General features: G+C 50.4%; 127 protein-coding genes, 1 tRNA gene, 1 riboswitch and 2 other annotated features (2 of these 131 cut by a window edge). Of the genes, 108 read left to right on the top strand and 20 right to left on the bottom strand.

Annotation, left to right across the window (positions count from 1 at the left end):
* The 4 genes from AC3G2T_RS04525 to AC3G2T_RS04510 all read left to right on the top strand — a co-directional run.
* Positions 1-344 carry the 3' portion of a hypothetical protein gene (locus AC3G2T_RS04525; RefSeq protein ID WP_474680474.1) on the top strand. Its footprint begins 286 nt before the window's first position, so 344 of the gene's 630 nt are visible here — the last part of the coding sequence; its start codon lies off the left edge, out of view; it ends in the stop codon at positions 342-344.
* Positions 345-1,097: 753 nt separating this feature from the next.
* A complete protein-coding gene (locus AC3G2T_RS04520) occupies positions 1,098-2,147 on the top strand; it encodes a GerMN domain-containing protein (protein ID WP_474680473.1) in 1,050 nt (349 codons plus the stop codon).
* A 228-nt stretch (positions 2,148-2,375) separates the two neighbouring features.
* The gene (gene rph, locus AC3G2T_RS04515; protein ID WP_474680472.1) at positions 2,376-3,137 is read left to right on the top strand and encodes a ribonuclease PH; all 762 of its coding nucleotides are present in this window, start codon (positions 2,376-2,378) and stop codon (positions 3,135-3,137) included.
* On the top strand, positions 3,121-3,762 hold the full coding sequence (locus AC3G2T_RS04510) for an XTP/dITP diphosphatase (RefSeq protein WP_474680471.1): 642 nt from the start codon (positions 3,121-3,123) through the stop codon (positions 3,760-3,762). The genes rph and AC3G2T_RS04510 overlap by 17 nt, the downstream gene beginning before the upstream one ends.
* Before the next feature lie 72 nt (positions 3,763-3,834).
* Here AC3G2T_RS04510 and asnB read toward each other — a convergent pair whose 3' ends face one another.
* Entirely contained in the window at positions 3,835-5,679 is a 1,845-nt protein-coding gene (asnB, locus tag AC3G2T_RS04505; RefSeq protein ID WP_474680470.1) for an asparagine synthase (glutamine-hydrolyzing), read from the bottom strand.
* 175 nt (positions 5,680-5,854) lie between these two features.
* Here asnB and AC3G2T_RS04500 point away from each other — a divergent pair, with 175 nt between their 5' ends.
* The 4 genes from AC3G2T_RS04500 to AC3G2T_RS04485 all read left to right on the top strand — a co-directional run bounded on the left by AC3G2T_RS04500 (position 5,855) and on the right by AC3G2T_RS04485 (position 8,585).
* The gene (locus AC3G2T_RS04500; protein ID WP_474680469.1) at positions 5,855-6,211 is read left to right on the top strand and encodes a hypothetical protein; all 357 of its coding nucleotides are present in this window, start codon (positions 5,855-5,857) and stop codon (positions 6,209-6,211) included.
* A gap of 46 nt (positions 6,212-6,257) precedes the next feature.
* Positions 6,258-6,371, top strand: coding sequence for a DUF4023 family protein (locus tag AC3G2T_RS04495; protein ID WP_474680468.1), 114 nt, complete (start codon positions 6,258-6,260; stop codon positions 6,369-6,371).
* Positions 6,372-6,522: 151 nt separating this feature from the next.
* Positions 6,523-6,654, top strand: coding sequence for a hypothetical protein (locus AC3G2T_RS04490; protein ID WP_474680467.1), 132 nt, complete (start codon positions 6,523-6,525; stop codon positions 6,652-6,654).
* A gap of 166 nt (positions 6,655-6,820) precedes the next feature.
* Positions 6,821-7,019: riboswitch (cobalamin riboswitch) on the top strand.
* Between the two features lie 1,197 nt (positions 7,020-8,216).
* Entirely contained in the window at positions 8,217-8,585 is a 369-nt protein-coding gene (locus AC3G2T_RS04485) for a (2Fe-2S) ferredoxin domain-containing protein (protein WP_488434675.1), read from the top strand.
* 229 nt (positions 8,586-8,814) lie between these two features.
* Here the strand turns inward: AC3G2T_RS04485 and AC3G2T_RS04480 are convergent, their stop codons facing one another.
* The gene (locus AC3G2T_RS04480) at positions 8,815-9,918 is read right to left on the bottom strand and encodes a tyrosine-type recombinase/integrase (RefSeq protein WP_488434674.1); all 1,104 of its coding nucleotides are present in this window, start codon (positions 9,916-9,918) and stop codon (positions 8,815-8,817) included.
* Between the two features lie 21 nt (positions 9,919-9,939).
* The gene (locus AC3G2T_RS04475) at positions 9,940-10,497 is read right to left on the bottom strand and encodes a helix-turn-helix transcriptional regulator (protein ID WP_488434673.1); all 558 of its coding nucleotides are present in this window, start codon (positions 10,495-10,497) and stop codon (positions 9,940-9,942) included.
* Between the two features lie 172 nt (positions 10,498-10,669).
* Here AC3G2T_RS04475 and AC3G2T_RS04470 point away from each other — a divergent pair, with 172 nt between their 5' ends.
* The 46 genes from AC3G2T_RS04470 (at position 10,670) to AC3G2T_RS04245 (ending at position 42,892) form a co-directional block, all read left to right on the top strand.
* Positions 10,670-10,870 (top strand): helix-turn-helix transcriptional regulator, encoded by a 201-nt coding sequence (locus tag AC3G2T_RS04470; protein ID WP_488434672.1) that lies wholly within the window; start codon positions 10,670-10,672, stop codon positions 10,868-10,870.
* 134 nt (positions 10,871-11,004) lie between these two features.
* A complete protein-coding gene (locus AC3G2T_RS04465) occupies positions 11,005-11,334 on the top strand; it encodes a DUF771 domain-containing protein (RefSeq protein ID WP_488434671.1) in 330 nt (109 codons plus the stop codon).
* Between the two features lie 669 nt (positions 11,335-12,003).
* A complete protein-coding gene (locus tag AC3G2T_RS04460; protein ID WP_488434670.1) occupies positions 12,004-12,198 on the top strand; it encodes a hypothetical protein in 195 nt (64 codons plus the stop codon).
* 6 nt (positions 12,199-12,204) lie between these two features.
* On the top strand, positions 12,205-12,585 hold the full coding sequence (locus tag AC3G2T_RS04455) for a replication terminator protein (protein ID WP_488434669.1): 381 nt from the start codon (positions 12,205-12,207) through the stop codon (positions 12,583-12,585).
* Between the two features lie 33 nt (positions 12,586-12,618).
* Entirely contained in the window at positions 12,619-13,326 is a 708-nt protein-coding gene (locus AC3G2T_RS04450) for a hypothetical protein (protein WP_488434668.1), read from the top strand.
* A gap of 72 nt (positions 13,327-13,398) precedes the next feature.
* Positions 13,399-13,776, top strand: a complete 378-nt coding sequence (locus AC3G2T_RS04445) for a hypothetical protein (protein WP_488434667.1) — start codon at positions 13,399-13,401, stop codon at positions 13,774-13,776.
* Between the two features lie 12 nt (positions 13,777-13,788).
* Complete coding sequence (locus tag AC3G2T_RS04440) at positions 13,789-15,411, top strand: PcfJ domain-containing protein (protein ID WP_488434666.1); 1,623 nt, start codon at positions 13,789-13,791, stop codon at positions 15,409-15,411.
* Positions 15,408-16,451 carry a DUF3102 domain-containing protein gene (locus AC3G2T_RS04435; protein ID WP_488434665.1) on the top strand — a complete coding sequence of 348 codons (1,044 nt, stop codon included), beginning with the start codon at positions 15,408-15,410 and terminating at the stop codon, positions 16,449-16,451. The genes AC3G2T_RS04440 and AC3G2T_RS04435 overlap by 4 nt, the downstream gene beginning before the upstream one ends.
* 22 nt (positions 16,452-16,473) lie before the next feature.
* Positions 16,474-17,358, top strand: coding sequence for a hypothetical protein (locus tag AC3G2T_RS04430; RefSeq protein ID WP_488434664.1), 885 nt, complete (start codon positions 16,474-16,476; stop codon positions 17,356-17,358).
* The gene (locus tag AC3G2T_RS04425) at positions 17,324-17,668 is read left to right on the top strand and encodes a replicative helicase loader/inhibitor (protein WP_488434663.1); all 345 of its coding nucleotides are present in this window, start codon (positions 17,324-17,326) and stop codon (positions 17,666-17,668) included. Before AC3G2T_RS04430 ends, AC3G2T_RS04425 begins: the two co-directional genes overlap by 35 nt.
* Complete coding sequence (dnaB, locus tag AC3G2T_RS04420; protein WP_488434662.1) at positions 17,661-19,055, top strand: replicative DNA helicase; 1,395 nt, start codon at positions 17,661-17,663, stop codon at positions 19,053-19,055. The genes AC3G2T_RS04425 and dnaB overlap by 8 nt, the downstream gene beginning before the upstream one ends.
* 2 nt (positions 19,056-19,057) lie before the next feature.
* Entirely contained in the window at positions 19,058-19,393 is a 336-nt protein-coding gene (locus tag AC3G2T_RS04415) for a hypothetical protein (protein WP_488434661.1), read from the top strand.
* A gap of 34 nt (positions 19,394-19,427) precedes the next feature.
* Positions 19,428-19,721: a hypothetical protein gene (locus AC3G2T_RS04410; RefSeq protein ID WP_488434660.1), complete on the top strand. Its 294-nt coding sequence runs from the start codon at positions 19,428-19,430 to the stop codon at positions 19,719-19,721.
* A gap of 36 nt (positions 19,722-19,757) precedes the next feature.
* Positions 19,758-20,336 carry a hypothetical protein gene (locus tag AC3G2T_RS04405; protein ID WP_488434659.1) on the top strand — a complete coding sequence of 193 codons (579 nt, stop codon included), beginning with the start codon at positions 19,758-19,760 and terminating at the stop codon, positions 20,334-20,336.
* 13 nt (positions 20,337-20,349) lie between these two features.
* A complete protein-coding gene (locus AC3G2T_RS04400; RefSeq protein WP_488434658.1) occupies positions 20,350-20,610 on the top strand; it encodes a hypothetical protein in 261 nt (86 codons plus the stop codon).
* Entirely contained in the window at positions 20,607-21,128 is a 522-nt protein-coding gene (locus AC3G2T_RS04395; protein ID WP_488434657.1) for a sigma-70 family RNA polymerase sigma factor, read from the top strand. Before AC3G2T_RS04400 ends, AC3G2T_RS04395 begins: the two co-directional genes overlap by 4 nt.
* A gap of 209 nt (positions 21,129-21,337) precedes the next feature.
* Entirely contained in the window at positions 21,338-21,883 is a 546-nt protein-coding gene (locus tag AC3G2T_RS04390; protein WP_488434656.1) for a tyrosine-type recombinase/integrase, read from the top strand.
* 271 nt (positions 21,884-22,154) lie between these two features.
* Complete coding sequence (locus tag AC3G2T_RS04385) at positions 22,155-22,526, top strand: HNH endonuclease (protein ID WP_488434655.1); 372 nt, start codon at positions 22,155-22,157, stop codon at positions 22,524-22,526.
* Positions 22,527-22,952: 426 nt separating this feature from the next.
* A complete protein-coding gene (locus AC3G2T_RS04380; protein ID WP_488434654.1) occupies positions 22,953-23,432 on the top strand; it encodes a phage terminase small subunit P27 family in 480 nt (159 codons plus the stop codon).
* A complete protein-coding gene (locus AC3G2T_RS04375) occupies positions 23,395-25,239 on the top strand; it encodes a terminase large subunit (RefSeq protein ID WP_488434653.1) in 1,845 nt (614 codons plus the stop codon). The genes AC3G2T_RS04380 and AC3G2T_RS04375 overlap by 38 nt, the downstream gene beginning before the upstream one ends.
* A gap of 18 nt (positions 25,240-25,257) precedes the next feature.
* Positions 25,258-26,544: a phage portal protein gene (locus AC3G2T_RS04370; RefSeq protein ID WP_488434652.1), complete on the top strand. Its 1,287-nt coding sequence runs from the start codon at positions 25,258-25,260 to the stop codon at positions 26,542-26,544.
* A gap of 4 nt (positions 26,545-26,548) precedes the next feature.
* Positions 26,549-27,172 carry an HK97 family phage prohead protease gene (locus AC3G2T_RS04365; protein WP_488434651.1) on the top strand — a complete coding sequence of 208 codons (624 nt, stop codon included), beginning with the start codon at positions 26,549-26,551 and terminating at the stop codon, positions 27,170-27,172.
* 116 nt (positions 27,173-27,288) lie between these two features.
* Positions 27,289-28,467, top strand: a complete 1,179-nt coding sequence (locus AC3G2T_RS04360) for a phage major capsid protein (protein WP_488434735.1) — start codon at positions 27,289-27,291, stop codon at positions 28,465-28,467.
* 33 nt (positions 28,468-28,500) lie between these two features.
* Entirely contained in the window at positions 28,501-29,058 is a 558-nt protein-coding gene (locus AC3G2T_RS04355; RefSeq protein WP_488434650.1) for a phage gp6-like head-tail connector protein, read from the top strand.
* Positions 29,059-29,088: 30 nt separating this feature from the next.
* On the top strand, positions 29,089-29,535 hold the full coding sequence (locus AC3G2T_RS04350; RefSeq protein ID WP_488434649.1) for a phage virion morphogenesis protein: 447 nt from the start codon (positions 29,089-29,091) through the stop codon (positions 29,533-29,535).
* Between the two features lies 1 nt (position 29,536).
* Positions 29,537-29,881 (top strand): hypothetical protein, encoded by a 345-nt coding sequence (locus AC3G2T_RS04345; RefSeq protein ID WP_488434648.1) that lies wholly within the window; start codon positions 29,537-29,539, stop codon positions 29,879-29,881.
* A complete protein-coding gene (locus tag AC3G2T_RS04340; RefSeq protein ID WP_488434647.1) occupies positions 29,865-30,344 on the top strand; it encodes a phage neck terminator protein in 480 nt (159 codons plus the stop codon). The genes AC3G2T_RS04345 and AC3G2T_RS04340 overlap by 17 nt, the downstream gene beginning before the upstream one ends.
* 5 nt (positions 30,345-30,349) lie before the next feature.
* Positions 30,350-31,360: a DUF3383 family protein gene (locus AC3G2T_RS04335; RefSeq protein WP_488434646.1), complete on the top strand. Its 1,011-nt coding sequence runs from the start codon at positions 30,350-30,352 to the stop codon at positions 31,358-31,360.
* Between the two features lie 11 nt (positions 31,361-31,371).
* Positions 31,372-31,767 carry a phage structural protein gene (locus AC3G2T_RS04330; RefSeq protein WP_488434645.1) on the top strand — a complete coding sequence of 132 codons (396 nt, stop codon included), beginning with the start codon at positions 31,372-31,374 and terminating at the stop codon, positions 31,765-31,767.
* Between the two features lie 13 nt (positions 31,768-31,780).
* Positions 31,781-32,086 (top strand): hypothetical protein, encoded by a 306-nt coding sequence (locus tag AC3G2T_RS04325; RefSeq protein ID WP_488434644.1) that lies wholly within the window; start codon positions 31,781-31,783, stop codon positions 32,084-32,086.
* On the top strand, positions 32,064-32,249 hold the full coding sequence (locus AC3G2T_RS04320; protein ID WP_488434643.1) for a hypothetical protein: 186 nt from the start codon (positions 32,064-32,066) through the stop codon (positions 32,247-32,249). The genes AC3G2T_RS04325 and AC3G2T_RS04320 overlap by 23 nt, the downstream gene beginning before the upstream one ends.
* Positions 32,250-32,294: 45 nt before the next feature.
* Positions 32,295-34,268 (top strand): phage tail tape measure protein, encoded by a 1,974-nt coding sequence (locus AC3G2T_RS04315; RefSeq protein WP_488434642.1) that lies wholly within the window; start codon positions 32,295-32,297, stop codon positions 34,266-34,268.
* Positions 34,261-34,758, top strand: a complete 498-nt coding sequence (locus AC3G2T_RS04310) for a phage baseplate protein (RefSeq protein ID WP_488434641.1) — start codon at positions 34,261-34,263, stop codon at positions 34,756-34,758. Before AC3G2T_RS04315 ends, AC3G2T_RS04310 begins: the two co-directional genes overlap by 8 nt.
* 9 nt (positions 34,759-34,767) lie before the next feature.
* Positions 34,768-35,085, top strand: a complete 318-nt coding sequence (locus AC3G2T_RS04305; protein ID WP_488434640.1) for a phage baseplate plug family protein — start codon at positions 34,768-34,770, stop codon at positions 35,083-35,085.
* Positions 35,048-35,866 carry a phage protein gene (locus AC3G2T_RS04300; protein WP_488434639.1) on the top strand — a complete coding sequence of 273 codons (819 nt, stop codon included), beginning with the start codon at positions 35,048-35,050 and terminating at the stop codon, positions 35,864-35,866. Before AC3G2T_RS04305 ends, AC3G2T_RS04300 begins: the two co-directional genes overlap by 38 nt.
* Positions 35,863-36,255, top strand: coding sequence for a Gp138 family membrane-puncturing spike protein (locus AC3G2T_RS04295; RefSeq protein ID WP_488434638.1), 393 nt, complete (start codon positions 35,863-35,865; stop codon positions 36,253-36,255). Before AC3G2T_RS04300 ends, AC3G2T_RS04295 begins: the two co-directional genes overlap by 4 nt.
* Complete coding sequence (locus tag AC3G2T_RS04290; protein WP_488434637.1) at positions 36,237-36,584, top strand: DUF2634 domain-containing protein; 348 nt, start codon at positions 36,237-36,239, stop codon at positions 36,582-36,584. The genes AC3G2T_RS04295 and AC3G2T_RS04290 overlap by 19 nt, the downstream gene beginning before the upstream one ends.
* Positions 36,571-37,746: a baseplate J/gp47 family protein gene (locus tag AC3G2T_RS04285; RefSeq protein WP_488434636.1), complete on the top strand. Its 1,176-nt coding sequence runs from the start codon at positions 36,571-36,573 to the stop codon at positions 37,744-37,746. Before AC3G2T_RS04290 ends, AC3G2T_RS04285 begins: the two co-directional genes overlap by 14 nt.
* Positions 37,743-38,384 (top strand): hypothetical protein, encoded by a 642-nt coding sequence (locus AC3G2T_RS04280; protein ID WP_488434635.1) that lies wholly within the window; start codon positions 37,743-37,745, stop codon positions 38,382-38,384. The genes AC3G2T_RS04285 and AC3G2T_RS04280 overlap by 4 nt, the downstream gene beginning before the upstream one ends.
* A gap of 15 nt (positions 38,385-38,399) precedes the next feature.
* Positions 38,400-39,413 carry a hypothetical protein gene (locus AC3G2T_RS04275; RefSeq protein WP_488434634.1) on the top strand — a complete coding sequence of 338 codons (1,014 nt, stop codon included), beginning with the start codon at positions 38,400-38,402 and terminating at the stop codon, positions 39,411-39,413.
* A gap of 13 nt (positions 39,414-39,426) precedes the next feature.
* Positions 39,427-39,732, top strand: a complete 306-nt coding sequence (locus AC3G2T_RS04270) for a hypothetical protein (RefSeq protein WP_488434633.1) — start codon at positions 39,427-39,429, stop codon at positions 39,730-39,732.
* A 59-nt stretch (positions 39,733-39,791) separates the two neighbouring features.
* A complete protein-coding gene (locus AC3G2T_RS04265) occupies positions 39,792-39,944 on the top strand; it encodes a CD1375 family protein (RefSeq protein ID WP_488434632.1) in 153 nt (50 codons plus the stop codon).
* Positions 39,945-40,009: 65 nt separating this feature from the next.
* Positions 40,010-40,501 (top strand): hypothetical protein, encoded by a 492-nt coding sequence (locus AC3G2T_RS04260; RefSeq protein ID WP_488434631.1) that lies wholly within the window; start codon positions 40,010-40,012, stop codon positions 40,499-40,501.
* The gene (locus AC3G2T_RS04255) at positions 40,502-41,668 is read left to right on the top strand and encodes an SGNH/GDSL hydrolase family protein (RefSeq protein WP_488434630.1); all 1,167 of its coding nucleotides are present in this window, start codon (positions 40,502-40,504) and stop codon (positions 41,666-41,668) included.
* A gap of 52 nt (positions 41,669-41,720) precedes the next feature.
* On the top strand, positions 41,721-42,140 hold the full coding sequence (locus AC3G2T_RS04250; protein WP_488434734.1) for a phage holin family protein: 420 nt from the start codon (positions 41,721-41,723) through the stop codon (positions 42,138-42,140).
* Positions 42,137-42,892 carry a DUF1906 domain-containing protein gene (locus tag AC3G2T_RS04245; protein ID WP_488434629.1) on the top strand — a complete coding sequence of 252 codons (756 nt, stop codon included), beginning with the start codon at positions 42,137-42,139 and terminating at the stop codon, positions 42,890-42,892. Before AC3G2T_RS04250 ends, AC3G2T_RS04245 begins: the two co-directional genes overlap by 4 nt.
* 524 nt (positions 42,893-43,416) lie before the next feature.
* Here AC3G2T_RS04245 and AC3G2T_RS04240 read toward each other — a convergent pair.
* The 3 genes from AC3G2T_RS04240 to AC3G2T_RS04230 all read right to left on the bottom strand — a co-directional run bounded on the left by AC3G2T_RS04240 (position 43,417) and on the right by AC3G2T_RS04230 (position 44,491).
* A complete protein-coding gene (locus tag AC3G2T_RS04240) occupies positions 43,417-43,842 on the bottom strand; it encodes a hypothetical protein (RefSeq protein ID WP_488434628.1) in 426 nt (141 codons plus the stop codon).
* Between the two features lie 62 nt (positions 43,843-43,904).
* The gene (locus tag AC3G2T_RS04235) at positions 43,905-44,108 is read right to left on the bottom strand and encodes a hypothetical protein (RefSeq protein ID WP_488434627.1); all 204 of its coding nucleotides are present in this window, start codon (positions 44,106-44,108) and stop codon (positions 43,905-43,907) included.
* A 155-nt stretch (positions 44,109-44,263) separates the two neighbouring features.
* Entirely contained in the window at positions 44,264-44,491 is a 228-nt protein-coding gene (locus AC3G2T_RS04230; RefSeq protein ID WP_488434626.1) for a hypothetical protein, read from the bottom strand.
* A gap of 353 nt (positions 44,492-44,844) precedes the next feature.
* Here AC3G2T_RS04230 and AC3G2T_RS04225 point away from each other — a divergent pair, with 353 nt between their 5' ends.
* From AC3G2T_RS04225 to AC3G2T_RS04200, 6 genes are all read left to right on the top strand, one after another.
* Positions 44,845-45,048, top strand: a complete 204-nt coding sequence (locus AC3G2T_RS04225; RefSeq protein ID WP_488434625.1) for a transcriptional regulator — start codon at positions 44,845-44,847, stop codon at positions 45,046-45,048.
* An 854-nt stretch (positions 45,049-45,902) separates the two neighbouring features.
* Positions 45,903-46,367, top strand: a complete 465-nt coding sequence (locus AC3G2T_RS04220; protein WP_488434624.1) for an accessory gene regulator B family protein — start codon at positions 45,903-45,905, stop codon at positions 46,365-46,367.
* 9 nt (positions 46,368-46,376) lie between these two features.
* On the top strand, positions 46,377-46,514 hold the full coding sequence (locus tag AC3G2T_RS04215) for a hypothetical protein (RefSeq protein ID WP_488434623.1): 138 nt from the start codon (positions 46,377-46,379) through the stop codon (positions 46,512-46,514).
* Positions 46,507-46,890 carry a hypothetical protein gene (locus tag AC3G2T_RS04210; RefSeq protein WP_488434622.1) on the top strand — a complete coding sequence of 128 codons (384 nt, stop codon included), beginning with the start codon at positions 46,507-46,509 and terminating at the stop codon, positions 46,888-46,890. The genes AC3G2T_RS04215 and AC3G2T_RS04210 overlap by 8 nt, the downstream gene beginning before the upstream one ends.
* Positions 46,891-47,053: 163 nt before the next feature.
* Positions 47,054-47,275, top strand: coding sequence for a hypothetical protein (locus AC3G2T_RS04205; protein ID WP_488434621.1), 222 nt, complete (start codon positions 47,054-47,056; stop codon positions 47,273-47,275).
* 89 nt (positions 47,276-47,364) lie between these two features.
* Positions 47,365-47,574 (top strand): helix-turn-helix domain-containing protein, encoded by a 210-nt coding sequence (locus tag AC3G2T_RS04200; protein ID WP_488434620.1) that lies wholly within the window; start codon positions 47,365-47,367, stop codon positions 47,572-47,574.
* A 170-nt stretch (positions 47,575-47,744) separates the two neighbouring features.
* Here the strand turns inward: AC3G2T_RS04200 and AC3G2T_RS04195 are convergent.
* Positions 47,745-47,818 (bottom strand) — tRNA-Arg (locus AC3G2T_RS04195).
* 236 nt (positions 47,819-48,054) lie between these two features.
* Between AC3G2T_RS04195 and AC3G2T_RS04190 the strand changes: the two genes are divergently transcribed.
* The 6 genes from AC3G2T_RS04190 to AC3G2T_RS04165 all read left to right on the top strand — a co-directional run bounded on the left by AC3G2T_RS04190 (position 48,055) and on the right by AC3G2T_RS04165 (position 55,343).
* Positions 48,055-48,951 carry a HEAT repeat domain-containing protein gene (locus AC3G2T_RS04190; protein WP_488434619.1) on the top strand — a complete coding sequence of 299 codons (897 nt, stop codon included), beginning with the start codon at positions 48,055-48,057 and terminating at the stop codon, positions 48,949-48,951.
* Positions 48,952-49,092: 141 nt separating this feature from the next.
* Positions 49,093-50,394, top strand: a complete 1,302-nt coding sequence (gene tig / locus AC3G2T_RS04185; protein ID WP_488434618.1) for a trigger factor — start codon at positions 49,093-49,095, stop codon at positions 50,392-50,394.
* A 252-nt stretch (positions 50,395-50,646) separates the two neighbouring features.
* Positions 50,647-51,237, top strand: a complete 591-nt coding sequence (clpP, locus tag AC3G2T_RS04180) for an ATP-dependent Clp endopeptidase proteolytic subunit ClpP (RefSeq protein ID WP_474680463.1) — start codon at positions 50,647-50,649, stop codon at positions 51,235-51,237.
* A 12-nt stretch (positions 51,238-51,249) separates the two neighbouring features.
* The gene (gene clpX, locus AC3G2T_RS04175) at positions 51,250-52,515 is read left to right on the top strand and encodes an ATP-dependent protease ATP-binding subunit ClpX (protein ID WP_474680462.1); all 1,266 of its coding nucleotides are present in this window, start codon (positions 51,250-51,252) and stop codon (positions 52,513-52,515) included.
* A gap of 95 nt (positions 52,516-52,610) precedes the next feature.
* Positions 52,611-53,708: a flavodoxin-dependent (E)-4-hydroxy-3-methylbut-2-enyl-diphosphate synthase gene (gene ispG / locus AC3G2T_RS04170; RefSeq protein WP_474680461.1), complete on the top strand. Its 1,098-nt coding sequence runs from the start codon at positions 52,611-52,613 to the stop codon at positions 53,706-53,708.
* Positions 53,709-54,521: 813 nt separating this feature from the next.
* Positions 54,522-55,343, top strand: coding sequence for a divergent polysaccharide deacetylase family protein (locus AC3G2T_RS04165; RefSeq protein WP_488434617.1), 822 nt, complete (start codon positions 54,522-54,524; stop codon positions 55,341-55,343).
* Here AC3G2T_RS04165 and AC3G2T_RS04160 read toward each other — a convergent pair.
* Entirely contained in the window at positions 55,340-56,011 is a 672-nt protein-coding gene (locus AC3G2T_RS04160) for an N-acetylmuramoyl-L-alanine amidase family protein (protein WP_474680460.1), read from the bottom strand. The genes AC3G2T_RS04165 and AC3G2T_RS04160 overlap by 4 nt on opposite strands.
* Before the next feature lie 173 nt (positions 56,012-56,184).
* Between AC3G2T_RS04160 and lonB the strand changes: the two genes are divergently transcribed.
* From lonB to hemG, 15 genes are all read left to right on the top strand, one after another.
* The gene (lonB, locus tag AC3G2T_RS04155; RefSeq protein WP_474680702.1) at positions 56,185-57,903 is read left to right on the top strand and encodes an ATP-dependent protease LonB; all 1,719 of its coding nucleotides are present in this window, start codon (positions 56,185-56,187) and stop codon (positions 57,901-57,903) included.
* A 167-nt stretch (positions 57,904-58,070) separates the two neighbouring features.
* Complete coding sequence (gene lon / locus AC3G2T_RS04150; RefSeq protein WP_474680459.1) at positions 58,071-60,419, top strand: endopeptidase La; 2,349 nt, start codon at positions 58,071-58,073, stop codon at positions 60,417-60,419.
* A gap of 19 nt (positions 60,420-60,438) precedes the next feature.
* Positions 60,439-61,059, top strand: a complete 621-nt coding sequence (gene yihA / locus AC3G2T_RS04145) for a ribosome biogenesis GTP-binding protein YihA/YsxC (protein ID WP_474680458.1) — start codon at positions 60,439-60,441, stop codon at positions 61,057-61,059.
* Positions 61,060-61,291: 232 nt separating this feature from the next.
* The gene (locus AC3G2T_RS04140) at positions 61,292-61,879 is read left to right on the top strand and encodes a non-ribosomal peptide synthetase module (protein WP_474680457.1); all 588 of its coding nucleotides are present in this window, start codon (positions 61,292-61,294) and stop codon (positions 61,877-61,879) included.
* A gap of 304 nt (positions 61,880-62,183) precedes the next feature.
* Entirely contained in the window at positions 62,184-62,585 is a 402-nt protein-coding gene (gene speD / locus AC3G2T_RS04135; RefSeq protein WP_474680701.1) for an adenosylmethionine decarboxylase, read from the top strand.
* A gap of 112 nt (positions 62,586-62,697) precedes the next feature.
* Positions 62,698-63,234 (top strand): hypothetical protein, encoded by a 537-nt coding sequence (locus AC3G2T_RS04130; RefSeq protein ID WP_488434616.1) that lies wholly within the window; start codon positions 62,698-62,700, stop codon positions 63,232-63,234.
* Between the two features lie 161 nt (positions 63,235-63,395).
* Positions 63,396-64,799: a glutamyl-tRNA reductase gene (hemA, locus tag AC3G2T_RS04125; RefSeq protein WP_474680455.1), complete on the top strand. Its 1,404-nt coding sequence runs from the start codon at positions 63,396-63,398 to the stop codon at positions 64,797-64,799.
* A gap of 35 nt (positions 64,800-64,834) precedes the next feature.
* Positions 64,835-65,665, top strand: coding sequence for a cytochrome C assembly family protein (locus AC3G2T_RS04120; protein ID WP_474680454.1), 831 nt, complete (start codon positions 64,835-64,837; stop codon positions 65,663-65,665).
* A gap of 7 nt (positions 65,666-65,672) precedes the next feature.
* The gene (locus AC3G2T_RS04115) at positions 65,673-66,386 is read left to right on the top strand and encodes a precorrin-2 dehydrogenase/sirohydrochlorin ferrochelatase family protein (protein ID WP_488434615.1); all 714 of its coding nucleotides are present in this window, start codon (positions 65,673-65,675) and stop codon (positions 66,384-66,386) included.
* A 5-nt stretch (positions 66,387-66,391) separates the two neighbouring features.
* On the top strand, positions 66,392-67,339 hold the full coding sequence (gene hemC, locus AC3G2T_RS04110; protein WP_488434614.1) for a hydroxymethylbilane synthase: 948 nt from the start codon (positions 66,392-66,394) through the stop codon (positions 67,337-67,339).
* A gap of 7 nt (positions 67,340-67,346) precedes the next feature.
* A complete protein-coding gene (cobA, locus tag AC3G2T_RS04105) occupies positions 67,347-68,885 on the top strand; it encodes a uroporphyrinogen-III C-methyltransferase (protein WP_488434613.1) in 1,539 nt (512 codons plus the stop codon).
* 40 nt (positions 68,886-68,925) lie between these two features.
* Positions 68,926-69,918: a porphobilinogen synthase gene (gene hemB, locus AC3G2T_RS04100; protein WP_474680450.1), complete on the top strand. Its 993-nt coding sequence runs from the start codon at positions 68,926-68,928 to the stop codon at positions 69,916-69,918.
* Between the two features lie 302 nt (positions 69,919-70,220).
* Complete coding sequence (gene hemE, locus AC3G2T_RS04095; RefSeq protein ID WP_488434612.1) at positions 70,221-71,285, top strand: uroporphyrinogen decarboxylase; 1,065 nt, start codon at positions 70,221-70,223, stop codon at positions 71,283-71,285.
* A 1-nt stretch (position 71,286) separates the two neighbouring features.
* A complete protein-coding gene (gene hemH, locus AC3G2T_RS04090) occupies positions 71,287-72,231 on the top strand; it encodes a ferrochelatase (RefSeq protein WP_488434611.1) in 945 nt (314 codons plus the stop codon).
* Between the two features lie 34 nt (positions 72,232-72,265).
* Positions 72,266-73,723 (top strand): protoporphyrinogen oxidase, encoded by a 1,458-nt coding sequence (hemG, locus tag AC3G2T_RS04085; protein ID WP_488434610.1) that lies wholly within the window; start codon positions 72,266-72,268, stop codon positions 73,721-73,723.
* An 8-nt stretch (positions 73,724-73,731) separates the two neighbouring features.
* Here hemG and AC3G2T_RS04080 read toward each other — a convergent pair whose 3' ends face one another.
* Positions 73,732-74,394: a Crp/Fnr family transcriptional regulator gene (locus tag AC3G2T_RS04080; protein ID WP_488434609.1), complete on the bottom strand. Its 663-nt coding sequence runs from the start codon at positions 74,392-74,394 to the stop codon at positions 73,732-73,734.
* Positions 74,395-74,466: 72 nt separating this feature from the next.
* Here AC3G2T_RS04080 and hemL point away from each other — a divergent pair, with 72 nt between their 5' ends.
* Complete coding sequence (gene hemL, locus AC3G2T_RS04075; protein ID WP_474680445.1) at positions 74,467-75,765, top strand: glutamate-1-semialdehyde 2,1-aminomutase; 1,299 nt, start codon at positions 74,467-74,469, stop codon at positions 75,763-75,765.
* 450 nt (positions 75,766-76,215) lie between these two features.
* On the opposite strand, the gene AC3G2T_RS04070 is transcribed toward hemL, so the two are convergent.
* The gene (locus tag AC3G2T_RS04070) at positions 76,216-77,694 is read right to left on the bottom strand and encodes a phosphodiester glycosidase family protein (RefSeq protein WP_488434608.1); all 1,479 of its coding nucleotides are present in this window, start codon (positions 77,692-77,694) and stop codon (positions 76,216-76,218) included.
* Positions 77,695-77,960: 266 nt separating this feature from the next.
* On the opposite strand from AC3G2T_RS04070, the gene AC3G2T_RS04065 reads away from it, so the two are divergent.
* The 6 genes from AC3G2T_RS04065 to AC3G2T_RS04040 all read left to right on the top strand — a co-directional run bounded on the left by AC3G2T_RS04065 (position 77,961) and on the right by AC3G2T_RS04040 (position 89,004).
* Positions 77,961-78,848, top strand: a complete 888-nt coding sequence (locus tag AC3G2T_RS04065) for an RluA family pseudouridine synthase (RefSeq protein ID WP_488434607.1) — start codon at positions 77,961-77,963, stop codon at positions 78,846-78,848.
* Between the two features lie 120 nt (positions 78,849-78,968).
* The gene (locus AC3G2T_RS04060; protein WP_488434606.1) at positions 78,969-79,997 is read left to right on the top strand and encodes a LysM peptidoglycan-binding domain-containing protein; all 1,029 of its coding nucleotides are present in this window, start codon (positions 78,969-78,971) and stop codon (positions 79,995-79,997) included.
* Positions 79,998-80,319: 322 nt separating this feature from the next.
* Positions 80,320-80,576: a binding site (T-box leader), on the top strand.
* 388 nt (positions 80,577-80,964) lie between these two features.
* A complete protein-coding gene (locus AC3G2T_RS04055) occupies positions 80,965-83,634 on the top strand; it encodes a valine--tRNA ligase (RefSeq protein ID WP_488434605.1) in 2,670 nt (889 codons plus the stop codon).
* 61 nt (positions 83,635-83,695) lie between these two features.
* Positions 83,696-85,081 (top strand): bifunctional folylpolyglutamate synthase/dihydrofolate synthase, encoded by a 1,386-nt coding sequence (locus AC3G2T_RS04050; protein ID WP_488434604.1) that lies wholly within the window; start codon positions 83,696-83,698, stop codon positions 85,079-85,081.
* Between the two features lie 7 nt (positions 85,082-85,088).
* A complete protein-coding gene (gene murC / locus AC3G2T_RS04045; protein WP_488434603.1) occupies positions 85,089-86,477 on the top strand; it encodes a UDP-N-acetylmuramate--L-alanine ligase in 1,389 nt (462 codons plus the stop codon).
* Between the two features lie 1,174 nt (positions 86,478-87,651).
* Positions 87,652-89,004: a hypothetical protein gene (locus AC3G2T_RS04040; RefSeq protein WP_488434602.1), complete on the top strand. Its 1,353-nt coding sequence runs from the start codon at positions 87,652-87,654 to the stop codon at positions 89,002-89,004.
* A gap of 177 nt (positions 89,005-89,181) precedes the next feature.
* Here the strand turns inward: AC3G2T_RS04040 and AC3G2T_RS04035 are convergent, their stop codons facing one another.
* Positions 89,182-90,465 carry an N-acetylmuramoyl-L-alanine amidase gene (locus tag AC3G2T_RS04035; protein WP_488434601.1) on the bottom strand — a complete coding sequence of 428 codons (1,284 nt, stop codon included), beginning with the start codon at positions 90,463-90,465 and terminating at the stop codon, positions 89,182-89,184.
* 148 nt (positions 90,466-90,613) lie between these two features.
* Here AC3G2T_RS04035 and AC3G2T_RS04030 point away from each other — a divergent pair, with 148 nt between their 5' ends.
* The 19 genes from AC3G2T_RS04030 to AC3G2T_RS03940 all read left to right on the top strand — a co-directional run bounded on the left by AC3G2T_RS04030 (position 90,614) and on the right by AC3G2T_RS03940 (position 106,069).
* Positions 90,614-90,856 (top strand): DUF4321 domain-containing protein, encoded by a 243-nt coding sequence (locus AC3G2T_RS04030; protein WP_474680436.1) that lies wholly within the window; start codon positions 90,614-90,616, stop codon positions 90,854-90,856.
* Positions 90,857-91,030: 174 nt separating this feature from the next.
* Positions 91,031-91,633, top strand: coding sequence for a Maf family protein (locus tag AC3G2T_RS04025; protein ID WP_474680435.1), 603 nt, complete (start codon positions 91,031-91,033; stop codon positions 91,631-91,633).
* Between the two features lie 86 nt (positions 91,634-91,719).
* A complete protein-coding gene (locus AC3G2T_RS04020) occupies positions 91,720-92,172 on the top strand; it encodes an RrF2 family transcriptional regulator (RefSeq protein WP_474680434.1) in 453 nt (150 codons plus the stop codon).
* A 175-nt stretch (positions 92,173-92,347) separates the two neighbouring features.
* Complete coding sequence (radC, locus tag AC3G2T_RS04015) at positions 92,348-93,037, top strand: RadC family protein (protein ID WP_488434600.1); 690 nt, start codon at positions 92,348-92,350, stop codon at positions 93,035-93,037.
* 52 nt (positions 93,038-93,089) lie between these two features.
* On the top strand, positions 93,090-94,124 hold the full coding sequence (locus tag AC3G2T_RS04010) for a rod shape-determining protein (protein ID WP_474680432.1): 1,035 nt from the start codon (positions 93,090-93,092) through the stop codon (positions 94,122-94,124).
* Positions 94,125-94,159: 35 nt separating this feature from the next.
* Complete coding sequence (mreC, locus tag AC3G2T_RS04005) at positions 94,160-95,029, top strand: rod shape-determining protein MreC (RefSeq protein WP_474680431.1); 870 nt, start codon at positions 94,160-94,162, stop codon at positions 95,027-95,029.
* Positions 95,030-95,041: 12 nt separating this feature from the next.
* Complete coding sequence (gene mreD / locus AC3G2T_RS04000; RefSeq protein WP_474680430.1) at positions 95,042-95,572, top strand: rod shape-determining protein MreD; 531 nt, start codon at positions 95,042-95,044, stop codon at positions 95,570-95,572.
* Positions 95,573-95,644: 72 nt separating this feature from the next.
* Positions 95,645-96,304, top strand: a complete 660-nt coding sequence (minC, locus tag AC3G2T_RS03995) for a septum site-determining protein MinC (protein ID WP_474680429.1) — start codon at positions 95,645-95,647, stop codon at positions 96,302-96,304.
* 40 nt (positions 96,305-96,344) lie between these two features.
* The gene (gene minD, locus AC3G2T_RS03990) at positions 96,345-97,139 is read left to right on the top strand and encodes a septum site-determining protein MinD (RefSeq protein WP_474680428.1); all 795 of its coding nucleotides are present in this window, start codon (positions 96,345-96,347) and stop codon (positions 97,137-97,139) included.
* Positions 97,140-97,145: 6 nt separating this feature from the next.
* Positions 97,146-98,288: an FtsW/RodA/SpoVE family cell cycle protein gene (locus tag AC3G2T_RS03985; RefSeq protein ID WP_488434599.1), complete on the top strand. Its 1,143-nt coding sequence runs from the start codon at positions 97,146-97,148 to the stop codon at positions 98,286-98,288.
* Positions 98,289-98,491: 203 nt separating this feature from the next.
* On the top strand, positions 98,492-99,376 hold the full coding sequence (locus AC3G2T_RS03980; RefSeq protein ID WP_488434598.1) for a peptidoglycan DD-metalloendopeptidase family protein: 885 nt from the start codon (positions 98,492-98,494) through the stop codon (positions 99,374-99,376).
* Positions 99,369-100,244, top strand: a complete 876-nt coding sequence (locus AC3G2T_RS03975) for a M50 family metallopeptidase (protein ID WP_488434597.1) — start codon at positions 99,369-99,371, stop codon at positions 100,242-100,244. Before AC3G2T_RS03980 ends, AC3G2T_RS03975 begins: the two co-directional genes overlap by 8 nt.
* 21 nt (positions 100,245-100,265) lie before the next feature.
* Complete coding sequence (locus AC3G2T_RS03970) at positions 100,266-101,429, top strand: Rne/Rng family ribonuclease (protein ID WP_488434596.1); 1,164 nt, start codon at positions 100,266-100,268, stop codon at positions 101,427-101,429.
* A 55-nt stretch (positions 101,430-101,484) separates the two neighbouring features.
* Positions 101,485-101,573 (top strand) — a sequence feature (ribosomal protein L21 leader region).
* A 13-nt stretch (positions 101,574-101,586) separates the two neighbouring features.
* Complete coding sequence (gene rplU, locus AC3G2T_RS03965; RefSeq protein WP_474680423.1) at positions 101,587-101,898, top strand: 50S ribosomal protein L21; 312 nt, start codon at positions 101,587-101,589, stop codon at positions 101,896-101,898.
* A gap of 11 nt (positions 101,899-101,909) precedes the next feature.
* A complete protein-coding gene (locus AC3G2T_RS03960) occupies positions 101,910-102,263 on the top strand; it encodes a ribosomal-processing cysteine protease Prp (RefSeq protein ID WP_474680422.1) in 354 nt (117 codons plus the stop codon).
* 4 nt (positions 102,264-102,267) lie between these two features.
* On the top strand, positions 102,268-102,579 hold the full coding sequence (gene rpmA / locus AC3G2T_RS03955; protein ID WP_474680421.1) for a 50S ribosomal protein L27: 312 nt from the start codon (positions 102,268-102,270) through the stop codon (positions 102,577-102,579).
* Positions 102,580-102,720: 141 nt separating this feature from the next.
* The gene (locus AC3G2T_RS03950; protein ID WP_488434595.1) at positions 102,721-103,476 is read left to right on the top strand and encodes a Spo0B domain-containing protein; all 756 of its coding nucleotides are present in this window, start codon (positions 102,721-102,723) and stop codon (positions 103,474-103,476) included.
* Positions 103,477-103,485: 9 nt separating this feature from the next.
* Positions 103,486-104,787 carry a GTPase ObgE gene (obgE, locus tag AC3G2T_RS03945; protein WP_488434594.1) on the top strand — a complete coding sequence of 434 codons (1,302 nt, stop codon included), beginning with the start codon at positions 103,486-103,488 and terminating at the stop codon, positions 104,785-104,787.
* 190 nt (positions 104,788-104,977) lie between these two features.
* On the top strand, positions 104,978-106,069 hold the full coding sequence (locus AC3G2T_RS03940; RefSeq protein WP_488434593.1) for an anthranilate phosphoribosyltransferase: 1,092 nt from the start codon (positions 104,978-104,980) through the stop codon (positions 106,067-106,069).
* 153 nt (positions 106,070-106,222) lie between these two features.
* On the opposite strand, the gene AC3G2T_RS03935 is transcribed toward AC3G2T_RS03940, so the two are convergent.
* Positions 106,223-107,134 (bottom strand): LysR family transcriptional regulator, encoded by a 912-nt coding sequence (locus AC3G2T_RS03935; protein WP_488434592.1) that lies wholly within the window; start codon positions 107,132-107,134, stop codon positions 106,223-106,225.
* Between the two features lie 199 nt (positions 107,135-107,333).
* Here AC3G2T_RS03935 and AC3G2T_RS03930 point away from each other — a divergent pair, with 199 nt between their 5' ends.
* Entirely contained in the window at positions 107,334-107,798 is a 465-nt protein-coding gene (locus AC3G2T_RS03930; protein WP_488434591.1) for a DinB family protein, read from the top strand.
* Between the two features lie 318 nt (positions 107,799-108,116).
* Here the strand turns inward: AC3G2T_RS03930 and AC3G2T_RS03925 are convergent, their stop codons facing one another.
* From AC3G2T_RS03925 to AC3G2T_RS03890, 8 genes are all read right to left on the bottom strand, one after another.
* Positions 108,117-108,536 (bottom strand): hypothetical protein, encoded by a 420-nt coding sequence (locus tag AC3G2T_RS03925; protein WP_488434590.1) that lies wholly within the window; start codon positions 108,534-108,536, stop codon positions 108,117-108,119.
* Between the two features lie 392 nt (positions 108,537-108,928).
* Positions 108,929-109,453: a hypothetical protein gene (locus AC3G2T_RS03920; protein ID WP_488434589.1), complete on the bottom strand. Its 525-nt coding sequence runs from the start codon at positions 109,451-109,453 to the stop codon at positions 108,929-108,931.
* A 284-nt stretch (positions 109,454-109,737) separates the two neighbouring features.
* Positions 109,738-110,574: a hypothetical protein gene (locus tag AC3G2T_RS03915; protein ID WP_488434588.1), complete on the bottom strand. Its 837-nt coding sequence runs from the start codon at positions 110,572-110,574 to the stop codon at positions 109,738-109,740.
* A gap of 210 nt (positions 110,575-110,784) precedes the next feature.
* Positions 110,785-111,201 (bottom strand): YxiF family protein, encoded by a 417-nt coding sequence (locus AC3G2T_RS03910; protein WP_488434733.1) that lies wholly within the window; start codon positions 111,199-111,201, stop codon positions 110,785-110,787.
* 37 nt (positions 111,202-111,238) lie between these two features.
* Entirely contained in the window at positions 111,239-111,523 is a 285-nt protein-coding gene (locus AC3G2T_RS03905) for an HNH/endonuclease VII fold putative polymorphic toxin (RefSeq protein ID WP_488434587.1), read from the bottom strand.
* A 30-nt stretch (positions 111,524-111,553) separates the two neighbouring features.
* On the bottom strand, positions 111,554-111,748 hold the full coding sequence (locus tag AC3G2T_RS03900; RefSeq protein WP_488434586.1) for a hypothetical protein: 195 nt from the start codon (positions 111,746-111,748) through the stop codon (positions 111,554-111,556).
* 240 nt (positions 111,749-111,988) lie between these two features.
* Positions 111,989-112,531, bottom strand: a complete 543-nt coding sequence (locus tag AC3G2T_RS03895) for a hypothetical protein (protein ID WP_488434585.1) — start codon at positions 112,529-112,531, stop codon at positions 111,989-111,991.
* 136 nt (positions 112,532-112,667) lie between these two features.
* Positions 112,668-112,907: the 3' portion of a hypothetical protein gene (locus AC3G2T_RS03890; protein WP_488434584.1), read on the bottom strand. 57 nt of this gene lie beyond the right edge of the window; the window shows 240 of its 297 coding nt (coding positions 58-297); the start codon falls outside the window, past its right edge — the gene reads right to left on this strand; its stop codon occupies positions 112,668-112,670.

Genomic DNA, 112,907 nt, shown 5'->3' with positions numbered 1-112,907 from the left:
GGCTGATCAGTCCGAAAGATGTCCCTGCCATGACCGGAGTCAACATCAAGTGGGTACACCCCGACGATGACAAAAGCTACACAAAATCGAAAAAAGGCGCAACGGAAATGGTCAACGCTTACGGCATTGTAGCAGCCCCTGCGCTTGACTCCGATCATATTCGCGGCAATGCGATCGATATGAACTCCCCGGTTACGAAATCGACTTCGATCAAAAAAGCGGACGGCACTTCCGTTACGATCAAAACGTATGCGGATCTCGTTGCAGTCGGCAAAACGTACGGCGTCTATCATCTGATGCCGATCGATAAAGACCCGGTCCATTGGTCCAGCGAAGCAAACTGAATAAGCGTCAAGCTTTTAAAACCGCCGGTACATCCGGCGGTTTTGTCATGCCCGGAGGGCGTTTGCGGCGCTGCATGGCGGGCAGGCATGAGACTTGAATGGCAGGCCGAGCCGATGGAGAAACCTGCGAAAACCCTATGACGCCGTGGACGTCTACTACGTTCTATTTGCGTATAAAGTGCAGACTGCCCGGGAACCCACACGCCAGAGCTGACCGAACCATTTGCCTAGTTGCGCGAAGAAAAACCTGCAAAAGTACAGTTTTTGCACGATGGATGCGCTGGCCACGACAATTTCCTGCAATTGTGCAGGCTTTTCGCTTTGAACAGGGGCTCAGGTTCATTTTCATCGAAAATTCCTGCACAATCGCAGGCTTTTCGCCAAAATGAGCCATTCGCATGAAAAAAACCTGCACTTTTGCAGGTTTTCCCTCTGCCAGACCGCCTTCCTTGCTCCACAACCCGTGCAGGAGAGGCCCGGGATGGAGAGAGCGCCTGTCCCCCCGCTGGTTCCTCTACCCCCCGTCACTTTTTCAACAATCTGATTTTCCAGTTTTTTTGTACTTGTATAGAGATGTGCAGAGAGGGTGGTTTTCTCCCGCTGACAATAAACTTTGTCCCTGCTTGGACAAAAAGTAGTTATAAATCGGACAAAGCCCCGTATACATAGTAGTACCGGAAAGCAGAGTACAGGCTAGACGCGAGGGAAGAGGCAGTTGCAAAACTGCGTACCATTAAAGGAGGAAACAAGCATATGAAACATCAAAATTGGATTCGTTCAGCCGCTATCGCGGGGGTGATTGCCTTGCTGACTACGGGGTGCTCGATTTGGGGCTCCGGGCAAAAAGGCGACATCGATGCTCCTCCGCAAGCCGGTGCGGAGACAGACGCCAAGACAACCTCGTCAGCGGTAACGATCGATATGGCGGCGGACAATTCGTCGCAAATGACGGTTTATGTGAAGGACGCGAAAGGGTTTGTCGCGCCTGTAAGTCTGGGATTGCCGAAGACGCAGTCCGTAGCCCGCACAACGCTGGAGTACATGGTCGACGGAGGCCCGGTTGCGAGCTTGCTTCCTTCGGGATTTCAGGCGCTGCTTCCGAAAGGTACCAAGGTGCTCGGAGTTAATGTGCAGGCGGAGAAGAAGCAGGCTGTGGTAGACTTTTCCAAGGAGTTTTTGAATTATGACCAGCAGGATGAGCGCAAAATTTTGGAAGCAATCACGTGGACGCTTACCGGATTTCCGACGGTTGAAAAAGTGCAGCTTCGCGTGGACGGCAAAGAGCTGAAAGAAATGCCGAAAGGCAAAACGCCGCTGGATACGCCGATGTCGCGTCTGATGGGCATCAACATCGAGAAGGCGGGGGATGCCGACTTCGGCCAGGCGACTCCGGTTACGCTGTATTTCATGAATCAAAACGATCAAAATTACAAATATTATGTACCTGTTACTCGCCTTGTCAAAAGAACCGACGATGTCGCCAAAGCGGTTGTCGACCAGCTGATCAAAGGGCCGGATCAGAAAAAAGGCTTGACCGCGGTTATGAACGCGACGACCGAAGTGAAGAGCGTAACGAAATCCGACGGGCTGATTACGGTCGATTTCTCCAACAAGCTGCTCGGTGCGGATCAAAAAGCTTCCGCAGACGCGCTGCAGTCGGTGATCCTTTCGCTCACGGAAAATACGGGCGCCAGCAAGGTGCAAATCAAAGTGGACGGAGCCGTAAAAATTACGTCGACCGACAATCAAAACTACAGTAAACCCGTATCACGCCCAGCACATGTAAATCCGGTGAAGCTGTAGGCTGACCGGCTCACGACCTCTACGCGGCCGCTTGTTCGAAGGGCGACTGCGCTAGAGGTCTTCTCGATTACGAAATTCAAAAAAATGTAACTTTCCACATTTAAATGGAAATAAAACGGAAAATTGTTGGGAAAATCCCCTATTTTTTTTACAAAAGCGCTGCACTACATTACAATGATGCATATGGAAGAAGAGCTTCCTACCGGAAGCCCACAGGAGGAGAACTGCATGATGAGAATCAATGGAAGAACAAATGACGAATTACGGCCAATGAAAATAACCCCTCACTATAACAAACATGCGGAAGGGTCGGTGCTGATCGAGGTAGGAGATACCAAAGTCATCTGCACGGCGACCATCGAGGAGCGCGTCCCTCCTTTTATGAAAGGGCAGGGCAAAGGCTGGGTGACGGCGGAATATTCCATGCTGCCGCGGGCTACGCAGGTGCGCAATCAGCGCGAAGCCGCCAAAGGCAAGCTGGGCGGAAGGACGATGGAAATTCAACGGCTTATCGGCCGCGCGCTGCGTTCCGTCGTTAACCTGGAGGCGCTTGGCGAACGCTCGATCACGCTGGATTGCGACGTCATCCAGGCGGACGGCGGCACGCGGACGACGTCCATTACGGGGGCGTTCGTGGCGATGGCTTTTGCGATCAATAAGCTGGCAACGGATAAGCATTTGGCAAAGTTCCCGATCAACGACTTTCTGGCGTCCGTCAGCGTCGGCGTCATCGGCAGCGCGTCCCGTCTGGATCTCAACTATGAAGAGGACTCCCAGGCGAAGGTGGATATGAACGTCGTGATGACCGGGCAGGGCAAATTCGTGGAAATTCAGGGAACCGGCGAAGAGGCGCCGTTTTCGCGTCAAGAGCTGGATGAGCTGCTCGCACTGGCGGAGTCCGGCATTCGGACGATGATCGAGGAGCAGCGCAGGGTGCTCGGACCGATCAGTGATCGCATACGAGGGGTGCAACATGCAGCTGCAGAGTAAATTTGTCGTTATCGCAACGCGCAACGAAGGAAAAGTCAAGGAGTTTGCCGAGCTGTTCGGGCAAAAAGGGTACAAAGTCCGCAGCTTGGCCGATTACACGGATTTGCCGGACATCGTGGAGAGCGGCTCCACGTTCGCGGAAAATGCGCGCATCAAAGCGCAGGTCATATCCGCGCATTTGCATGTGCCTGTGCTGGCGGACGACTCCGGCCTGTGCGTAGCCGCTCTCGGCGGAGCGCCGGGGGTGTACTCCGCCCGGTTCGCCGGCGAGGATGCCGCGGATGCCGACAACAACGCCAAGCTGCTGCGGGAGCTTGGCGCCATTCCTCCGGCGGACAAGCCCGCCGCCCAAAGCGGGCATCCGGAGCTGCTCAGCGAAGCTGCCTTCGTCTGCGCCCTGGCGCTGATAGATCCGGTCGGCAACGAGCTCGTTGAAGCCGAAGCGAGCTGTGACGGCTATATGATCGGCGAGCCCAGGGGCAGCGGCGGTTTCGGTTACGATCCGCTGTTTTACATTCCCGCTCTCGGCAAGACGATGGCGGAGCTGACGATCGAAGAAAAAAACCGGATGAGCCACAGAGCCAAGGCGCTTCGCATCTTTTTGGACAAGCTTTCCGCGAATTAGGAAAAAACAATAACAAACCTGCTTATCCGTTCTAAGGATTTAAGCAGGTTTTTCGCTTCTTCCGCCGGCCGATCAGCGGATCGATATTTTGTAAGTGCGCAGCCAGGTGTCCACTTGCGCCAAATAGGCGAAAAGCTGCGGACCGGTCATCAGCTGGCCGAACCAAGGGATATTGAAGTCCGTCGATTCGGATCTCGCCAGGTCACGGATTTTTTTCACGTCGATAAACGGCAAAATCGGGGACGAAGTATCGTCGAGGATGTCGAGCACCCAATTTCTTACCGCCGCCAAATAGTTCGGGTTGTGCGTTTTCGGATAAGGGCTCTTTTTGCGGGTGAGCACGTCATCGGGGAGAACGCCTTTGAGCGCTTTGCGCAAAATGCCTTTTTCCCGGTCTCCGGCCGTTTTAATTTCCCAGGGAATATTCCATACGTATTCGACCAGCCGGTGATCGCAGAACGGCACCCGCACTTCCAGCCCGACGGCCATGCTCATGCGGTCTTTGCGGTCCAGCAAAGTCGGCATGAAGCGGGTGATGTTCAAATAGGACATTTCCCGCATCCGGTTTTGCCTCTGGGTTTCTCCGGCGAGCCGCGGCACTTCGGCCAAAGCTTGCTGGTAACGGCTGCTTACGTATTCCGCAGGCTTGATCCAATCGACCAGATCCGGGGCGAGCAGATCGACGCGATTGGCCAGCTTGAGCGACCAGGGGAAAGTGCCGGCCTCCAGCGCTTCATCCCGGTGAAACCAGGGGTAGCCGCCGAAAATTTCGTCTGCAGCTTCGCCGGATATGGCGACTGTCGCTTCTTTTTTGATTTCGCGGCAAAACAAATACAGCGAACCGTCGACATCGGCCATCCCTGGCGTATCGCGGGCAAAGACGGCGGTTTTCAGCGATTCGACGAGCTCGGGAGTGTCGAATTCGATGGCGTGGTGCACGGTGCCCAAATGTTCAACCATTCTTTTGATCCACGGGGCATCCGCATTCGGCTGAAAGACACTCTCTTTAAAATGTTTGTCATTATCGACATAATCTACCGAAAAAGTGTGCAGGGCGCCTTTTCCGCTCTCCTTATAGCGGCCGGCGGCCAAAGCGGTCAGCGCGCTGGAATCGAGCCCGCCGGACAGCAGCGTGCAAATCGGCACGTCCGACACGAGCTGGCGTTCCGCGGTATCTTTCAGCAGCTCGCGGATGCGGAGCGCCGTCGCATCGACATCGTCCGGATGCGGCTGGCTTTCCAGCTTCCAGTAGGCCCGTATGGACAAGCCGTTGCGGTCAAACACGGCGCAGTGTCCGGGCTTCAGCTCCGCCATGCCCCGGTAAATGCCGTGTCCCGGCGTGCGGGCAGGGCCTACGGCGAATATTTCCGCCAAGCCTTCGGCGCCGACCTCCGCTTTAAAATCGGGGTGAGCCAATATCGCTTTGGGCTCCGACCCGAACAGCAGAACTTCGTTCTGATGAGAATAAAAAAGCGGCTTTACGCCGAGCCGGTCTCTGACCAAGTATAGGGTCTGTTCCTGATCGTTCCAGGCGGCGAAGGCAAAAATGCCGTTGAGCCGGTCGACGCAAGCCCGCCCCCATTCGATAAAGGAAACTAGCAGCACTTCCGTATCGCAAGTGGTGTGAAAGACGTGGCCGCGGGCCTTGAGCTCTTGCGTCAGCTCCGGAGCGTTGTACAGCTCCCCGTTATATACGATCGTGTACGTGTAGTCGCCTTGTTTCCGAATCATCGGCTGGGCTCCGTTTTCCGGGTCCATGACGCTGAGTCGGCGGTGGCCAAGCGCGCAATGCTGCGAGATCCATGTGCCGGAAGCATCCGGTCCGCGCAGGTTCATGGTTTCCGTCATATTTTCTAGAATGGACGGGTATTGAGTCAGGTCTTTCCGCCAATCGATCCATCCCGTGATTCCGCACATAGACGTTCATCCCTTTCCTTAAGAGAGCATGATGATAAAGGGTATGCGTACGGCATTTGGAAAATGTCTGTCCCCCAGGAGGCGCCCCGGCATTTCGGCAGTTTTGTATTTTATTACAAGGACTGTTACAATAAATAAAATCAAACTAGTTACTAAACGATAAAGGTGATGACCGATGAAAAAGAAACATTCCAAAGCCCAGATCGATTATTTGGCAGCGAGAGAACATTTTCTGCAAATCAGCAAGCAAGCCGATAAACGCATTGCCCAGCTGAAGGAGCAAGGCAAAGAAGTCGGACAAGCGGAAATGGAAGAAATTGTGGAGCGCGTCGGATTGCATCGGGCGTACAACGATTTGACGCATGCCGAGAACGTTCTGATCAACTGGACGCATACGGCCATTAAAAGCGAACCGACGTTCGTCAGCAAGCGCGCTGAATTTGAAGAGCTTTACGAAAATATCAAAACGAACGCAGAGGCGAGAGGCGCTATTTTGAATCTGGCGATGCGTTTAAATTTAGAGCTTGCGTGAGACTCTATAGAGGCAGTGCCATTATTTCTTCAGGAGGCGAATGCTTATGGATAGCCATTTCATCAGCAAGCTGCACGACAAGCAGAGAAAAGCCGAGAAGAATTTAAGGACTCAAGGCCACAAACGGCCCGGCGACAAATTGCCGAACCGCAAGCACTGACGTCTGATGGCACCACCAAGAGCCTGTCGGGATATGTTCCCGGCGGGCTTTTGCACCTGCTTTTCAATAACCTGATAGTTACAGCATACTTGAGCGGCCGCGGACCCATACTATAGTTGTAATTACTCAATTCGTCGGGAGGCAGGCCATCATGAGCAAAAGGAAAAGCATGAACTCCAAAATGCAAAGCGCGGCAGACCATTCCAAACAGTCCGAGCGGATTCAAGAAAACCTGAACTCGACCGAGCCCGGTCATCATCCGCCAAACAGACCGTCCGTATAAGCGTACGGAGATTCAGAAGAGCCGCAACCGAACGGGTTGGCGGTTTTTTTCATGAATGCGAAAGCGCTGCCAAGTAAAATTTAGTTGTCCGCCTCCGCACTATACGGTAAGATGGGTAGTAGAATTTCAGCTAGACTTGAAAATTTCATAACGGAAATAGGTGTTTGTCCGATATTCGTCATGAGCTGTTCGCTTATGCGGTCACCGGCAAGCTTAAAAGGGAAGTTCGGTTCAAAGCCGGCGCGGTCCCGCCACTGTAACAGGAGAGTCGCAGCAACAAAGCCACTGATTGCACAGCCGATCGGGAAGGCCGCTGCAGACGATGACACTGAAGCCAGGAGACCTGCCTATTTGCACAGCACTGTTAGGTACCTACGGGAGATAGGGAAGGTGTGAGATGAGCTATCGGCAATTCATGAGGATAGGCGTCTTTCCCTTTTTGGTTAAAGGGGAGGGCGCTTTTTTAGATTTGCGCCTAAATGGCGGACGCAGCCGCGCGTGACGCGAAGTGACCTGGCCTGGCCGGATGCGGCCGATTGTTCCCAGCGCGCCTCTCCCGCGCAGGTTTGCTGGGCTGGCTAGTAAGTGTAAAAGCCCCTCCATGCCGTTGGGCGGCGGAGGTACCCGCGCAGGTTTGCTGGGTTGGCTAGCAAGTGTAAAAGCCCCTCCATGCCGTTGAGCGGCGGAGGTACCCGCGCAGGTTTGCTGGGTTGGCTAGCAAGTGTAAAAGTCCCTCCATGCCGCTGGGCGGCGGCACCCACGCAGGTTTGCTGGGCTGGTTAACAAGGGGGTACGAAATGGCCGGGTATGGAGAAAACCTGCGAAAGTGCAGTTTTTTTCTATGAAAATAGTTCATTTTGGCGAAAAAGCCTGCGAAAGTGCAGGAATTTTCGATTAAAACGGTTCTTAGCTCGCGTATCCACCGAAAAGCCTGCACTTTTGCAGGAATTTTTCGCTGCCAGCGTATCGGCGAGCAAAAGGATGTACTTTTGCAGGCTTTTTCGGGTTGCCGATGACATACCAGCCCTAGAGGGCGCGTTTTTCAACGTTTAAGCTTTTTTTGTGCATGTGAACATTTAGTCGGTTTCCGCGGCCAACCGGATTGCGGAATTTTTAAATGCGGAAAAGAAGGTTGACAACTTGCAGCAAGTTATTGATAATCAATAGTAATTATTACTATTAAAATCGAGACAAACAGTTGTGATTGCAACGGGCAATTGCGGCGCATCTGCATCTCCCGGGCGCTCGTACCGGATCCTGAGCTGATCTGTGCCCGCCGAACCTCTCCGCCTTGGACGTTTACGTTCAGTCGCGTGTGCTCGACCGACCGCCATTATGCAGTGAAGGTGAGCGAGCTGCTAAAGGAAGCGGCCTATTGCTTTCTTTCCCGCGATATTGCCGTAAGAGCCTCGTTGTGCGATCGTATCGCATTTATCGATTAGGCGTTATTGTCGAAGCGGGGAGCGCGTCAGAGCTTATTTACCGGCCCAGGCACGCCTGTACGGCGGCTTTGATGGCGGATGTGCCTATGCTCCTTGAATTCAGTTGAAAGGATGATTGAGATGACAACGTGGGATTTATCGACAGTCCGGCATCATGTCCTGATTTGCAACGGCGGCTCGTGCCTGCGCAAACAGGGCGACGAAACGACGGCGGCAATCCGCGATGAGATTTCCAGGCTCGGCGCCGAGCGGCTTATACATACGACGCGAACGAGATGCAACGGCCGCTGCGAGGATGCCTGTGTCGTTACGGTGTATCCTGAAGGCATATGGTATCAAAAAATGACGCCGGAAACCGGCCGGCGGCTCGTTCGCGAGCATTTGCTGGACGGCAAGCCGCTTGAGGAACATATGATTTATACGTACGAGCATCGCTTCACACCAACGGGAACAAGCGTCCCCGGCGTCGATCGCGCCAAATCGAAGTGACAAGCTTCGCCATCCGCATCAAAGACGATCGGATATGTTTTTGCCCTGCCGCTTGCGGGGCGATTTTTTTTATAGTTTGATAGACGGCAAAAAAGACCGCGAAATCTCGCGGCCTCTTTCATTTAAAGGACGTCCCAGGAGGACGCTGATATATAGGTCAAAAACCTTGATTTAACAAGGTTTTTTATATTCAATGTGTAAAATAAGTGTAAAATGAATTTTTTTTGTGCTAAATAGCCATAATATCTTCAAAGGTTTTTATTGAGACTTTTTCATCTTGTTCGCGCAGTTCTTTTATTATATGCGCATAATGTGCATTAGTCGTTTCGATATCGGAATGCCCGAGACGTTCAGATACATAGTATATAGATGCCCGTTTATAAAGCAAGATACTTGCGTGAGTGTGACGAAGGCCGTGCGCACTGATCGGTGATATGTTTAGTTTTTGCAAAGTTTCTTTAAGAACTTTATTTACTGCACTATTGCTTAAAACTTTATATTTGGAGGAAGGACTATAAAATACCAGGCCGTGGATGTTATCAGGCCGTTTTTCAAACATCACTTTGAAAAGATCCATTGTTTTCTGGTCCATTTTGATATCGCGAACAGACTGTTCATTTTTTGTCGGACCAAAACCCTCATGCATCTTATTTGTGTATCCCCATGTTTTATTTACTTTGATAATGTTTGACTTAAAGTCAAAATCTGAGCGTTTGAGTCCCACAAGCTCGGCGAATCGCATACCAGACGTTAAACCGAGTATTATAAGATAATGAGAAAGTGCCGAAAGATCAAATGCTTTTAGCAAGCGCTTACTCTCGAAGTAGTTGAGGTGTTTTTCTTCTGGGCGTTTTGCGGGATTAGAACCTGAAAGTACAGCTTTCCGCGTGAAATCAACATGTATAATACCTTCATCAATCGCGTCGCGCACACAAGCTCTTATGTGTGTATTGAGTTTACGTGTTGTATCCTTAGCATGTTCTTTGCCATACTCGTTAAGAAATGCTTGATACGACCTCTTTGTAATGTTCTGAATAGGAATGCCACCGAAGGCCTTTTTTATTGTTTCTAAAGTGTTCAGATATCGTTCCTTTGTATTTTTTCCAACTCCTGATTTATACACCTTCACCCATTCCTCAAAATAATTATCAAATGGTTCTGGTTTTAAATGTGGTATTATCCCCTTTTTTAAACCAGCCTCCACTTCACTGGCCGCCACTTGCGCCTCTTTCTTCGTAGCATACCCGCCCTTACGAATCGGATCAGGCTTTCCATTGACCATGCGGCTAATGGTATACTGCCAAGTTTTTCCTCGTTTTTGGTAAGACGGCACTCGGAACCCCTCTTTCCTGTATTAAGAATTATTACGTTTTGACTTTACATATTTGGCAAAATCTAAAATTTCCTTTATTTCATCCTCGGTGTAATTCTCTTCTCTAAAATAATCAGACAAGCTTAATGGTTGTGTTATTTCATCCATACCACCTTCCTCTATAATGTTACTTTTCTTGATATTGAACCTCTGAGCGATTTTTTCAATTGCACCCATCCTTGGTTCGGCCTTTCCAGACTCCCATGCAGCTACCACTTTCGCAGTTACACCTGCAATCTCTGCAAGTTCCTCTTGAGTAATGTTATTTTTATTACGAAGTATTTTTATATTTTTCCCAACAATATCAATAACTTCAAATGCAGGTGTTTGATCTGAGTTTTGGTTATTATCGGCTAGAAAAATGTCATCAATGTTTACTTTGTATACCGCCGCAAGTTCCTTAATTGTTTCTAAGCCTGGCTTTCTTTGCTCCTTTTCGTAATGTGAGTATGTCTGCTTGCTCACACCTAATTTTTTTGCTACCTCCTCTTGCGTCCAACCTTCAATTTTGCGTAATTCTTTTAATTTTTTGCCGTACAAATTTAACTCCCCCTTTATCCATTATTATAAACCAATTATCATAAAAGTAAACAAAAAGTTGACAAAATTAAATTAAAGTATAAAAAATTATTGTTGACATCGCCCAATTGTTGATTTATATTTGAGTCAACGGATAGGCGACAAAAATTAAGTGCATGAAAGAGGTGATCAAATGTCGGTATCTGTAGTTGAAAAAAGAAAATCTTTAAAACTTTCTCAAGAAGCTGTCGCTAACCAAATTGGAGTCACTAGACAGTATTACAACGCCATCGAGAACTCCAAACGAAAACCATCTGTCAACCTTGCACAGCAATTAGCAAAAGTACTCAATGTCGAATGGACAATTTTTTTTGATCATGAAGTCAACAAATAGGCGACAAAGGGGCAGGGAAATATGACAGAATTAGAAAAACGCAATAGAAAAGAACAACTCATCAGGGATATATACATTGAAATTTCATCCTTACAAGCATTGGAGGTACAAAACAAAGAAGGAGGGGATTGCCAATGCAACAAATCAACGTGCAACTATCAATTCCAATCCCAGAAGACAAAGTTTTAATTGGTCGTGTAGAGTTCGAAGAATTGAAACGGAACGAGTTAACTGGTGTTTATTGGTCGATGCATGACTTAGAACGACGAGTAAATAGAAAGTGCGATTGGATAAAAGAGAACATATTGTATCCTTCTCGCTTTCGTAAAGTACTGGACGTAGAAAATGGCGGATTTGTTTTTTACCCGAAGCTAAAGGGTCAAGCGTGGTCGTTTCAAGCTACGAAGATGACAGATTTTCTAGAACGGCAATTTTCTAATATTTTCATAGGCGGGTTAAAGTGATGCAATTGGCCTTTGAAATCATAATAGGTGCTTGGGTTACTCAGATTATTTGGATAATACGGGGGTATATACGAGAAAGATGATTGAAAATCTATTTTTAATTCGATGGTACATATTCTTCTTTCTTGGAAGGAGGTTTCTTCTTTGGGTCAAAGCACGCCTGGTGTCATACCTGCAATGGTAACAATGCATTTCGATGGACAGGAGTTGGAGCTTTTAGCGAGAGCTGCGGAAAAGCTTTCGGAGGGAGGCGATTTACAATCGCGGCAATATGGTCAACTCGCAGATCGCTTGCGGAATGAAAAGAAACGGTTTCATGAAGCGCATGCGGCCGCATTCGCGGCCAGGTATCCTTTTCGCTCCATAGGGGACTAGGTTGGTCATCATAGTGCCAGTATGAGGGTTCCATTGTTAGACTTTGCTGACTCCCTCATCAAAAGGAGAAGCGACAAAGTCAGGTTTGCCATGAGTCCACGCAACTGCCTGGACTGATACGAGGAAGCAGAGTAGGGGTGCACACCGAAATGACGATCCGGTCAGGTGGGTAAATGGGTTGGGAAAATGGCGGCTCTCATAGTGGCACTATGAACGGTTTCACAATATCGTGGAGGGCATGCTACGGCGTGCCACCGGCGATGCTGTGAAGCATCAGGGAGGAGTCTGGTTTTCATGATCGTACTTAAGGGGGATCGTGTGCGCCTAGAATCCGGCGAAACAGGAGAGGCCGTTGAGATTTGGGGAATTGCGCGCCCGTTTCTCCTGCTTAAGCGCGATTCTGACGGCAGGTCCATTCCCATCATGGCGGCGGAAGTTGTGGAAGTTTCGCGTGCGAAGCCGGCCAGAGGTCAGAAACGGGGGAGGTGATAAACCATGTCCAATTCGATATCTCTAGACAGCATTGCAGGCGGTGGATTGGCCGAAAAGCTCAATATCGAGCTGCGCAAATTAGCTGAGAATGTACTCGACCCAAATACCAAAGCGACTGCATCCCGGACCGTGACAGCTACGATCACGTTCAAACCAAACGAAACTCGTCAGCTAGGGGCCGCGGAGATTTCTGTCAAATCGTCACTAGCGCCGTCAAATGGAATCCCAACATCATTTGTGTTTGATTTCGACAGCGATGGAAAAGCAGTCGTCAAGGAACTAATGACTCGCGATCCGAACCAGCTCATCATCAACAATACCGGTAGCGTTGCTGATGCCACAGGCCAGCCACTCCAGAACGTTGTCAACGGCAAGTTCAGGTAAGTAATTCATCATACTATTTTCGGAGGATAAAAGATGATCAAAGAAGCTTTACAGTACATTGTGTCCGCGTTCACGGCGGAGATTAAAGAAATTAACGGTCGGACATTCTCGACTCAGCCGCTTACCACGATTTATCAGGAAACGCCTAAGGCATTGGTAGTTCGAAATCTTTCCGGCTTGGTTGACTACCTGAAAAGCAATTACGATAATCAACCGCCTGTGCTGATTCAGGTTGCCAGCGCAACAGAAGTAAATGTGTATAGCACTTACAATCGCGATATGAACCGGAATCATTTGATCCAAGCGACGGCTCTGCTGCCTAAGATCCCATTTGAACACTTTCTTGATGTCGAGTCGTTCAACATTCTTCTTCAGAGCTGTTTCGTCCAGAACAATCACCGAGATGCGCTGCTATCAGTGGTGGGCAATATCAAAGAGGAAAACGTCGCTGCGGTAGGTGATGACGGTGTGTCTCAGCAGGTGACGGCCAAGACAGGCGTAGCAACAGTTAGTAATGTGGTTTTACCGAATCCTGTATTCCTTAAACCATATCGGACGTTTGTTGATATCGAGCAACCCGAAAGCCAATTCGTATTTCGGATGCAAAACGGACCAAAGGCGGCGCTGTTCGAAGCTGACGGCGGAGCATGGAAGCTTGCTGCAATTTATAAAATCAGTGCATACCTGTCCCTTCATTTACACGATCAAATTGAAGATGGTCAAGTCACGATCATTGCTTAATCGTCACTCTTTCGATTCATCACCAGGGGCTATCTGGCCCCTGGTGCATCCAATATGAGAGGAATGATACCTATGTTGCAGCAAGCTTTGCGGAAGATCCAACAGGAGATTGCCACAGTAAACCAGACGGACATTACCCGCATGGGAAATCTGGTGATCGACTATATCCGGAACCATCCCCAACACGCCGTCTTTATCATGACGGACGGTAAGACAATTGCCGGAGGATTTGAGGTATGCTGGGCCGAAGCCGAGAAACGGGCTGCTGCTCAGATCGAGAAGATCAAGAAAGACAGGAAGGATGCCAAAGTCAAAACGAGCTTGTCCGAACAGGAAGCCGTTGATGTCGTACTGAGGTATTTTGGAATTCCTCTCCCGGAGGCTGCACCAGCTCCTGAGCTTGTTCCGGCCCCGGTAGGATTCAGCGTCTTGCTGGATGATTTGTTATAGGAGGCGAATCTTGTGACGAAATCAACAAATGGTATGAAGAGATTTGAGAATTTCAACGCCCATTTTTCTGGCGAAATTAGTTCCAAATTGTGTGAGTTTGTTCGAGAAGAATGCCTGCTGCGTAGTCGTTATTTGTTTGTTCGCCGTGCAAGTTCAACAATTCAATATGGCTATTGCACACACTGTAAAACTGATCATGTCGTTAGGTCAACTACAACATTGAAGCACAATGAAGACTGGAAGTGCGATAAATGTAAGTCTCTTGTGACCGTTAAAAGTGCAGGGCTTGGCAGGGGGAAGCTTATTGATCGTTCTTATGTTGTTTGGTATGAAAAATCTCAAGTGGACCCGAACGTAATTGTTTGCACAGGATACAAGGTTCAACGCGACTATAGAGAAAAAATCGATATTGAAACAGAGTTTGTGCCAGTCATGCGCTGTGTATTTAAAATCGGTTCCTCAGTTATGGCGCTCCGAGACCATTATAGTACAGGTTTTTTTGCAAATAGACGCGTTCATTATAAGGATGGTTGGAGGTTCGCTGCTAAACCACATTCTTTGATGGGGAAACATTTTTTTACATGGAATAGCTACCAGTCGATTGAAAGCATCATTAATGCAACAAAAGGGACCATGTTTCAATACGGTCCATGGAGATCGTATGCCGATTCGAATATGGACCTTGTATATTTTTTCTCTGCTTTTGCGAAATATCCGTTTATCGAATACTTATCCAAGATGGGCATGACATCAATAGCAGATAAGATTGTAAAAAGAGAGCCATTATACAATTCTATAAATTTACGTGGGAAAACCATGGAAAATATTCTTGGGCTTTCGAAGGCAGAACTAAAGGATTGGAAATCATCCGGCATAGTAATGACATCTTCTAAGCTTCGTGCTTATAAGTGGTTCCGTGATCAAGGTGTTCCGATCAGTTGGAAAACTGCATCTCGTTGTGGCTCTTTACTAGATGGTTCGCACTATATGGAAGCTATGAAAAAAATACTTGAATACACGAGTCTTGCCAATTTGATCCGCTATGCAGAAAGTCAGACTAGGAAGTTTGGAAGACATTTCAATCAAGTCACAAGCGTAGTAACGCAGTGGCGTGACTATATAAATGAATGTGTAGCGCTTCAAATGGATTTATCCGAAGAAAGATTCCTATTTCCTAACAACCTACACGCTGCGCATCAAAAAAATACGTCTAAGATCAAGTTGAAAGAAGACCCTGAAATAGATATGCAAATCAGATCTTTTCAGAAAAAACTCGACAAGTACTCATATGCAGATCGTAACTTCCTCATACGACCAATTGCTAGTCTGACTGAATTGTTTGACGAGGGTGTGGAACTCGTACACTGCGTGGGTAGTTATGCTGACCGATACGCGGAAGGTAAGGTTGTTATTCTGTGCATTCGTAAGGTAACTGATCCAGATCGGCCTTTTTACACATTGGAGTTAGGCATGCCCTCTCTTTCAATCCTTCAGTGTCGGGGTATTGAGAATTGCACAATGACAAGTGAAGTAAAGGATTTCGTAGATGAGTGGGTTTACCATAAGCTGCTCACTAGAAAAAAACGAATTGATACGACCGGCATAATGCTGGATCAACAGGAGGCTGTTGTATGAGTAAAGTTGTAAAAAAAGAAGATGCTTCGGCAACAATTGCACCAGGAGCAGAAAAAAATGTAATGATCAGAACGCCGGAGGTAATCGCTGCCGAAATTCGGAGTATCGATGACCAGGCGCGGCAGTATGTTCTTCGGTCTGCAATTGACATCGGCAACCGGCTTCATGAAGCCAAGGCGTTGGTTCCTCATGGAGAATGGGCGAAGTGGCTGAATGATAACGTGAATTACGGCCAATCAACAGCTAACAATTTCATGAAAGTCGCTAACGAATATGCAAATTCCCAAACGCTTGCTAATTTGTCCTACAGCCAAGCTGTTGCCCTGTTGTCTGTTCCGGCCGAAGAACGGGAAAAATTTGCCGAAGAGAACAACGTGTCTGAAATGTCCACACGTGAGCTGCAAAAGGCGATCAAGGAAAAGCAGGAGCTTGAACGGAAGCTGAAAGAGGAGCAGGAACGGACAGAAGCCGAGAAGCAGCGTGTTTTTTTGGAGAAAAAGCAGCGAGAAGCGCTCTATGAACAGTATCAATTGGAGTTGAAGCTGCGGAAAGAGCAGGAAGAGAAACTTACGAAGCTTCAACAAGATGCTGAAACGATAGGTAGTGAAAAGGCTTCGGCCAAGTTGAAGGAAGATTTGAAAAAATCCAAAGACGATCTTTCGGAATCGAAAAAACGGATCAAAGAGCTAGAAGAAGCTTTAAAGGCAAAGCCGATCGATGTATCGGCGACGGTCGAAGTGCCCGTCATTCCGGAAGAAACAATAAAGGAGCTGGAGACGCTTCGGCAGCGTGAGCAGGAGCATGCGGCACTTGCTAAACAAAAGGAAGAAGAGGCCACTAAGCAAATAGCCGAAATGAAGACACTGCTCGAAAAAAACAACAATACCGCTGCCATAAAGGTAAAGGTCTGTTTTGATACCCTTGTTGGGAATTTCAATGAGCTGCTTAAGGCTGTGAAAGAAGTTCAAAACGAAGAAGAAAAGGCCAAATTTCAAGGAGCCGTATCCAAGCTCTGTGACAAGATGAAAGAGCAATTGTAATGCGTTTGAAAGAGGGGATAACATGCCTAGTGATAGCTTCCCATTCCCCATGTATTCCGGGTTGTTGGAGCCACAGCACTATGAGCGAATCGGAAATTCGATTTGGCTTTTCCTTTGGTGCATCAGCGCCACAACGAAAGAAGTTATTCGCGATGAGGAGACCTGGGGCATCGTGTTAGGCTCCAAACCGGTTGAAATAGATGAGCTGGCTGAGCGGTTTGGTGTGAACCGCTCCACGGTCAAAAGGTGGATCAAGTCCTTGCAGGAATATGATTACATTAGAACCAAACGCGCACCCTATGGACTCATATTTTCAGTAAGAAATTCCAAGAAATTTGCATTAGGTGGAAAGCTCAATAATGAACCATCTGTCAATGAAGAAGGTTCAAAAACGAACCATCACAGGACGGCAGAAGGGGCAAATATGAGCCAACCAACGAGCAAAAATGAGCCATCTAATAAAGATATGGTTTTAAAAGATGTTGTTATTATTACTGATCCTGACGAAATCATGAGACGAGCGATTGAAGTTGAAAAGTATTTCGTTGCTAAAAGAGGCAAGGGCTTCAACATCAGTACAGCAGATTTCGAAGAGGTAAAGAAAATGGTCGCGGACGGTATTCCGCTTGATATCATTCGTAGCAGTATTGATAAATCGTTTGCTGAGTACAAGCCCAAGCATGCAAGAGACGAGATCCGCAACATGAACTATTGCATTCCCCGTTGTTACGGGGAGTGGGAACGGTCAAAGGTGAAACCCATAACTGGTGCGGTGCCGCACGTGCCAGTCGCCCTTGAGGGACCGCCGAAGAAGACGAAGCAGCAGCAAGAGATTGAAGACCTACGCCGGAGAGCTGAGGAGGAACGACAGCGTGAACAAATCGGAAGTGTTCGAGTTGATGATTGAAATCAAAAAAAACTATGCTGCATTTGATGTGAGCGGCGAAGAGGTAGAACGGCATTTCAAGCATTTAAAAGATTTCCCTTTCGCCGCTGCAATGAAAAATGTTGATGCCTTTGTGAAAACGAACCAGTTTCCGCCGAAAATCGCAGATATCCGCGGTCGTCTGGGTGATCATATGGCCGGAGAGCTCGGCAAGCAGCAGGCCGCACAATACGAAGTGAATTTGACCCTGTGGTCATCGGAAAATAGTGAACCACCAGAAGGATACTGGCAAAGCATACGAGACAGGTTGAGGGGTGAACAGCATGTATGAACAATGGGGCATTCAACTTCCAGCTGACATACGAGCTGAACAGGCGCTGCTCGGGGCTATATTGATCGACTCGGAGGTTTTCGACATTGTAAGGGAGCGCTTGATCGGTGGCGAGTTCTTTCGAGAAGCGCACTCTCGTATTTTTCGGGCAATGGTCCAAGTGCGTTCTTCTGAAAAACAAATCGATCTTGTCACCCTGACAGCCCAATTGCAAGATTCGAGAGAAATCGAATTGATAGGAAATGTTGGTTATCTCTCTGAGCTTGCTTCGGCTGTACCAACATCTGCGAACGCCGGGTACTACATTGATCGAGTACAAGAAATGTTTCTCCGGCGAGAAGCCATACACACGGCAATGAATCTCGTGAAGCAGGCGACGGAAGAACAGGATGTACGTGCATTCGTGGCTATGGCTGAGTCGGCCGCCTCAAAATTATCCGATCAATCAGCACCAAAGCAGGAATTTAAGCCGATTCGGGAAGTTCTCTTGCAAGCGTGGGACGATGCAGAAAAACGGTACAATGCCAGACATACAAACCGCGGAATTACTGGCATTCCGTCTTGCTTCACCGATCTTGATAATATGACCGCTGGTTTTCAGGATGGCGATTTTATCGTAGTTGCGGCACGTCCGTCGGTCGGGAAAACAGCATTCGCGCTCAACATTGGGCAGAATGTAGCTACGAAGACGGGCGAGAATGTTGCTATATTTAGCCTGGAAATGTCTTCATCACAACTTGTTCAGCGGATGATATGTGCCGAAGGTAACATCGATGCCAGCCGGATGAGAACAGGTTTCTTCCACAATGAAGATTGGGAAAAAATGACGATGGCCGTTAGCAAATTGTCGGAATCGGGCATTTTCATTGATGACACACCGGGTATGACCGTGAATGACATTCGATCTAAGTGCCGCAGGCTTATGAAGGAGAAAGGTCTTGGCATGATACTCATTGATTACCTGCAATTGATCCAAAGCGTAAGTAGAGGAGCAAATCGGCAGGAAGAAGTATCTGCAATATCAAGAACATTAAAACAACTGGCTCGCGAGCTGAATGTGCCGGTCATCGCTCTATCGCAGCTGAGCCGTGGTGTCGAGCAGCGGCAGGACAAACGCCCTCTAATGTCCGATCTTCGCGAGTCTGGAGCAATCGAGCAAGATGCTGATATTGTAGCTTTCCTGTATCGCGATGACTATTATGACAGCGAATCAGAGAAAAAGAACATAATCGAAATCATTATCGCAAAACAGCGGAACGGACCGGTAGGAACTGTAGAATTAGCATTCCTCAAGCAGTTCAATAAATTTACAAACATTGATCGGACGCAGCCTCCGCCAGACTCAACAAACGGAAAACCTATTCCAGATATGTATAGGGGGGCATAGTGGTGCCAAATGAAAAAGGATGGTACACGAAAGAAGAAGTTCTTGCAACGGGATTACCGTACTACATTCCGCGGTCGGATAAATGGACAAGTGAGCCATATCCGTTTGCGGTACTACTATCAAAATCACGTTGTAAGCAGCTAGGCATGCCTATTTTGAGTAGCGGAAATGAAAAACCTTCGGCTTTTAAATACTCCGCAAATGCGGGTGCCGGAACAGGCGACCTCAGTCACCGATACGTGCCCTTATACGACAGAACGGATGTGTTCGAATCCGGCGAACTTGGATTATCCATTTTGTTTGAAGGCGAGATTATGGGTGTTCCGACTGAACAATGATTATGAATGAGACTACAAGGGAGGAAGGGTAACGATGGCTGAAAGGTTGATAAGCGCCGAGAAGCTTCTTGACTGGATCGAGAACTGTACGGAAGCTGATGGATTTTGGAATGGCGATGGATTGACAGCATTTGATGCACTATCGGATGCAATTGAAACAGGACACCTTGACCCTGATGATCCGAATGAAATTAAACCAGGGGATATGGTCATTTTACAAACTGCGGAACGTGGAATAATTACCAGCATCCAATATGCCCATAACCGATACCAGTTACGGGGCGTTAGTGGGTGGCAGCATGGAATCGATCAGATTAAAAAGATATGAACACCTAATGGTACTTAATATAAGGGAGGATTTACTATGAATAAACAAGCAGTATTAGACGTATTGAACAGCCTGGAGGTAATCGATCAGCATGGTGGAGAGGACTCCTATATTTTGGTGGAAAACAGCAAGGAAAACAGAGAAAAGCTTCTTGCCGTTGGTGTTACGAATGAGGAAATTGATGATGCCGGAGACGATGAGACGTTCTGTATTCTTACCCTTGCTTTTAACCAGAACCAGTATGCTGATAATTTTAAGGATGGTAGTTTCATTCTATGGGAACGAAATAAAACCATCAACCAGTTGGTTTCAGAAGCACATCAAAATGCAATTTCAAAAGGTTGGTGGAACGAAGATCGTACATTCGGTGAAATTATCGCACTAATGCATTCGGAACTATCCGAAGCATTGGAAGACTATCGGAACGGACGCGAAACAACAGAAACCTATTACGAAGGCGAAAAGCCTTGTGGAATACCTTCTGAACTGGCTGACGTAGTAATTCGAGTGTTTGATGCTTGCGGTCGTTACGGCATCGACCTCGAAGGAGCTATCGCTGAAAAGATGGCGTACAATGCAACACGGCCGCAGCGACATGGCGGAAAAACGCTGTGAGGAAGTGATTCCTTTGAACCTAAAGGCACTACAACTTATCGAAGCGGCTTTAAAGCCGATCATTGAGCATCGGAAGAGAGACATAACAAAAATGGTGATGTACGTACCGCCAAATTCGCAGCTTCTTGAACAAGGATTTGTGAATACCAAATACGGGGTTATTGCCGTCGACGTAAATAACTGGCTTGCGAAGGGTACCTCATACATTATCGAAGAGACCAGCGTAGGAAGTGCCTTCGCCTGGGTACGGCGGAAGGAAGGAGGGACGGGATGATCCAACAATCTGTAAAATGGCTTGACAGCATCCGTGATCTTAAACTTTCGTATCGCGGCACATATCGATTATTGCAGAAAGCGAAAGTAAGAGCGAAATCATCAAAAGACTTCACGACTCAGGATATTATTTCGGAAATGATATCCGATGTAAACTTTGCAATTGAGTGGATGCATACAGGGCGGCGACCAGGAAACAAAAGAGGGATCGAGCGGCTCGCCAGTTATCAGAGGGAGAAGTTAGTTGACCCTTTGAGAATGCAAGCCTTTGTCCGAAATACTAGATCGGCAAGCCCTACAACATTGACGGATTATCAAAGATTTCAGATTCAAGACGCTTTGTCTAGGCTAAGTGAAATGGAAAAGCAATGTTACGTACTAGCTCATGGGGAATGCTACTCTCATTCAGAAATTGCTGAGCTTTTGCACATCACGAAAGGGAGCGTTTCGCAATTAGTCAGCAGGGCTCAAAAAAAAATTTCAGAAGACCTTCAAAACAGCCTATTTCTATGCGAATAGGCTGTTTTTTGTCATGCGTTTGCCACCTATATATGAGAGGACTTATTACAAGGAGGTAAGCCGATGAAGAAAAGAAGATCGCCGCCGCCAATGCTGCAGCCCCAAAAGTGCCGTGGGTGTGTTTGGGGGCGTTGGCAAGAAACGGTTCAATTTTGCAGTAGGGCTGTTTGTCCAAAGGATGAACAGGCACTAAAGAGAGGTGAAAAACCTTGAACTTCGTCCAGCCTATTCGTGATAAGGAGATATTGGCCGATATCAAGGAACATCTCAAAAACACAAACCAGCGGAATTACATTCTTTTTATTCTAGGTATTAATACAGGTCTTCGAATCAGTGACATACTCAGACTTAGGGTTCGTGACGTTTTGGGGACTCATATTACAATCCGGGAGAAAAAAACAAAAAAAGAGAAACGAATCCTAATCACTCCCGATTTGAAACGGGAGCTTACTGATTTCGTTGAAAACAAGCAGCCACATGAATATCTTATCAAGAGTCGGCAGGGTGCAAATCGTCCAATTGGCCGAAGTATGGCGTATAAGATGATGCGACAAATTGCAGACGAATTTGGATTGGACGATATAGGCTGCCACACGCTACGAAAAACTTTCGGATACCTGTTTTATGAGCAGACGAAAAAGGATATTGGGAGGCTCATGCAATTTTTTAATCATTCAAGCGAAAGGATCACGCTCCAGTATATTGGCATCGAACAAGACTCCATGGACATGATTCTGAAACGGTTCAAAGCATGAATTCACCATATTGCGGATAGGTGTAACTCAGTTTAGAGAAAAGCTAGAAAATCCTGAATTACCAAGCGTTTGGGAATATGAAACGACTTACACACAATATCCATTATGGGTAACTCAAAACAACCCCAAAAAGTGGCCTCAAACCCTTGCTGTGACTGGGGAAAATGGGGTTTTGTCTATGTGTAACTCAAAATGGGGGTGGGACGCGATATGTCCAACGCATCTAAATAGCTGCTATTAATGCATATTTCTGGAAAGTGTGAGGTATAAAATGCCGCCAAAATCTAAACGCCCGTGTAGTCAAGTTGGATGCCCGGAGCTAACAACGGAGCGCTTTTGCAGCAAGCATAAAGAGCTTTATCGGCAGAAGTATAACCGAGAAAGAGGGAGTGCAGCGAAACGGGGATATGATGCAGAATGGCGGCGAGTACGAGTTCGGTTCCTGATGCAGAACCCGTTGTGCGTTCATTGTTTCAATGCAGGTAAGGTTATTGCAGCTACTGTCGTAGACCATATTGTTCCGCACAAGGGCGACAGAACATTGTTTTGGGACCGCGACAATTGGCAAGCCTTATGCGCCAGTTGCCACGGCGTAAAGACGGCCACAGAGGACGGAGGATTCGGCAATGAAACTAAACACTGATATTTATATCAAACCACCGCCGACACATAAATGCTTAAGGTGCCTGCGAACTGAGTGTAAGGACCCGTGTATTATCGATGGCGTGAGGTGCATCCTCTGCGGCGATACTATGTTTCCTATTTCGTCGCTGCCCACAAACGATCAGATCGAAAAGCCGCTATCCAAACTCAGAGTAACAGTTGATTGGGGGAGAGTCGAGATAGTTCAGGATATCTTAGACACACTGCAACATGTCGCTGAAATTACCACATGCGATGAGACAAAGAAGTATTTAACTGAAAGATTAAAAATTATTTCAAAATAATTTTTTTAAAAGAGGCCCCCCAGGCTTAAAAAAATTAAAAAAAAGCTTTTAGGGACCGCGCGCCCCTCTAATGTGAAAAAAAGTCCCCGAGGTAAGTTTCTAAGGAAAGGAGGGAATGCCCGTTGAATGAAGTAATCCGATTTGACCATATGCGGGTAGGGAAAAAGGGTGGCGGAAAACACTGGACAAAAAAGGAAGTTGAGAACCGGGAAGCGGCGGCTAAAAAATTTGAGAGAAAGAAAAAACGAAATTTGTCGATCCCATCTTGGTTATCCGTTGAAGCACGTAAGGTGTGGCGGAAGACCGTTAGGGACATGCAAGAGTTCGACGTGCTGGATAAAGTTGACGAAGATGTTCTCGGCGCTTATTGCGATGCAGTTGCGAAGCTGCAAGATGCCAACGCATTAATAGAGGAGCATGGATACACAGAAGTTAACGCACAAGGTAACAAAGTCGTGAGCGCCCATGTCAAACTAGCACAGAGCTATTCGCGCATTGTACTTGCCTATTCTAACAAACTCGGTCTAAACGCAGAGGCAAGAGCTCGCCTGGCGAAAAATCTCGGTGATTCGACCGGCGAAGAAGATGACGATTTCGACTGATTACGAAGATGTTCATCCAACTAATCGTTATGCGGCTGAAATTGTGACGTGGTTACGCCCGAGCTGCGAAATGGAATACTTGGCCTGCAAGCGACATTTGAACGATTTAAGTAGGCAAGCAACGCCAGAGTTTCCATATGTGTTCGACGAAAGTAGGGCCGACCGCATATTCGAATGGTTCGAACGTTGTTGTCGGCATGTACGGGGGCCGTTTAGTGGTGAGTTGATCGAGCTTGCCGATTTTCAAAAATTTGACCTTGGCTGCGTGTTCGGATGGGTCCATATGGATAGCGGAAAGCGCCGGTTCAAAATATCGTTTAACGAGCGTGCCCGGGGGAATGTTAAATCTACGGAAATGAGCGGGCTTGCATTGTACGGCATGTGCGGTGATTGCGTATATCCTCCTGGGGAGCCTGATATCAAAAGGTATGAGGAAAGCCCCGAAGTGGAGTGTGCTGCCGTTGATAGAGGACAGGCAAAGCGTGTTTGGGGCGATGCTCAAAAGATGGGCTTGGAAAGCCCTGCAATTTCAAAGCGTCTGCATATTAAGAAAACGTACATTGAGCATAAAAAACGTGGTGGATGGCTTCGGCCGCTCTCGAAGGATACGAAAAACAAGGATTCGGGCGCCCCGTGCTTTGTTATCATCGACGAGTATCACGCCCATCCTTCCAGCGAAATTCGTGACGTGCTTTATTCTGGATTTGGCAAAAGGCTACAATCCCTCATGATGATTATCTCGACGGCGGGGAAAGACGCAGAAAACAATCCGTGTAAACGCGAGTATGACTCGCTAAAGAAGATGCTTAAAGGCGAAATTCCCATGGATGAAACGATCTTCGCTATGATTCGTGAATTGGAAAAAGGTGATGATCCGCATGACGAAACTGCTTGGGTGAAGGCAAACCCAATTTTGCAGGATGAAAACGAATATGCCGATGAACTGCGAGCTCAAATCCGAGCTGAGCATGACAATGCCTACAATACTGGTGATCCTGCAAAAATACGCGAGTTTCTTACGAAACGACTAAACATTTGGCAAGCTGATAGTGAGAACAAGTACATGTCCGGCAATATGGACAAATGGAAAGACCTTGCAGCATCCCGGGAGGATTTTCTGAATCTTGTGAGAGGATTCCGGGCATGGCTCGGCCTAGACTTATCGAAGCGCGTCGACCTAACGGCAGACGGCTTTGTGTTCAAGTTGGACGGATTAGTTCCGGTCAAAACAAAGAAAGGTACAATAAATCCGCTTTATGCTGTTTGTGCTCATGGGTTTATGCCGGAGGAAACGGCCACAAAGCACGAGCATTCGGATAGGGTTCCATACAAGGCATGGGACAAGGATGGGTGGTGTACCCTTACTGACGGTGCCGTTACGGACTACAGGTACATTTTGAGCCATGTTCATGATATGGAAGAAAAGGAAGGTTGGTCGATTGTCGAAGTTGACTTTGACCCTTACAATGCGACGCACTTCGCTCAAGAGATGGAAGCGGATGGGTACAATACAGTCGAAATTCGGCAGGGTGTGCAGACACTATCTGAGCCTACAAAGTATTTTCGTGAATTGATCCTTAATGGGCAGATTGTTCACGATGGTTCACCGTTATTAACATGGTGCCTTTCTAATGCCATCGAGATAATTGACAACAACGGTAATATTAAATTGTCGAAAAAACACAAGGATGATAGCCAGCGTATCGACCTTCTCGCCGCGATTATAAACGCATTGGCTCGCGCCATGTACGGTGAGAAAGAGATTGATCTTAACGCACACATCATGAACGAAGACTTTTCGTTCTGATTAGTTTGGAGGTGAACTGTGAAACTACGAAACTTATTCAGATGGCCGTCGCGTCGTTCTTCCGAAGAGTCTGACCTGCGGAATCCTGCGCAATGGTTCATCGAATGGCTTGGCGGCGGAACGCGAACGGCCAGTGGCGAAATGGTCACTAGTGATACGGCCATGATGAACAGTAACGTGTATACTTGTGCTTCGATCCTGGGCGGAGATATCGGGAAACTCCCGATCCAGCTTTTCAAAAAGGCGGGCGAAAGTATCAAAAAGGATTCGAGCCATCCAGTTTCTCGAATCTTGGGTATACGGGCTAACCCGTATATGAGCGCATACATCTTCAAAGAACTGATGCAGGTTCATATGAGTGTTTGGGGGAATGCCTACGCTTCAATCGAATGGTATGAGGATGGCCCGTACAACGGCATGCCCAAGGCGTTATGGCCGCTCGATCCGTCCAAAATGGATGTTCGCTTGGATTCGCAAACCGGCGAAGTATGGTATATCACGACTCTGCCGAGTGGTGAACAGCGGAAAATTCACTATCTGGACGTATTTCACTTGAAGGGAATAGGGAAAAGCGGGCTTAAAGGAATGTCCCCGATTGCTGTTCTCCGTGAGGAGATCGGCGTACAACAGGCGCAGAACAAGTTCCTTGGTTCGTTCTATAAGAACGGCACCACAAGCAGGGGGATTCTGCAGGTTCCAGGCGGGGCCACATTGGAAAAGCCTGCAAAAGATAAACTGCGCGAAGAGTGGGAAAAAGTAAATTCAGGTCTTACCAATGCGCACCGCATAGCCATACTTGATGGAGGTATGTTGTATCAAAATCTCGGCATGCCTCTCAAAGATGCTGAATTCATTGAAACAAAAAAGTACGGGAAGATGGAAGTCGCGAAGATTTACAAGATTCCCGGCTACAAACTGGGCGTCATGGAGGGTGCGAAATTCGCCAACATGGAAAACCAGTCGCTTGAATACGTGAAGAACACGCTGCAGCCAATCATCACAAACTGGGAGCAAGAATGTAATTTCAAGCTTTTCACGGAGAATGAGCAGCGGCGGTACTACACGAAATTCAACATGACAAGCGAACTGCGCGGCGATAGTATCAGCCGGGCGACGTTCTATAAAATGATGGTCGAAATGGGAGCGTACAATTTGAACGAGGTCCGGGAGCTGGAGGAGAAAGACGGCATAGGTGAAAACGGCGACAAACATTTTGTCAGCCTAAACTACGTGTCTCTCGACAAAATGGACGAATACCAAATGGCGAAAGCTGGCGGAAAGAGTCCGCCGGGAGGGGGTGAATGACCAAATGCCAGAAAAAGAAATCCGATACCTACCTGTGCAAAGTATTGAAATCCGCGCCAAGCAGTCGGAAGAAGATGCAACGATGGGCATTTCCGGCTACGTAGTCAAGTGGGATCAGCGCAGCCAATTGATATGGGGCGAGTTCTACGAGAAGGTGGCGCGGGGAGCGTTCGCAAAGAGTCTCGAAGAGAATACGATCAAAGCTCTATGGAATCATCGGAGTGATTTTGTGCTTGGCTCCACAAAAAGCCAAACGCTACGCTTGAAAGAGGACAAAACCGGCTTGAGTTTTGAAATCGATTTGCCGGATAGTTCTTGGGGCCGCGACGCCTACGCTTCTATTCAGCGTGGAGACGTTGACGGGGTTAGCTTCGGTTTCTATGTCCGAGGGGATTCGTGGCAATATCTGAAAGACGAAGACGTTTACGAGCGCACGCTGCTGGACGTGGACCTGTTCGAAATATCGCCCACTCCATTCCCGGCCTACCCAGACTCTGAGGTGAGCCAGCGAAGCGTTGAAGCTTTGGGCATCACGACAAAAGAACAGCGTCAGAAGGAAAAGGAAAGGCTTATGTTTGAAATGGAACTTATCCAATTTGAAATCGACCTACTCGACCTATCAGTCTAGGTCGTTTTTTATTGCCAAAAAATAAAATTTCGGAGGTACCCCATCACATGAAACCATTGAAAACTATCGAAAGAAAGCTTGCTTTGCCATTGAATATCCAGCATTTCGCCGGAGGCATGACCAATCAAGAAAGAGAACTGCGCCAGCAGTTGGCCGAAAAGCGTGAAGAAATGGATCAACTCGCGAAGGCCGGAAAGTTCGAAGAAGCTCGCGCGGTGATAGCTGCAGCAAATGTATTGAAAGACCAAATTGAAGTATTGGAACAAATTCGCAATACAGATACGGTGCCGGGCAAGACTAATCCAATTGTAATTCCTGAACCGGCAACCCGCACGGAAAAGAAAGCTGCCGAACGCGAAGAGTACCGCAATGCATTTTTTAAAATGTTTCGAAATCAGCGCCTGAATGAAGAAGAGACTTGCTTGGTTGAAGAAGTCGAAGCAGAAATTCGCGCAGGAATGCAAGGTGGGAATCCCGAAGATGGCGGGTTGATCGTTCCGCAGGATATCCAAACGCAGATTCATGAATTTAAACGGCAATTTGTTTCACTGGAACAATACGTCACCGTCGAACCAGTAACAACCCGCACTGGTTCTCGGGTGATTGAGAAGAATGCTGATGTAACGGTTTTTGTGGAAATCACTGAAATGACAGACCTTGCCGACATGGGGAATCCAAAATTCAAATCCATCAACTATGCGGTGAAGGATCGCGGCGGAATCATGCCGATTTCGAATTCCCTTTTGGCTGACACGGATCAAAACCTTATGCAGTATATCTCCAGATGGATTGCTAAAAAATCGACAGCCACTAGAAACAAACTCATTCTTGATTTGCTTGCGACGCTGACCAAAAAGGCGATTTCAGGTTTGGACACAATCAAAACCGTGCTGAACGTCGATCTTGACCCAAGCATTTCTTTGGGCGCTATCATCGTTACAAATCAGGATGGATATAACTACCTTGACCTTCTCAAAGATGCAGATGGAAAAGCGCTTCTCCAGCCAAATCCGACACAGCCTACTCAAAAGCTGCTCTATGGAAAACCAGTGGTCGTGATTTCAAACAAATGGCTTCCATCAACCGGGACAACTACCAAGAAAGCACCTATTATCATTGGGGATTTGAAAGAGGCGATTGTCCTTTTCGACCGGCAGCAGTATTCCATCGCTTCTACGAACGTCGGCGGGAATGCCTTCACTAGCAATACGACACAAGTGCGGGCTATTCAGCGTGAAGACGTTCAAACATTTGACCCAGAGGCAGTTGTATACGGCGAGCTCACCATTTCCTAATGGGGCTCGCCCTTTTTATGGGGGGGAGTCACAATGTTAACAACCCTTGATAGGCTCAAAAGCGTTATGCAAATTCCGCTGGAGGAAACTTTGTATGATAGCGACTTGCTGCTGCAGATCATGGCGGCGTCGGCCAAAATCGAGAACAGATGCAAACGGTCGTTCCGGCAGCAGGAATATACGGAGAAAATATCCGGGTATTGCGAGTACAAGCATATCAACCTTCGTAATTTCCCTGTGCATTCCATAGCGGATCTGACCGGGCCGAACGGTCCAATCTTGGACTATGAGATTATGGAAGAAGGCCGGGTATACCGCCGCTGCGGGTGGCCTGCCGGCGAATACAACCTGACCGTCAAATATGTCGGTGGCTTTGTGCTTCCCGGAGAAGCGACGGCAGACCTACCTTCCACCCTTCCAGCACCGTTGGAACTGGCCTGCCTCCTTCTTGCCCAAACTATGCTCCGAAGCCCTGGTGTGACTTTGGAGCGGGTTGGGAACATTAGCGTCACCTATGCTGCTGAAGCGAGCGGCGAGCTTCCTTCGGCAGTTATGGCCCTTATCTCGGACTATATCGGAAGGTGGGTGTAAATGGCTCCCAGACGAACGAGGACGCGCCGTGTGAACGTGGAAATCACGGAAACAACCTTTCTTCCGTCGATTCTTCTCAAGCTGCGAGGATTGACCAAGAACGAGGTTCATATAGGGGCAGAAGGTGACGAGGAACTGGCGATGGTCGCCGGGGTATTGGAATATGGATCGCGAAAAATGAAGATTCCGGGCCGTTCTTTCATCGGCTCGGGGAAGAAGAAAGCGACCGCTGCAATTTCGAAACTGGTGAAAAAGGGAGTTAACGAGATTGTCCATGACCAAACAACGGCGCGGCAACTCCTTGTCGAAATCGGCGGGGTCGGCCTTGAAAAGACCTTGAAAAACTTCGACAAGATCAGGACACCTCCCCTCAATCCGATATACGCGAGACGGAAGGGTTCTACAAAAATTCTAGTCCTGGAAAAGCAGCTCCGCGACTCAATCAAATTCATCGTCGTTCCAAGGAGGAGAAGGTAGGATGATTCGTTTTTCTCAGACCGTTCGAAGATTTTCCAAGCCGTATACTCTCCTGAAATACACTGGAAAACGGGATGCGAACGGCGTATATCGCAAGGGAGAGGCTGAACGTATCCAACTGTACGGCAGCATACAACCTTTGGGGGCACGCTGGCTGCAAACCGAAGGTGGCAAGTATACAGAGGATGACCGGGCCTTGTTCACTTCGTACCGGCATGAAGATGGCCAGATCGTCGAATATGGGGGAAAGCAGTATCGGGTTGTTGCTGATGACGATTGGTCGGGGCATTCCGATACAAATGAATACAAATTGAAGCGGGTGACAACGCATGACCCCATTCCGTGAGATTCGTTCCGCCATTGTGCAAGGAATTGCGGCGGCAACGGGGCTGCGAGTCATCGAAATGAATGACCCTGGACCCGTGGAGGAATATCCGTACATCGCTTACGATTTCATATCTTTTCCCGATGAAGCGAAGGGCCATGCGTCCATATCCTTTGATGGGGTAAACAAGACATATACGGAAAATACGGAATTCACAGCTTCTTTCCACTCCTACGCAGCCTATAAAGACGAGGGTGTCGAGAACGCAATGCGCGTTCGTGAATGGCTGTTGACGGCAGGACATGACCAACTTTTCGAAACTGTGAACGTAGTCGTGGTACGCGCCGGGGCCGTGCAAAACCGTGATGTACAGATCGGCAGCGAGTGGGAAAGGCGCTTTGGTTTCGAGGTTGATTTCCGGACCGTGAACAAAATACAGACCGCCGAATACAGCATCGATTCGGCGGAAATACGAGGGAGTTGAACGAATTGGCTACAAAAAACGACGTTGTTGTCATCATCGATATTCAGAAGCCGACACCAAAACTTGGTTTCGGCAAGCCGCTGATTCTCGGGTCCAGCACAGCGGGAAAGAGTTACAAAAACTATGCTGACCTGGAGGCCGTCAAAGCCGACTACGGCGTCAGCACGGAAGAGTACAAAGCGGCTGCGGCGCTCTTTGCTCAAGGCGACAATGCGCCTGCTGAGATTGCTATATATGCCCGGAAGACAGGGGCTACGCCTGAGCCGCTTGCGGACGCTTTGCAGTTTTTGTTTACGCAGGATTGGTATTTCCTCATTTCGACTAGCGCCGTGTCCGCCGATGTGCTGGAAATTGCCGACGCAATCGAAGCAAACGATTCGCGTCTTTTCTTTGCACGCTCTGACAGCAAGACAGACCTTGCGACTTACTTGGCAAAGAAGTGGGCGAGGACGGTGGCAAAGTATCATCCCACTATTTCCAACTACCCGGAGGCAGCTTGGATAGGTGAATGCGGATCGGCTGCTGTAGGAAGTATCACTTGGAAGTTCAAAACCCTTACAGGCATTCAACCGGTCCCCTTGAACGCTACAGAACTGAATGAAATTCACAGCCTTGGCGCGAATACCTACGTTACGAAGGCCGGCGATGATGTTACGAGCGAGGGGAAAGTTGTCAGCGGGGAATATATCGACATTATTCACGCGAAAGACTACGTTCGGGCAACTATTGAATACGCAGTTCAAAAACTGATGAACAACTTGCCGAAAATTTCCTATGATAACAACGGCATCGCCCAGCTCGAAAGCACCACCAAAACCGTGTTGCAAAGGGCGTTCAATCAGGGTATTATCGCCGCAGATGACAACGGAAACGGCCTTTACAGCACAAGCTTCAAGAGCCGTTCCGATGTGGACGCCGCAGATCGAGCGGCGCGGAAGTACAACGACGCAAATTTCAGTTTTGAACTTGCGGGCGCGATCCATCAAACGACGATCCGCGGCACAATCAAGGTCTAGGGGGCGATTTCATGGCAGACAAAACATACGACGCAAATAACGTTTCCGTCATCATTGATGGCGTGTACATTACGGGTTTTTCTGATGGCGTCGTGGAAATCGAAAAGGATGAAGACAGCTACAGCGTGAAGGTCGGGGCGCAAGGGGATACGGTCAGAAGCAAAGTGAACAACAATCTTGGTACCGTGAAAATCACGCTCCAGCAGACTAGCCCACATGTTCCGTACCTTGATGGACTTGCGAACAGCGGCAAACTGGTACCCGTGACAATTATATACGCCGGTACGACGCGGGAAACATCGTCAGCGACAGAAGCATTTGTGAAAAAGCCCGCAGCGCGAAAATACTCCAACGAGGTTGAAGATAGGGAATATGAAATCCAAGCATTAGATTTAAAAATGGAATAGGAGACGATGAGCGATGAGCATTTTTAAACAAAAGGAATTCATTTCGAAAAAACAGGGTAAACGGTACCTCTTCCAGTTCCCGGGAATCCGGGCCGTCACCAAAATCAAGGACCGCGTGAAGAACAAATTCGGCATTCCGCAAGACGAAAAAACTGCCGACGAGATCCTGGCGCATGTAATTGTAGAGCCCAAGTTGAAAATCGAGGATTTCGACGATATAGGCGAATTCAATGAAGTCATTGGCGCGGCCATTAGATTCACGTTCGGACTGGATGACGAAGACGAGCAGGAATCCGATGATCAGCAAGCAGGAAGCTAAGCGGCGAGCGCAAGCAAATTGGACTATGTGGCGGCTGCTGCTCTCGGATATGAATATAACTTATTCAGAGCTCAAAGAGATGGATCATGACGATCTTGCTGAGGCGAATGCCGCCCTAGACATCCACATCGAACAGCAGCAAAAGGCAAAACCAAAGAAATAGCGTCCATAACGGGCGCTTTTTCTGTTCGGGGAGGAGGTAAAAAATTTGGGCGTAATAAGCAACTTAATGTACGCAGTCGGGTTCAGAATCTCCGATAGAGGGCTGCGCGACGCAGAAAATCAGGTCGACTCCCTCTCTAAAGGCGTGTTTGCATTTGGAGCAGCAGCCGCTACCGCGCTGGCCGGCTTCGCCGTCGCTTCTATTCATGCGGCGAGTGAGTTCGAAAAAGCCATGTCAAAAGTGCAGATGTCAACCGGATCGAGCGCGGCGCAGATGCAGGAGACAAAGGATATCGCCAAAGACCTGTATTCCCAAAACTTCGGAGAAGATTGGAAAGACCTTGGTTCTTCAATTTCATCCGTACAGCAGGTTACGGGGCAAACGGGCGATGCGCTGAAGCAGACGACGAGAAACGCTTTATTGTTCCGAGATTCAATGGGGTTCGAGGTTTCGGAATCGATTCGAACCGTGTCAACCATGATGAAAAACTTTGGGATAACTTCGGATGAGGCATTCAATCTGCTCGCACAAGGAAACCAGAAGGGGTTGAATACATCAGGAGACCTACTGGACACGGCCAATGAATACAGCGTGTACTTCTCGAAGCTCGGATTCAGCGCGAACCAGATGTTTAATACGCTCGGGGCCGGGCTGGATGCTGGTGCATTCAACCTGGACAAAGTTGGCGACGGAATCAAAGAATTCGGAATACGAACGAAAGACGGCTCCAAAACTTCAATAGATGCTTACACTGCTATCGGGCTCAATGCCGAAGAAATGACTGCCCATTTTGCCGCTGGGGGCGCAGAAGCTCAAAAAGCGTTCCTGACAACTGTGAAAGCAATCAATGGCATGCAAGACCCAGTTCAGCAAAACGCCGCATCCATTGCGCTTTTCGGAACCCAAGCCGAAGATTTGGAAGCCCGTGTAATCAAAGCGTTTGGAAGTGTTCAAAATCAGTTCGACATGACGAAAAACAGCATGGACGAGATTAATCAGGTTAGGGTTAACTCCCCCGGCCAAGCCTTCGAAATGTTCGGGCGGCAGCTTGAAACAGGGATTTTGATTCCCGTTGGTGAAAAACTGCTGCCCTATCTAACCAAATTCGGACAATGGATGGCGGATCATAAGCCGGAGATTGAGGCTTTGGGGGCAACCATCGGAGACAAACTCGGTTCGGCAATTGATTGGGTGGCATCGTCCATATCGTTCATGACTCAAAACGCTGACTATATCGTGCCTGCGCTCTCGGGCTTCGCGACCATAATAGGCATTGCTCTCATTCCTGTACTTTGGGGCGCAGCCGTAGCGGGCTGGGCAGCTGTAGCGCCATGGCTTCCATTCATTGCTATCGGCCTGCTTGTTGCTGCCGTCATCGTCGGAATCATATACGTGTTCAAGAACTGGGGCGCTATTAGCGCTTGGTTGACGGAAAAATGGGGCGTATTCAAAGACTGGATCATTGGCGTTTTTCAGTCAATTGGAGACTGGTTTTCGAATACGTGGAAGGGTATTACGGATTTTTTCAGCAATCTGAACCTCTTCGATATTGGAAAAAACGTAATCCAGGGGCTCATTGACGGCATGTCGAACATGAAAAAAGCAGCCTGGGACACAGTGACGAACATCGCAAGCAGCATTACGGACGGGATTAAGGATTTTCTCGGCATTCATTCTCCTTCACGCGTCATGATGGAAGTCGGGTATTATACCGGCGCGGGCTTGGCGGACGGTATCACTGGCACGGGGCCGATGGTTTCGGATGCTTCAACGGACCTTGCGGCGGAAGTCACGGACGCTACGTTGCCACCTGCAAGAGCCGGAGCAGTTTCTGGGGAGGTTTCAGGAGCGGGCGGAGGTTCGCAGCGGATTGAAATTTTACTGACCGTCAAAGTCGAGGGCGACACACCGGCGAACAAAGAGTTAGCCGGAAGCATAGTCGGACAAGTCAAAGGCGCTATACAGGAAGTTGTCGAGAGTGCGACTCGCCGCCTTTCGTTGGGGGTTCAAAATGGCTAGAATAAACGGATATTACGTTACCGTTGAATCAGAGGACCCGAGCTATGATGTAGATATTACAGAGCAGCCGGTCGAAAACGGCGTCAACCTGACGGACCATGTGCAACGGAAGGCAAGCACCATGAACATATCCGGCTACGTCCTTGGCGATGACGCTGCACAAATTCGCAAAGCATTTGAAGGGTACATGGACAACGGGACACTCATTGAATTCGATGGCCGGAATTTTTTTACTGGTCTGATTTCGAGTTTTTCAACAAAGCACGACTACAGCACCGCAAACGGATTCTCGTTTTCCATGTCGCTGAAAGAAATCCGTACCGCTGAAACGTCGTTCGTCGAAAGCCTTCCCGCCCCGATCAGGGCGCAGGCTGCTCCGATAGTCTCTTCCGGCACGAAGCAGACCAAGCAAGCCGGGAATTCTTCGAGTACTAATAGTCAGACCGTTGAAAAAGTGACCTTCAAAGCGGGAAGCCCTTGGGCGGAATGAGGTGATTTTGTGGAGTATATCGACATTGAAAAGAGCATGATTCCATATCGCTTCGATATCGCGCTTACCGGCGAAACGTTCACGTTCGAAGTGCATTACAACGGGGAGTTTGATTTTTTTACCGTTGACCTATCGAAAAACGGTGAAGTATTGGCATACGGCGAGCGGATCGTTTACGGAATGCCGCTTTTCGGTGATGTGGCGGACGCGCGGTTCCCGACGGTCCGAATCTTGCCGTATGACCTTTCTGGCAATAGTTCGGACGTGACTTGGGATACTCTGAGCGAAAATGTATTTTTGTATTTGGATGGTGAAGCGGATGCCTAATTTCGGGCGTGTGGTAGAGGTCATGATCGGGAACAAATCCTTCTCAAATGGTAGCTTTGCTATCGAAGGTTCGGTACCATTCGACAATGACCCCTTGCCCAATGAGTCGGAAATACGAATCTGGAACCTGAGATACGAGACAATTGCAACGCTGCAGCGTGGACAAATTGCTTTGGTGAATGCCGGATACCGAGGGGATATCGGCACGATTCTACACGGATTCGTGTCGAAGGTATTGACCAAGCAGGAGGGAGTTGACCGGATCACGACAATATATGTTCTTGATTCGGAAGACCTGTCCAAACGCGAGGTTGATATTGCCTACACGAACGGCACGCTTGCAAGCTACATTCTCCGCGACATGGCGGGGCAGCTCGGGCTACCGCTGGCACAATTTGAGTTGAACCAAGACTTTCGCTATGAGGATGGATACACGGCGAAAGGCGAAGTGACAAAGGTCATTTCAGAGGTGGCCGCGGACTGCGGCACATCGGCATACGTGAACAAGGGCAAGCTGTATATTCGAAATCTACGATATGGTGCCGACGATGCATTTGCACTATCGGCAAATACTGGGCTAATCGGCTCGCCGGACCCGTTCGAAGATGAGAATTTCAAGGGCTTTAACATCAAATCGCAACTGCAATACAGGATTACAACTGCTTCGGTCATTGATCTATCCAGCAGGGTATTTCAAGGACGTGTGCATGTCCGGTCCGGCTCGCACAAATTCAGCAATACAGGCGATTTTACGACGGAAATGGAGGCGATTTTGCCATGAATGATCCTGCCGCCGCCCTGGCCGCGCTCATTTCTGGATGCATTGACCGGTCGCTGGCCGCGCTCAATGTTTCCTTTCCGTGTCGTATTGTTTCATTCGATGCGGCTACGTGCATGGCCGTCGTGCAGCCTCTAATTAGAAATTCAACCGGATCGGACCCGGCTCCTATTCAGAATGTTCCAGCTCTCGGTCAGCGTTTGATCGTGGATGGAGTGGAACGCGTGTACAAGCCAGCTTTGAAGGAAGGCGACGCCGTTTTGGTCGTATGCACGGATCAGGAGCTGAAAAATGTTCTTGCGGGTGTACCAACTGCTCCAAGCAGCCAAAGGACACATAGCAACAATGACGCTGTAATCGTGGGGGTGATGCCGTGCAGTCTCCAAAACTGACGAACGGCGATTTGGTCATTGAAAATAACGATATCGTCCTGGTTGACGGCAGCGAAGAGCTGGCTCAATGCTGCAAAATCATACTTGGCACAAACAAAGGCGAATGGTTTTTGAATCCGACCCTTGGCATCGATTTCGACAAGATGAACGGCAAAAACGTGAGTGAAGAAGCGGTAAGGGAGCAAGTCCGCGCCGGGCTACGGCAGGAACCACGGATTGCGACTATAGATTCTATCGAGGTGAATTTCGACACAGCAGCACGACAAAGCGCTGTGAAGTTTACGGCCACGGGCACGAACGGGGAGGTGGTAGAGGATGCCACTAGATAGTTCGGGTTTCAAGCGGAAGCGGCACGATGACATTTTAGCGGAAATGGAGGCGAAAGCGAAGGAGGTTTTCAGTCCTACAATAAACACTTCTGACCGTTCGTTTTTGGGTATACTCCTTCGCCTATTTGCGTGGTTCATGGCGAAACTCTGGCAAAACTCCGAGGACGTATACAATAGCGCCTATGTGAATACTGCTACGGGCACTAGCCTATCAAAGCTCGGGCCATATGGTGGTATCACAAGGATACAAGCCACGCGTGCGACAGGGATGATGCAAATCAAAGGGGTTGCTATGATAGTCCCGGCAGGGTTTCGAGTCTCGGGGGAGGGCGGGGTGCTTTTTGAAACCATTAAACCCGCCAGGATCGGCAGAGGCGAGTCCGTTACTACTACGATTCAGGCGGTCTATCCCGGTCGCTCGGGAAACCTTGCCGTCGGCACCATCACAACTATTGTCAATCCTATTGCCGGGCTGAGATCCGTCACCAACATAACAGAAACTTCCGGCGGACGCGAACAGGAAACCGACAAGGAGTTTCGGGACAGATTCGCAATTTCGAACGAGGGACGCGGGAAAGGCACGTTAGGTTCGCTCCGCTCCGCGCTGCTCAGTCTTCCCGGAGTTCGGGCGGCGACAGTGATCGAGAACTATACATTGGCAACGGTCAACGGTCTCCCGTCAAAGAGTTTTCAAGCATATGTTCTGGGTGGAGTTGATGCGGACATTGGGCAAGCCATCATTGACACAAAAGCGGCAGGCATCGAACCGTATGGGAACATAGCTGTCAATGTCAAAGACGATGCCGGGTTCGAACATGTGATGTATTTCTCACGCGCCGAAGAGATCCCAACACATCTGCGATTCACGGTCAAGGTAACTACGAGCTATCCGAGCGACGGCGACGCGCAGCTCCAAACTGCTGCTATCCGCTATATCGGCGGAGAAGATGCAGACGGCACGCTATATGTCGGCCTCAACATGGGGGATGATGTAGTTCTATCCCGTCTGTATGCCCTAGCGTATGCGGTCGAGGGCGTGGAGGATGTGATACCGGAGATTAGCACGGACGGCACAACGTGGACGCAGGCAAACCTTCAAATCGCGCCGAACCAAGTCGCGCAGTCTTCACATACGCGGGTCATGGTGGTGCATGCAACGTGATATCCTTCCAAACGATCATACAGCGCCTTACAGATGTTTTTACAAAGGACCCTGATTCGAATCTTGGAAAACTAATCGGCCTCATGGCGGAGCAATTCCAGGAGCTGGAGGAAACTCAAAACCGCATCCGTGAATGGCGGGACATTGATCAAGCGCAGGGGACTACCCTGGATCGGATCGGGGCCAACGTTGGGCAAGCCCGCGGCGTCGCGACCGATGAAGTATACCGAATACTGATCAAATCAAAGATTGCGCGTAATCTATCAACTGGCGACATAAATACGATCATTCGCGTTCTTTCGGTGGCTCTTTCCTGTCCGCCGTCTGACATAGAAATCCGCGAACTTTGGGGTGACTCCGTTGCGCCGGAGCCCGCGGCTATTTCGGTCATCCGGCTTCCGCTGGACGCTGTAAACAAAGCGGGCATGTCTCCGGTGCAGTTTGGCCGGATCGTCCAGAGGACGGTCGCTGCAGGTGTTCGCGTGGGAGCGGTGGAAATGTCGGGGACGTTCCAGTTCGCCAGCGGTGCAAATACGGAAACAAGCCCAACAGCGGGCTTTTCTGATGACAACGGCACAACGGGTGGATATCTTGGCGCAGCGTATAGCCCTGGAGCGGATACGGATTTGCCGATATAGAAAGGAGCAAATGGAATGAATTTTGATGAGCAACTTCCGGAATGGCAGGCGGTTGGTACAGAGCCGCCGCAAACGAAAAAAATAGCAGGATGGCAGGCAGAAGACAAGCCGCCTGCAGGGTACTTCAATTGGCTATTCAACAGGACGTACAAAGCTCTGGTTGAACTGCGCACGAAATTGAGCGGCGTTTTCGACTCTCCTGTATTCACTGGCACGCCGAAAGTTCCTACAGCGCCAGCCGGGACGAATGATACTCAGGCGGCTTCGACGGCGTTTGTGAAGGCATCTATCGATGCTCTGCCGACGCCTACGGCCCCGACTTGGGCGAACATAACTGGGAAGCCTAGTACATTCCCGCCATCGGCCCATGGTCACGCAGCTACGGAAATTACAGCAACGGGTGGAACGAACGTTCAGGCGGAGATTGATTCGCTAAAATCATCTGTCAGTACACGAGCTCCAGCAATACATACCCATACTGGGGCCGCTATTGATGCGCCTAGAACCGACATGGCGAAAGACCTTGTGACAGCTCAGGAAATTCGGTGGAAAAACTTTGGGAATGGTCATACGATAGTCGATGCCAGCGCGTCCACGTATCCAGGAGGAAATACCAATGCGCAAAGCCCGTGGCAAGCGACATATCCAACTTTGGTTGGGTACAACGGGGCTAATACTTTTGGAGTAAGGGTCGATAGCGCGAGGACAGCAGATACGGTTGGTGGTGTTCAGTTCCGCATGAATAATGGAGTCGTTGAATATTACAGCGGAGGAGTGTGGACGCCAGTGGGAGGCATCAAAAATGTACAGCGTGGAGTTGCCGGAACAAATTTCACAAACGGAGAGGTTGGCATCACGATTTCGGCAGTCAATATGTCGAAGGCATTTATTTCATATGTAAATCCGGTAGGCTCATCCGGCATAATAATTGGTTACACGCTAGCGAATTCTACCACATTAACCGTTAGACACACTGGCAATACTAGTGCTTCGTATCCATTCTATTGGGAGATCGTGGAGTTCTATTAAGAGGGGGATTTGAATGTATTACGCTCAATTGGATGAAAAGAATAGAGTTGTGTCTGTATCTCAATTATCACGTGAAATAGACGATCCACTCATGATAGCTTTAGAGTCGTATGACACGAGTTTGGTCGGACACATACGTCAAGCGGACGGCACCTTTTTACCGCCAGATCCAGCGCCAGCAGCACCGGAACAAAAGTCAGATATTGACCTGTTGAAAGAGGAAAACGCTAAACTAAAATCCGACAACATTGCGACGATGTCTGCACTTGCTGACATTTACGAGATGCTGCTTAAACTCCAAAGCCCAAGTACAGGTTAAAGATGCTAGTTAACCTGCTGCTGAGGGCTATTTTTATGCTTACGAGAGGGGGTGATATCATGGTCGATATTTATGTTGCTCTCATCATCTACGGACGCCGGACGTTTACCCAGGTGCCCGCCGTACTCAAGCCGTCAGTTGAGTCTTCATTGATAGCGCTTGGTCTTGGCACGGACGGCAAGCCAGTAACTGCCGACGCTGCACAGCAGTAAATGTTACAGCATCGCTAAATAGCGGTGCTATTTTTATGCCCACATGGGCGGAAAGGAATTGTACCATGGAATTCAACGCAAATTCATGGGCACCGAGAAGCAGCAGACTAGTAAAAACTGATGGAAATATCGTCAATCAGGCTGACGGCATTAATTTGGACGGAAGCTTGAACGTCCGCGTCCTGGGTGGTGGAACTGGGGGCGGTGGCGGAAGTGCTGCTCCCGTGGACGTAACTTTGCAAAATGCGGCGACCGCTGCGGGAAATGGCACGCCATACACGCCAACCGGGGGCAACGCTGAACTGACCTTCGAAATTCGGGGCACCAGTACTAGCCGGACCGTAGTATTCGAAATAGCCGGACCAGGCGGGATATTCGTCCCTTGTAATGCATTCAGCGTTACGGACCCATCTATCTACGGTACCCAAACAACTGGGGGAGCAGATGCGACGCCGGAGAGTTGGACGGTCAGCGTTGCCGCAGGATGGACGTTTCGGGCCCGGATTTCCGCCGCTGCTGGTGGGAATGTGACCATAGCAGGGAAGGCGGTGGTATAGATGGCTGACAAAGTAGCCCGCGCTATTGCTGCAACTGCAATGAAACAATTAAAAGTGATCCAACCTAATAGCCGTATGTTCGGCTTTGTAATCGGTTGGTGTGGCGATTCTATCACGGTAGGTTCTGCCAGCACGAATGCCGCTATATATTCGTTCCGCGCGAATGTTCAAAAGATTTTGGGCTACCGAATATCGTCAAACTCAATCAACGGCGGCGTAGCAGGAGAGCGTAGCGACCAGTTGCTCGCCCGTATGGACAACATAATCGCTCAAGGCGCAAACGTATTATCTGTAATGATTGGTACAAATAACGCAAGTCAAAACACCCCTTTGTCAACGTTCCAAACGGACATAAAAGCGATAAAGTCCAAAGCGGACAAAGCAGGTTTGCCGATTATTTTCTGCCTTGTTCCTCCACGCGGTGCATCGACGGGTGCCGCGACAAAGGCATTAATAAATCAATACAACGTCTGGCTCCGCTTCTGGGGTGCAAAGAACAATATTCCGATTTGCGATACGTTTACGCCGCTTGTTGATCCGAAGACCGGAGATATGGCAGCGAGCTATGATAGCGGAGATGGCGTTCATCCGAACAATGCCGGACATCTGGTCTTGGCAAAAGCAAAGGCCGCTACACTTGACATGCTCTTGCCTAAAATGCCTTGGCTTGTCACGACGAAGGGGGCAGGGCTTTGCTCCAACCCTCTCTTCGATTCTACTATAGGGACAGGTTGGACGCTCGTTGCCGGTGCTGCTGCAACAACCAATACTTTCCCGAATGACACCGAAGTTCCGTATGGCGCTTGGGTTCGGAGAACCTATGACAACTCGGCAGGAAGCAGTGCTGTTAATGGAACCTATAGCCTTGGTATCGATACGTCCAAAGTATCGGTCGGGGATGTGCTTCTACTTGCTTGTTACGTTCGGAATACCAAAGGTTATCTAAAACTAGGCGTACTTAACGGGTCTGTACTTAGCCAAATTCCGTTTGAAGCTTTCCCGGGAACTACAGTTCCTCTTTTAATCAAAGCTACAGTGACGGACCTGACCAACACACGTTTCGGCTTCAACATTTCCGCTTCTGCCAGCAATACCGCGGAAGTTGATTTCGGGGCAACAGACGTTTTCAATCTTACAACCATGGGGCTGACTGATCTTGTTGTTTAATTTTTATAAATAGAATGGATGGTGCAGCATGTTTAAAAAACTTTTTGCTGATATGATCGGTATTTCAACAACGCAGCAGGCCACAGTAACAACCTCCGCAGGAGTGGCCGGAGCTGTTCTGACGTATGCTTTCGGAGCATGGAACGAGTTACTTTCCTTTTTCCTTGTTGCAATGATGATCGATTACGCTACCGGAATTGGAGCTTCGCTGAAAGAAGGAAAGGGCCTAAACAGCAGCGTCGGATTTTGGGGCATCGCCAAAAAAGGCTTCATGCTTCTGGTCGTCATGCTCGCACACAGATTGGATTTACTTTTTGGCTCCGATGTAATTATGACGGGGGCGATTTATTTCTATTTGGCCAATGAGCTTATCTCCGTGACCGAGAATTATGGTCGTATGAACCTTCCTATGCCGGCTCAATTGAAGCAAATCATCCAGGTGCTGAAACAGAAAGGCGATGGTCAACAATGAGCAAAGGATTTGATTGCGCGACGCCGCTGAACGCCGCTACAGCGGAAAAATTCACGGCAGATGGGTACACGTTCGTTTGCCGGTATCTGGCCGCAGCCGGTTCGTGGAAACGACTCTCGGCGGAAGAGGCGCGGATAATAACGGATGCAGGACTTTGGATTGTATCCGTCTTTCAGCGTGGGTCCGCAGAGGCTCTTGGAGGGGCTGCGCAGGGAGCCGTTGATGGAAGACTTGCCTTGCAATATGCCCGAGAAGTAGGCCAGCCGGAAGGGACGACGATCTATGCCGCGGTGGATATGGATACGAACCCCTCTCAGTACGATGTAATCGAAGCTTATTTCCGGGCATTCGATGAACAGATACCCGGCTACGAGATGGGAATTTACGGAGAGTTTGAAATCTGCAAGGCTATACAGGATCGCGGAGCCGTCGCGAAGGTCTGGCAAACCTATGCCTGGAGCAACGGGCAGCAGCTCGACGGCAAAAATTTGTTCCAATACGAAATTGACGTATCTGTGAACGGGATCGGCATCGACCGGGACGTTTCAAACGGAGACGCAGGAGGGTGGAAGGTAGGAATGGCTATTCAACAACAACCGGCGCTGGAGCCTGACGTGGCGGAAACGATCATAAGAACATGGCTCTCGCCTGATTGGAAAAAAGCAAATGAATCAGGAGCAGCGGAACAGGCCGACTATATACATTGGCTTGCGAATCAATTACGTGCAGCATCCGGTCTGCCGCTAGAATAGATCAGGAAAATTTTCCTGAGCATATCAAAACCCCCGCTAGCCTCTTATGGTTGGCGGGGGTTATTTGCTTTCAAAGACAAAAGACGCTCGGAAATAGGTTGACAAAAAATGCAATGATGGTCTATTATTAACATGTACCTACTAGGAATTGCAATTCAATCTTTTGAAGTTCAACTATTTAACTTCATTTTTATCGTACCTATGAGGACTGCGGGCGCTCAATTACTGAGCGTCTTTTTCTTTTCTGAGTATCGGATTTGGTGATAGATTTGACATTTTGAGCAGTATAGCGGGCTTGTCTTGTTCCTATGTTTAGAAACTGGATAGTCCATTTCTCCGTGACACTGCGGGCATTGCCCTTTTTCAGCGCTCTTCTTTCGGTACCTACGCGACTTTTCGCGGTCGCGGCAAGTGTCAGAACAATATAAGCGCGGTTTCCCGGGCGTTGGGCGCGGCGTGACGGGTTTGTTGCAATCCGCCGCCTTACAAATTTGTCTCATAATGGCACCCCTTCCTTACCACGATTATATCGCGGAACGCCCTTGCTCGTCTACGCGAATCAGCGCAAGCAGTTCATTGCGCGCTTTCTCTTCGTCATCCATGCGTTTTACGAGATTCCCCGCCCAATTGATGATATCTCCAAGCGCCTCCCAAAATCGCTTTCCTGTTACGTCGAACAATTCGTCGCCCCAGCGCAGCATATCGTGGGATTCTGTCATCAAGTGGAAGCCCGTATCTTCATGCGCACGATCCGCGTAGTACTCTTTCCAGCAGAAGTACACGCCCTCGCTGACGGAAACCGCGTCGCATCCGTAATAGTCCGGCTTCCACAATACGGGAGCAACCGGCAGCAAGACCGCCTCCAATTCCCGCAGGAACTTTTCCGCTATTTCGCGGCGCTTGCGTTCTCCGTCCAACATCGCTTCTACGCGTTTTTGCAATTCTTTCATCGCGATCAACCCTTTCGTATTGTTTGCGGATTTCCGAAGCCACCCCCGCGGCGGGGGTGGCTTCATGACTCCGGTCTTCGTCCGGAAAAAATATCTTTCGCCATCTGTAACCCCTTGCGTAAGCCCAAGTCGTGAGCCTCTACCAAATAGAGGCGGAATAGTTGTGCATCTGCTGGATCGCTCAAATCAATTTCCATTCGTTCATTCTTTTTGCAGGACTCCAGAATCGTATCAAAGAGCTTATACAGGTCAGAAAGTTCTTTCATCGACTTGCTCCTTTCCCAGCGCTTGCCCACTGGTAGTTACTTCCGTTTCAACACTTTCACCAGCGCGGCTACAGACAACCCGAACGCCGCAATAATGAAGATCCATTGTATGATGTTCATTCCCATCCCTCCCGGAAGGCCCCGAAGGGCCTGCATTATTCCGACCAACCATCCGCGGTTAATTCGCAAAAGCGGCGATATGAACCGTTTGGTTCCTGCTCGTAAACGACAACCTCTGCTGGATGCGCATATTGAAGCGGACCAACGAGATATTTAGCAGCCATCATTCGATTAGCTTCCTGTTTGGCTGACTCGATTGTGCCGTACTCCGTGTGAGTACCTAGCTCGTTATCGTCAATCAGCGTTGCGAATACTTTATACATATCCATTTCCTCCCCGCGTAAGCCCGCCGGCTGATTGTATATTTGAAACCGATTTGTTAAGATTGGGGGAGGGGCCGTAACCCCTCCGAAGGAACTTTTAACGTTTGCCCGCCCGGCGTCGTTTGGTTCCTTTTTTCTTTGTCTCCTTCCGGCTAATAATGAACGCTGTGTAGCATTGAATGATCGCCGTTAGGAGTAGTACCCAATCTTTCATATTTGTTCTCCTTTCCGGAGGTTCTAAGTTCAACCTCCTTATATTTCCATTATATACTTGCGTAAGTATATTGTCAACTATTCTTATACTTGTGGAAGTATATTCTCTATGGTACGATTTGTTTATGGAGGGGATTGGTATGGAAGCAAAAGGAAAAGCGGCTACAAGAGCAAAAAACAAATACAACGCGGCCAATTATGACCGCCTATATCCGGTAGCTCCGAAAGGCAAGAAAGAAGTATACGAAAAAGCGGCTAAATCGATTGGGATGACCCTGAACGAATTTATTATCACTACCCTAGACGAAAAAGTGGAAAAAATAAAAAAAGAGCAGCAGGAATGATCCTGGACTGCTCTTTTTTGTTAGCAAATTTCCAAGCGCTTGGGAATTTGTAACCACTTAGTTCAAGTCAGCATTTTTAAATCATAACACTCGGAAAAAATCAAGTGTAAAATTCAAGGAAAATTGACATAGACACGGGCGTTCGAACGGCTCTAATATAAAAGTATTGGAAATAATGGGAGGGCTGGGAAGGTGGAGTTCTATGTATATTTTCTATTCTCAACCTTGGAGTACATTGTTATGTACTATCTGGGCTACAAACTATACCGGTTTGAATTACACGGACGGGAGTATGTGCGGTTGCTGATACTCGGCATTTCTCTTTCGAATCTTGATTATCTCCTGAAATTTGAGTCTGGCTTGGGATTTTATACAATTCCAATTCAGTTACTATTCATGATTTTGTTCTTTTGGTCGGTGAAAAGAATCCACTTTTTCTATGCGCTTATCCTCTGCTCAGTTTCGTATGCAGCTTATGCACTTATACAAATCGGAAACATGCTAGTATTAACACAGTTTGGTCTATATGGCCTCTCGGATGGTCAACAACTGACAAATTTCGAAACAGTGCGACTACAGATCATTAGCATGGGTATTGCTTGTACAATTGCTTTCATATTTTCGAGAAATGGTTGGGGGTTTTCGTTTATAGTCGAAAACTCATACAAGAAAATTCAAATAAACGGAGTCAACCGGTATATTATGATTTCTTTAATTTTATCGTGGGTCACTCTGGGCTGCGTAAGCTACTCATTTTGGAGCATGGACCCAAATGTACTGTACCTCTTCTTCGGGGTTCTTGTCGCTTCATTCTGGCTTTCAATATACCTTTCATTTCGTAAGGAAGCCAGCCTATGATAGAGGCAGCCGCGGATCGAATTGCCAGGATCATTTACAGTCGGTCGGATCAGCAAACGAGCGTGGAGGTCATGAAGTATGCGATAGTGTATATTTTGAATTTCATGCTTGTTTTGATGCTGTGTATTGCTAACGGTTCCGCGTTTGGGGTATTGCCCGAAACAATCCTCTGTTTTCTCGCGGTGGTCATATTGAGGCTTCTAACTGGGGGCTACCACTTCTCATCGATTGATCTTTGTACTGTCGTATCGGGAGTGGCAATTTCAATACTTCCTTTGCTGCCACTACACTACTTAGGGGCTGTGCCAATTACACTACTAGCACTTGGAATAGTTCTTATATATGGGCGCAGTAAGTGGATCGCCGGGGCGGTTATCGTAATGAATTTGATACTGCTTTCTAAGGTAATAGCTGCTGCCTTTTTGCTCCAAGCGCTTACACTGATAAACAGAAGGAGGTGAAAACAAAATATGAACAAACTCATCAATTCAACAGCCCGCACACTGGGGAAATTTGCAACTCTTCTTTCGAAAAACAAAAAACCACTCGCTGGGGAAATCAAGCTTCCAGCAGAATTGCAGAAAAACAAGGTCGATTCATATGGGTGAATTTAAGTTATCTGGCATTCATGAAACAAAAGAAAACGGCAGAGCGGTGCAAGCTGTCGTTTTCTTTTCTCCAGCTGAACTGAGTCACTGTTATAATGAAAAGGACGGCAGGCCCGTATTTATGCTCAAGTCAGGCATGAAATTGTACGACTATACAAGCCTGGAGGAAAGAGCAATCTTACTACAACAACTCGGTAATTTCGTTATGTTTGGAAACTCAGGTATTGTGGACCTTGACAACATAGAGAATTTTGACGGAAATGAGTCAATTATAAATTTCAAGAGCGGGGGGTTTCTTTATATCGCGAAATTCCTTCTTCGCCAAAATAAGCGAGTTAAGGAAATTCTGAAGGAGTACTTAAAAAAAGGGACATAAGCAGCCAATCGACAAATGAAGGCTGCTTGTGTCCCGTTTAACATATTGCAAAAAAAATGTCAATGTTAAAATACCCCGAAAATTGACATGGATTAAATTGGTTGAGCCGTGGTAAAGTGTAAAATATGAATCACATACAATTATTAGGTTGTTGTCTCGATGAATGGGAGGTGAACAAGTAAATATCTATAAAGGCAATAACAGTAAAAAGAATAATAAAGGAGGAGATTGCGAGAGAGAAAAAACCATCGATCGGGGGATCGATGGCCGATGTGACAAGCTCACTGCAATGAGTCTTGTCCAACTTTCAACTCCAAATCAAGTCTATCATATGCAGCGTTTTGTAAACAATAGCGATTTTAAAAGTAGACCAAACAACGAGTAGACTGGCCGGAAAATGGCCTATATACAGAACGTATGTTCTGATAATATGAATATAACATAAAACCACCAACAAGGAGCTGCAGACTATAGATGAAGGTTTCAGAAATAAATAAACTCACATTGCGTGCCGCGCGGCTAATTAGCAGATTGAGCTTGGCCTCCGCCGCTAAACAGGCAGGTATTTCTCCAAGTTCGCTAAGTCGACATGAAAATGATCCATCTAAAATATATCCATCTACAGCAATAAGACTAGCCGGTATCTACGGGGTGGATGTTGATGAGATTAATTTTCTCAAATAATCGATGAATCAATGTGTGTAAAACATGTGTAAAAAACTTTTTGATTGTATCGTTATTAATCGCATTCTAATGGAAGGAAAAATAAAACAAAAAACCCGAGAGGCCGTATATTTACTGGCTTCCCGGGTTTTTTAGTGTTTCATCAAACTTGACCTAAACTATCCTAAGGACGTCCCAGGAGGGATTCGAACCCCCGACCGTACGCTTAGAAGGCGTATGCTCTATCCTGCTGAGCTACTGGGACACATACGTGAATCGCCTGCGGTTTCAATCCGTTTTTGGCGAAGCAAGAGTTATATTATCATATGGTTTTCGTTCAAGTCAACCCCCGAATGAAAAGTTTATTTTGCAATCCGCATCGCAATCAAGTACACTGACACCATCGAGGAGTCCGGCGGTCGGAGCTGCTTTTGTGCTTGCCGAGTTCGCCCGCCAGACTTCCAGATCGTTTTTGAGGTGATGAAAATAGCCGGGCAATTTTTGAATAACGTGGTCCTTTTCCCGAAAACGGAGCAGTTTTACGAGGAAGAGCTGACCCGATTTTTGCAAAGAGAGCAGTATGGCGAAGCTGTGGAGCTGCTGTCTTTTTTGCTGAGATTTCCGCGGGACGGCGACCGCAAGGCGGAACAGTGGGAAGCGCTGCTGAGCTGGCTGCAAACGATGATGCCGAATGCGGTGATTCCCGGGGCGCTTTCGCCGGAAGAAGAGCAGGAGACGACGGAGGAGGAAATGCTTCGCCAGTACGTCGAGGAGAAGGCGTCCGTCGACACCGCTTTCGTCGACAAGCTTTTGCGCATGCTGCGCAAGGGGACGCTCGAACAGCAGCTGGCTGCGCTGGAGCAGCTCGGTTTTGTGAAACATCCGGAGGCCGCCGCTGCGGTCCGGGAATGGCTGCGGGACGCGCCGCGCCATCCGATCCTGCAATTCAAGGCGCTGCAGGCTCTGAAGCACATGGGCGAGAGCGGGGCGATACACCTGTTCAAAAACGGGAAGCACGTTTTCGTTGAGATCGAGGAGACGCCGCTGTGCGCCGAGGAATTCCCGGCTCAAATACGCGACATGATCCGCAGAATCGCAGACACCAGCGAAAGGAATCAGCCGGACTTCGCTTTTTTTGCCGAACGGACCTGGCAGGAATTTCTCGCCTACGCGTACGGAACCCCCCTCTACAGCGGTCTGCTCGCGCAGGAAGAGGGCATCGTCGATATTTGGGCCTCGGCTCTGCACGCCGTGCTGCAGGAGAAATTGTTCGGTTCCGCCGACCATGAAGAGCATCGGGAAATGTACGGCATCACGGATTCCATGCACCTTTCCTGGAAGCAAGCTTACGCCGCGCTCCGCAAGTATTTGGAGTTCATGACCCCGGAGCAATCTTAGTTCTAAAGCGCGCCTTGAAATGAAAAAGTAATATGTTATAATAGAATGGTTATAATGGCAAGTAGAGGTGTTAGAGTTGTCGCTTCACTCGCCAGAACGTGAAAATATGTCATGGTACATTTTTGGAGGGGAAGGCATAAAATGAAAGCAAGTTGGGAAAAAATAGAGAAGAACGTAGGCGTTCTTGAAGTGGAAGTTGGCGCAGAGCGCGTCGCAGATGCACTTGATAAAGCATTCAAAAAAGTATCCGCGAAAGTGAACGTTCCGGGCTTCCGCAAAGGCAAAGTGCCTCGTTCCATCTTTGAAGCTAAATTTGGCGTGGAAAGCTTGTACCAAGACGCTCTGGATATCATTTTGCCAGAGGCATACGTGCAAGCGGTTGAAGAAGCGGGCATCGATCCGGTCGACCGTCCTGAAGTGGACGTTGAACAATTCGGCAAAGGCCAAGCTTTGAAGTTCAAAGCGAAAGTAACCGTTAAACCGGAAGTAACTCTGGGCGATTATAAAGGACTCGAAGTTGAAGTTTCCGACGCCAACGTTACGGACGAAGAAGTGAACGAAGAGCTGAAGCGTCTGCAGCAGCGCCATGCGGAACTTGTCGTTCTTGAAGAAGGACAAGCAGCAAACGGCGACGTTGTTGTTCTCGACTTCGAAGGATTCGTTGACGGCGAAGCGTTCCAAGGCGGCAAAGCGGAGAAATATTCCCTTGAGCTTGGATCGGGCAGCTTCATCCCGGGCTTTGAGGATCAACTGGTTGGTCTGGCCAAAGACGAAGAGAAGGAAGTTAACGTAACGTTCCCTGAGAACTACCACTCCGAAGAGCTGAAAGGCAAAGAGGCTGTGTTTAAAGTGAAAATTCACGAGATCAAACGCAAAAATCTGCCTGAGCTCGACGACGAGTTTGCCAAAGACGTAAGCGAGTTCGATACGCTTGACGAATACAAGGAAGACACGAAAAAACGTCTTCAAGAGCGTAAAGAAAACGATGCTGCGGCTGCAAAAGAAACGGCGGTTGTCGAAAAGGCGGCTGCTAACGCGGAAGTGGAAATTCCGGCGGCAATGGTTGAAGCCGAGCTTGACGTTATGGTAAAAGAGTTCGAAAGACGTCTCCGCTCGCAAGGCATGACGCTTGAGATCTACTACCAGTTCTCCGGCCAAAACGAAAGCGTGCTGAAAGATCAAATGAGAGAAGACGCCGAGAAGCGCGTCCGCAACAATCTCGTTCTGGAAGCGATCGCGGCGGCAGAAAATATGACCGTATCGGAAGAGGAAATTGACGCGGAACTGGAAAAATACGCGCAATCTTACCAAAGATCTGCTGAAGAGCTTCGCACCCTCTTTGCTTCCAACGGAAGCCTGGACGGTTTGAAGAACGACCTCGTTGTAAGAAAAACCGTAGATTTCCTGCTTGAAAATAGCAAGAATGTTTCCGCAGCAGTGTAAATAAGGTAAGTAAAGGCACGTACGTAATGTTGGCGTGCCTTTCTTTTACCCTATTTTACCTCGGATTATTGCCCGATTGCGCGCGAATTGTCCGGCGGCGCAGGCATTGCCCGAAAAAATGACTTTGCTGCGCAAACGTGTTAAACTAGTGACTAAAGCTGGAAAAAGAGGGCCTGTCGTATGCCGTTCTCTTCTCCGGTGAAAATCCCGTAAAGGGTGAAACATGGCAATTGCCGTTAAGGAGTTGGTACAATGAGTCTTATTCCTATGGTAGTGGAACAAGAGAGTCGTGGCGAAAGGTCTTACGACATTTATTCGCGTCTGCTCAAGGACCGCATCATTTTCATCGGCAGCGCGATCGATGACGATGTTGCTAATTTGGTCATTGCCCAGCTGCTCTTTTTATCCGCTCAGGATGCTGAGAAGGATATCCACCTATATATCAATTCCCCGGGAGGATCCGTAACGGCAGGGATGGGTATCTTCGATACCATGCAGTTCATCAAGCCGGACGTGTCCACCATTTGCGTGGGAATGGCGGCAAGCATGGGGTCTTTGCTGCTGACGGCAGGGGCCAAAGGCAAGCGATTCGCGCTGCCTAATGCGGAAGTCATGATTCACCAGCCGCTCGGTGGCGTCAGAGGTCAAGCGACTGATATCAAAATCCATGCGGATTGGATTATCAAAACGAAGCAAAAGCTCAACCAGATATACGTGGAGCGTACGGGACAGCCGCTTGAAAAGATCGAAAGAGACACCGATCGCGATAACTTTATGAGCGCTGAAGAAGCGAAGGCATACGGGTTAATCGACGAGGTTATCACTCGAAACGACTTGAAATAAAGGAGTGATCCCATGTTTAAATTTAACGATGAAAAAGGCCAACTCAAATGTTCCTTTTGCGGGAAATCCCAAGACCAAGTTCGCAAGCTTGTTGCCGGTCCGGGAGTCTACATTTGCGATGAATGTATAGAGCTTTGCACGGAGATTGTTGAAGAAGAGCTGGGCCATGAGGAAGAGCTGGATCTGAAAGACGTTCCCAAGCCGAAAGAAATCCGCGCCATTTTGGATCAATACGTGATCGGCCAGGAGCAGGCGAAAAAGTCGCTGGCTGTAGCCGTTTACAACCATTACAAACGGATTAATTCGCAAAACAAGCTTGAAGATGTGGAACTGCAAAAAAGTAATATCGTCCTTTTAGGGCCGACAGGAAGCGGTAAAACGCTGCTTGCTCAGACGCTTGCCAAAATTTTGAACGTTCCGTTCGCCATCGCCGACGCGACTTCTTTGACGGAAGCGGGCTACGTGGGCGAAGACGTGGAAAACATTTTGCTCAAGCTGATTCAAGCGGCCGATTACGATGTGGAGAAAGCCGAGCGCGGCATCATTTACATCGATGAAATCGATAAAGTGGCGCGCAAATCGGAAAACCCGTCGATTACAAGAGACGTATCCGGCGAAGGCGTACAGCAGGCGCTGCTCAAAATCTTGGAAGGTACGGTTGCTTCTGTTCCTCCGCAAGGCGGACGCAAACACCCGCATCAAGAATTCATCCAAATCGATACGACCAACATTCTGTTTATTTGCGGCGGCGCTTTCGACGGCCTGGAGCAAATCATCAAGCGCAGAATCGGTAAAAAAGTGATCGGCTTCAGTACGGACGGCGGCAAAGTCGATCTGAAACCGGGCGAATATTTGTCCATGGTGCTTCCCGAGGACTTGCTTAAATTCGGGTTGATTCCCGAGTTCGTAGGGCGCCTTCCGGTCATTTCCACTTTGGAGCCGCTGGACGAAGAAGCTTTGGTGCGCATTCTTTCCGAGCCGAAGAACGCTCTCGTGAAGCAATATCAAAAAATGCTCGATATGGATAATGTCGCACTGGAATTCGAGGCGGATGCGCTTGACGCTATCGCCAAAGAAGCGATCAAGCGCAACACCGGCGCGCGCGGCTTGCGGGCGATTATCGAGAGCATCATGCTCGACGTGATGTTCGAGGTGCCTTCGAGAACCGACATTTCTACCTGCAAGGTGACGAAAGAAACGGTGCAAAACAAGCTTGCGCCTGTTCTGACGACCAAAGACGGCCAGTCGGCCGGCAAAAAGAAGGAAGAAAGCGCGTAACCCACAATTTCACATTCAATCCTACAGCCTCCAATCCGGTTTCCGTCAGGAAATTGGAGCGGAGGATGTTTGGTGTCATGGGGAGAGAAACCAGGATGTTTCACAGAAAAGAGACGAGAGCTGTTCGGGTCGGGGATTTGACGATCGGCGGCAGCAATGAAGTCATTATTCAAAGTATGTGTACGACGAAAACTGCGGATGTGAAAGCGACTGTAGCCGAAATTCTCCGTTTGGAAGAAGCCGGCTGCCAGATTGTTCGTGTAACGGTCAACAACAAGGAAGCTGCGGAAGCCATCAAGGAGATCAAAAAGCAGATTCATATCCCTCTGGTGGCGGATATTCATTTCGATTACCGTCTGGCGCTTATGGCGATCGAAAACGGCATTGATAAAGTCCGGATCAATCCGGGAAATATCGGACGCCGCGAGAAAGTGGAAGCTGTCGTAAAAGCGTGCAAGGAGCGCGGCATTCCTATCCGCATCGGAGTTAACGCAGGCTCACTGGAGAATCATCTGCTGGAGAAATACGGCTATCCTACCCCTGAAGCGATGGTGGAAAGCGCGCTGTTCCATATCAATATCCTGGAAGAACTCGATTTCCACGATATTATCGTATCGCTCAAAGCTTCGGACGTGCCGATGGCGATCGCCGCTTACTCCAAAGCTGCCCAAGCCTTCAACTATCCGCTGCATCTCGGGATTACCGAGGCAGGCACGCTGTTTACCGGCTCCGTCAAGAGCGCCGCGGGTATCGGAGCGCTCTTGAACATGGGCATCGGCAACACGGTGCGCATTTCACTCAGTACGGACCCTGTGGAAGAAGTGAAGGTGGCCCGCGAACTGCTGAAGACGTTCGGCCTCATTACGAACGCCGCTACGCTGGTGTCCTGCCCGACCTGCGGCCGGTTGGACATCGACCTGTTCTCCATTGCGAATGAGGTGGAGGACTACATTTCCCGGATCAAGGTGCCGATCAAAGTGTCCGTGCTCGGCTGCGCGGTTAACGGGCCGGGAGAAGCCCGCGAAGCCGATATCGGCATTGCCGGCGCGCGCGGAGAAGGCTTGCTGTTCCGCTACGGCGAAATGATCCGCAAAGTCCCGGAAGCAGATCTGCTGAACGAGCTGAAAAAGGAAATCGATTCAATTGTCGATGCATACGAAAAAACCGGAGTCATACCGGGACGCAAACACTAACAGAAATGTGAAGAAGCCGTTTAAGGTGCAGCAAAGGGCCTGAACGGCTTTTTTGCTTTTTGCAGGCCGCGGCAGCACCTGTGAGAGCGCAGCCTGCCAAACAGCAGCCTTGCCAGCCCTTCAGCTCCCCACCTGCCAGAAGTTTTGAATAGCCTCGATCATTCTCGCCAGTTCCATCACAAGTGTCTGGAAAACCCGCCAAATAGTATTCGCTCCCACCAAATAGCATGCCGCCGCACACCGTCTTAAACTAGCTTGTCACCCTGCAAAACTGTAAAAGTGCAGGTTTTTTCTGCGGAAATGGCCAGTTTGGCGAAAAAGCCTGCGATAGTGCAGGAATATTTGGTCATGACGGGCATAACTCAAGTTTCAGGGTTAAAAAACTGCAGATTTGCAGGAATTCATCGTGCCAGGCGCATACGTGAGCAAAAAGATGCACTTTTGCAGGTTTTTTTACCATACGAAGCTGCCGACGTGTTTGCACCACGCCATCAGCGCTCATCGCACGGGGCCGGTAACGCTTTCGCACCGCGCGATCAGCTCTCACCGCGGGGCGAGAGCAGCACAACAGCGGTCAACCTCGCGCCATAGTAAGCGAGCTTTGCAACGTAAGGCCGCCTCCCGCAATGGGCGAGCGATGTTTCACATGCGCAGCAAGGGCGAAGCCCGCGGCTGAAAGCCGCGATGCATTCGCCATTTGGGCAGCGTCTTTTTTGCCGCGAATATTATCCCGCAACCGGAAGCATAATGAATGAATCTGGAAAGCATTTGCTTTCTATGCTAATTTTTGGCGAAAAATAATAAGGAGAATGAATGATGATTAAGATTCAATTACAACACATCGGCAAACTGGTGCTCCCGCTGCTTATTGGCGCGTGCCTGCTCCTGCTTCCGTACCCGTCGGCCGCTTCGGCCGATCCGGCTGCGCCGCTGCAGCTGCCTGCCGTGCCGTCCGGCAAGCGGGTTGCAATCGTCATCGACGATTTCGGCAACGGCATGGACGGCACCGAACAAATGATGAGCATGCCGATTCCGCTCACGATCGCCGTCATGCCTTTTTTGCGGACGACTAAGCAGGATGCCGAACTGGCACACGAAAAAGGCCACGAGGTCATTCTACACCTTCCTATGGAGCCTGTGTCAGGCAAGCCGAGCTGGCTCGGGCCGGGAGCGATCACAACCGATCTGTCCAACGAGGAGATCCGCAAGCGCGTAATAGCGGCGATCGACGACGTTCCTTATGCGGTCGGCATCAACAACCATATGGGCTCGAGAGCTACGTCGGACGAACGCGTCATGAAAATCGTCGTCGAGGTATGCAGGGAAAGAGGCTTGTTCCTGCTCGACAGCCGAACTTCCCACAAAAGCGTGATGACGAAGCTGGCCGCGGAAATGGGAGTTCCGTATGCGGAAAACCAGCTGTTTTTCGACGATACTTATACGTACGGCCACATCAGCAAGCAAATGGCCAGATTCAAAAAGCTCCTGCAGCAGCAAGAGCAATGTATAGCAATCGGCCATGTAGGGCCGCCCGGCAAAAAAACCGCGCAAGTCATTCAAGAAGCGATTCCCTCGATTCAGAAAGAGGCGACATTTGTTACGATCTCCCAAATCGTCAAAATGCCGACGCGTTAACGCGGATGGATCATGGCAAAATATTGCTGGACCGCGCTGCTGATCGCTTCCGCGATGCGAGCTTGATGATGGGAGTCGTTCAGCAGCTTCCGGTCGGTTTTATTCGAAATAAATCCCATCTCCACGATGACTGTCGGACATTTGGTGTAGCGGAGAACGAAATATTTTTTGCCCGGCACGGGAAGCTCATGGGTTCCGTACAGCCGGTTCAGGGAATGCTGCAGCAAATTGGCGAGCAGAATGCTTTCCGATTGATTTTGATAAATGACGAGCGGCCCGCGCCGGTCCGATTTGCCCGACCAGTTAATGTGCATGCTGAGCATCATTTTGGGACGAATGGCATTGGCGATCCCCGCGCGCTGCGCCAAGTCTTTGCGGTGCCTTCCTCCGTACGACCAATGATTGTCCTCGCTTAAGGCGTAGTCCGTATTGCGGTTTATGATAACCCGGTAGCCTTTCTTTTTTAACAGCTTATACGTTTTTTTCGAAATGGCGAGATTTAGGTCTTTTTCCTGATATTTTCCATACAAGGCCCCGCTGTCGATACCGCCGTGTCCGACATCGAGCAGCACATCGGCATTCGGCAGGAGCGGGTTATCCGCGTGAGCGTCTGCACCTCCGAGACAAAGGCTTAATAACAGCATAATGACAGCCGAACCTAGCTTCATGACGCCACATCCTTTTTACATCAATCTCTCCCCTTTATCCTTCTTCCGAATGAAGACGATCATTCATCCTGCAAAAGTTTGCATAGTTTGGATTAACCTGCTTGCGCCTCGGGAATAATGGGGGGTAGGGTGCTGGTACGATGGCCATTTTCAAATTTGGGAGGTTATGTATGATGAGTTTAAGTATTATTCTCATGGTAATTCAAGTTTTTTTCGCCGTTGTGATCGGACTGTATTTTTGGAATTTGCTGCGCAATCAGCAGACGAACCGTTCTGCTGTCGATAGAGAATCCAAGAAGGAACTGGAGAAGCTGAGAAAGCTCCGCTCCATATCGCTGACAAAGCCGTTGTCCGAGAAAACGAGACCGTCCTCCATGCAGGATATCGTCGGGCAAAAAGAGGGGCTCAAAGCTCTGAAAGCCGCGCTGTGCGGGCCGAATCCGCAGCACGTCATCATCTACGGCCCTCCGGGCGTCGGCAAAACGGCCGCGGCGCGGGTCGTTCTGGAAGAAGCCAAAAAAAATCAGGAATCCCCTTTCCGGCATGATTCCAAATTTACTGAGATTGACGCAACGACAGCGCGTTTTGACGAGCGGGGCATCGCCGATCCGCTGATCGGTTCGGTGCATGATCCGATTTATCAAGGAGCGGGAGCTATGGGCGTAGCCGGCATTCCGCAGCCCAAACCGGGCGCTGTGACGAAAGCGCACGGCGGCATCCTGTTTATCGATGAAATCGGCGAATTGCATCCGATTCAAATGAACAAATTATTAAAGGTGCTGGAAGACCGCAAAGTATTTCTCGAAAGCGCCTATTACAGTTCGGAAGATACGAATATTCCCAACTATATCCACGATATTTTCCAAAATGGGCTGCCTGCCGATTTCCGCCTGGTCGGGGCTACGACACGCACGCCTAGCGAAATTCCGCCGGCCATACGCTCGCGGTGTCTGGAAATTTATTTCCGCCCGCTGCTTCCCGAAGAAATCGGTGAAATTGCCGAAAAAGCGCTGCAAAAGATCGGTTTTCAAGAAAGTCCGGCAGCGGTTAATGTCGTGAAGAAATACGCCACGAACGGCAGGGAAGCCGTCAACGTCATTCAACTGGCCGCGGGTATTGCGCTGACCGAGAAGAGAAGCGGAATTGCAGCCGCCGACATCGAGTGGGTGGTGAACAGCTCGCAAATCCCGCCCCGGCCGGAAAAGAAAGTACCGCAGCAGCCGCAAATCGGTTTCGTCAACGGGCTTGCCGTGTACGGCCCGAATCAGGGAACGCTGCTGGAAATTGAAGTGATTGCGATCCCGACCGCGTCCGCCGGTGCCGGGAAATTCAATATTACGGGCGTTGTCGACGAAGAAGAAATGGGCGGAGGCTCCCGCACCATTCGCCGAAAAAGCATGGCCCGCGGCTCCGTCGAGAACGTGCTGACCGTGCTCCGCAAGCTCGGGATGAACACGGCCGATTACGATCTGCATATCAATTTTCCGGGCGGCGTTCCGATCGACGGCCCTTCGGCCGGCGTTTCAATGGCGACGGCGATTGCGTCGGCCATACATAAAGTTCCGGTCGACAACAAGCTCGCGATGACGGGCGAAATGAGCATCCACGGCAAAGTGAAGCCTGTAGGAGGTGTCGTAGCCAAAGTGGAGGCGGCTTTTCAGGCCGGAGCGACAAAAGTGATCATTCCTAAGGAAAACTGGCAGGAAATGTTCGCCGATCTCCCGGGCGTTGAAGTGACGGCGGTGGAATCGATCGAAGAAGTGCTGAAAATCGCTCTCGGCATCGAGCTGCAGGATAACGTCATCCCGATGCCGCTATCTCCGGAACGCTCGATCTCTGCTTCCTCCCTGCCGATTCTGCATGCCAAATCGCCAAATACGATCGATTCCTAGGAGTCTGGCGGGTGAATCGCGTACCCCTCTATGCACAAAAGTAACTCCGCCCGCCAGACTCCTAGAAGACTTGACGCAAAATGTCAGGTTGCCGATTGGTGTTTTGCTTGCAGTTTTGATAAAATGTAAAAGCGATAAAGGGATACAATTTCTAGGAGGTGCAGAGGATGGGACCCGGTAAAAACAAAGTGCGCAGACTGCCGCTATTGCCTTTAAGGGGATTGTTAGTCTATCCGAGTATGGTGCTACATCTGGACGTGGGACGGGAGAAATCGGTGAAAGCCCTGGAGCGGGCAATGGTCGATGACAGCATGATTCTCCTCTGCTCCCAGTCTGAGATCAACATAGAAGAACCCTCCAAGGAGGATATTTACCGCGTAGGCACGATCGCCAGAGTCCGGCAAATGCTGAAGCTGCCCAACGGGACGATCCGCGTTCTGGTCGAAGGCGTGCTGCGCGCCGAAATCAGCGAGTACCTCGCAAATGACGAGTACTACGAAGTCACGGTCAGAGAGCTGCCGGAGCAGGAAGTCACCGACCCTGAGATCGACGCTTTGATGCGGACGGTGCTTAACCAGTTCGAGCATTACATCAACCTTTCGAAAAAGGTGACGCCCGAAACGCTTGCGGCGGTTTCCGATATTGACGAGCCCGGCCGGCTGGCCGATGTCATATGCAGCCACTTGTCCCTGAAAATAAAAGACAAGCAGGACATTTTGGAAACGGTCGATGTGCGCGAGCGGCTGGAGAAAATGTTGAACATTTTGAATAACGAGCGGGAAGTGCTCGAACTCGAACGCAAAATCAGCCAGCGCGTCAAGAAGCAGATGGAGAAGACGCAGAAGGAATATTACCTTCGCGAGCAGATGAAAGCGATCCAGAAAGAGCTTGGCGACAAGGAAGGCCGGGCCGGCGAGGCCGATGAGCTGCGCAACCAGCTCAGCGAAGCCGAGCTGCCGGAGAAGGTTAGAGAGAAGGTTGAGAAGGAAATCGAACGGCTGGAAAAAATGCCGTCCACTTCCGCGGAAGGCGGAGTGATCCGCAACTATATCGATTGGCTGCTCAGCCTGCCTTGGTCGAAAAGAACCGAGGACGACCTTGATATCGCCAAAGCCGAAGCGATCCTGGATGAGGATCATTACGGGCTGGAGAAGCCCAAAGAACGGGTGCTCGAATATTTGGCCGTACAGAAGCTGGTCCAAAAGCTGAAGGGCCCCATTCTTTGCCTGGTCGGTCCTCCGGGGGTAGGGAAAACCTCCATCGCGCGTTCCATAGCCAGATCGATGAACCGCCAGTTCATCCGAATTTCGCTCGGCGGCGTCCGCGATGAAGCGGAAATCCGCGGCCATCGCCGCACTTATGTCGGCGCCATGCCGGGGCGCATCATCCAAGGGATGAAAAATGCCGGCTCGAACAATCCGGTATTTTTGCTGGACGAAATTGATAAAATGGCGATGGACTTCCGCGGCGACCCGGCTTCGGCGCTGCTCGAAGTACTCGATCCCGAGCAGAACAGCACTTTTAGCGATCATTTCATTGAAGTACCGTTCGATCTGTCCAGCGTCATGTTTGTGACTACCGCCAACGCCGTGCACAATATTCCCCGGCCGCTTCTGGATAGGATGGAAGTGCTTTACATCCCGGGCTACACGGAAATCGAGAAGCTGCAAATTGCAAAGCGGTATTTGCTGCCCAAGCAGAAGAAGGATCATGGCTTGCAGGAGGAGCAGCTGGCCGTCGATGAAACGGCTCTGATGAAAATGGTCCGCGAATATACGCGCGAATCGGGCGTGCGGAACCTCGAGCAGCAGGTTGCGAGCATGTGCCGCAAAGCGGCCAAACAGATCGTTTCCAACTCGTCCGAGACGGTTCACGTAACCGATGACAACTTGAAAGATTTTCTCGGCCCTGCCAAATTCCGCTACAACATGGCGGAGGAGAAGGACCAGATTGGCGCCGTGACAGGCCTTGCCTGGACGGAAGTAGGCGGCGATACGCTCGTCATCGAAGTGACGGTGATGCCGGGAACGGGCAAGCTGACGCTGACAGGCAAGCTCGGCGATGTGATGAAGGAGTCCGCTCAGGCCGCCTTCAGCTATACGCGCAGCCGCGCGGAGCATTTCGGCATTGCGCCGGATTTTCACGAGAAGAACGATATACACATTCATATCCCGGAAGGCGCAATTCCGAAGGACGGACCGTCCGCGGGAATTACGATGGGAACGGCGCTTATCTCGGCGCTGACGAACATTCCGGTGTCCCGCCAAGTGGCGATGACCGGCGAAATTACGCTGCGCGGCAGAGTGCTGCCGATCGGCGGATTGAAGGAAAAGGCGCTTGCCGCGCACCGCGCAGGCATTCGTACGATCGTTTTGCCGCAGGATAACGAGAAGGATATCGTAGAGATTCCCGAGAGCGTCCGCAGCGAAATCACCTTTTTCCCGGTAAGCCATATGGATCAGGTGCTGGAGCATGCGCTGGTAGGCGGCAAGCCGGCCGCACCGGTCGGATCATAACGGAAAGTAGTGAACAAACATGAAGGTCAATCAAGCTGAGTTCGTAATCAGCGCGGTCGGACCTGGCCAATACCCACAGGATGCCTTGCCGGAGATTGCTCTGGCAGGGCGTTCTAATGTCGGGAAATCGTCGCTCATCAACCGGATGATCGGACGTAAAAATTTGGCCAGAACCAGCTCGCAGCCGGGCAAAACCCAAACATTGAATTATTACCGGATCAATCAGGACTTATATTTTGTCGATCTTCCCGGATACGGTTATGCGAAAGTATCGAAAACCGAGCGGGAGCGGTGGGGTAAATTTATCGAAAGCTATTTATTGGGCAGAGAGCAGCTAAAGCTGGTCATGCAGCTCATCGATTTGCGGCATCCGCCGACGAAGGACGATCAGGCCATGTATGAATGGCTGAGGCATCATGAGGTGCCTGTTTTCGTTGTCGCGACCAAAGCCGATAAAATTTCGAAAAGCCAGTGGCAGAAACACGCCAAGATCGTCAGAGAGACGTTAGGCATGGGCAAGGGCGAGCAGCCGCTGCTGTTTTCCTCCGAGCTTGGCCTGGGTAAAGACGAACTGTGGTCCGTTCTGGAACGGCATATCGGGTATGAAGGCTTATCCGAGCAAGCGGAGGAACGTTCCTGATTTTACGAAAAAAATTGATTTTTTATTGTAAATTAAGGAGAGAACTCGGAAAAAGCCGCAGGGATAGCGAGTTTTATTAGTGATAACCCGATGGCATTCCGGCTTTATTTCGATTTTTTCAGATTTTTGGCTAAATTCCATGAAAAGAACGCAGGAATATTAATCCCTCATGTAGTATAATATTAAACAAGGCAACACCAATGGCTTGAAAACAAAGAATCGAGGGATTTTTATGGCACAAAGGTTAGCGACTGAATATGTCAAAACCTGCCTCCAGTTAACAGAAGCCGAGATGTTCAAGTTTTTTCAAATGTTCGTGGATCATCAAGTGACTTTGCAAGTCAAAGTTCTGGAAAACGGCAACCAGGAGGTTGTGTTCCAGGATGGAGCGGGTCAGGAGATCGTCCTGTCGTTTGAGCGGAAATCGGGCCTATATGAATGTACGGGATCCTGTAGATTGAGCAATACTTTGCTGGCTAATTTAATGCGCAAAGCGGTGTCCGAGTTCAAGGGAAGCGCGATTGTGAACCGGATTTATACCGGCTACACGATGGTTTATTATTATGAGCGCGGCACGGTCGTCAAAATTGTTGAACAAAAGGACCAATTGGCTACGGTTATTTACGAATTTAAAGATACGCTCGGCCGGTTGGAGCAGTTGTTCCACAAAAAAGAAGTAGAGCGGGAAATCGAGAACATCTACCACGAAATCAATCATTTCCTGGATCTGCGCAATACGGTGCAGGAGCAGGAAATCCGCAAGCAAATCGACGAACGCCTCGAGCAGCTGACACATCGTTTGTTTACGTTAGAGGCTTAATAAATTTCCATACATGAATAAACAAGCGTATAAAGGCCCTTTACAAAAGGGTCTTTTTTGTTGCTGCAGCCGGCAAATGCCGCATCAAAACGCATAAAATAATTTGTCAAAAAAAAACTATTGCATTTCTGGACGATAGATGGTATTTTTATTTTCGTTGACAAACAATATAGGAACCAGGATTCACTCAGGACATTGAATGTTGCGAGAGATTATTCCCTCGGGAAGTGAATGACGTAGGTCCTAGCGGATGAAATTTTTTTCAAACATTTTATTCCTAGGAAGGGGGAACCGAAAGATGGAAATGGAATACTCAACTTTCGGAAGACACGTTGCTGTAGATACTTGGGGGGCAGATTTTGAACTACTGAACAATGCAGAATGGCTGCAGGCTCAGATGGTAGAAGCTGCCGAGGTATGCGGAGCAACCGTATTATCTGTACAATCCAAGCAATTTGAACCACAAGGAGCAACAGTGCTAGTCATGTTGTCCGAGAGTCATCTCTCCATTCATACGTATCCTGAGAGAGGTTTTGCCGCGCTGGACTGCTATACTTGCGGCGAGACAGTTGACCCTCAATTGGCAATCGACTTCATGGTGTCCGTTTTGAAACCGGAAACGGTGTATGCGAAGAAACTTGTTCGCGGCATTGGTGAACTGCAAGTGGAAACTCCAGTAATTATGCAAGCAGAGCTTGTAAAATAAGAAGACGATGCGCTAATAGCGGTAACCACGGAGAAATCCGTGGTTATTTGTTTTGTCCCGATCCCATACAATGTTACAGCCAGACATGTCCGCTTAACTTGGAGGGATCGAAGTGAAAAATAAAATGCTGCGCAAAACGGCGATGTTCGCAGTTGTACTTTTTTTGATCGGCTGGCCTTTGTATCAGACGATCGGCATGTTCAGCGACCGCAAGGAAGAACACGATGCTTCGCATTTGCTGTACCAAGTCTCGCTGTTCCAGATCGAGCTGCTGAACAGCTGCCTGGGCGAAGCGGGAAAAGCCAAAAACACCGGCGAGCTCGATGCATGCAGACAGACGTTGTATTCCGCAGGATATACGCATGAGCGGCTTGTGCTTGCCGCCGGCGGGAACGGGTACCTGACGACGCTGGACAGCGTCCCCCAGCTCATGCAGTATGTCCAGCGGCTGCAGATCGGCGGGGAGAGAAAGCTGAAGGCGGACGAAGTCCAGACGCTGCAGGCTGCGGCTGCGAAATTTCAGCAAATTTATGAGGTTTACGAGAAGCTGATGGCTTCGGGCGGGCGAGTCATTGCTTCGCAGAACGAGAAATTGATTTCGCTGGACAAAAGCCTTGCCGAGCTGGTCCGGAAAAAATTGCTTGAATAACGGCCTGGCCGGCATGATTGGTATATCTGGGCAGCAACACGTGCAAACTAACGAAGATAGGCGGAAAAAGCATTCATAAATTATTCAAAAAAAATGTCGGAATGCTTGTTTTGCTGTGCTATAATGATTCATAGAACTTTGGAGAAAGGCAGGTGGAACACATGCATATTATGGCAGTAGGCTTAAACTATCGCACTGCGCCCGTCGAAATCCGCGAGAAGTTTACTTTTGCGGCTTCGGAATTATCGCAGGCACTGACCGAACTGAAACATACGAAAAGCATACTGGAATGTGTCATTGTGGCTACCTGCAATCGTACGGAAATCTATGCTGTAGTGGATCGTCCGCAGGTTTGCAGCCATTATGTAACCAGCTTTATCGAGCGTTGGTTCGAAGTGCCGAAAGATCAATTTCAAAAACATTTATATACGTACGAAAATGAAAAAGCGATCGAACACCTGTTCCGAGTGACAAGCGGTCTCGACTCGATGGTTATTGGAGAAACGCAAATTCTCGGCCAAGTACGGGACGCCTTTTTATTGTCGCAAAACCTGAAAGCGACGGGGGCGTTTTTCAACACGCTGTTCAAGCAGGCGGTCACCCTTGCCAAGCGGGCTCATTCCGAGACGGGAATCAACGACAATCCGGTATCCGTAAGCTATGCCGCGGTAGAGCTGGGCAAACGGATTTTCGGTACATATGCTAACAAAACCGTGATGATTATAGGCGCCGGCAAAATGAGCGAGCTGACGGTCAAGCATTTGTATGCGAGCGGAGCGAACAAAGTTATCGTTGTGAACCGCACGTACGAGCGCGCTGTCGAACTGGCGGCCAAATTCAACGGCATCCCCTGCGCAGCCGATCAAATGCTCCGGCATTTGGCGGAAGTCGATATTATTATCAGCTCGACGGGGGCTCCCGGCTATGTGCTGACAAGAGACCACTTGCAGGCTGTTTTGCAAAAAAGAAAGTCGCGCCCGCTCTTTATGATGGATATTGCCGTGCCGCGGGATCTTGATCCGCAAATCAGCGAGCTGCAAAATGTGTTCCTGTATGACATCGACGATTTGGAAATGATCGTTGACAAGCATCTGCAGGAAAGAAAGAGGGAAGCGGCGAAGATTGAGACAATGATTGCTGCCGAAATGGACATTTTCGATCAATGGACCAAGACGCTTGGCGTAAGCCCGGTCATCAAGGCGCTTCAGGCGAAAGCGAACCAGGTGCACGAGGAAACGATGGAAAGCATGCTGAAAAAGCTTCCTGATCTGGATGAGCGGGAAGTGAAAGTAATACGCAAATTGACCAAAAGTATCGTAAACCAGATGCTGCGCGATCCGATCCTGCGCATCAAGGAAATGGCTGGAGAGCGGCACGGCGACGAGGCGCTTGACATGTTTACGAAGCTGTTTGCGCTTGAAGAGGTGCTGGAACAGCAAGAGCAGGCAGACGAGCAGGCACAGGAAGCAGAACGAAAAGCGATCGAAGCGGAGGCAAAGCGCGCCCAGGAAGACAAACTGCTCGCTATCGGTCTGAAACACGCCGACGCTGTAGCGCAATCTTAAGTGATTCGGCGCTAACAATGCCCAGGAGAGGTGCCATGGTCACACGAAGCTTTTTGATGGACGCGATGATTTATATATATGCCCTGAGCCTGCTGTTTTACTTTTCGGATTTCGCTCACGCGAACCGGAACGCAAAACGGATGGGGACGGGGCTCCTTTTATTTGTATGGGTTTTGCAAACCGCGTATATGGCGTTCGGCTTGTACGGACGCGCGTTCGAGATGGGATTTTCCCGTTCCGATGTGCTCTATTTGTTTAGCTGGCTGCTTGTGACGATATCATTAATTATAAGCAGGTTTGTCAGGATTGAATTATTCGTTTTTTTTATCAATGTGTTCGGCTTTGCCATTCTCGCTCTTAATGTGTTCGGCAATCCTCAAATGATACCGATTTCGAGCCAGTGGGATGTGAACAGCGAGCTGCTGTTTATTCATATTTCGATGGCGGTCGGCAGCTATGCGGCTTTTACGGCCGCGGCGATCTTTTCCGGCATGTATTTGTTCCTCCACCGCAAGCTGAAGGAGAAGGAGTTCTCCGATACGGTCATGAGGCTGCCTTCTTTGGAAAAGATGGAGCAGTATACGTACAGGTCGGTCATTATCGGGGCGCCTTTGCTGCTGCTCGCTTTATGCTTGGGCATTGTCTGGATCGCGCTTCAGGGGAACGGCGGCCTGTTTTTCGATCCGAAGGTTGTCAACTCCGTTTTTGTATTGGCGGCTTACGCCTTTTACTTGTTCCAGCGCCATTCCATGCGTATCTCGGGCAATAAGCTGGCGGCGTGGAACATTGCGGCTTTCCTTATTGTCATGATCAATTTTGTAGTGTCGAACTTTTTTTCCGGCTTTCACAGCTGGATTTGGAGCTGATTCGAATTTGAAGCACCCGTACCCGGTGATGTTGAATGTGGAAGGCTGCCGATGCCTCGTCGTCGGCGGCGGTAAAGTGGCGGAGCGCAAAGTTCTTGCGCTGACGAAAGCCGGGGCGGACGTTACGGTAATCAGTCCGGATGTGACGGACGAACTTGCCGGCATGGCGGCCCGCGGCGAGGTAGTTCTTCTCAGGAAGACTTTCGAGCCCGGCGACCTCGCCTCCGGCGTATCGGACGGTGCAACCCGCTACATGCTGGCCGTAGCCGCGACGGATCAAGCGGAGGTCAACAAGCGGATTCACCGGGAAGCGCAGCGTCTCGGTATGCCGGTCAATGTGGTGGATGAACCGCAGATCAGCAGCTTTATCGTGCCTTCCGTCGTCCGCAGAGGGAAGCTTGTAATCGCAGTGTCAACGGGAGGGGCCAGCCCTTCTGCGGCGCGCAAAATTGCGAAAGAACTCGAAGCGGCTTACGGCGACGAGTACGAGGTCTATCTGGATTTTCTCGGCGATGTGCGCTCGAAAATTCAAAGCCTGGTGGAGGATAAAGCGGCAAGGCAGCGGATGTTCAAGCAGATGCTGGAGTGGGACGTGCTCGGACGCATACGGTCCGGGACGTTTGGGATATGGAAGGACGAATTGTTTGCTGAGCTGGAAAGAAAGCCGAATATAGATACAATTATGGCTTTCAGTGGTCGGAATAGAGAGGCAGGGGACTAGTAGAGATGAGAACTATCGTAGTTGGCACCAGACAGAGCGCGCTTGCATTAACGCAAACCGGTCAGGCTGTGAAGCAATTGGAAAAACTGGCTGCCGGGTATGGAATCGAATGCCGGTTCGAGATCAGGAAGATTGTGACCAAAGGGGACCGCATCCTGGACGTGACGCTGTCCAAGGTTGGCGGCAAAGGCCTGTTCGTCAAGGAGATCGAACAGGCTCTGCTGGACGGCGAGATCGACATCGCCGTCCACAGCATGAAAGATATGCCCTTCGAGCTTCCCGAAGGGCTTGTCATAGGAGCGGTGCCCGAGCGCGAGGACGCGCGCGATGCGCTGATCACGCGAGGGCACCGGTCGCTCGACGAGCTGCCGCAGGGCGCGCTCGTCGGCACGAGCTCGCTGCGGCGCGCCAGCCAGCTGCAGCACCTCCGCCCGGACCTCCGCATCGAGTCGCTCCGGGGGAACATCGATTCGAGGCTGCGCAAGCTCGAAGAGGGCAACTTCGATGCGATACTGCTGGCGTCGGCCGGTTTGCACCGGATCGGCTTTCAGGATCGCATCACGGCGTATTTGCCGCCCGAAGCATGCCTCCCTGCCGTAGGGCAGGGAGCGCTGTGCATCGAATGCCGGGGCGGCGACGACTTCGTGCTGGACCTGCTCGGCAGGTTCCAGCATGAGCCTACCGCGCTCGCGGTGCGGGCGGAGCGGAGCTTCCTCGGCAGACTCAACGGAGGCTGCCAGGTGCCGCTCGGCGCTTACGCGAGCGTGAGCGTCAACAGCGGCGGCGGTGCCGCGCCGCTGTTGACGCTGACGGGCATGGTCGGCACGCCCGACGGACAGACGCTGCTGAAGGAGACGGCCAGCGGCAGCGATCCGGAAGCGCTCGGCCTGCTCATCGCCGACAAGCTGATCGCGCAAGGTGCGGACCGCATCCTCGCTGCGGTAAGGGAGTGAGCGCGCGATGATCAAAGGAAAAGTATATCTTGTCGGAGCCGGTCCCGGCGACCCCAAGCTGATCACGGTACGCGGTCTGGAAGCGATCCAAAAGGCGGACGTGATCGTGTATGACCGCCTGGCAAGCCCCCGTTTGCTAAAACATCGAAAACCCGGAGCTGAGCTTATTTTTGTAGGCAAGCTGCCGGATAAGCATATGATGAAGCAGGAAGAGATCAACCGCTTGCTGGTCGATCTCTCGCTGCAAGGAAAAGTTGTTACGCGGCTCAAAGGCGGCGACCCGAGCGTCTTCGGACGCGTCGGCGAAGAAGCCGAGCTGCTGGCCGACCATGAGGTTACGTACGAAATCATACCGGGAATCACTTCATCCATCGCGGTGCCGGCCTATGCCGGAATACCGGTGACTCACCGTGATTTTACGTCATCCGTGGCGATCGTCACCGGGCATGAGTACCCGAACAAAACGTACTCCAGCCTGGATTGGGAGCATTTGGCGAAGGCGATCGGCACGATGGTGTTTCTGATGGGCGTAGCCAATCTGGAGCAAATCTGCCGGGAGCTGATCCGCTGCGGCAAGCCGCCGCAAATGCCCGTCGCTCTCGTGCGCTGGGGGACGTGGACGGATCAGGCGACGATCACGGGGACGCTGGAGGACATCGCTGAGAAAGTGAAGCAGGCGAATTTCCAATCCCCGGCCGTCATTATCGTCGGCGAGGTTGTCAAACTGCGCGAGAAGCTGGCCTGGGTGGAGAAAAAGCCGCTGTTCGGCCGCAGAGTGCTGGTCACGCGGGCGCGCAGCCAGGCGAGCGAGCTTGTCGATCTGATCGACGAAATGGGCGGGGAGCCGGTGGAGTTCCCGGTCATCCGCATGCAGCCGACAAGCCGGCCGGAAGCGGTCGAGGCATTGGACCGGGCGCTTGAGAGTTTGCCCCGATTCGATTGGATATTGTTCACGAGCGTTAACGGCGTGGAATATTTTTTCCGCAGACTGCGCGAGATGCGCATCGATGTTCGCCTTATGGGCGGCGCCCGGATCGCGGCTGTCGGCCCGAAGACCGCTGAAGCTTTGGCTGAACGCGGTTTGATTGCCGACGTGCTGCCGTACAGATTTCAGGGTGACGATCTGCTGGATGCCATCCAAACCGAGCTGAAGGCGGGCCAGCACGTGCTGCTCCCGACAGCCGATATCGCCAAGGAATACATTCCTGCGAGACTGGCGGAGCTTGGCCTTCACGTTACCGAAGTGGACGTGTACGAGAATGTGCTCGATACCGAGGGCGGTGAGGAAGTGATCGAGCTGCTGCGCAATCAGGCCATTCATATCATTACTTTTACAAGTTCGTCGACAGTGACCAATTTGCTCGAAGCTTTGCGCCGGCTCGGGGCCGAAGATCCCGTCAGCCTGCTGCAGAGCGCCGAAATTGCCTGCATCGGTCCGAAAACGGCGGAAACCGTCCGCCAAGCGGGCCTGCCGATCGCTTATATGGCCGAAGAAGCGACGGTTGCTTCTTTGGCGCAAAGCTTATCGGCGCGCAAGCCGCACTAATGCATATCCTTATTCAAAGAGTCAAGGAGGCCGTAACTATATGAGTTTTCCGATTGTACGCAACCGCCGTTTGCGCGGGTCGGCAGCGATCCGCAACCTGGTCCGTGAGAATCAGGTTACGATTCATGATTTGGTTCAGCCGATTTTTGTCACCCATGGAACGGGCATCAGGGATGAGATCGCTTCTATGCCCGGAGTGTTTCATTTTTCGCTCGACCGGATGGAAGCCGAAATTGATGAGATCGTGCAGCTAGGCATTCAAGCGATTTTGCTGTTCGGCTTGCCTGAGCACAAGGACGCCGAAGGCACCTCGGCCTACGAGGAGAACGGTATCGTTCAGCAGGCGGCCCGCCGCATCAAGGAGCTGCATCCGAACCTTTTGATCATTGCCGACACTTGCCTGTGCCAATTTACGGATACCGGGCACTGCGGCGTTGTCCATCATCATCCGATTACGGGACAAGCCGACGTAGCGAACGATGCGTCCCTGGAACTGCTGGTCAAAACAGCCGTATCCCAGGCCCGGGCAGGCGCCGACATTATCGCGCCCTCCAATATGATGGACGGCTATGTGCAGGCAATCCGCTCAGGGCTCGACGAAGCCGGCTACGAGCATGTGCCGATCATGGCGTATTCCGTCAAGTACGCGTCGGCGTATTACGGCCCGTTCCGCGACGCCGCGCATTCGGCTCCGCAGTTCGGCGACCGCAAAACGTATCAAATGGACCCGGCGAATGCGCGGGAGGCGCTGCGCGAAGCGGAAACCGACGTGATCGAAGGCGCCGACTTCCTGATGGTCAAGCCTGCGCTCGCTTATATGGACGTGATCCGCATGCTCAAGGATAATTTCGATCTGCCTGTCGTCGCTTACAACGTCAGCGCGGAATATTCCATGATCAAAGCGGCTGCGCTGCAGGGCTGGATCGATGAAAAGTCCATCGTTATGGAAACGATGACGGGCTTCAAGCGCGCCGGCGCGGACATTATTCTTACTTACTTCGCCAAAGATATCGCACGCTGGCTGCGTGGCTGATGATTCGCTTCGAATAGCGATTCACGACCGGCAGTCCGGCGGATGAACTCGGCAGAAGGCATACGTATGTGCAATGACGGATTTTATGCGGGCGAACGCATAAAATCCGTCATTATTCATTGGGCAAGCCCAAAGGCAGTTCCGCCCGCCGGACTCCTGAAACTGCTGTGCACCGGAGGGTCTTTTGTCATACTTTTGTCGGAAACCGAAAGCTCCCATCGGTTGTTACAGGCGTATAATTAGGGCATAATGGATGAGAAAAGCACGGAATATTATGGTTTGGAAAAAGAGGAAGGTGCCTCGTGAGTTATAACGATAATTTTATTAAGGCTTGCCGGAAAGAACCGGTAGATACGCTGCCCGTATGGTATATGCGCCAGGCAGGCCGCTACGATCCGGATTACCGCAAAATTAAAGAAAAGTACTCGCTGCTTGAAATTTGCAGCCAGCCCGAGCTTGCCGCAGAGGTTACCATGATGCCGATCAGGAAGCTTGGTGTGGATGCGGCCATTTTGTACTCGGATATCATGAATCCGGTTGCTTCGCTCGGGGTTGACTTCGATATTGTAAAAAACATCGGTCCCGTCATTCATACGCCGGTCCGCACGGCGCAGGATGTAGAAAACCTGCGTCCGATAGACGTTGAAAAGGATTTATCCCACATCATTGAAACGATTCGGATTTTGCACCGGGAGCTGGAGGTTCCGCTGATTTCGTTCGCCGGTGCGCCGTTTACGATCGCGAGCTATTTAATCGAAGGCAAGCCTTCGAAAAGCTATATCCGCACGAAAACGCTGATGTACAGCGAGCCCAAAGTTTGGTACGCCTTGATGGATAAGCTGGGGGATATGGTGATCACGTATCTCAGAGCGCATATCGCCGCCGGCGCCAAAGCGGTGCAAGTGTTCGACAGTTGGGTGGGCGCGCTTTCGCCTTCCGATTTTCAAATGTACGTGCTGCCGACGATGAAGCGGATTTTCAAGGAGCTTGCGGATTTGACCGAGCCGAAAATTTATTTCCCGGGTGTCAGTTCCGGCGAATTGCTGCCTTATTTGAAAGATTTGCAGGCGGATGTCATCGGCCTCGACTGGCGGATTCCGATCCCGGAAGGCCGCAAAAGACTCGGAGACCGGTTTGCCGTTCAAGGCAACCTCGATCCTTACGTGCTGACAGCGCCTATGAGCGTCATCGAGCGGCAGGCGAAAGCCATCATTGACGAAGGCATCAGCAGGCCCGGCTACATTTTTAACCTGGGGCACGGCCTGTTTCCGGAAGCCTCATTGGAGAAGCTCAAACATTTAACCTCGTTTATCCACGAATATTCGCATGCCGCATTATCCCAGCAAACAGAGAAGAGTGGTGTCTAACATGACAAAACGCCGTATCGGTGTATTGGTAATGTCTTACGGAACTCCGGAAAGTCTGGATCAGGTCGAAGCGTATTATACGCATATTCGGCGCGGCCATCCGCCTACGCCGGAGCAGCTGCATGAATTGACGTCGCGTTATGAAGCGATTGTCGGCGGTTTTTTTCCGCTGCGCGAAAATACGAACAAACAGGTTCAAGGGCTGGAAGATACGCTGAACCGCGAGCATGGAGATATGGAGTTCGTCTGCTATCAAGGTCTGAAGCATGCTCAGCCATACGTGGAGGACGGCGTGGAGCAGATGGTCAAGGACGGCATCGAAGAAGCGGTCGGCGTCGTGCTGGCGCCCCATTACTCGGTCATGAGCGTGGGCGGATATGTGAAGCGGGCGCAGGATAAAGCCGCAGAGCTTGGCTTGCGCATTGATTTCGTACTGAGCTATCATCTGCATCCGAAGCTGATTCAAGCATTGACGGAGCGCGTGGAGTCCGCGCTGGCGAAGTTCGACGCCGCGAGCCGGGACGATGTCCGCGTCATTTTTACAGCGCACAGCCTGCCTGAAAAAATTGTCCAAATGAAAGATCCGTATCCCGATCAACTGCTGGCAACCTCCAAGGCGATTGCCGAGCGGGTGGGCGTGACGAATTGGCAGTTCGGCTGGCAAAGCGCCGGGCAGACCGCGATGCCGTGGCTCGGGCCGGACATTTTGGACGTGCTGCAAACGATTCGCAAGGAAGAAAACGTGAAGCATGTGCTGCTGTGCCCGATCGGCTTTGTATCCGACCATCTCGAAGTGCTTTACGATATCGATATCGAGGCGCAGGCTTTGGCCAAGGAGCTGGGCATCCATCTGGAACGTACGGAGTCGCTGAACACGGACCCGCTCTACATGGAGACATTAAGCGACGTCGTTTACGATAAAGTGAAGGAAAGCACGAGCAAATAAATTTTTTCGTATGTGCGCGAAAGGGGAGATTTCCATGAGTGCAGAACGACCGCACATCATCATTATCGGCGGAGGCATAACCGGTCTCAGCGCCGCTTACTATGTCAAAAAGAGATTATCTGCCGAGGGCGTAAGCGCGCGTCTGACGGTCGTGGAGAAATCATCCTCTTTTGGCGGCAAAATTCATACGATTCAGCGCGACGGCTTTGTTATCGAAAAAGGCCCGGATTCCGTCCTCGCGCGCAAGCGGCCGACGATCGATCTGGCCCGCGAGCTCGGCCTGGAAGGGGAACTGACGGGGCTCAATCCGCAAGCCAAGAAAACGTATATCGTACGCAGGGGCAAAATGCACCGCATGCCGCCGGGTCTCGTGCTGGGCATCCCGACGGAAATAGCACCTTTTATGAAAACAGGGCTGATCTCGCCGCTCGGCAAAGCCCGGGCTGCGCTGGACGTAGTGCTGCCTGTGCGCGAGGAGACGACGGACGAATCGCTCGGGCACTTTCTGGAGCGCCGGCTCGGCAAAGAGGTGCTGGAAAACGTCGTGGAGCCGCTGCTTGCCGGCATTTACGCGGGTGATACGTTCAAGCTGAGCTTGAAGTCCACCTTTCCGCAATTTCAAGCTATGGAACAAAAGCACAAAAGCTTGATCAAAGGAATGATGGCAAGCCGGAAAAACAATGCGGGGGAAAACGCCCATGTGCCCGAGCCACTCAAGGCATCCGCTTTTGTCACTTTCAAAAAAGGGCTGCAGACGCTGGTTGAGGGGCTGCTCGAAAGCTTGTCCGACTGCGACCTGCGGACGGACACCGGCGTCGTATCGGTAAGGAAGACGGAGCTTGGCCTTACGGAAGTCGTGTTTGAGGACGGGCATACGGAAACGGCGGACGGAGTCATCATCGGTACGCCTGCGTATCAGACGGCCCGGCTGCTGGCTCATTTGCAGCTTGCGGAGCATTTGAAGCAGATCGAATATATTTCGGTCGCCAATGTCATTATGGCTTTTGACCGGAAAGACATTCCGTTCGAGCTGGACGCCTCCGGCTTCCTGGTGCCGCGCAAAGAAGGGCGCACGATTACGGCGAGCACGTGGACATCGTCCAAATGGCTGCATACGGCGCCGGACGGCAAAGTGCTGCTGCGCTGTTACATCGGCCGCTCGGGCGAGCAGGAATGGCTGAACTGGAGCGACGAGCAGCTCGTGCAAAAAGCCCGCCACGATCTCGGCGAGCTTCTGGGTCTGCATGCAGAGCCGTTGTTTTATGAGATTACACGGATGCCTCAATCGATGCCGCAATATCCGGTTGGCCATTTGGAGAAAATAGATCGGTTTCGCAAGGAGCTGGCTGCGGAAATGCCGGGGGTGTTTGCGGCCGGCGCGGGATTTTACGGGGTCGGTATTCCCGACTGCATCCGCCAGGGGCAAGAAGCCGCTGTACAGCTGGCTGACTACATGGCGCAAAAGCTTCCCGACCCTGCATATGCCCGTTAGGCGCCGGACTAGCGAAGCTTGGACAAATCCAGCCTGAAATCGACGGGCGAGATCGTAAGAATCTGCTTTTCCTCCAGATCGCGGATCACCTGCATGAGCGTATTTTTTTGGACCCCTGCGAGCTGGGATATTTCGTCATAATTCAGAACAAGCTTGATGATGATCGAGTTCTCGCTGCGTATGCCGTGTTTGTTCGCCATTGTGATCAGGCTTTTGATGACGCGGGTTCTGGCGTCGAGGAATGTCAGGTCGTAGACGTGCTGGTTCGTATCGCGCAGCCGGCTGCTCAGTTCCCGCATAATGCCGAGCGCTATGTCAAAATGATTGCGCAGCAGGCCGAGGAAATTTTGCGCAGTCAGCGTGACGAGCGCGCATTCTTCCAACGTTTGCGCGGAAGCCGAGCGCGGCTTGCCGTCGATCAGCGACAGCTCGCCGAAGCTTTCTCCCGATTTGCAGATCGACAATATTTTCTCCTCGCCGCTACTGCCGGTCGTATAAATTTTGACGGACCCGCTGATCACCATGTAGAACACCGAGCCCGGGTCTTTTTCGGAAAAAAGCACCGTATTCGGCCGATATGATTTTTTGCTGCAAATTTCGGCTAAGGCACCCAGTTGGGCATCGGTCAATTGCGAAAATAAAGGTACCCGTTTGACGAATTCTAGCATCATGTACCGCCTTTAGTCATAAATTGGATTCCGTTTTATTTTACCATATATGGTCTTCGTGGAGGTATGAAGAAAATGAAAAATTCGAGCAGAATCGATACGCGTTCGGCTGCCGCATTCAGCGAAGCGAAGAAAGTGATTCCCGGCGGTGTGAACAGTCCTGTGCGCGCTTTTAAATCGGTAGGCTTGACCCCTTTGTTTATGGAAAAGGGAGCCGGCTCCAGGGTCACCGATATCGACGGAAACAGCTACATCGACTACGTCGGTTCATGGGGACCGCTCATCGTCGGCCACGCCCACCCGGAAGTGGTGGAAGCGATCAAAGAGGCGGCTGAAAAGGGAACGAGCTTCGGCGCACCGACCGAACTTGAAACGGAAATGGCCAACCTCGTTATCGAACGGGTGCCTTCAATCGAGATGGTACGCATGGTGAGTTCGGGGACCGAAGCGACGATGAGTGCCCTCCGGCTGGCACGCGGCTTTACGAAGCGCAACAAGATCGTGAAATTCGAAGGCGGCTATCATGGGCATGCCGATGCTCTTTTGATCAAGGCGGGTTCCGGGGTCGCTACATTGGGCTTGCCCGACAGCCCGGGGGTTCCCGAGAACGTAGCGGTCAATACGATTACGGTGCCTTATAACGACCTGGAGTCGATTAAACTTGTTTTCGGGAAGTTTGGCGAAGATATCGCGGCAGTGATTGTAGAGCCGGTCGCCGGCAATATGGGCGTCGTTCCGCCTGCGGAAGGCTTTTTGCAAGGACTGAGAAGCATTACGCAGCAGTACGGCAGCTTGCTGATCTTCGACGAGGTGATGACCGGCTTCCGGGTGCACAAACATTGCGCTCAAGGGCTGTACGGAATTACGCCCGACCTGACGTGTCTTGGCAAGGTGATCGGCGGCGGATTGCCGGTAGGGGCTTATGGCGGAAGGCTCGATATTATGGAGCACATCGCGCCTGCCGGACCGATCTATCAGGCCGGAACGCTCTCCGGCAACCCGCTCGCTATGGCGGCCGGTTACACGACTTTAAAGCTGCTCGGCCAACCGGGCGTGTACGAGGAATTGGAGCGGAAATCGGCAATGCTGGAAGCCGGATTTAAGAAAAACGCCGCCGAGGTCGGCATCCCATGCACGATCAACCGCGTCGGCTCGATGCTGTGCCCGTTTTTTACCGAGCAGACCGTTGTCGATTACGAAACGGCGAAAACGTCGGATTTGGCCAAGTTCAACGCCTATTTCGGCCATTTGCTTGATCTGGGCGTTTCCGTGGCGCCTTCCCAGTTCGAAGGGATGTTCATTTCCACCGTTCACTCAGATAGCGATATAGCGGAAACGATCGAAGCTCACCGCGAGGCGCTTAAGCGCCTGTAAAAGATGGGCGGGGCACTTCACGCTGCGATGATGCAAATAAGCCCATTTGTAACCTGGAAATGGAAAAGCAGCGAAGGTGTGTTTATAGCCTGAGGATTGGAATGCTGCGAAAAGTATGATCGGTTACATTTAAAACTTGGAAAAAACTGCAAAAGTGCAGGCTTTTTCGATGGAAACGGCCTGTTTGAGGAAAAAGCCTGCAAATGTGCAGGAATTATCGGCCAAACCGGGACCAAGCCCCCGATCCGGCAGAAAAAACTGCACTTTTGCAGGAATGATTCAAGACAAGCGCATCGTGAGGGCAAAAAGATGTATTTTTGCAGGTTTTTTGCGCGTTTGCGCTAATGGTGTCCGAGGTGCAGGAGGGGCGCTGAATCCTCTGAAGCCGTTTACGGCGGCGGAAGAGGGGGAGCAGCAAAAAAAGGTTGACCCATTCGGGTCAACCTTTTTTTAGTTCGCCTTCGGAGAAGCCGCAGGCGCTTGCGTAGGGCTTGCATCGGTTTTAGCGGTTCCCCCTCCGTCAGGGGCAGGGCTCGCGGTTGCAGCAGGCGCTACGCTCGGTTTCGGCGTCGCCGACGAAGCAGGATTCACGCTGCCTGCTGCGGCGCCGGTTCCCGCAGGCTCGCTCGTGCTGCCGCCGCTCGCGCTCGGCGATACAGAAGGCGAAGCCCCGGGCTTCGCCGAAGCACCTGCTTTTGGCGATCCGCTCGCCGTTCCGCCGGGCCCCTCCGAAGCGCCCGGCTTGGCCTGGCCGGTTTCGTCCGTTTCGGCTTTCGCCGATGGCTTCGGCGTCGCTGCCGGCTTCGGCGTTGCCGTCGCCTTGGGCTGGCTCGCTTTTTTCTGAGCCTGCTCTTTCAGGAAATCAGGGTGATCGTAAGCGCCGCCCGGATCAATCGTAGTCAAGCCTTCCCAAACATTATCGACCTTAACGGACTCGGGATGATCGAACACAAGGAAAGCGGACGGCAAACGGCGTTCGCCGTAACGGCTCGATGGCTTGGTAATCAGATCGTTGTCGTAAACCATTTCCGACGAAGCCCCGCCGTCCAGGAAGCCTGCGTTAATGACGCCGTCTTCAAGGAACAGGTCCTGGACTTCTTTGAGCGTTGCGCCTACGCTGTGCGCTTGGCGGCCGTCGATCACGATGAAGATGACGGTTCCGTCCGCTTTTTGCCCGACGGCTGTTCTGGGCGCTCTGCCCCAGCCGCCGTCCCCGCTCGTAATCAGCCCTTTGCCGTTGGCGATAACGCGGGGATAAAACGAAACGGCCTCGGTTACATTAAGCTTCAGCAGCTCGTTGATGCTGTATTTACCGATAATGAGCGTTCCTTCCTTGGTAAAACCTACGATTTGCTGAGGAATGGAGCCTTCCTGGTCGGTGTACAAAATGTTGCCGCCGGACATAATGGCGCCGATCGGGGCAAATCCGTTGCCAAGCCCGTCGGGATCGTTAAATCCTCCGCCGTTCACGCCGGCTACGGCTCCCGTCCGCTGCACCATCGACGTAATCCGCTCGCCTTCACCCTGCTTGGAAGGGACGACTACGCGGATCGTTCTCGGATCGTATACATACATTTTTTTGCCTTTCCAGAATTGGCCGGAAATGTCTTCAACCTTGACGAGACTTTCCATAGGACGGTTTTTGTTATACTTCACGGCTTGCAGATCTTGTTTTTCGATAGAGTTGATTTCCGTCAAATCCTGCATTTCTTTGACCAGTTGATCGCGGCGCTCGGCGCCGACAAAGATCCAGGCCCAGTCACGGTGCTGCGTCGTGATGACCGTTTTGGCCAAATAAACACGGATGGTTTCGCCAAGAGGCGTTAAAAACAAAAAGCTCGAACAAAGAAACGTACATGCCGCTATAAGCAGAAGCAAGCGTTTCAGCCAGCTCCAGCTGCGAAAATGCTGTAAAATTGCAGTATTCAAAATAATTCCTCTCCTGCTCCATTTTTCTTCAAATTCTAAGATGTCGAAAAAAACAGTACTAGATTTCATTCTATCATATTTACGCATGCAATTGTTAATGGTAATTGTTAAAATAAAGTGGACTTGATTCAAGCATGAAGAAGGAGCTGCCCGATTGTGAAGCGATACTATTTTTTTGATTTTCCAATAGATGTGATGGCCGTTGTTTTTGTCTTTTTGCTGCTGCTGGCCGTATTGCTTATTTTCTTTCATAGAGGCAACCGGTCATGATCGGATGGAAGCGGAAAGGCGAGTGGATGGAGCTTCCTCTCCCCGGCGACGATTGGAGCCCTCTAGCTCCGCTAGCCGCTGAAAGGCTGGGGGCTCTGCTGCCTGTCCCGCGAAAGCTGTATTTGCGGCTGGCTGCTCAAGGAGGCGTGCGCGTGCAGGCGGGAAAGCTGCTGCTGCGGGTTTTTCCCGAGGATGCTCCCGGTTTTGAAGCGGAGTACGGCGAGGTGGAGGTTTTGTACGAGGATGATTTTTGTCTCGTCGTCAACAAGCCCGCCGGGATGTCCGTTCATCCTTCGGAGCGGGGACAGCAGGGGACGCTGGCTTCGGCCGTAGCCTATTATTATGCGTCTACGGGGCAGGCGTGCGCTGTCCGTCATATACACAGACTTGACCGGGACACGACCGGCGCCGTTCTGTACGCCAAGAACGAATGGGTGCACGTGCTGCTCGACGAGGCTATGCGCGACAAGCGGATCGACCGGAGATATGCGGCGATTGCCGAAGGGCGGTTTCGCGCCAAAGGAGGAGCGATCCGCGAGCCGATCGGCAAGGACCGCCATCATTCCGGCAAAAGACGCGTAACGCCGGGGGGCGATGCGGCCGTCACGCATTTTGAAGTCGCGGAGCAGTTGAAACGGGCGGCACACGTGCAGCTGCGGCTGGAAACGGGACGTACGCATCAAATCAGAGTCCATCTCAGCCATATCGGACATCCTCTTGCGGGGGACGTTTTGTACGGAGGGTCTTCTGCGCTGCTGGGGCGCCAGGCTTTGCATGGAGAGCGGCTGCTTTTTCAGCATCCGGTCACGCTGGAAAGGGTCGAAGTGCAGGCGCCGTGGCCTGAAGATATGCTGCTTTTGCTAGAGAAGCTTCGAGTTTCGTAAAAATATAGTCATGCCATCTCTTTTTCACCCATATACTTTAGAGACAAATCTTAAGGTATTGGTTGAACATTCCAGTCGTTTGCCTTGCGGCGGGAATTGAAGGAAGGGAGGATTTTGCCAGTGGCTGAACAGCAACCGGGTTTAAGATTCGATATCTACGAGCGCGTCCACTTGCAGGAAGAATTGGCGGGTATTCAAGAGCTGAACGATGTTGAGCTGGTGCCGCATATCCAGGTCTTAACGCAGAACGAGCAGGCGATCCTGAAAGGGAATCTGCTGCTCACCGGAAATTATGAAAGCGACGATGGAGCGTCACGACTGCTCGAACATTTGATTCCCGTCGAAATTACGCTGCCCCTCAATCGAATTCATCGGGTGGAAGACATTTTGGTGGAGATTGAAAATTTCGACATCGATCTTCTCTCGGCCAGGAGCTTGAATGTGACGGGAGTTCTGTCTCTGCAAGGCGTAGAGATGGTGTCAGCGCCGCCTGACAGCTGGCGGGGGGAAGAGGAAATCACCTTTGTCCATGAAGCCGAGGAGGAGCGTGTGGAAAAGATAAAGCCGGCGCCTCCCGCACCGGTTCAGAAAGCTCCGACGGAGGTGAAGCACGAGGCGAATGAGCAGGCGGTTCCTGAAGTTCCGGAGTCCAAACCGTTTCCGCCGGCTTACGAGGAACCGCTGCAAAACGAGGCCCCGGCCGCGGAAGCCCCGAAGGTGGAAGCCGAGTCGAAGGAAGTTCCCCAGCAGGAGGCGGCTTCGGTTATTCCGGAGGAGAAAAAGGAGAAAGAGCCTAAGCTCGCTTTCGGCAAAAAGGCGAATGAAGCGATGGAAGTGCAGCCTAGCGGTATAAAATCGCTTATTTCCAAAGCCGGGGCGCTTTTTCACCCGGAAAAACGGAAAGAGGAAGCCGAGGCAAAGGCCGCCGAGGAAGCGAAGGGCGAGGTTATAGAATGGAAGCGCCTGTTCCTGCGGACGGACTCGGGGGTGCAAGAATTCCGCAAATTAAGAATGTGCATCGTGCAAAAGGAAGAAACGCTGGAGTCGATTGCCAAACGCTATCAGTTGAATCCGCGGGAGCTGCAGCTTCTTAACCGGCTTGGCGATCAGGAGCTTGTCGCGGGGCAGGTTCTCTATCTTCCCAAATAACGGGTACATAAGCAAAAGTCTTTGGCTGCGCGAAGAAGCGGCCGAAGGCTTTTTTACCACATAAGAATGTTTAATGTTCTTTACAGCGCTAAAGCGCGTAGAACAGCATTCTTATTGGCGAATAAACCAACCTCTAAACGCGGTCGCTCATCTTCGAAAAGACCTCGATAGAGGTTTATCTCAATCCCAAAAATGGGTCTAAGCATAAAATATGGAAAAACGGTTATAATGAAAATTACAAATCGACACAATCTGCACGGCAGTATATTGACTCTGATGAAAATGTTCGCTATCATATGGTGTAAATCATTTTGAGCAATACTTGGAAACGTTGATGGGGAGTAGTAGCCGGTATGTCCTTCAGAGAGTGGAACTGCAGCGCTGAAAGGTTCCATAGGTCGCAGCCGATCGAAGTCGCCCTGGAGTTGCAAACGTGATAGAACAATGCGCGCAAGTTGCCATCGGTTCCGCAGCGTTTGCCGGCCGCAGCCGTTATCTGTTTGAGAGCCATGCCTTTCCCTGGCGGGACAGGGCGTGGAATAAAGGTGGTACCACGGAAGCAAGCCTTTCGTCCTTTGCGGCGGGAGGCTTTATTTGTGTTTCTTTACCTCCCAAACCCTCCTACAAGGAGGGCCCCAGCGTATGCTTTCGAAGCCAGTTTTGCTCCGCAAAACTCTGAGGTTTCGCCCCCTGGACAACGAGCGATTGCAGCAGGGAGCGGGGATAGGCGTTTTTGGCGATGAGCAGGTAGAGGGAGCGCTTTCGTCTTTCATACGAGTTTCGGTGAAACTCTCGTCTTCGGACACGCTTGGACGTTAGCGTGAGGGAAATGGAAGTTTTCCTTACGGAAAACGGATCGCCCGTTCCCTGACGGGAACGAAGCCAACAGAGGCGGATCGCCCTGAGAACGAGGCCGCAAAAATTAGCGAACAAACTTCAATGCAAATAATGACATGGAGGTAACTATATGAGCGAAACGAATCAAACGGCTCAGCAATTGCAAATGCCTACGACATACGATCCGAAGGAAGCCGAGCGCAAATGGTACGACTACTGGATTAAAAACGAATTTTTCAAAGCGGGAACCCGTTCCGACGCCGAGACATACACGATCGTTATTCCGCCGCCGAATGTGACGGGGATGCTGCATATCGGGCATGCGCTCGATTTTACGCTGCAGGATATCATGATCCGCACGAAGCGGATGCAGGGCTTTGACGCGTTGTGGCTTCCCGGCTGCGACCACGCGGGCATATCTACGCAGACCAAAGTGGAGCAGAAGCTGCGCGAGGAAGGCCAGACCCGTTACGATCTGGGGCGGGAAAAGTTTTTGGAGAAAGTATGGGAGTGGAAGGACCATTACGCGAACACGATTCACGAGCAGTGGGCGAAAATGGGTTTTTCGCTCGACTACTCCCGGGAGCGGTTTACCCTTGACGAAGGGCTGTCGCAGGCGGTTCGCGAGGTGTTCGTCAGTCTTTATGAAAAGGGCTTGATCTATCGCGGCAACTATATTATCAACTGGGATCCGGCCGCGCGGACAGCGCTTTCCGACATTGAAGTCGAGTATAAGGAAGTTCAAGGGAACCTTTATCATTTGGAATACAAAACGACGGACGGCACAGGCTCGATCGTCGTAGCTACGACGCGTCCCGAGACGATGCTCGGAGATACGGCCGTTGCGGTTCATCCGGACGATGAGCGCTATCAGCATCTGATCGGCAAAAAGCTGCTTCTTCCGATCGTCGGTCGCGAGATTCCGGTTATTGCCGACGAGTACGTGGAAAAAGAGTTCGGAAGCGGCGCGGTCAAAATTACGCCTGCGCACGATCCGAACGACTTTGAAGTGGGCAAGCGCCACGATCTGCCGCAAATTCTTGTGATGGACGAAACCGGTACGATGAATGCCAATGCCGGCCCTTATCAGGGCAAAGACCGCTTCGAGTGCCGCAAGCAGATCGTCGCCGATCTGAAGGAGCAGGGCGTACTGGTCAAAATCGAGGAGCATGTGCATCAAGTCGGCCACAGCGAGCGCAGCGGCGCGGTTGTCGAGCCGTATTTGTCCACACAATGGTTCGTAAAAATGCAGCCGCTCGCAGAGGCAGCGATCGAAGCGCAAAAATCCGGCAAGGGCGTCAACTTCGTCCCTGACCGTTTTGAAAAAATTTACCTGCACTGGATCGAAAATGTGCGCGACTGGTGCATTTCCCGCCAGCTGTGGTGGGGCCACCGCATTCCGGCGTGGCATTGCGCCGATTGCGGCCACACGACGGTAACGCGGCAGGACGCCGAAGTGTGCTCGCACTGCCAAAGCGGCAATATCATTCAGGACGAGGATGTCCTGGACACTTGGTTCAGCTCGGGCTTATGGCCGTTCTCTACGCTGGGCTGGCCTGGCGATACGGAAGATTTGAAACGTTATTACCCGACGGACGTTCTCGTTACGGGTTACGATATTATTTATTTCTGGGTGGCGCGGATGATTTTCACCGCTCTCGAATTTACCGGGCAAATTCCGTTTAAAGATGTGCTGATGCACGGTCTCGTCCGCGATTCCGAAGGGCGCAAAATGTCCAAATCGCTCGGTAACGGCGTCGACCCGCTTGAGGTGATCGAGAAATACGGCGCCGATGCGATGCGCTATATGATTTCGACCAGCAGCACGCCGGGGCAGGATCTTCGTTTCCGCTGGGAACGCGTCGAGCAGGCGCGCAATTTTGCCAACAAGATTTGGAACGCTTCGCGCTTTGCGTTGATGAATCTGGAAGGCGTAACCGCGGCCGACATTGATTTGACAGGGTCTTTGGGCACGGCTGACCGCTGGATTTTGCACCGTTTGAACGAAACGGTCCGCGATGTAACCCGGCTCATTGACAGCTATGAATTCGGCGAGACCGGACGCTTGCTTTACAATTTTATATGGGACGATCTTTGCGACTGGTACATCGAGTTCAGCAAGCTGAGCTTGTACGGCGCAGACCCTGCGGCGAAGAAAACGACGCAATCGGTGCTTGCCTATGTGCTCGATCAGACGCAGCGGCTCATTCATCCGTTCATGCCTTTCATCAGCGAAGAAATTTGGCAGCATTTGCCGCATGAAGGAGAAACGATTACGCTGGCGGCATGGCCGACTGTGAACCCGGCGTTCGAAGCGCCGGATGCGATCCGCGAGATGGAGCTGTTGATGGACGCCATCCGAGCAGTCCGCAACATCCGTGCGGAAGTCAATGTGCCGATGAGCAAAAAAATCGAGCTTCTGGTGAAGCCGGCCTCCGATGAAACGCAGGCGATTTTGCGCAGCAACGAAGAGTATTTGCGCCGTTTTTGCAATACGTCGCGGCTGGAGATTGAATCGGATCTGACGGCTCCGGAAAAAGCTATGACGGCTATCGTGACCGGTGCGGAATTGTTCCTGCCGCTTGCCGGGCTGATTGACATCGCCCAGGAGCTGGCGCGTCTGGACAAAGAGCTTCAAACGCTCCACGGCGAAGTGGAACGAATCGAGAAAAAGCTCGCCAATGCCGGCTTCGTTGCCAAAGCTCCGGCCAAAGTCATCGAAGAAGAAAAAGCCAAACTTGCCGATTACGCAGACAAGAGGGACAAAGTGATAGCTCGATTAGCGGAATTAAAAGGGTAATCGTGGAAATTAGAGCTATCGCCTAGTTGCTCCGACATAGTGATTCATATAGTAAATGAGGATGAGATCAATGAATGAAATCAAAGACTCAAGCTCGGCGGCATTCCGGACAGCCAAGGAAGCGATTGATTGGATCGTCGGCAGAATGGAAAAGCTGGGAATAAAACCGGGACTTGCCCGCATGCAGCTGATGATGGAAAAACTCGGCCACCCGGAACGCAGGCTGCAGTTCATTCATGTCGCCGGAACGAACGGCAAGGGCTCGACGTGCGCATACTTATCGTCGGTGCTGCGGACATGCGGTTACGATGTAGGGACGTTCACTTCTCCGTATTTGGAGAAGTACACGAACCGCATTCAAGTGAACGGCACAGATATCGACGACGCGTCACTGCTGCAATTGGTTAATGAAATGAAGCCGATTGTTGACGAAATCGGGGAGACGGAGCTGGGGGCTCCGTCTATGTTTGAAATCTCGACGGCGCTGGCGATTTTGTATTTTGCCAAAGTGGCCTACCCTGACTATGTAGTTTGGGAAACGGGGCTTGGCGGAAGGCTGGACTGCACCAATATCGTTACGCCGCTCGTTTCGATCATTACCAATGTCGGTCATGATCATATGGAAATTTTGGGCGATACGCTTGAGCTGGTAGCGTCGGAGAAAGCCGGAATTATTAAATCCGGCGTTCCCGTCATTACAGCAGTCCGGCAGCCCGAGGCATGGAGTGTCGTTGAACAAGCCGCCAAGGCCAAAAAAGCGACGCTTTACTCGCTGGACCGGCAATTCCGCTACACCGCGGTCACCAGCGAACTGGATCATCAAACTTTCGATTTTGAAGGTCCATTCCGCAGCCTGCGGGAAGTTCCCGTCTCGCTGAACGGCAGCCACCAGCTGACGAACGCCGCTGTCGCGCTGATGACGCTGGAAGTATTAAGGCAGTATTATGCAGTTATCGTAGAGGATGAGGATCTGTACAAAGGCCTTCAGGAAACCCGTTGGCCCGGCAGGCTGGAGATGGTTTCGAGCCATCCGCGCGTTTTGCTGGACGGGGCGCACAATCCGGAGGGAGCCGAGACGCTGGCGGCGGCGCTGCGCGGCGTATATCGCTATAAGAAGCTTCATTTTATGATCGGAATGCTTTCGACGAAGAATCATACAGGCTATCTGAGGCATATACTACCATTGGTGGATACTCTCATCCTTACCGAACCAGATTTTCATAAAAAAGGGGACGCCTCCATACTCGCGGAACTGGCTCAAGAGCTGCTGCGCGAGATGAACCGCAAAGTGGATATCGTTGTGGAACGCGATTGGAAGCGGGCTTTGAAAACCCTGACTAGCAGAACCGAGCAGGATGATCTGGCGGTCGTATCCGGCACGCTGTATTTAATCTCCGATGTTCGTTCTTGGATTACCAATCAAACCGATTCTGAAAAAGGATGGTGAGAACGGCGTGAGTCAAGCTGAACACGTACATTTTATCGGCATCGGCGGATACGGAATGAGTGCCATTGCCAAGGTCATGCTTGAAATGGGATACCGCATATCGGGTTCTGATTTGGCCGAGCAGGATCTTACGGAAAAGCTGAAAGCCAAAGGGGCTCAAGTATTCATCGGTCATGAGGCGCAAAATGTGTCGGGTGCCGATTTGGTCGTTTATTCTACGGCGCTCGGCAAAGACAACGTAGAAATGCAGGCGGCCGAAGAGCTGAAAATTCCGATCATACATCGTTCGCAAATGCTCGCAAGGCTGATGAACGAGCGCAAAGGGATCGCCGTTGCGGGCGCGCACGGCAAGACGACGACGTCATCCATGATTGCGCTTGTCATGGAAACTACCGGACTTGACCCGACCTATATTATAGGCGGAGAGATTATGAATGTAGGCAGCAACGCGAAGGCGGGGAAAGGCGAGTTCGTTGTGGCGGAAGCCGATGAAAGCGACGGCACTTTCCTGCAGTATCACCCGACTTTGGCGCTTGTCAATAATATTGAAGCGGATCATTTGGAAAATTACAACGGCGACTTTGAAAATTTGAAAAATGCCTATGCGCAATTTCTCAGTCAAGTTAGGCCGGGCGGCAAAGCGGTCGTCTGCAAGGACGACAAATTTGTGAGGGAAATGATCCCGCAAATTCAAAGCGAGGTTATTACCTACGGCATCCACTACGACGCCGACTATACCGCTTCGGACATCACTTTGGGAGACCGCAAGGTGACTTTTACAGTCAATCACCACGGCCAGGAATTGGGCCAGCTTGCTTTGTCCGTTCCCGGTAAGCATAACGTGTACAACGCGCTGGCGACGCTGATTACTTGTCTGGAAGCAGGGCTATCCTTTCCGCAGATCGCCGAGGCGATTCAGGAATTCCGCGGCGCCAAACGGAGATTTCAGGTGCTGGGAGAAGTACAGGACATTCTGGTCATCGACGATTACGCGCATCATCCTACGGAAATTCAAGCGACGATCAGCGCGGCCAAAGCGACCGGCAAACGGATTGTCGCCGTTTTTCAGCCGCAGAGGTACACGCGAACCTATTATTTATTCGAGCAGTTCAGCCGCTCATTTGAAGATGCTGATGAGGTGATTATCACCGATATCTACTCACCAGCCGGCGAAAAGCGGATTGAAGGCGTCGATTCCGCAAAGCTGGTGGAACTCATTCGAAGCAACAGCAACCCTAACGTTCAGCATATTCCGACGAGGGATGAAGTGCTCGAATATTTGATCGGCCACGTTCGTCAGGGTGACCTCGTATTGACAATGGGCGCAGGAGACATTTGGAAAGCTGCCGACGGCTTGGCCAAAGTACTGCGCAGCAAGTACGAACCCAAATCATAACCATCCGGAATCGCCGCAGGCTCCAGCGCTTGCGGCGATTTTTCGTTTTGCCGCCACACAAGACGGCGCAGCCTGACAGCCCGCGAAGCAGCGAGAAAGCGGCGCGAGAGGCTGCGAGAGCGGCTTGGCAGAGCGGCGAGAGAGCGGCGAGAGAAGCGACGTGCGGAGCAGCGGGAGAGCGGTGCGCGGAGCGGCGAGAGAAGCGACGTGCGAGGCTGCGAAAGAGCGGTGTGCGGAGTAGCGAGAGAAGCGGCGTGCGAGGCTGCAGGATGTGCGGCACGTCAAAACCTGCAAAAGTGCAGTTTTTTTCGGTGGAAACGGTTCGTTTTAGGAAAAAGCCTGCGATTATGCAGGAATTTTCGGTCAAGATGGGCTAGAGCGGGAGGTTTGGGCGGAAAAACCTGCAGAATTGCAGGAATTTGTCGAGACAAGCGCGTCAGGGAGCAAAAAGATGTATTTTAGCAGGCTTTCCGTGCGTTGCCGAGTAGATGTTGTTAGCGCAAGTGTGCAGGTTGATCGGTAGTTCCACTTTTGCAGGTCAATTTGTGCAGTGGTGTGGCAATGTCGTGTTAGCTGGCACCGGATCGTTAGGCGGCGGCCCAGGATCAGGCAAAACCTGCAAAAGTACAGTTTTTTTCGGTGGAAACAGTTCGTTTTAGGGAAAAGCCTGCGATAATGCAGGAATTTTCGGTCAAGATAGGCCAGAGCGGGAGTTTGGGCGGAAAAACCTGCAGATTTGCAGGAATTTGTCGAGACAAGCGCATCAGGGAGCAAAAAGATGTATTTTTGCAGGCTTTCCGTGCGTTAGCGCAAGCATGCGGTTTATCAGCAGCCAGGCTTTTTGCAGGCTTTCCGCGCGTTGCCAAGTAGGTGCGTTAGCGCAAGCGTGCGGTTTATCAGCAGCCGGGCTTTTTGCAGACTTTCCGCGCGTTGCCAAGTAGATGCGTCAGCGCAAGCGTGCGAGTTCATCGACACCCCCTACACATCAACTTGCGCTGTAATGCCGGTGTGTGTTGGATGGCGCGTTTTTTTGGCGTGCTCCTTTTTCTGTTGCTTGTGGAATCGGGAGGCTTTTGATTTAGATTCTTCGCTTTTTGTGGCGTTTTTTTATCATATTTCTATTCTCTCAAACATAATCTAGTAGCAGAAGATTGGGACAAGGAGAGAATGGGATATGAATAAAGCAAGAATAACATATCGCTTCGGTCAAAATGAGCAGCAGGCTCAAGACGGAACGCCGCAGCCGCTTAAGGAAAACAGGGACAAAAAAGTAATCCCCCTCTATGAAGAGGAGTTTGAGGTTATAGATTCATCCATGCCCGAAACCGTGGAACCCGTATCGCACACGGATAAAGCGGAACGGCAGCAGGCGGAAAGTTTTTTTGAAACGCATGCTCTGAACGCATTAACGACGGATCTCGGCAACTGGGGCAGCCCGCTTGAAACGGAGAGCGACCGGGTGGAGCGGCTGATCCGCGAATCCCAAAAGGACCGGCTGAACGAGGAGGGCGAAGCTTCTCAGCGTCCTGCGGGAAATATGGACGATTGGTCCTCTTGGACGAGAAGAGAGCCGTGGATCGAGCAGGAGATGGGCACCAGGTACGCCAAGTCGTCAGGGGCGCCGTGGATCAGGATTGCCACGTCCGTTGCAGGGGCTGTCGTTACGGGTGTGGCTTTCGGATTTTTTGTGCTTTCGATGTTTTCGAACTCGGGGAATACGGGGAACACGGGGGCGGAAAATCCGGTCAAGCAGGCCTCCATCGCTTCCCCAAGCGCTCCGGCCGCGTCGCAGAGCAAACCCGCCGCAACCGCTTCAAGCACGGATGCGGCCAAGACAAACGCTGCCGGAGGAGCGGCGGCCGTTCCGGCATCGGCGGGAATTGCCGTCACGCCTGTGCAAATTCCGGCCAAATCCTACGCCTTTTTGCAAAACGGCGTATTCAGCACCAAACAAAGCGCCGAAGCGGCGCAGGACAGCTTGAAAAAGAAAGGCCTCGCTTCCGCTTTGGACGAAAGCGACAAGATTACCGTCTTCGCCGGATTTGCGCTGAACCGCGACGATGCTCTTGCCTTAAGCCAGCAGCTGCAGGCGCGGGACAAACAGGTGGAAGTGTACGTTAAAAATATGGATCTCCCGGCCGTGACCGGCATTCGCTGGAGCGGCTCCAAGCCGGAAGCGGCGGTTTCATTCCTTACCGAGGGCGACAAGCTGATCCGGATGATCAGCGGCCTGACCGTCGTGCATCTGGAAGAAGCGAAGCCGACCGCTTTAAGCGATACGTCCGTGCAGGCGGTCCGCACAAGCCATCAAGCATTGACCGCATTGTCGGCCTCGATGAACGAAGGTCTTGACGACCAAGTCAAAGCCATCGTACAAAAGATGACGACTGCGCTGAACAGCTCGGTCCAATCGATGGAGGAATACAAAAAAACGCCTTCAACGGCAATGCTTTGGCAGGCGCAGACGTCGATGATGCAGTACATTATCGCGCAAAAAGCGCTGCTGAGGGAAGTCTTGGTTTCCTGAAGCAAAAAAAGGCACCCCGAACCGGTCATTTCCGGCTGCGGGGCGCCTTTTTGCGTTTAAAGTTCTTTACAGCGCTAAAGCGCGTTGGTCGACCGACCGCCGTCATGCAGCGCAACACCGCGCGCAGGGCGCTGCGCGCAGGTGCTCTTCTTCGAAAGACCTCGATAGAGGTTTATCTCATTTGGCTGCTTTGTTGCTGACGTAACGGTCCATCATCACGGCCATTTCGGCCCGGGAAATGGACTGGTCGGGTCTGAATTCCGTATCGGTTACGCCGTCGATAATACCTTGCTTTTTCAACGAGTAGATCGCACCGGCGCTCCATAGATCAGCGGGAACATCGGCGAAGGCGGAAACTCTTGCGTCCGCTTTGCCGCCTGCTGCGGGTTTACCGGCTTGAAGCAGCCTTTGGAAAAGGACGGCGACTTCTCCCCGCGTAATGGGCTTGTCCGGCCGGATCGTACCGTCCGCATAGCCTTGCAGCAGGTTCAGATTTTGCGCTTTTGCAAACACGGGGCTAGCCCAATGTTTGGCAGGCAGATCTTTATAAACGGCGCTGCTTATCCCGCCACCACTACCGGCACCGCCGGAAGCCGGCTTGCAGCCGTATACGGCGCTTGTAACGGTACTGCTTCCGGCGCAAGCCGTCTGCATGCCGCCGAAATTGAACGCCCGGTCCATCACGGTCAAAAATTCCGCTCTCGTCAACGCGCGCTGCGGTTCGAAGCGGTTGCCGATGCCCTCGATCAGCCCTTTATTTTTCATTCGCAAAATCGCTTCTCTTGCCCAATGGTTCAGCGTGTCGGTAAATAAAGGCGGCGCATACGCTTCAATGCCTTTTTCGATTCCTTTGGCCATTGCAGTGCGCACGGAATCGGTGGACAACAGCGCTGCGTCAGAGGCGTTGCTCAAAAAAGCGGTCTCTACCAAAATGCTGGGAATCGCCCCCATGCGAGTCACGTACACCGCGCTCGGAACGAGACCGAGATTGGCGGTGCCCGCCGCGTTCACCAGGGAATCGAGCACATGCTGCGCCAGATCCTTGCTGTAGGGCGTCAGAGCTGTCATGCTCTCGCTGGCCGGATAGTCATCTTGCGGGAAATCTTTGTCATAGTAAAGCACCATGGACCCGTTTACTTTCGAACTGTTGGTCGAGTTGGCATGAACCGAGACGAACAAGTCCGCTTGTTGCTTGCCTGTAAACTCTACTCTTTCGGCCAGCGACAAGTACCGGTTGTCCGTGCGGGTCATGGCCACTTCATACCCGCTGCGCAGCAGTTCATCCCGCAGCCTCAGGGCGATATCCAGAGTCACGGCTTTTTCCTGCAGCCCATTGCCGGTGGCTCCGGAATCGTATCCGCCGTGTCCGGGATCGACGACAACTTTGTAAGCGAAGGCTTGATAAGGAAACGAAATCGATAATAAGCCAGACAAGACCAGGAGTTTTTTACGTAAATTCATTGTGCGGCAGTCCCTCCACTCCTTATCTTACTAGGATCAGCTCTCTGTGTAAAAAGGTAAGATACGGCACCGGGTTCATCGTTTTCGTTGATCATTTGAAGAACTTGCAAGTATAATAGGCATGTACATACCGGAGAGGATGCTGGCGATGAAAAAAAACATCTTGACGCTCATCATATTTTTAATCATCGGACTGGTCACTGGAGTTATTGTCGGCCAACTGCTCACGCCGGTATCGGCGTTGTCGTTCCTGACCAATACGGTGCCAATCAGCTGGGAGCCTAAAGCCGATTTGCAAGTTGTGAAATATGAGCTGCACCTTCTGGTGAAACTAAATTTATGCAGCATACTCGGGTTGGCGGGCGGGTTTTACCTGTTCCGCAAACTGTAGCAAGAGCATGGAGTCTGTCCGATGAACTCATGTAGATGCGAAACGACGAATTTCATGCGGCGTGAGCGGTATATATGCGCAGTCATTCATTTACCGGGCAAGCACAAAAGCAGCTCCGCTCTCCGGACTCCAGGGCCATTTTACTGAATACATTGTGATAGGAGATGGTTTATTTTGAAAGCAACGAGTCATCCCACTCTCATTCTTGCGTCTTCTTCGCCGCGCAGGCAGGAGCTGATCCAAACGCTCGGACTCCCTTATATTATTCGGGTCAGCGATGCGGATGAGTCCGTAGACCCCGGAACAACGCCCGCGAAGATGGTGGAAGTACTCTCTTTGCGCAAGGCGTCGACTGTGCGGGAAATGCTGCAAGCGGAGGAGCGGCAAGGCGTAATCGTTGGTTCGGATACGGTTGTGGCGTTCGGGGGCGAGGTTCTGGGCAAGCCTGTTGACGAGCAGGACGCGTTTCGCATGCTCAAAGCTTTGCAAGGCGCGACTCACGAAGTGTACAGCGGAGTGGCCTGTCTGGACGCGCAGTCGGGCGAGCACGCCGTGGCCCATCGGGTTACGCATGTGCGGATGAAGCCGCTCACGGACGAGCAAATCCGGAGATACATCGCGACAGGCGAGCCGAAAGACAAAGCGGGTTCTTACGGGATCCAAGGCTTGGGAGCGACGATTGTCGATTCGATTGACGGGGACTATTTTAACGTTGTCGGATTGCCGCTATCGCTGCTCAGCGATCTGCTCGCTCATTTTGACATTCGGGTGCTGTGATGCATCTCGGATTGACTGGATAATCTGTAACGGTTACAATGACAGTATACGACATCACTTCATTTTGTATCGGGAGGGAAGCTGTCATGAACAGCGAATTTACGATAGCCGTGCACAGCCTCGTTTTGCTGGCTCATTTGCCTGACCGTATGGCAACCAGCGAAGAGATTGCAGCGAATGTTTCCACGCACTCCGCTCGAATTCGCAAAGTAATGGGCTGCCTCCGCAAAGCGGGATATGTCGGGACGAAGGAAGGGATCGGCGGCGGGTTTATTTTGAAACGCGACCCGAACGAAGTCACGCTGGGTGAGATTTACCGGCTGACGAGCCACGGTTCGCTCAAGCCGAGCTGGTGCTCGGGGGATGAGAGTAAGTCCTGCATGATTTCCTCCAAGATGGATAAGCTGATGGGATATGTGTTTGCGGATGCGGAGAAGCAGATGGAAGCTTGTTTCGAAAAACACACGATCGGCAGCATGCTCGAACGTTTGCACGAATTTGATTGCTCAAAACCGAATCAATCGCAACAATTATCCTAGAAGCCCTCGGATTATTACAATCCGGGGGTTTTATTTTTTGCGTACGCCCTTTTATTCCCTTTACATGTCGAATAAGTCTATGCTGGCATCAAAAGGTGTCGAGCGGTTGAGAGGGTGGTATAATGAATGGGATGCAGCGCAGTGACATAATCTAGAAGATGGAAGAGGGGAATTCATGGGAGCAATCAACTTGACTTTGCGGGAAGTGCCGCTGGGGGAAAGGCCCAGAGAGCGAATGCTGCAGCATGGGGCGGAGGCGCTCAGCAATGCGGAGCTGCTGGCGATTTTGCTGAGAACGGGCACATACTCGGAGTCGGCCGTCGGGCTCGCGCAGCGGATTTTGAGCGAGTGCGGCGGGCTGCGCAGCCTGGTGGATATGAGCAGGGAGCAGCTGACGCAGATCAAAGGAATCGGCGACGCGAAGGCGCTGCAAATTCAGGCAGGCATTGAGCTTGGCCGCAGGCTGGCCCGAAGCAGGCTGTCCGATACCGTGACGATCCGCTCGCCGAAGGATGTCGCCGATTTGCTCAGCGAAGAGCTGCGCTACTTGCAAAAAGAGCATTTTGTTTGCTTGTTTCTCAACACGAAGAACCATGTGATCGCCCAGGAGACGTTGTCTATGGGCAGCCTCAACGCTTCCATCGTGCATCCGCGCGAAGTGTTTCGCGCCGCGATCAAGCGCGGCTGCGCATCGATTGTTTGCGTACATAACCATCCGAGCGGTGATCCGACGCCGAGCCCGGAAGATATCGGGATTACGCAGCGGCTTATGGAGGCCGGCTCGATTATCGGCATCGAGGTGCTCGATCATATCATTATCGGAGACCAAAGATTCGTAAGTTTGAAGGAAGAAGGCTATATGTAATATAATAATAATTATGCTCATTGTCAGACACAACAGGAAAGGAGTAACAACCATGTTCGGTGGTTTTACAAAAGATTTGGGGATTGATTTAGGCACGGCGAATACTTTGGTTTATGTAAAAGGCAGAGGAATTATCGTGAGGGAGCCTTCCGTGGTGGCCTTGCGTACGGATACAAAAACGATAGAAGCTGTCGGAGACGCAGCGAAAAAAATGATCGGCCGCACGCCGGGGAACATCCGTGCGATCCGTCCGATGAAAGACGGCGTCATCGCCGATTTCGATACGACTTCGACGATGATCCGCTACTTTCTGAGGCAGGCGCAGAAGCAGCGCTGGCTTTTCCAGCGCCATCCGAACGTGATGGTGTGCGTGCCTTCGGGCATTACGGCCGTTGAGAAGCGGGCCGTAGAAGATGCGACCAAGCAGGCCGGGGCGCGGGACGCTTACACGATCGAGGAGCCTTTCGCTGCGGCGATCGGGGCGGACCTGCCGGTATGGGAACCGACGGGCAGCATGGTTGTCGACATCGGCGGAGGAACGACGGAGGTGGCGGTAATCTCGCTCGGCGGCATCGTGACGAGCCGTTCGATCCGCATTGCCGGCGATGAAATGGACGATGCCATCATCCAATATATTAAGCGGACTTATAATTTGATGATCGGGGAGCGCACGTCGGAGCTGCTGAAGATGGAAATCGGCTCGGCGCTGCAGATGGAACAGCCGGAATCGATTGAAATCCGCGGCCGCGATCTTGTATCGGGACTGCCGAAGACGCTCAGCGTTTCCTCCGACGAGATTACGGATGCGCTTCAGGACACGGTGGGGGCGATCGTCGACGCCGTCAAGGTAACGCTTGAAAAATGCCCGCCGGAGCTGTCGGCCGATATTATGGACCGCGGCATTGTGCTCACGGGCGGCGGCGGCTTGCTGCGCAATCTTGACCGTCTGCTCGCCAGAGAGACAGGCATGCCGGTGCTCGTCGCGGAAAATCCGCTTGATTGCGTAGCTATCGGTACAGGCCGGGCACTCGAAAATATTCATTTGTTTAAAACAAGGTCAGGGCCAACCTCCAAGTACAGAAAATAAAACGAGCGGAAAGCATCCGTTAAAAAGCCTAGAAGGTGTTCGAATTGTTTAAATTTATGGGGAACAAGAGGCTGATCTTCCTGATGTTCGGCCTGATCTGCTTTTTTATTTTGATGGGACTTACGCTCGGCAACCGGGCGCCCATGACGTGGCCGGAAAAGTTCGTCAAAGATTCGGTTTCATGGACGCAAGGTCTCTTCTACAAGCCCGCTGCCGCTATAGCGGGTTTCTTTGAGGACATTCGCCAGCTGCGAATCATTTACGAGGAAAACAAGACGCTCAAGCTGACGTTGACCCAATATGCGCGGGATACGCAGCGTCTTAACGAGTTGGAAACGAAAAATAAGGAGCTGATGGAAGCTCTCGGCTTTACGGAGCGCCAGCGCCAATCCAACAATTACACTTACCGCATTGCCGAGGTCGTCACGGCCTCTACGGATCCCTACAACAGCGCGACTACGATTAATCTGGGAGATTCGGACGGCATCAAGGAGAATATGGCCGTTATGACGGTAGACGGTCTCGTCGGCAGAGTCAGCAAAGTGTTCGGCTTTCATTCCAATGTGCAGCTATTGAAAGAGATTAGCGATACGGACAATAACTCCAAGGCGATCGCCGTTACGATTAAGGGTAACGATGAAGTTTTCGGCATGATCGAGTCTTACGACAACAAAACGGACGAACTGGTTATGAACAAGGTCGATCAGGGCGATCAGATCAAAGTCGGCGATACGGTCATGACTTCAGGGCTCGGGCAAGTATTTCCCAAAGGGATTGAAGTAGGTACGATCGCTTCTATCGGGCCCGGGGAATTCGGGATTACACAGAAAGTTATGGTGAAGCCGAAAGCTTCATTCAGCCATATCCGCGAAGTGTTTGTCGTCGAAGTTCCCGAAGTGAAGTAAGGGGGCGGCAGCATGTTTACGCGGCACTTGCTTTGGATTGTACTATTCGGCTTGTTCATTCTGCAGGGCTCCATCGTACCGCTGCTGATCCCTTCATCGTGGCAGGGACAAGTATTTGTGGCGCCTCATCTTACTCTAGTGTTCGTTATGTTTATCGGACTTTTTCATCATCGCCACTCCGCGCTGGTTTACGGATTAGTGTTCGGTCTTTTGCAGGACTTCAATTATTACGTTTCGATGCTGGGCATTTATTCCTTCGGCATGGGCCTGACCGCTTACCTGGTAGGTCTCGTCCAGAGAAGGCAGCCCAATCTGATTTTTTACAATTTGCTTATTACGGGAGTAGGTCTGCTTCTCTTCGAATTGATCAACTACGGAATCAACCGGTTGTTCAAATTGGCCGACATCGATTTCGAGTTCGCCCTTACCCACTATATGCTCCCCAGCGTCCTGTTTAATTTGCTGTTAGCCCTGATTTTCTATGTCCCCATGCGCAAGCTGCTGGAATCCATGATCGCTCCGCCGAGCGGGACAGATGATTAATAATGTCACGGTGAGGCAGGAAATTCCAGAACGCGAACCGAAATGTATAGGTTGGGGGGTCGGAACGCGCTTATGACTGCAATCAAACATCATGTGACGATAAAAGGGGTCAAAGACGGCCTTGTTTTTCTGCTAAGCGATGCTTGCGAATGGGAGGTCCTGCTCAAGGAGCTCCAGCACAAGCTGGAAAAGACTCACCAGCAAATATTGACGGGTCCGATCATTCACGTACATGTCAAATTGGGAAATCGCGAAACGACGGAAGAACAAAAAGATGAAATTCGTTCGATTATCCGGCAAAAAGGAAATTTGCTTATCCAATCGATAGATAGCGATCTGCCGATCCAGCAGGAAACGGAACCGCCGGCAGCTTCGATCAAAATGTTAAACGGCATGGTCCGTTCCGGTCAAATCCTCGAGCACGACGGCAATTTGCTCTTTCTCGGGGATGTCAATCCTGGCGGAACGATTGTGTGCACAGGAAATATTTACATTATGGGTTCCCTCCGCGGAATGGCGCATGCCGGCGTGGATGGAAACGAAAAAGCGATCATCGCCGCTTCCCACATGCGCCCGACACAGCTCAGAATCGCCGGCATTATTAGCCGTCCGCCCGACGAATGGGGAATCGAGGAAGCTTTTATGGAATTTGCCTACATCAAGGACGGCAAGATGGAAATCGATAAGCTGCACCAAATTCATCGGGTATGGCCGGATCTGATTTCAGGGTAACAACTTTTACGCGGAAAATTGATTGTGGGAGTGAGAATATATGGGAGAGGCAATCGTAGTCACTTCGGGGAAAGGCGGCGTCGGCAAAACGACGACTTCGGCTAATTTGGGCACGGCGCTGGCGCTTCAAGGCAAAAAAGTTTGCATGGTCGACACCGATATCGGGCTTCGCAATCTGGACGTAGTGATGGGGCTGGAGAACCGGATTATTTACGATCTGGTCGACGTTGTGGAAGGCCGATGCCGGCTGCCGCAGGCGCTGATCAAGGACAAGCGGTTCGATGAGCTGTATTTGCTGCCCGCCGCTCAGACCAAAGACAAGCATGCCGTATCGCCGGAGGACGTCAAGGCCATCGTTCTGGACCTGAAGAAAGATTTCGATTTTGTCATTATCGATTGTCCCGCAGGCATTGAGCAAGGCTTCAAAAACGCGGTAGCCGGAGCGGATAAAGCTATCGTCGTAACGACGCCTGAAAATGCCGCCGTCCGTGACGCAGACCGCATTATCGGGCTGCTGGAGAACGAAAAGATTTCGTCGCCCAAGCTGGTCATTAACCGCATCCGCCCGAACATGGTGAAAAAAGGCGAAATGCTGGATATCGACGAAATATGCTCGGTGCTGGCGATCGATCTGCTCGGCATCGTGCCCGACGACGAGCATGTGATCAAAGCCGCCAACTCCGGTGAACCTACTGTCATGAATCCGACATCGCGCGCAGCGATCGCTTACCGCAATATTGCCAGACGCATTCTGGGAGATACCGTTCCGCTGATGCCGCTTGACGACAAGACAGGGTTCCTGAAGCGAATGAAAAAGTTTATCGGGATAGGATGATCCTCCTTGCTTGCCAAACTGAAAAAATTTGATATTTGGATTGTTTTAATATTGCTCGTTTTCATGGTTATGAGCACGATGTTAATATACAGCGCCTCGAACGATAAAATTTCAATCGGCATTCCCAAAATTCTTGGCTTGTATGCCGTAGGCTTGCTTTCGTTTTTGGCCATCAGCCTGTTCGATTACCGCGTGCTCGTTAGAATAGCGCCGTATTTGTACGGCACCGGTGTGTTTTCGCTCATTCTCGTATACTTTTTCGGCATCGAAATCAATGGCGCCAAGGGCTGGTTCAAGCTGCCGGGCAATATGACTTTTCAGCCTGCCGAGCTCGTCAAGCTGATTCTGATTATTGCCGTTACTGCGCTGTTAGCCAGACGCGGGGGGGACGCTCTTGAAATAAAAAGAGATGTGATCCCGGTCGGATTTCTCGTTTTTTTGCCTTTCGTCCTCGTTTTGATTCAACCCGATCTGGGGAATGCAATTATTTTCGTCATTATTTTGACCGGCATGCTGTGGATCGGTAATATTAAATATACGCATGTGCTGATCGGTCTCGCCATTATCGTTGGCATGGGATTTCTGCTGTTTACTTTGTACACCCATTATCACGATAAGCTTTACACGCTCTTGGAACAATTTCATTTCAGCCACTGGATGAACCGGATCGACACGTACTTGTATCCGACCGAAGTAACCCAAGACAACAGCTACCAGGTGCGCAATGCGATCAGAGCGATCGGTTCCGGCGGCATGACGGGGGAGGGCTATATGCTGGGAAGCTCGGTGCACAGCAACTTTATTCCTTTCGCCTATTCGGATTCGATCTTTGTTGTCGTCGGCGAGGAGTTCGGCTTCCGGGGCGCGGCCATGCTGCTGCTGCTGTACTTTTTGCTGATTTACCGGATGATTCTCATTTCCATTCAAAGCACGAACCGGAGCGGAGCCTACATCGTTGTCGGCGTAGTATCCATGTTCGTTTTCCAAATATTCGAAAATGTCGGGATGATGATTGGCATCATGCCGTTAACCGGTATCACGCTTCCTTTTATAAGCTATGGCGGGACATCGCTGGTGATCAACATGCTTTCACTCGGCATGGTGATGAGCGTCAAGCTGCATCAGGACCGGGAACCGGAATTGTTTTAACATAAAGCCCTCGATAAAGCCTGAACGCTCCCCTACTAGGGAACTGAAGGGCTTTTTCTTTTGCGCGGCCTCATAATCCCGTTCCTCTGTTCATAGGTTGTACTAAGGAGTCTGACGGGACAATTCCGTAGCGGGTATGCACAAAAGCAGCTCCGCCCGCCAGACTCCTATGGCAAGCTTTCGAATAGGAAAGGGGTACTTCCATGGAAGTCAAAAATAAAGTGAAGCAGCGCCGCCAGCAGCGGCTTCGCAGCTTGCAGGAAACGACGGAGGCGAACTACGGCCGGGAACACAGGATGCAGCCATCGCGCACCGGCGGGCCGCAGCGCCCTAACCCGGAGCCTCCGCCTTATCCGGACCCGGAATGGAAGCGGCGGATGGAGGATCCGGAGTACGCATGGAGGCACAAATTCAAAATGGACCCCGCCTTGAGCGGCAGGGATTACGCAGAGGAAGACAGCGGCCTGTTTGCTCCGCCTTCCAGCCGCTCCATTGCGGTGAAGCTGATCGTAAGCGGGATCATTTTTGCCGCGATATGGGGCATGTTTCAACTGCAGCAGCCATGGGCGGCGCAAGGGAGGCAGTTCGTCACTGCATCGCTGACGGAGTCGTATGATTTTGCCGCGCTGTCGGCCTGGTATGAAGAGCGTTTGGGCGGCTATCCTTCGTTCATTCCAAGCTTCCGCGGCAGCGCCCAGGAAGAGGCGGTCAAAGTCAACGCGTCGAAGCGGACGCTGTTTGCGCCGACCCGCGGAAGCATAGTTACTCCGTACGACGGCACTACCCGTCTGGGGGTAACGCTCCGTACGCAGGATGCCGCTCCCGTATATGCGCTCGACACCGGACAAATCATATTTGCTGGGGTCAAAGAAGATACGGGCCTCACGATCATCATCCGCCATCCCGGGGGGCTGCAATCGCTCTACGGCTCCATCGGCGAGGCTCACGTCGAGGTCAATGACTGGGTCAAGGGCGGTGAGGCGGTTGGCAAAACATCGAAGGCGGATCCGTCCAAGGGAACGTTATATTTTGCCCTTACGAAAGACGGGCATCCTGTCAATCCGGCGGATGTGATTTCGTTTGATTAAATTTGCCGGTATCACATACCGCTTTCATCCGTTGTTTACGCTCGTATTGCTCTCCTCGGCAGTTACCGGATTTTTGCTGGAGGCCCTTACTTTGTTCGGCATCGTTCTGATCCACGAACTCGGTCATTTGGCGGCTGCGAGCGGCTTTGGCTGGCGCGTTAAGGAGGTGCAGCTGCTGCCCTTTGGCGGAGTGGTTATCGTGGATGAGCTCGGCACGCCTCCTGCCCGAGAGGAACTTATTGTCGCATTGGCAGGCCCCTTGCAGCATGTGTGGATGATTTTGCTGGCGCTGCTGTTCAAAAGTTTCGGAATCGGTTCCGCCGTCTGGTGGAATTATTTTATAGAGGCGAATCTGATGATCGGCTTGTTTAATCTGCTGCCTGTGCTGCCCCTGGACGGCGGGAAGGTGATGCAGTGCATGCTCGGTTACGTCATGTCCTACCACAATACGATCCTTTATTCCACATGGATCAGCATCGTGCTCAGCCTGGGGATTATCGGCGTATCCGCGGCTCAGCTTGTACACGGGCAATTGCATCTGAATTTGCTCGTCATCGGCATTTTTTTGCTGGTCTCGAACTGGATGTCGTACCGCCGGCTTCCGTACCATTTTATCCGGTTTCTGGTGGGGCGGGGCAGCCGCATCGGGTTGCTGCTGAACAAGGGGACGCTGGCACAGCCGATCGTCGTGACGCGGCAAAGAACGATGGCGGATACGCTGAAATTGTTTATGCGGGAAAAATACCATTTGATCTATGTCATCAATGAAAAAGGGCGCATCCAGGCGGTGCTGCCTGAACAGCAGCTTGTGAACAGTTATTTGGACGGCAAAAAACCGGGGAGTGCAGTTTCCGAGCTTTTCATGTAAAATAACTGTTGAGGTGAAAGCATGAAGCAGCTCATTATCCATTGCGCACCCGAACTCACCCAAGCGGCATTGCTGGAAGAAGGCCGTCTGGCAGAGTACGACACGCAGTATCCGCTTGACTCCCAAAGGGCGGGCAGCATTTATATGGGCCGCATCGTCAATGTGCTTCCAGGCATGCAGGCTGCATTTGTAGATATCGGTCTGTCGAAGAACGCGTTCTTGTATATAGATGATCTGCTCCCCGTCCACTTGGACAAACAGCCCAAAACGAAGCCTTCCATTACCGAACTCGCAACCGCCGGACAAACCTTCATGGTGCAAGTGACGAAAGACCCGCAGGGGACCAAAGGGGCCAGAGTGACGACCCATATCTCGATTCCGGGACGATGGATCGTGTATATGCCGGGTGCCGATTATATTGCCATTTCCCGCAAAATCGACACGGACGCGGAACGCCAGCGCCTGAAACAGCTTGCCGAAGGGATGCTGATCCCCGGCGAGGGCGTCATAGTCCGCACCGGAGCCGTCGGCCAAAGCGAAGAGGACATCCGCGGCGATCTGCAAAATCTCCGGGATCTGTGGAACGCCGTCTCCGCCAAGGCCGGAGAGGTTCACGCTCCCGCGCAGCTTTACCAGGATCTGGACCTGCTGCCTCGGCTTGCCCGGGACGTGATTGGTGACGATGTCAAAGAAGTGTGGATTAACGAGCACAAAACGTATGAAGAAATGAAGCAGCTGCTTCGCAGGCAAAATTCCGCATGGCGGGGGCGCGTAGCCTTTTATGACAGAAAGGTCCCCTTGTTCGACCAGTTTGGCGTGACCGAGGAGCTGAACCGCGGGTTCCGGCGCAAAATCTGGCTGCCGAGCGGCGGATACCTCGTCATCGATCAGACGGAGGCTTTGACGGTCGTCGACGTCAACACGGGACGCTACACCGGATCGGTCAATTTGGAGCAGACGGTATTCGATATTAACCGGGAAGCTGCGAGCGAAATTCCCCGATTGCTCCGGCTGCGCAACATTCGCGGCATTATTATCGTAGATTTTATCGATATGAATTCGGAAGTCAACCGCATGGCGGTGATGGACATTATGACGCAGGAAGTGCGCAAGGACCGTTCCAAAACCGTCCTCGTCGGATGGACGAAGCTGGGTTTGCTGGAAATGACCCGAAAGCGCAAATAATTCGTTGCACGATGAGCTGCACATGTGCTATAATGTTCAAAGTGTGTTGTTTTAGGGCATGCTGTAACCGCTCGAGTCGGGTCGAAGCACGATGAAAGGCAGCTGCTTTTCCGTCACCTGGACAAGGCGAGTCTGAGACATGAGGAGGTAAAGTGAAATGTACGCAATTATTGAAACAGGCGGCAAACAGTACAAAGTTCAAGAAGGCGATGTACTTTACATCGAGAAATTGAACGCGGCTGAAGGTGAAGTGGTTTCTTTTGACCGTGTCCTTGCGGTATCCAAAGAAGACGGTCTGGTTGTAGGTGCACCATTGGTTTCCGGAGCTGCAGTATCCGCGAAAGTGGAAAAACACGGCAAAGGCGCAAAAATCATCGTGTATAAATACAAACCGAAAAAGAACTACCATAAAAAACAAGGCCATCGTCAACCGTACACGAAAGTGGTTGTTGAGAAAATTCAAGCTTAAGAGGCTGTCCTATGATCTATGTGACCATAGAACGGACATCGCAAGCTTCCCCTCAGATCGCATCTTTCGTGGTGGAAGGCCATGCTGAGTATGACGTGCCCGGCAAAGACCTGGTCTGTGCCGCAGTATCGGCGGTAACGTTCGGTACTTACAATTCCATAGAAGCGCTGACCGGAGTTATTCCGATTCACGAGATGGAGCACGGGCTGCTGGATGTAACCATTCCGGACATTCCCGAATCCGATCTGGCGAAGCGGGATCAGATTCAGCTGATCTTGGAATCGATGGTCGTCATGTTAAGAACGATTGAGCAAAATTACGGTGACTATATAACGATTGAAACAACCTATCGCAAAGGAGGATGACACCATGTTGCAATTAAATCTTCAGTTTTTCGCTTCCAAAAAGGGAGTGGGCTCGACCAAGAACGGTCGCGACAGCATCGCAAAACGCCTTGGCGTGAAGCGTGCGGACGGCCAGACGGTAACTGCGGGCAGCATTCTTGTTCGTCAACGCGGAACGAAAATTCACCCGGGCAACAACGTGGGAATCGGTTCGGACGATACGCTGTTTGCTTTAGTGCAAGGCGTTGTGAAGTTCGAGCGCTGGGGGCGCGATCGCAAAAAAGTGAGCGTATACCCGGTTGATGCGGCTCCTGTAGCTGCTGCTGTAGAAGTGTAATAACGATCCCCGGCGAGCGATAAGTTCGCTGGGGATTTTTATTTGCATGAAGAACGGCAGGACGGGAATGGTGAACTTTTCCAGCTGGCATGATATACTGGAGGAACGGTTACAAAGCGGTTGAGAACGGAGCGAAGCGGCATGAATCGAGCAAGCAGCGCGCAGATCTACTTGATGGCACTAACGTTCATCGGATTAACGGGTTTATTGCTGCTGGAGCCATGGATAATCCGGGGAGCCCTATTGTTGATAACGGTTATTTGCGGGTACGCGGCCTTCAGGCTGGAATCCAGCAGATTGCAGGAAAGAGCGTTCGGCGAGCAGTTGGCTCAGGAACGGCAGTATCAAGCCAACGTGCTGCAAATCGTCAACCGGCTGCGGCATGATTGGATGAATGACATTCAAATATTGTTCGGCTACATTCAATTGAAGAAATTTGATAATTTAGGGCCGTACATGGAAAAAATAAAGACGAGCATGCAGCAGGAAAGCAATTTGTCGAAGCTGGGCATACCCGCTCTTATTACATATTTAATGATGTTTCGCGTTCAGTCCAAATCGCTGCAGCTTGAAGTCGGTCTCGATCAGGAAGTAAATTTGCAGCAGCTTCCCCTTCGCGGCAGTCTGATCGAGGAATTGGTCCCGAGAGCGGTGGAGCTGTTCCGGCAATACGCTGCCACAGGTACGGACGAGACCGGCGTCATCAGTTTGGAATTTGACGTTCAGGAAGATCATTTACTGCTTGATTTCGTGTATCAAGGGCCGTACGACGCTGAAGGGTTGAAGCAGGCTATCGATGCGCAGCTGCAGCGCACGTCGGCCGAATATTCAATCGTGCAGCAGGAATTGCAAGAGGAAGAAGCGGTCATCGCTTTGCGGCTGCCGTTTCGTAAATGAGGTGTAGCGATGTTTGTTGATAAGGCAAAAGTATTCGTAAAAGGTGGCGACGGCGGCGACGGTCTCGTCGCGTTCAGGCGTGAAAAATATGTGCCGGAAGGCGGGCCGGCCGGCGGCGACGGGGGCAATGGCGGCGACGTTATTTTTCGCGTCGACGAGGGGCTTCGCACGCTGATGGATTTCCGCTATCAGAAGCATTTTAAGGCGGCCCGCGGAGAGAAGGGACGCAACAAAGCGCAGCATGGCGCGAACGCCGACGACATGATTGTGCGCGTCCCGCCCGGCACGGTCGTCGTTGACGACGATACGCAGGAGATCATTGCCGACCTGACCCGTCACGGGCAGGAAGTGGTTGTAGCGCGCGGAGGCCGGGGGGGCCGGGGCAACATGCGCTTCGCGACGGCGCACAACACGGCGCCCGAGATCGCCGAGAACGGCGAGGATGGCGTCGAGCGCTGGGTTGTGCTGGAGCTGAAGGTGATGGCCGACGTAGGCCTCGTAGGCTTTCCCAGCGTGGGCAAATCCACGCTGCTCTCGGTCGTATCGGCCGCGAAGCCGAAGATCGCGGCCTATCATTTTACGACCCTCACCCCGAACCTCGGGGTCGTGGATGTGGGCGATGGCCGCAGCTTCGTGATGGCGGACCTGCCGGGGTTGATCGAAGGAGCCCACGAGGGCGTGGGGCTCGGTCACGAGTTCCTGCGTCACGTAGAGCGGACGCGGGTGATCGTGCACGTCGTCGACATGGCGGCGAGCGACGGCCGGGATCCTTATGAAGATTTCCTCAAAATCAATGAGGAAATCAAGCTGTACAATGCGAAGCTGGAGCACCGCCCGCAAATCGTCGTGGCCAACAAGATGGACATGCCGGAGGCGGAGGACAATCTTGTGTTGTTCAAGGAGCAGCTTGCCGAAGACGGCCGGGAAGCGGAGATTTATCAGATCTCGGCGATAGCGCGCGGCGGCGTGCAGGAGTTGCTGTACAAAATCGCCGACGTCCTGGAGAGCATTCCGGACGTGCCGGAAGTGGAAGAAATCGCCGAGGTCGAGGAGCGCAAGGTGTACCGCTTCGAGAAACGGGACGAGCAGGATTTTACGATTCGCCGGGACAACGACGTGTTCGTGGTGGAAAGCCCGTCGATCGAGCGCTTGATCAAGCGAACGAACTTCAGCACGCATGACGGTGTCATGCGGTTTGCCCGGATTTTGCGCAATATGGGGATCGATAAGGAACTGCGCAGCCGCGGAGCGGTAGACGGTCAGACGATCCGAATCGGGGATTTTGAATTTGAATTTGTGGAGAAAGAATAACATAGGATGCTCACTCTTTCGAGGGTGAGTGTTTTTTTGTTTAAAAATGATAAATATATGTAACTAAACTTGACATAACAATTGAAACATAATAACATTTTATTAAATCTGTTATTTTTATGTAAAAATAATTGACATTATTTTTGTTCATAAATCGTAGTAAGGAAGCAGGGGAGGAGGAGGGTTTTGGTTGAAGGAATGGATACAAGCGATCGGCGGGGGACGAACGGATGTGCGCGATCTTACCTACGACGAAGCGGTGCAGGCTGCGCATCAGATGGCCAGAGGAGATTCCACCGATGCGCAATGTGCCGCTTTCCTGATGGCGCTCCGCATGAAGGGCGAAGCCAGCGATGAACTGACCGCTTTTATCGATGTATTTCGCAGCTATTCGCTGGCCCATCATACGTTCGCCGACTCGCTCATTTGTGCGGGGCCTTCCGAAGGCAGACAGTTATTTCCAGTCACATTACCCGTCAGCCTGCTGCTTGCCTCGGTCGGTTTTCCCCAGGTGCTGCAAGGCGGCGATGCGCTTCCTCCCAAGCAGGGGACTTCGCTGAAAGAAATGCTGGAAGACTTTGGCGTTGCGCTTGAGCTTCCGATTGAGGCGTGGGAGACGATTTTTTTTCGGCTGCATATGGGATTTATGTGGACTGATCGGCTCTGCCCTCCTATCGGCAGGCTGAAGCCTGTACGCGAACAGTTGGGGCTGCGGACGATTTTGAACACGGTGGAGAAAGTTATGAATCCGATGCGCGCGGCCAATATGGTGATTGGCGTTCAGCCGGGCGCCGCCATGGAACCCTTAATTCCGATCTCGATTCGTTCGGGATTTCAAAACGTATACATCATTCAAGGGATAGAAGGCTCGGAGGATTTGCCGATTTATCAAAAGAGCACGATCCGCATCGTGACTCCGTGGGGCGACGAATCCCGCCTGGTGGAGCCGCAGAAGTTCGGTTTCCACAGTGACCCGCTCGTTCCGATCGGAAAAGAGGAGCAGATGTCGCTGGTGCAGCGCATCATTGCCGGCGACGATGCGCCGGAGCTGAAGCGGGAGCGGGACCATACGATTTTTAACGCCGGCTTGCGGCTGATGTGGTTTGATAAAGTAGGAAGCTATGAGGAAGGATTCCAACTGGCGGAAAATTTGCTGCAAAGGAAAGAGGCGCAAAAGGTGATGCGCCGCTGGATCGAGCACAGCAACCGTTACCGGGAGCAGCAGAAGCAGATGCAGATGCGCGACGGCGGCGATCCCGATCCTTCCGAGCGAACCGGATAAAAGGCCGCCGCTTAAGCTGCCGGAAGCACGCGGACCTGCCGCTCAGGCGACTATTTGCCGAAGGCGGCGGAGCCGTTCGTTGGGTGGCTGTGATGTGCTGTGTTGTGTTGTGTTGTGTTGTGCACCCGAAGCACATCAAATTTTAGTGAGCGGTTATCCCAACGACCTATTGGAATGCTCCGTTACGTTTTGAATGAAAGACTGCAATTTGCCTATGAATAACTTTGCTGCCTGCCCCATAAACTTGTCCTTCCGATGTATGATGCAGATATCCTGGCTTGGTGTAGGATTGAGCAATGTTACCACTGCGATGTTATCGCGGTTCAGATAATCAAGCAGCATTCGTGGAAGAATGGAGGCTCCTATCCCTTGTTCGACTAAGGACAGAAGCGTCGATAACGTAGAGGTTACAATCGGATTTTCTATTGAAATCCCTTTTTCTTGGCAGCAAGAATGGATGACCCTCGTAATCTGGTGCTCAGGACCGAACATCACCATCTTAAGCTGCTGCAACTGCTCAAAGGGAATCGACTTTGACTTCGCAACGGGGTGATCCGATTGGATGGCTAAAGCAAACTCCTCGTGGAACAAAGGGATGATAGAAATCCGATCATCCGGATTCGGAGGCGCTGTGGTAACTCCAAGATCTCTTGTACCGTCGACAATCTGTTCATACACATCAACAGTCTCCGTAACACTTATGGAGAGCTTGGGATATGCAAGGTGGAAATCGATCAACAGTGCATCAAAAAGCAAGTCCCCATCGCCTGGCAGAATCCCAATATCCAGCCTGCCGCTTTCCATTCGCTTAAGATCCGTTATCGCCCCTTTTATGTAGTCGATGCGTCCGAAGATGATATGACATTGCTCCAATAAAATCTTCCCCGCATCCGTTAGAGCGATCCGTTTGCCCATGCGATCGAATAGAGGAAGCCCGAGCTCGTTCTCCAGAAACTTAATCTGCTGACTCAGATTCGATTGTGTGGTGCAGAGGTTTTCGGCCGCCCTTGAGAAATGCATTTCCTTACATACGGCTGCAAAATATTCAAGCTGTCTTAGTTCCATTCCCCAGAACCCCTTTCTATAGCGATCTCCCTCGTACTATTATAGCTGACAATCCGATATATCCCAATATTTTCTATCCGATCATTACTAAAACCGATCAATTGCATCGGAATCTCGTGATTGTTGCTTCGGGATAGAAAGACTACACTTTAGATGTGAAAGCAAAACACACACAACAATTTATCGGGAGGCGTTTCAAATGGCACAATCGATCATTAATACGGGAAAAGTTCTGCGTCAGATCGTTATCGGACAGCTTCAAGGCGTTTCGGAGGCTCAATTCGACATTCAACCAGAAGGCTTCAATAATACAATTCGCTGGAATGTCGGTCACATGGTTTATTGGATGGATAAATATTCCACGCTGGCCTTTGGATGTCCGTCCGCGATTCCGTCACAGTATGAAACACTGTTTGGCTCCGGGACGAAACCTTCGAATTGGACGGCAGCCCCTCCGTCGAAAGAAGAGCTGACACAATTGTTAGCGGCACAACTTTCCCGTCTCTCCGAGCTGAAGCCCGAATTGCTGGACCAGAAATTGCAATCCCCCTTTGAAATGGGCCCATTCCAATTCATTACCGCCGGCGAATTATTCAACTTCGCTCTGATGCATGAAGCCATTCACCTCGGGGTTATTACCAGCCAGCTCAAATTGATACAATAGAGGGTATGCATAACGATTCAGCGTCTGCGCCGCGCTGATTGATCTCGTCACTATATCGTGGTTCACGACACAAAATAGGTTTGTACGAACAAAGAAAAGACCTTGATCGGCAAGTTGGCCGATCAAGGTTATTTTATTATTTCGCGATCGTATAAACTAATGGAATCCGGGGGGGTGAACCCCGATAGTTCTTAAAGTTCTAGAAGTTCTAGAACTCTACGATCTGCACGACTCGAGAAAGGGGTTCCTGCCGGATGCGTATGATAAATCAGCAATACATTTTTATTAATTGGTACAGGCACGCTGTTTGAAGTACAGCTAATTTTTATCTTGATCATCTAGCTTGGCGATGTTAAGGATCTCTCTTATGAAAGGTGTTACAGCATGACAATTTTCCAAATCATCCTCATCCAACAAAGCCCAATAAAAAACAGTATTTTTATGAATACTAATATCTTGAAGGATATGATACCTGATGGAACTAGCCCAACTCTCCTCATCCTTTCTTACTGTTATAGCATCATTATATGATGAAATAATAATAACCATTAAAGTAAACTTTTCGTCTACATCTAATTCAACTTTTTCATAAGCCAATAAGAATTCAGCTACTCTCGAGGAATCTGAAACTTCGTACTCCCAATCTTGTGAAAATTCATCGGGCGCAGGTAGATTGATTTTCTTTACAAGACCTTCAATAGCACTTTTAGTAACATACTTAGGAGATATATATCCCATTTTTTATTTCTCCTTCTTAAATTATTTTCCTACACCTGACGGGGGCGCTACTATATAGGAAAGCAGTTCTAATCCCACCATTTTACTATTTCTCGCCCTCCAAAAAAAGAAACCTATAAGTGATCTGTTACACGAAACGGAATTGCATTACATAGGGGATAATTGACAATCTCACTTGTATGTACCGTCTTATCAGGAAAATAATAAATGGGGCGGATGAGGGTTAAGTTCTTTCAGGGCGTTCCACCCGATTCATTCGGCACTAGTGAGGGGTAAAAAAAAGACCTCAGGTACAAGATAACTGGTGTTCCTCAAACTTAAAAGGACCGTCAGGGCAAATTTCCTTGACGGTTTTTCTTACTACCTCACGATCGTAAAGAAGAATGTAGTTCCTATTTACTGCAAATATTTTTAATTTGAGTTTCTACTGGATACTTCCCGATCCTTGGTAACACCCTTTCCACAAAGTTCTCTTCCCAAAATTGTTTTTGTTCTAAACCACCTATATTAATTCCCGTAAATTGGGGATCTATAAATAAATCCTGCCCGTTTATTAATTTGATATGTAAAACATCACATATCAGCGCATTTTCCAAATCCTCTAAGTTAAAAAAAACTATACTGTCCACGCGATTTTCTGCTAAAGGATTGGTAAAAATAAATTCACCAATCTTAGCTCTGCAAGGAATCACATCTTCAATATCATTCTCATATCTAAGAGAATCCAGAATTGTAATACGGAGCTTCCCGTAACCGTCTATTGTCTCAAACTGGATGAATTGACCACCAAACTCCAAATATAAAAAATTTGTATTAGAAATGAATTCAGCAATTCCATTTTCCTCTATGTGTACAACACCAGGTAAATGAATCTCATCTATATTATTACTTATGAGTTCTTTAATCTCCTTCAACATCTCCTAGACCTCCATTTTTATGGAATAAACATTATATTCAAATCCATCGCCTTACCTTGTTCAAGTAGTGTAACCCATTCACCATCTGGTTTTGTTACTACTGTCAAACCTTTTCCTCTTTCCAAAAATCTTTGTTACAATTAGGACAACAAACATATCCCTCTCCAATTGCGCTTCCATTAGTTTTGAGTATTGGTTAATTAATTCAAATTCAATATACTTCTCGCCTACGTCCTTACTAATCGACAAATGCATCATCCCTGCATAAAATAATATCTACTTTCCTATCGCCCATCAGGCAGTGTAAAAATAACATCCAGCGGATCTCTCCCGCTAAAAAGTGTTTGATACAGGTTTAGGACTCTTGATGATTGCAGATCTATGGCTTCATCATGGATGAGCTTACCCAGTTCTTCAAATATAGCTCCTTCTCTCTCATCGATGATATTTTGTTTAACCAGCCTTAGAGAACTGCCCTCTCGACTAAACGGCCAATCGACATGCGCTCCTTCATAATCAAACACAAAATCAATGGAGCTCACCCTTTGGTATTTACTTACGTGAGGATGCAAAATAACCAAAAATTGCGCAAAAATATAAGTACGCTCCCTGACCTTTTGCGCATCCTTCACTTCGGCTTGAAGCGTGGATGATTCAGGGGGCAAATCTCCCAATGAATGAATGTTTATATATGTCAACAATGAAATAGCTTGTTGTTTGTCTTTAAACATAGCGATCCTGACGAATATTTCATTACTGCTGATCCCCGATTCAATAAACCCTCTCAAACATCTGGCCGCATTTTCCAGCGTAGTAGCATACTGTGCCAATAGAGGAATGTACTCACTAAAAAGCTTTTCTATCATGCTCTTCTCAGCATTACCGTAAGTCGCTTCCACAATGGTCTCAATCACTAACGCCTTATTATACTTTTCATTTATTTTCGGCAACACTTCTTCTAAGAGGTGACTGGTAAATTCAACATCATAAAAATCTAATAAGGTTGAATAATCCTTCAAGCCGCGTAAGAAGGCCATAAATGTTTCAAATTCTGGAGAACCTTCACTACTATGAGTTAAATATTTAAATAAAGAGTTTATTTTGTGTACTTTATCCTCCATAAAAATCTCCTTTTAGTTGATATATTTTAATATAGAAGGCCATGCACATTGCTGGTGACTTCCGTTCTTATCATACGTGCAGGCGAGGGTATCGTCGGATCATAGAAACCCGCGCGCCTTCTGTGCCATCATAGAGATAGGAGGTAGCACGGGACAGAGCTCTCAAAAAAGAAGCCTTGAATGGCATTAAGCCCTCCAAGGCGATACGCATTAAATTCCCCAAATTGTTTTTAGGTAATTATGCTCTTCTGCTTCAAAACAAATACCGAATTTACCTTCATTTTGAATAATAATTATGTCTTGTCCTTCAAGGAAGTAAATAATTTCCAGGAACAGCTTTGAAAACTCTTCATAAGTGATAATAATTGCCCCCGACTCGGCATCTCGATAATGTAATAGTATTACCTTTTCTTCTTTTAGATGCCAAGTTAATTCAAGGATTTTCTTTAATTCGTCAATTACTTCATTAAGGTTATTTAGCTGCTTTGGTTTGCCATTACTAACTATTTTGTACGCCATTGCTCTGAGAATTGCTGTGTCATCATGGTTCAGAAATTGAGCATCGGATAAGGCTATGCCTGTTTTCTCAATAAATTTATGAACTACCGTTTCTCTAGACTGTTTCATTTTGTTCGGGGACATAAGCCTTTCTCGTTTTTCTTTCCTATCTTCCATTTCCTCTGAATCCTCCAAAATCTTCTGGATAATGACCTTGTGTTCCTGGTATCCGTCTATATCTCTCATCTGGCTTAAATAAATCTTGGCCGAGATATTTCTGTTTTGCACCATGAAAATGCGGCCCTCTACCAAATGGATCATTCCGATGCTCAATGATGTATCTTTTCTTACCATCAACATCGTATTCATATACTCTTTGGGCATTAGCCGGGCCACAAAATAGGTTTGTACGAACAAAGAAAAGACCTTGATAGGCAAGTTGGCCGCTCAAGATTATTTTACTATTTCACGATTGTAAAAACTAAATGCTATGCACTATTTCACATTTATTCTTTAGCATTTCTTTGATTACTGATTCATAGATGTCATTATCCTCAATAATCAATGCCGACTTATCCATCTTGTTAAATATTGAGAAATCGCCATCTTTCATTTTGACAAGAGCATATTCGTTTCTATTAGTTGTCCAGATGTAACTAAATTGTTCCAGATTCATGCCAGTACACCTCCCTCCCTTTATTATTTGTGTTCTCCAAATGAAATGGATGAATCTTTATATAGTTATTTACATGAATTATATGTGTTATTGGTTGTAATAATGGGTTCATTCGTCACTCACCCCTCGAAAAAAGAAACCTTGAAAGGCACAAAGCCAATCAAGGTCCATGGTATTTATTCTTCTATATATTCCTTAAAACCATTGTGAATTTTAACTTGCTCTAGGGTACTCAATCACTCATGCATCATATTTTAATATATGAGAAATATTGTACATAGATATCCAATCACTAAAAAGTTTTTCACTCAATAGTTCTGGACATACCTTTTGGCCATAGGCAATAAAATTTCCAAACAACTCTTCAATCATTTTTTTTACAGTCGACTTTTCCATTATAATACATGATGGTGAAGGTGACCATCCATGCATTAAACTTTTGCATTCTAACTGTAACTCGCCACCGTCTTTTTCACTAAACACTATTTCCCTCAACACACCTTGCTCATAAAAACCTAAGCAGAAGTTGTATTCATTTTTATTGATATTTTGAATTATTTCTGGTAATTCCTCAATAATCAATGGAAGGTCGAAATTACAATCTACAGGCCATCGTTCACTTCCAAAACCTGAAATAATAAAATCAATATTTCCAGTTTGATGTAGATATCTACAAATGTCAGATATTACACTAGTTTCATCATCGAGCTCATCATCATATTCTTTTTCTTCAATTGTCATTTTATCAAAGTTGTTTTTATGCTGTAAGCACATTCTAAACACTGAATGTATTCTCCTTTATTTTACTTGCGTGAATATTAAGTGCGTATGGAACTCATTCGGCGTTGGGTAGCCCCCATCCAAAAAGAAACCTTGAAAAGCCGAGGCTAATCAAGGTTATTGAACTAAATTTACTTGCTTAAAAAGGGGTAAAGATTAATCGGCTATCGGTTATTTTTTTGCATTTTTCAGCTAATAAAATAATTTCTTCAACATGTTTTTTTGCGTTGGAATCAACTAGCATATCTTTTAATCTCTCAAGTTCAAGTAATAAATTATCCATGTCTTTACTTGAGAATACATCGTAACTACAAGTAGACAACTCTCCTAACATTTCAAACTTATCTTCATCTTGTTGCAGATAGTCTACATTGTTTTT

It is taken from the genome of Paenibacillus sp. sgz302191, assembly GCF_057749925.1.
Note: the sequence above shows the minus strand (reverse complement) of the source record. Positions and strands in the feature narration are given on the sequence as shown.

Excerpts from the sequence above, each read along its gene's own strand:
- AC3G2T_RS04520 (WP_474680473.1), top strand. The coding sequence starts at position 1,098 with ATGAAACATCAAAATTGGATTCGTTCAGCCGCTATCGCGGGGGTGATT.
- rph (WP_474680472.1), top strand. The coding sequence starts at position 2,376 with ATGATGAGAATCAATGGAAGAACAAATGACGAATTACGGCCAATGAAA.
- AC3G2T_RS04510 (WP_474680471.1), top strand. The coding sequence starts at position 3,121 with ATGCAGCTGCAGAGTAAATTTGTCGTTATCGCAACGCGCAACGAAGGA.
- asnB (WP_474680470.1), bottom strand. The coding sequence starts at position 5,679 with ATGTGCGGAATCACGGGATGGATCGATTGGCGGAAAGACCTGACTCAA.
- AC3G2T_RS04500 (WP_474680469.1), top strand. The coding sequence starts at position 5,855 with ATGAAAAAGAAACATTCCAAAGCCCAGATCGATTATTTGGCAGCGAGA.
- AC3G2T_RS04495 (WP_474680468.1), top strand. The coding sequence starts at position 6,258 with ATGGATAGCCATTTCATCAGCAAGCTGCACGACAAGCAGAGAAAAGCC.
- AC3G2T_RS04490 (WP_474680467.1), top strand. The coding sequence starts at position 6,523 with ATGAGCAAAAGGAAAAGCATGAACTCCAAAATGCAAAGCGCGGCAGAC.
- AC3G2T_RS04485 (WP_488434675.1), top strand. The coding sequence starts at position 8,217 with ATGACAACGTGGGATTTATCGACAGTCCGGCATCATGTCCTGATTTGC.
- AC3G2T_RS04470 (WP_488434672.1), top strand. The coding sequence starts at position 10,670 with ATGTCGGTATCTGTAGTTGAAAAAAGAAAATCTTTAAAACTTTCTCAA.
- AC3G2T_RS04465 (WP_488434671.1), top strand. The coding sequence starts at position 11,005 with ATGCAACAAATCAACGTGCAACTATCAATTCCAATCCCAGAAGACAAA.
- AC3G2T_RS04460 (WP_488434670.1), top strand. The coding sequence starts at position 12,004 with ATGATCGTACTTAAGGGGGATCGTGTGCGCCTAGAATCCGGCGAAACA.
- AC3G2T_RS04455 (WP_488434669.1), top strand. The coding sequence starts at position 12,205 with ATGTCCAATTCGATATCTCTAGACAGCATTGCAGGCGGTGGATTGGCC.
- AC3G2T_RS04450 (WP_488434668.1), top strand. The coding sequence starts at position 12,619 with ATGATCAAAGAAGCTTTACAGTACATTGTGTCCGCGTTCACGGCGGAG.
- AC3G2T_RS04445 (WP_488434667.1), top strand. The coding sequence starts at position 13,399 with ATGTTGCAGCAAGCTTTGCGGAAGATCCAACAGGAGATTGCCACAGTA.
- AC3G2T_RS04435 (WP_488434665.1), top strand. The coding sequence starts at position 15,408 with ATGAGTAAAGTTGTAAAAAAAGAAGATGCTTCGGCAACAATTGCACCA.
- AC3G2T_RS04430 (WP_488434664.1), top strand. The coding sequence starts at position 16,474 with ATGCCTAGTGATAGCTTCCCATTCCCCATGTATTCCGGGTTGTTGGAG.
- dnaB (WP_488434662.1), top strand. The coding sequence starts at position 17,661 with ATGTATGAACAATGGGGCATTCAACTTCCAGCTGACATACGAGCTGAA.
- AC3G2T_RS04410 (WP_488434660.1), top strand. The coding sequence starts at position 19,428 with ATGGCTGAAAGGTTGATAAGCGCCGAGAAGCTTCTTGACTGGATCGAG.
- AC3G2T_RS04405 (WP_488434659.1), top strand. The coding sequence starts at position 19,758 with ATGAATAAACAAGCAGTATTAGACGTATTGAACAGCCTGGAGGTAATC.
- AC3G2T_RS04395 (WP_488434657.1), top strand. The coding sequence starts at position 20,607 with ATGATCCAACAATCTGTAAAATGGCTTGACAGCATCCGTGATCTTAAA.
- AC3G2T_RS04385 (WP_488434655.1), top strand. The coding sequence starts at position 22,155 with ATGCCGCCAAAATCTAAACGCCCGTGTAGTCAAGTTGGATGCCCGGAG.
- AC3G2T_RS04365 (WP_488434651.1), top strand. The coding sequence starts at position 26,549 with ATGCCAGAAAAAGAAATCCGATACCTACCTGTGCAAAGTATTGAAATC.
- AC3G2T_RS04360 (WP_488434735.1), top strand. The coding sequence starts at position 27,289 with ATGACCAATCAAGAAAGAGAACTGCGCCAGCAGTTGGCCGAAAAGCGT.
- AC3G2T_RS04355 (WP_488434650.1), top strand. The coding sequence starts at position 28,501 with ATGTTAACAACCCTTGATAGGCTCAAAAGCGTTATGCAAATTCCGCTG.
- AC3G2T_RS04345 (WP_488434648.1), top strand. The coding sequence starts at position 29,537 with ATGATTCGTTTTTCTCAGACCGTTCGAAGATTTTCCAAGCCGTATACT.
- AC3G2T_RS04340 (WP_488434647.1), top strand. The coding sequence starts at position 29,865 with ATGACCCCATTCCGTGAGATTCGTTCCGCCATTGTGCAAGGAATTGCG.
- AC3G2T_RS04330 (WP_488434645.1), top strand. The coding sequence starts at position 31,372 with ATGGCAGACAAAACATACGACGCAAATAACGTTTCCGTCATCATTGAT.
- AC3G2T_RS04325 (WP_488434644.1), top strand. The coding sequence starts at position 31,781 with ATGAGCATTTTTAAACAAAAGGAATTCATTTCGAAAAAACAGGGTAAA.
- AC3G2T_RS04320 (WP_488434643.1), top strand. The coding sequence starts at position 32,064 with ATGATCAGCAAGCAGGAAGCTAAGCGGCGAGCGCAAGCAAATTGGACT.
- AC3G2T_RS04310 (WP_488434641.1), top strand. The coding sequence starts at position 34,261 with ATGGCTAGAATAAACGGATATTACGTTACCGTTGAATCAGAGGACCCG.
- AC3G2T_RS04300 (WP_488434639.1), top strand. The coding sequence starts at position 35,048 with ATGTATTTTTGTATTTGGATGGTGAAGCGGATGCCTAATTTCGGGCGT.
- AC3G2T_RS04295 (WP_488434638.1), top strand. The coding sequence starts at position 35,863 with ATGAATGATCCTGCCGCCGCCCTGGCCGCGCTCATTTCTGGATGCATT.
- AC3G2T_RS04285 (WP_488434636.1), top strand. The coding sequence starts at position 36,571 with ATGCCACTAGATAGTTCGGGTTTCAAGCGGAAGCGGCACGATGACATT.
- AC3G2T_RS04275 (WP_488434634.1), top strand. The coding sequence starts at position 38,400 with ATGAATTTTGATGAGCAACTTCCGGAATGGCAGGCGGTTGGTACAGAG.
- AC3G2T_RS04270 (WP_488434633.1), top strand. The coding sequence starts at position 39,427 with ATGTATTACGCTCAATTGGATGAAAAGAATAGAGTTGTGTCTGTATCT.
- AC3G2T_RS04265 (WP_488434632.1), top strand. The coding sequence starts at position 39,792 with ATGGTCGATATTTATGTTGCTCTCATCATCTACGGACGCCGGACGTTT.
- AC3G2T_RS04260 (WP_488434631.1), top strand. The coding sequence starts at position 40,010 with ATGGAATTCAACGCAAATTCATGGGCACCGAGAAGCAGCAGACTAGTA.
- AC3G2T_RS04255 (WP_488434630.1), top strand. The coding sequence starts at position 40,502 with ATGGCTGACAAAGTAGCCCGCGCTATTGCTGCAACTGCAATGAAACAA.
- AC3G2T_RS04250 (WP_488434734.1), top strand. The coding sequence starts at position 41,721 with ATGATCGGTATTTCAACAACGCAGCAGGCCACAGTAACAACCTCCGCA.
- AC3G2T_RS04245 (WP_488434629.1), top strand. The coding sequence starts at position 42,137 with ATGAGCAAAGGATTTGATTGCGCGACGCCGCTGAACGCCGCTACAGCG.
- AC3G2T_RS04240 (WP_488434628.1), bottom strand. The coding sequence starts at position 43,842 with ATGAAAGAATTGCAAAAACGCGTAGAAGCGATGTTGGACGGAGAACGC.
- AC3G2T_RS04235 (WP_488434627.1), bottom strand. The coding sequence starts at position 44,108 with ATGAAAGAACTTTCTGACCTGTATAAGCTCTTTGATACGATTCTGGAG.
- AC3G2T_RS04230 (WP_488434626.1), bottom strand. The coding sequence starts at position 44,491 with ATGTATAAAGTATTCGCAACGCTGATTGACGATAACGAGCTAGGTACT.
- AC3G2T_RS04225 (WP_488434625.1), top strand. The coding sequence starts at position 44,845 with ATGGAAGCAAAAGGAAAAGCGGCTACAAGAGCAAAAAACAAATACAAC.
- AC3G2T_RS04220 (WP_488434624.1), top strand. The coding sequence starts at position 45,903 with ATGATAGAGGCAGCCGCGGATCGAATTGCCAGGATCATTTACAGTCGG.
- AC3G2T_RS04215 (WP_488434623.1), top strand. The coding sequence starts at position 46,377 with ATGAACAAACTCATCAATTCAACAGCCCGCACACTGGGGAAATTTGCA.
- AC3G2T_RS04210 (WP_488434622.1), top strand. The coding sequence starts at position 46,507 with ATGGGTGAATTTAAGTTATCTGGCATTCATGAAACAAAAGAAAACGGC.
- AC3G2T_RS04205 (WP_488434621.1), top strand. The coding sequence starts at position 47,054 with ATGGGAGGTGAACAAGTAAATATCTATAAAGGCAATAACAGTAAAAAG.
- AC3G2T_RS04200 (WP_488434620.1), top strand. The coding sequence starts at position 47,365 with ATGAAGGTTTCAGAAATAAATAAACTCACATTGCGTGCCGCGCGGCTA.
- tig (WP_488434618.1), top strand. The coding sequence starts at position 49,093 with ATGAAAGCAAGTTGGGAAAAAATAGAGAAGAACGTAGGCGTTCTTGAA.
- clpP (WP_474680463.1), top strand. The coding sequence starts at position 50,647 with ATGAGTCTTATTCCTATGGTAGTGGAACAAGAGAGTCGTGGCGAAAGG.
- clpX (WP_474680462.1), top strand. The coding sequence starts at position 51,250 with ATGTTTAAATTTAACGATGAAAAAGGCCAACTCAAATGTTCCTTTTGC.
- ispG (WP_474680461.1), top strand. The coding sequence starts at position 52,611 with ATGTTTCACAGAAAAGAGACGAGAGCTGTTCGGGTCGGGGATTTGACG.
- AC3G2T_RS04165 (WP_488434617.1), top strand. The coding sequence starts at position 54,522 with ATGATGATTAAGATTCAATTACAACACATCGGCAAACTGGTGCTCCCG.
- AC3G2T_RS04160 (WP_474680460.1), bottom strand. The coding sequence starts at position 56,011 with ATGAAGCTAGGTTCGGCTGTCATTATGCTGTTATTAAGCCTTTGTCTC.
- lonB (WP_474680702.1), top strand. The coding sequence starts at position 56,185 with ATGAGTTTAAGTATTATTCTCATGGTAATTCAAGTTTTTTTCGCCGTT.
- lon (WP_474680459.1), top strand. The coding sequence starts at position 58,071 with ATGGGACCCGGTAAAAACAAAGTGCGCAGACTGCCGCTATTGCCTTTA.
- yihA (WP_474680458.1), top strand. The coding sequence starts at position 60,439 with ATGAAGGTCAATCAAGCTGAGTTCGTAATCAGCGCGGTCGGACCTGGC.
- AC3G2T_RS04140 (WP_474680457.1), top strand. The coding sequence starts at position 61,292 with ATGGCACAAAGGTTAGCGACTGAATATGTCAAAACCTGCCTCCAGTTA.
- speD (WP_474680701.1), top strand. The coding sequence starts at position 62,184 with ATGGAATACTCAACTTTCGGAAGACACGTTGCTGTAGATACTTGGGGG.
- hemA (WP_474680455.1), top strand. The coding sequence starts at position 63,396 with ATGCATATTATGGCAGTAGGCTTAAACTATCGCACTGCGCCCGTCGAA.
- AC3G2T_RS04120 (WP_474680454.1), top strand. The coding sequence starts at position 64,835 with ATGGTCACACGAAGCTTTTTGATGGACGCGATGATTTATATATATGCC.
- hemC (WP_488434614.1), top strand. The coding sequence starts at position 66,392 with ATGAGAACTATCGTAGTTGGCACCAGACAGAGCGCGCTTGCATTAACG.
- cobA (WP_488434613.1), top strand. The coding sequence starts at position 67,347 with ATGATCAAAGGAAAAGTATATCTTGTCGGAGCCGGTCCCGGCGACCCC.
- hemB (WP_474680450.1), top strand. The coding sequence starts at position 68,926 with ATGAGTTTTCCGATTGTACGCAACCGCCGTTTGCGCGGGTCGGCAGCG.
- hemH (WP_488434611.1), top strand. The coding sequence starts at position 71,287 with ATGACAAAACGCCGTATCGGTGTATTGGTAATGTCTTACGGAACTCCG.
- hemG (WP_488434610.1), top strand. The coding sequence starts at position 72,266 with ATGAGTGCAGAACGACCGCACATCATCATTATCGGCGGAGGCATAACC.
- AC3G2T_RS04080 (WP_488434609.1), bottom strand. The coding sequence starts at position 74,394 with ATGATGCTAGAATTCGTCAAACGGGTACCTTTATTTTCGCAATTGACC.
- hemL (WP_474680445.1), top strand. The coding sequence starts at position 74,467 with ATGAAAAATTCGAGCAGAATCGATACGCGTTCGGCTGCCGCATTCAGC.
- AC3G2T_RS04065 (WP_488434607.1), top strand. The coding sequence starts at position 77,961 with ATGATCGGATGGAAGCGGAAAGGCGAGTGGATGGAGCTTCCTCTCCCC.
- AC3G2T_RS04055 (WP_488434605.1), top strand. The coding sequence starts at position 80,965 with ATGAGCGAAACGAATCAAACGGCTCAGCAATTGCAAATGCCTACGACA.
- AC3G2T_RS04050 (WP_488434604.1), top strand. The coding sequence starts at position 83,696 with ATGAGATCAATGAATGAAATCAAAGACTCAAGCTCGGCGGCATTCCGG.
- AC3G2T_RS04040 (WP_488434602.1), top strand. The coding sequence starts at position 87,652 with ATGAATAAAGCAAGAATAACATATCGCTTCGGTCAAAATGAGCAGCAG.
- AC3G2T_RS04035 (WP_488434601.1), bottom strand. The coding sequence starts at position 90,465 with ATGAATTTACGTAAAAAACTCCTGGTCTTGTCTGGCTTATTATCGATT.
- AC3G2T_RS04030 (WP_474680436.1), top strand. The coding sequence starts at position 90,614 with ATGAAAAAAAACATCTTGACGCTCATCATATTTTTAATCATCGGACTG.
- AC3G2T_RS04020 (WP_474680434.1), top strand. The coding sequence starts at position 91,720 with ATGAACAGCGAATTTACGATAGCCGTGCACAGCCTCGTTTTGCTGGCT.
- radC (WP_488434600.1), top strand. The coding sequence starts at position 92,348 with ATGGGAGCAATCAACTTGACTTTGCGGGAAGTGCCGCTGGGGGAAAGG.
- AC3G2T_RS04010 (WP_474680432.1), top strand. The coding sequence starts at position 93,090 with ATGTTCGGTGGTTTTACAAAAGATTTGGGGATTGATTTAGGCACGGCG.
- mreD (WP_474680430.1), top strand. The coding sequence starts at position 95,042 with ATGTTTACGCGGCACTTGCTTTGGATTGTACTATTCGGCTTGTTCATT.
- minC (WP_474680429.1), top strand. The coding sequence starts at position 95,645 with ATGACTGCAATCAAACATCATGTGACGATAAAAGGGGTCAAAGACGGC.
- minD (WP_474680428.1), top strand. The coding sequence starts at position 96,345 with ATGGGAGAGGCAATCGTAGTCACTTCGGGGAAAGGCGGCGTCGGCAAA.
- AC3G2T_RS03980 (WP_488434598.1), top strand. The coding sequence starts at position 98,492 with ATGGAAGTCAAAAATAAAGTGAAGCAGCGCCGCCAGCAGCGGCTTCGC.
- AC3G2T_RS03970 (WP_488434596.1), top strand. The coding sequence starts at position 100,266 with ATGAAGCAGCTCATTATCCATTGCGCACCCGAACTCACCCAAGCGGCA.
- rplU (WP_474680423.1), top strand. The coding sequence starts at position 101,587 with ATGTACGCAATTATTGAAACAGGCGGCAAACAGTACAAAGTTCAAGAA.
- AC3G2T_RS03960 (WP_474680422.1), top strand. The coding sequence starts at position 101,910 with ATGATCTATGTGACCATAGAACGGACATCGCAAGCTTCCCCTCAGATC.
- rpmA (WP_474680421.1), top strand. The coding sequence starts at position 102,268 with ATGTTGCAATTAAATCTTCAGTTTTTCGCTTCCAAAAAGGGAGTGGGC.
- AC3G2T_RS03950 (WP_488434595.1), top strand. The coding sequence starts at position 102,721 with ATGAATCGAGCAAGCAGCGCGCAGATCTACTTGATGGCACTAACGTTC.
- obgE (WP_488434594.1), top strand. The coding sequence starts at position 103,486 with ATGTTTGTTGATAAGGCAAAAGTATTCGTAAAAGGTGGCGACGGCGGC.
- AC3G2T_RS03935 (WP_488434592.1), bottom strand. The coding sequence starts at position 107,134 with ATGGAACTAAGACAGCTTGAATATTTTGCAGCCGTATGTAAGGAAATG.
- AC3G2T_RS03930 (WP_488434591.1), top strand. The coding sequence starts at position 107,334 with ATGGCACAATCGATCATTAATACGGGAAAAGTTCTGCGTCAGATCGTT.
- AC3G2T_RS03925 (WP_488434590.1), bottom strand. The coding sequence starts at position 108,536 with ATGGGATATATATCTCCTAAGTATGTTACTAAAAGTGCTATTGAAGGT.
- AC3G2T_RS03920 (WP_488434589.1), bottom strand. The coding sequence starts at position 109,453 with ATGTTGAAGGAGATTAAAGAACTCATAAGTAATAATATAGATGAGATT.
- AC3G2T_RS03915 (WP_488434588.1), bottom strand. The coding sequence starts at position 110,574 with ATGGAGGATAAAGTACACAAAATAAACTCTTTATTTAAATATTTAACT.
- AC3G2T_RS03910 (WP_488434733.1), bottom strand. The coding sequence starts at position 111,201 with ATGAAACAGTCTAGAGAAACGGTAGTTCATAAATTTATTGAGAAAACA.
- AC3G2T_RS03900 (WP_488434586.1), bottom strand. The coding sequence starts at position 111,748 with ATGAATCTGGAACAATTTAGTTACATCTGGACAACTAATAGAAACGAA.